Below are 113840 nucleotides of genomic sequence, written 5' to 3' on the forward strand. Positions count from 1 at the left end.
TCGATGGGCGCCTTCATCAAGACCGACATCCTGATCATCGATGAGACGCTATCAGTCGGGGATGCGACATTCTCCCGCAAGGCGACGCGTCGGATGAAGGAGATGACGCAGGCTGGCCAGATCGTGGTGGCGGTAAGCCATTCGCTGACGACCATCGTCGAAATCTGCAATCGCTGCCTATGGCTCGATAACGGAAGACTGGTGATGGACGGTTCTCCCGAGGCTGTCACCGAAGCCTATCTCGGCAGTGTCGAAAAAGCCGATGCAGAGGATCTCGCCCGTAAATTCGGCTCACCGAGCCTGCCACCCGATTTTCCGGAGCTCGGTGGCCTTGACGCTCTCTCGCTCGAGCAAAACGGCCAGGCGGTCGTCGCCTCCGCGAAGGCTTTCGTGCCGATGCTGGCCAGGGTTTCGGGAAGGCTGAACCATGCCACGCCCGACACCGATCTGGTCGTCAGCATCCTGCGTGTCGACGGCACGACAATCTGGCGTGAAAAGCTGTCATCGAGAGCAGGTGAAGCCCTGCCTTCGGGCGAATTCGGGGTCGAGATCCTTTTCGAGCCCTTGGTGCTTGGAGAGAACCTGTATCGCCTGGACGCTGCGCTGGTGCAGGAAGGCCGGCCGATCGCGTCAAAGGCCCTCACCTTCGAGGTCCGTGACGAACAGGGACAATTCGGCGGCAAGCCGATGCTCTACTATCCGATGAAGTTATCCGGACATATCGAGAAGGGCGCCTGACGTGCCAATGTTCTATTTCGACCGCAATGATATCCGGATGATCAACAGTCTTTTTCGGATGAATCTGGCCGACCGCTTCCTCGGTTCGTCGCTCGGTCTGATCTGGGCGATCTTGTCTCCGCTGTTGCTGATGGGGATTTTCGTTTTTGTCTTTACATACGTTTTCCCGGGCCGGTTGCCGGGGAAGGATGGCACTTTGCCGTTCATCATCTGGCTGCTCAGCGGCTATGCTCCTTGGCTGGGACTCAACGAAGGCCTCATGAGCGCCACGAATTCCGTCGTCGGTAACGCCGGTGTCGTGAAGAACATAGCTTTCAAATCGGAGATTCTGCCGATCGTCGGGGCGATGATGGGGGTGGTTCCCCTCGCTGTCGGTCTCATCTCGGTGTTTCTGCTCCAGATTCTGGGAGGAGAGACGATCAACGCGACGGTGCTGATTTTGCCCGTCATCATCCTTCTGCAGCTCTTCTTCGTTTCGGGCATAGGCCTGTTCCTATCGGCCCTGAACGTCTTCGTCCGCGATACGGCCATCGCCTTGCCCTCGGTCCTGACGGCCGCCCTCTTCGCCTCTCCGATCTTCTACGCTCTGTCCTCATATCCGGCGGCCATTCAGAAAATTCTGCTCTTCAATCCCTTCTACGTCATCGCGGAATGCTTTCGGGCGCCGATCCTGCACGGAACCCTGCCGGAAACCTGGATGATGCTTTACCTCGTCGCCCTGTCGTCGGTTCTCTTCGTCGGTGGGCTATGGTGGTTTCGCCGCCTCAAGACCTTCTTCGACACCCGTCTGTGAGCAGCTCGCATGGCGGGGCTCGTCGCTATCCATCAGCCGAATTTTTTCCCGTGGCTCGGGTATTTCGACAAGATTCGAAAGGCTGATGCCTTCGTGTTTCTTGATCAGGTGGATTATCCCCGCGCTGGGTCCGGCAGCATGGGATCTTGGTGCAACCGCGTGCGCCTCGCCATACAGGGGCAACCTCAATGGGTGAGCTGCCCGGTTCTGCGCATGCCCCTGGGCTCTCCGATCGCGCAGGCGCGGATTGACGGCCGCCAGCCATGGCAGACCAAGCTGCTGAAGACGCTGGAGGCGAACTATCGAAAGGCTCCCCAATACAAGCCGGCTCTCGACTTCCTGGAGCCGCTGATCCGTTCAGCCGAGATCAATCTGGCCGATTTCAACATCGCGGCGATCCGCGCGATCGCGGATCGGCTCGGCCTGTCCACGCGATTTGCGCGGCAGTCCGAGCTTGCCTGTTCCGGGAGCGCGACGGATCTGTTGGTGAGCATCGTCACGGCCGCTGGCGGCGATGCCTATCTCGCTGGCGGCGGCGCCACGGGCTATCAACTGGACCATGTGTTCGGTGAAAACGGCCAGACGCTTGTGCCGCAAAACTTTATTCCAGCGCCTTATGGCGATGGGGCCCGCTTCTTGCCCGGCTTGTCGGTGATCGATTACCTGATGTGGGACGGCCGGCCGCTCCACGATGCTTTTCCGGAGCGGGCCCATGTCTGAAGCTTCCGGCACCGTCATCCTGCTCACGAGCGTCGCCGGGGAACTGCGGGACGCGGTCGTCGATGCGTTGACGATCGGGGACACCCCGCCGCGGATCGTTGAGACGCTCGACGAACTCCGGACGGCGACAGGGGATCTTCTCGTCTCGTTCGGGACGTCGGTCATCGTGCCGCCGGATGTGCTTGGGCGCTTCGAGGGCCGGGCTTTCAACGTGCACGCCGCCTCTCCCGACTATCCTGGCCGCGATCCGCATCACTTCGCGATCTATGATGGCGTCAGCCGCTATGGTGCTACGCTGCACGGCATGACGGCGAAGGTCGATGACGGGCCGATCGTCGATGTCGAATGGTTCGAGGTGCCGGCGGCTTGCACGCCGGCCCAATTGCTTGGTTTGGCCAACGATGCTTCGATGCGCCTTCTGAGGCGATATGGTCCGCGTTTGCTGAGGCAGCAGGTGGTGATGGTTGCGAATCTCCGCTGGGGGGGGCGCAAACGTTCGCGTGCCGACTTTCGTGCAATGTGCAAGATTGAGCCGGATATGGCGGCGGCTGAATTCGAACGGCGCTTCCACGCGTTCGACGGTGGCGCATACGACAACTTGACGGTCCAGATTCATGGCTGGACCTTTCGCATCGACAAGCTGAGAGGCCGGAAACCCTAAAGGCCGCCATCGCCCCCATCATCGATGGCGGCGATCCCGTTGTCGCAGCATATTCCAAGGTGAGATCTCTCCTTGGTTCGGCACAGCGGCTTCGGAGCGGCTTCAGGCCGCGTATTTTCGGACCTCAGGCACGAAATGCACATGCTGCAGCATGCAGCGCATGATCGTGGCCCGGTTTTCCTGTGTCCAGGCGACGGTGCGGCGCACGCCTTCCTCATGCGGCACTTGCGCCACGAAGCCGAGTTTCTCGCGGGCCTTGTCGGTCGAGGCGAAGCGCTGCCCGGAGCGGTCCCAGTCGCGGGCCGGGGTCAGGGCGATCGGCCTCGCGTTGCCGGTCGCGGCATTGATACGCTCAGCGAGTTCGCGGATCGAGATCTCGGCGCCCGAGCCGAGATTGTAGATCTCGCCCGCCTCGCCCTTCAGGCCGCAGGCCATCAGGCCGCGCGCCATGTCCTCGACGAAGATGAAGTCGCGGGTGGCGATGCCGCCATTCTCCACCGGCAGAGCCTCGCCGTGCAGCGATTTCCAGATGAAGGTCGGGGTGACGTTGCGCCAGACCGTCGCCGGGGTGCCGCGCCAGCGGCCCGCGCCGAGGATTTCGCCGGGGCCGTAGACGTTCTGGAAACGTGCCTTGACGAAGGGCATGCCGTACCGCGTGAAATAGTAGTTTCCGTACATCTCGCCGATCAGCTTCGAGATCGAATACGGGCTATCGTGGAAAAGCGAGACCGGCGCCTCTTCGGTCGTAGCGGTGGCGCCGTCGAAGGTCTTGACGGCGACGGCGCAGCCGGCCGCGGAATAGACCACCTTCTTCAGCGACTTGATGTCCTTCAGCCGCTCGAACAGCTTCAGCGTGGTCAGGGTGTTGTTGTCGTGATCCATCAGCGGGTCATGGATCGACGACTGGTTCCCATGGAAGCAGGCGAGGTGGTAGGCGTAATCGAGATCGTCGTCGAGCCCCGCCAGGATACGATCACTGGTGATCGGTCCCGACACCAGCTTCACCGCCGGATCGTCCGGGACATTGACCGGGTCGGCCGAGAGGAAATTGTCGACGATCGTCAGCTTGCGCGGCTTCTCGCGCAGGATCTGCTTCACGAGGTTGGAGCCGACGAAGCCGGCGCCGCCGACGACCAGCACGTTCTTGCCAGCAAAGCTTTCGGTCATGGGAAATATCCGTCCGGGTGAAGGAGAGGCGCAGCGGTCGTCGGCGGTCAGGCCTTGGCCGGCGGCGCCTTGAGGTGACTGTAGATCGCCGTGACACCGTGGGTATCATACCAGGCCAGCATGCGCCGGATCGTCTGCTCGAAGGAGTAGCGCGGCCGCCAGCCGAAGGTTTCGATCGTCTTGGAGGGATCGAGCACGACGGCGGGGACGTCATCGGCTCCCGGCTCGACCTCCGGAACGGGCTCGCTGAGCGTGATGCCGAGATGGTCGACGACGATGTCGAAGATTTCCTTGATGGTATGGCCGGTGCCGGTGGAGACATTGAACACGCCGCTGGGCGCGCCCTCGGCCATCACCGCGTCCATCACCGAGAAGAAATCGTCCATGTCGATGAAGTCACGCACGGTCTTGGAGCAGAAGCAGCCCTTGCCGGCCTTCAGGCGCGTATAGAAGGTCGGAATCGGGCCGATCGCCAGGCGCGGACCGGTCACGTTGGCGAGCCTGAGCGAGACGAAGGGCAGGCCGGAGACGGCAAGGTAGTTCTCGCCCGCCTGTTTCGAGATGCCGTAGCTGGTGAAGGGGCGGGCCGGCGCATCGGCCGGGATCGGCAGAGCCTCTGGCCTGCCGTAACCGAGCGCGGTGTGGAAATTCACGAAGCGCTGTACGCCGGCGACCTTGGCAGCCTCGACCACGTGGATCGTGCCCTCGACATTGGTGCGCGTATCCTCGAGCCAGTCGTCGGGATCCTTGTAGGCCGCGGCCGAATGGATGACATGGCTCGGCTTGAATTCGGCGAAAAGGTTGTCGACGAGGACGCAGTCCTGGACCTTGCCTTCGACGACGGTCAGCCCCGGATGCGCCTCCGGCAGCGAGCCGCGATGGCCCGTGGCGAAATTGTCGAGCACGAGCACCTCGTGTCCGGCTTCGAGATAGCGCTCGGTCAGGTTCGAGCCGAGGCAGCCGGCGCCGCCGGTGATCAGGATACGCACCGTCTTTTCTCCGCTGTCTGTATCAGGACTGATCGCGCTGGAACCAGTAAGGCGCAGTAGCCTTGGGCAGGAACTTGCCAGCCAGTTCAGGGGAGGCGTCGCCTTTGATCGCGCGCAGCCAGACTTCCTTGTGGACGATCGTCTGCTCGAATTGGGTGAAGCCGAGCGGGCGCAGCATGTCGCTCACTTCGGCGAAGGTGAAGCGTCGGTTGATCAGCGGCGCATAGATGTCGTGGACGTGATGGACGTCCAGCCCGTGTCCGACCGCCATCTGCTCCAGGAACGCCATCCGCGCATCCGGCGTGGGTAGGAAATTGTAGTGCATGCGCTTCTTGAAGAGCTGCACGTCGTCGGCGAGCGGGATCGACTCGCGGCCGTAAAGGTAGAGGTGAAGAACGCCGCCAGACTTGACCAGGCCGGCTGCAGCGGCAAGAGCGCGGTTGAAGCTCTTGCAATGGTGCAGGACGCCCCACGACCAGACGAGATCGAAGCTCTCGGCCGGCAGTTTCTGTCCGATCTCCTCGATCTCGCTGTGGACGAAGCTGCCCCGGGCGCCGAGAGCTTCCAGCGCCTTGCGGGTCGCCGCGATCGCCGACGTGTTGACGTCGACGGCGGTCACCTCGCAGCCGAGCTTGGCCAGCCCGTAGGACCAGCGCCCGCCGCCGCAGCCTGCATCCACAACGCGCTTGCCGGTGAACCACGAACGGTCGATCTGCAATTCCTGGCCGCTGATGATGTCATCGACATTCTGCTTGAACCAGGGGTCGGAGAGCATGAAGGCGCCCTCCTGCAGATTGGCCCATTGATGGCCGAAGGCATCGACGGTGCTGCGCGTGGCGAAGGCCGCGGGCTGATCGTTGTCATGCGCCAAGGCGTAGAGCATCGCATAGACGCTATCGTTCTCCGCCTTGAGGGCGTCGACCTGCTGCTGCAACCGCGCAACAGCGTCCGGGGCCTCCGCGGCGCTCAGTTCGATAAGGCGCCGAATTCTGCGGCCAACCCGCTTGAGGATACTCATTGTTGCTCGCCCTTTCGTCGCCGGGTCCGTTCCCGCCGGCTTTAGGTCTTGATCGGGGCGCGGGCTTCCTTGAGATGGGTATAGCCGCCGACGACGCCTTCCCTCTCCCAGCGCTCGACCGACAGCCGCGCGATCTCGTCGAGCGGCGTAAACTCGACATCGCCGAAATCGGCGAAGGTGCGCGAGGGGTCGAGCAGGATTGAGGCGGCGTCGTCCGGGCCGAGCGGCTTCACCTCGGGCTCGGGATAGTCGTTGAGCTTCATCGCCTTCACGACGGCGTCATAGAGCTCCTTGATCGCCACGTCCTTTCCGGACGAGAAGTGATAGGTGCCGTTGCCCTTGCCGTTGGCGGCCTGAACGACGACCTTGGCGAGGTCGCCGGCATAGCAGAAGTCGCGGCGGGCCGGCGTGACGAAGCACTTCTTCCCTTCGGCGAGGCGGCCGTAGAAGATCGGCAGCGGGCCGGAGACGTTGCGCGGGCCGATGACGTTGGCAAGACGGAAGGTCACCCAGTCCACGCCCGAGAACTGCACATAGTGCTCGCCCGCGGTCTTCGAGATCGCATAGCTCGAATTCACCGGATCGATCGGGTGATCGAGGGTGATCGGCTGCTGCAGCGGCTTGGTGCCGTAGCAGAGCGCGGTCTGGAAATAGATCAGGCGCCCGACCTTGTGCAGCTTGCAGCCCTTGGCGATGTTGGCGCCGCCAACCGCGTTGACCAGTGCATCGGTCTCCCAGTCCTCCGGGTCCTTGTAGGAGGCGGCGGTGTGCACGACGACGTCGGGCTTGAAGTCGGAGAAGAGCTGGTCGACCAGCTTCCAGTCGGTGATCGAGCCCTCGACCTGGGTCAGGTTCTCCTGAGCGAGCAGGTTGTCATGCCGGCCGGTCGAGAAATTCTCGAGCGACATCACGGTGTCGCCTCGCGCGAGGAACATGTCCGCCGCCGTCGAGCCGACCTGGCCGGAGCCTCCCGTAATGAAAACCTTCATCGTCTAATTCCCGTGAGTGCTGGAGTTACTGGGCCGCGACCTGGGCGGGCTCGACCTCGTCGAGCATGCGCCGGTACGAAGCGGCCCGGTCGTGGAATATCTGTTGCCAGAGCTCGAGGCTGAGCAGCCCCCAAGTCTTGCGCGAGAAGCGCTCGGCCTTGTCGAAATTGGCGAGGATCGCGTCGGAATTGAAGAACTCGCGGTGACGGTTCTTCTGTGTCGCGAAGATATCGGCGACCATGTCCTTGAGTTCGCCCGAGAACCACTCCTTCAGCGGCACGGGGAAACCCATCTTGTCGCGGCGCTGCGCCAGTTCCTGCGGCAGGTCACCGGAGAAGGTCGACTTGATGAAATGCTTCATCTGGCCGCCCTTGAACTTGAGGTCGGCGGGAATGGTCGCGGCGAACTCGACGACGGAATGGTCGAGCAGCGGTACGCGCGATTCCAGCCCGTGCGCCATGGACATCCGGTCCTCGACCTGGAGCAGCGCCGGAAGCAGGCACTTGAAGTCGAAATGCGTCATCGAGTCGAAATAGGCTTCCTTCTTCACATTCCGCTCGGAATTGAAGATGGCCTGGAAGCGCGAAAAGACGCCGGCCCGGTCGAGGGCTGACCAGTCGACCTCGTTCTCCATGTCGGCGGAGCGGTCGATCAAGCGGAAATAGCGCTCGTCCAGCGGGCCGAACAGGCCCTTGGAGAAGAGCTGGCGGATCAGCGGCTTGTATTCCTGCAGCACCGTCAGGTGCGGGATGATCGATTCCGGCGTCACGACGAAATTGCCGTTGCGCTGCGTGCCGTCGATCGATGCCTTGATGGCCTGTTCGAGATAGGCGATCAGATAGCGCGCATAGCCGCCGAATATCTCGTCGCCCCCCTGGCCGCCGAGAACCACCTTGACGTGGCGGGCGGCCAGTTCCGAGACCATGTATTGCGGGAAGGAGCCGGGGCCGCCGACCGGCGTGTCGAGATGGTAGAGCACCTTCTCGATATTGTTGCGGAAGTCGTTCGCCGTGATGTCGATCTGATGCAGCTCGATGCCGCCGTCCCGGCAGGCCGCTTCGGCATAGGCGCTTTCGTCGTAGCCCTCGAATTCGGTGAACTTGCCGTGGAAGCCGATGCGGCCGGAGGCTTCCTCGCGGCCGGCAAGGATGCCGATCAGGCTGGAATCGATGCCGCCGGAGATATAGGCGCCGACCGGCACGTCCGAGCGCAGATGCACGTTGATCGAATCCGTCAGACGGCCCCGCATCTCCTCGCCGAACCAGCGTGGCGTATGGTCAAAGTCGATGTCGTAGTGGACGTCCCAGTAGCGGAAGACCTTGACCTCGCCGTTCTCCACCGTCAGCGCATGGCCTGGGAGCAGCGTCTGCACATGCTTGAACAGCGTGTTCTCGCCGATCGTGTACTGGAAGGTCATGTACTCGGCCAGCGCGTCCGCGTCGGTCGCAATCTCCGGCAGGACCGGCAGCAGGGCCTTCATCTCCGAGGCGAAGTAGAGCACGCCGTCGACGACGGCATAATAGAACGGCTTGATGCCGAAGCGGTCGCGCGCCGCGAAGAAGCGGTCGCCGTCCCAGAGGGCGAAGGCGAACATGCCGCGCAGATGCTGCAGGCAATCGACGCCCCATTTGGCGTAGGCAGCCAGCACGGTCTCGGTGTCGGAAGACGAGCGGAAGGACCAGCCGGCCTTCAGCTCGGCCATCAGCTCGACATAGTTATAGATCTCGCCGTTGAAGCTGATGACGGTGCCGCTATTGCCAACCATCGGCTGGTGGCCTGCAGGCGACAGGTCGATGATGGCGAGGCGGCGATGGGCGAGGCCGCACACATCCGAAGGGGCGCGCCAGAAGCCATGGCCATCCGGTCCACGATGCGCGATCAGCTGATTCATCGCGGCCAGTGCACGGTCGAGCTTCGGCACAGCCTTATGCGCCAGAGAGACGGCTCCCGCGATTCCGCACATTTCGAGACGACTTCCTCAATTCAGGGCACTTGGTCGAGCACAGGCGGATGGCCTTTAACAGCAATGGCTCGCCCTTGTCAGCAACTAGCTGCGCCGGCCTGTGATAATCGCGGCCGCGGGCTGGCAGCTTCGCACCAAGCTGTGCTAAGGCCAACCCAACGGCGCCGAGAAGTTGCAATCCTGACAGAATGATCCTTTCCGCGACCCCTCCTTCCGGCGGGCTGACCATCCTCATGCTCGTGCCGCACGAGCCATCGCTCGACCCGCGGATTCATTATACCGCGGCCGCTCTGGCGAAGCGCCATACGGTAAAGGTGGTTGCCACGACGCGCTCGCGCGACGCGCGCCCGGCAACGCCGGCTGATAGTCGGTATGAATATGAGACCGTGCGCCTGCCTTATACGATGCTGCCCTGGCCTGAGATGGCCTGGCAGGCATTGGCGTTGCCGCAGGCTCCTGGCACAGGCGCGCGCGCGGGCCGCGCGCCGGCCTCGGTGACGGCCAAGGCTTTTCGCTTGTCGCTCTACCGGAGGCTGCGCACGAATGCCGCCTACCTGCTGCAGACGCTAGCCGTGAACCGCACGCTGCAGCGCTACCTGGCTGCCAACCCGATCAAGCCGGACATCATCTTCTGCCATGATCTCTACGTGATGCAGACCGGCGTCTGGCTGAAGGAACAGACCGGCAGCTCGATCGTCTATGACTCTCACGAGTACTACGCGATGCAGTTCGTGCATCCGAGCTTCGTGGCTGCGACGCTCTGGTATGAGCGCAAGCTCGCCGCCCACGCCGATCTGCGCCTGACGGTCAGCCCGCAACTGGCGATCGAGCTGGCGGAGGTTCTGGGGACACAGGCCTTCGAAGCTATTCCCAATGCCGAGCCGCGCCCACCCGCACCGGTCATTCCGTTCCAGAGCCAGATGGCGGCGATGGCGAAGGGGCGCGTCAAATTCCTCTACCAGGGCAATTTCGTCGAAGGCCGTGGACTGGATGATCTGCTGCGCGAATGGGTTGCCGTCGACGGCGAGCGCGCTGCGCTTTTCCTGAGGGGGCCGGAGAATGCCGTTACGGCTGCCCTCAAGCGGCAGGCAGAGCAGCTGAAGCTTCTGGACCGCAGCGTGTATTTCCTGCCGCCGGTCTTCGAATCGGACTTGATCGCGGGAGCGGCGGAAGCCGATATCGGCATCATTCCCTACAAGGGCGATCTGCCATCCTACCGTTTCGCCTGCCCAAACAAGCTGTCGCAATACATGCATGCCGGGCTGGCCATCCTGACTAACGACATCCCGTTCGTGGCCGGCCTGGTGCGCGGCCATGACATCGGCTGGGTCTATGATGTCAATCGTCCGGGCTCGCTTGCGGAAGCTGTCGCGGCCGCCCTCGATGCGCCCGCGCGCGCATCGCGGCGGGAACGAGCAAAAGCGACGGCCGCGACCAGCTATTGCTGGGAGGTCTACGAAGACAGGCTCCTGGACCTGATCGACAAGGTCGCCGCCGAGCGATAACACCGGCCGCATCGCGGGCCGCCGGTCGGACATATCGGAAAACGGAATGAACGAAAGCCGCCTCAGAACGCTGATCCTGGCGCTGATCTATCCCAATCGCGTGTCCTATTACGACGATTGGCGCGACGCCTTCGAGCAGCACCCCGGCTACGATTGCACCGTTCGCAACATCATGACGTTGACGCCGGATCAGCTTCGTCAGGAAATCGACGCGTTCGACGCTGTCATCCTCCTGCATAGCTGCAACAGCGACACGCTCGACTATTTCGCGCCGCTTGCCCCGATTCTGGCCGAGCGCCGTCGGGCCAAGGTCGCGACTTTCGTCGGCAACGAGTTCAATTTCCCCTATGTTTCGACTGCAGAGCGCGTCAGGCTGTTCGCGAAGGCCCGCTGCGACATCGTCGCGACGCAGCTCCTCCAGGAAGCCGGCGATCATCTCTACGCCGCATCGGGCGCCCGCATCGTCTCGATGCCGCATGCCCTGAATCCGGTTGTCTTCACGCCCGGCCCGGAGATGCGCGAGCGCGATATCGGCGTGCGCGGCTACAAATATCCGCCTTATCTCGGCGACGATGACCGCAACACCATGATGCGCTTTTTCACCGAGAACGGAGCGCGCCTGGGGCTGTCGATCGATGTCGGCGAGGACAAGCGCCTCGACCGCGCAGACTGGGCTCGCTTCCTGCAGACCAGCTACGGCACCATCACGACCGAGACCGGCAGTTGGTACATCTCACCCAACGACGAGCTCATCGACCGCATCTACGCCTACCTGAAGAGCAAGCGCAGCGGCATCGTGATCAGCAACGAGAGCCCCTTGCGCCGCGCGGCACGCCACCTGCCGAGCCCGGTCAAGGCCGTGCTCTGGCGCCTGCTGCAGAAGGGGCCGATCGGCTTCGAGGTGCTGGACGACTACAACACCAGCTTCGAGGAGTTGAACGAGGTCTTCTTCAGGCACGAGCCTCGCGCGCCGGCTTATGGCAAGGCCATTTCGTCCCGCCACTTCGATGCGATCGGCACCGGAACCTGCCAGATCGCCTATCGCGGCCGCTTCAACGACATCATGATCGCGGACGAGCATTACCTCGCGCTCGAGCGCGATCTATCCAATGCGGATGCCGTCATCGCCCGCTTCAAGGATCGAGGCGAGCGTTCCCGCATCGCCAGCGCGGCCTACGAGATGGTGATGGCCGGGCACACCTATCGGCATCGCGCCGAGGCGATGCTCGCCTGCCTGACGTGAGCGGCCAGCCGGTGGGTTAGCTCATGCGACCGCGGCCGTCGGCGCGGCCAGAGCCTCCAGGACCTGCGCGATGATGTAGCCTTGCGTCTCTTCGTCGAGATAGGGGTGCATCGGCAGGGCGACGACTTCCTGCGCGACGCGTTCGGAGATCGGCAGGCCGTTCCCGGCAACGGGATAGTGCTTGTAGGCGGTCTGCTGGTGCAGGGGCTTCGGGTAATAGACGGTGGTCGGCACGCCCTTGGCCTTCAGCGCCGCCTGGAAGGCATCGCGGCGGTCGGCGGCGACGCGGATCGTGTACTGGGCCCAGGTCGAGACGCAATCCGCCATGACATGCGGCGTCACGACGACGTCCTTCAGCGCCGCGGTGTAACGCTGCGCCACGACCTGTCGCTTCTCGATCTCCTCGGCATAGATTTTGAGCTTCTCGATCAGCACGGCGGCCTGGATCGTGTCGAGCCGCGAGTTCACGCCGACGCGGACATTGTCGTACTTGTACGAGCCCTTGCCGTGGAAGCGCAGCGACATCAGCAGCGCAGCATGCTCGTCATTGTCGGTGAGAATGGCGCCGCCATCGCCATAGCAACCCAGCGGCTTGGCGGGGAAGAAGCTCGTCGTGGCGAAATCGCCGATCGCGCCGGCGACACGGCCCTTGTAGCGCGCGCCGTAGCCCTGCGCCGAATCCGAGATCAGGACGAGGCCGTTCTGCTTGCAGAAGGTTTCGATCGGCTCGTAGTCGCAGGCCTGCCCGAACAGATCGACGCTGATCAGGGCGCGGGGATTGAGCTTGTGCTGCTTCGCCGTCTCCAGCGCCGCGCCGAGGCTCTTCGGGTCGATATTGTAGGTGGCTTCGTCGATCTCGGCGAAGACGGGCGTCGCGCCCATCCAGGCGACAACCTCGGCGGTTGCGGCGAAGGTGAAGCTCGGGCAGATCACCGCGTCGCCGGGGCCGATGCCGAGCGCTTCGAGCACGAGGATCAGCGCGTCCGTGCCGTTGGCGACGCCGATCGCGTGCTTCGCGCCGCAGAAGGCGGCAAGCCCGGTCTCGAATTGCTGGACCTGCTCGCCGAGGATGTAGTTGCCGTCATGGACGACCTTGAGGATCGCCTCGTCCATCGCCTTGCCGATATGCTGGCGCTGGGCCTTGAGATCGATGAACTCGATCGCGGGACGCTCGCTCATCAGGCAATCTCCTCAAGCTGCTCCGGGCCGGTTTCCCGATAGCGCATTCCAGTCAGCGGGCAGGTCAGATCCGGCCCAAGCCTTTCGCCGGCCTTGCTCATCCAGCCGATCCGGCGCGCCGGAACCCCGGCCATCAGAGCATAGTCGGGCACGTCTTTCGTCACCACCGCGCCGGCGGCAATGAAGCAATAGGCGCCGAGCGTATGGCCGCAGACGATGGTCGCATTGGCCCCGATGCTCGCGCCCTGTTTCACCAGCGTGCGGCGGAACTCGGCCTTGCGGTTCATGAAGGCGCGCGGATTGTTGACGTTGGTGAAGACGCAGGACGGGCCGCAGAACACGTCCGCCTCCAGCTCGACGCCGTCATAAAGCGCGACATTGTTCTGAATCTTGCAGCCGTCGCCGATTGTCACCCGCGGCCCGGCCATCACGTTCTGGCCGAGCACGCAATCCTTGCCGATCGTGGTCTGGCCGAGCACGTGCACGAAATGCCAGATTTTGGTGCCGGCGCCGAGCGTCGCGCCTTCGTCGACATAGGCGCTCTCATGCACGAGAGCGCCCGGGAAACGCGGGTCTTCCCGCATCTGCGACGCGCCGGCCATGCTTTAGCCCTTGAGGTACTTGGCGACGAAAGGATGCGTCTCGCCGGCAGTCACGACCGGCGCATTGCGGAATTGCGAGACGACCTCGATCGAGAAGCGCACGTCTTCCAGCCCATAACCCTTGCCGGCGAGGATTTCCTCGTAGCTGCGGGTATGGAGATCGGTGAAGCCCTCGGAGAACTCGACCTCCTCGCCATCCATGGTGATCGAGCGGTAGGTCGTCTTCTGGCCCTTGACGCTGTCGGGCAGGTCGTTGGCATCGACCGAGAGGAACCAGCGCACATCGGCCTTCTCGTAAGAGAGCAGGCCGCCGGCGCGCTCGCCCTCGCGCAGGTTCGCGGTCTGCGACTGCAGGGGGCCGAAGACATAGGCGAGCATGTCGAAGAAATGGACGCCGATATTGGTGGCGACGCCGCCGGATTTGGAATCGTCGCCCTTCCAGGAGGCGTGATACCAGCGCCCGCGCGAGGTGATGTAGGTCAGGTCGACCGAATGGCGCTCGTTGGAGGCGGCAACACGCTCCTTCAGTGCCTGGATCGCCGGGTGCAGACGCAATTGCAGGATCGTGTTGACCTTGCGGCCCGAGTCGCGCTCGATCTCGATCAACCCGTCGATATTCCAGGGGTTCAGGACCAGCGGCTTCTCGCAGATCACGTCGCTGCCGGCGCGCAGGCCGAAGCGGATATGGGCGTCGTGCAGGTAGTTCGGCGAGCAGATCGCGACATAGTCGATGCGCTCGTCGCGGCGGCGCAGCTTGTCGACATGGCGGTCGAAGCGCTCGAACTCAGTGAAGAAATGCGCCTGCGGGAAATGGCTGTCGATGATCCCTACGGAATCGTTGGGATCGAAAGCGACCTTCAGGTCGCCGCCCACGGCCTTGATGGCCTTCATATGGCGCGGCGCGATATAGCCGGCGGCACCGATCAGTGCGAATGACGTCATGGCGTTGGTCTCTGGCGTTTCCCGGGGCGTCGCGGCTCAGGCCTTGACGATATTATCGCCGGTCAGGCCGGCTTTGGCGCAGGCATTGCGCGTATCGACGATGAGGCGTGAGGCAGCGACGAGCGCCTTGTAATCGACCGCGTCATGGTCCGTCGCGATCAGCACGGCGTCATAGCCCTTGATCGTCTCCGGCGAAAGCGCGACCGAGGCACGGCCGGTCAAGTTGGCATGCTCGCGGGTCGGCGGGATCACCGGCACGTGCGGGTCGTGGTAATCGGCCTTGGCGCCGCGCTCCTCGAGCAATTCGATCAGGCGCAGCGAGGGGCTCTCGCGCATGTCGTCGATGTTCTTCTTGTAGGCTATGCCCATTACCAGGATCTTCGCCTTGCTCAGGCCACGGCCCTGCTGGCGGTCGAGCGCCTCGGCGATCCGGTCGACCACCCAATGCGGCATCGCGGTGTTGATCTGGCCGGCGAGCTCGATGAAGCGGGTGGTGACGTCGAACTCGCGGGCTTTCCAGGTCAGGTAGAACGGGTCGATCGGGATGCAGTGCCCGCCGAGGCCGGGGCCCGGATAGAACGGCATGAAGCCGAAGGGCTTGGTCTTGGCGGCGTCGATCACCTCCCAGACATCGATGCCCATCTTGCCGTAGATCACCTTGAGCTCGTTCACGAGCGCGATGTTGACGGCGCGGAAGATGTTCTCGGTCAGCTTGACGGCCTCGGCCGTGGCCGAGGACGAGACCGGCACGGTCTTGACCACGAGCGCGCCATAGACCGCATTGGCCAGCTCCAGCGCGTCAGCGCCGTCGCCGCCGACGACCTTCGGGATGGTCGAGGTGCCGAAATCCGGATTGCCGGGGTCTTCGCGCTCGGGCGAGAAGGCGAGGTAGAAGTCGACGCCGCTCTTCAGGCCGGTCTTCTCGAAGATCGGGCGCATGATTTCGTCGGTCGTGCCGGGCCAGGTCGTCGATTCCAGGACCACGAGATGGCCCTTGCGCAGGCGCGGCGCGATCGCGCGGGCCGTCGCCTCGACATAGCTGAGATCGGGCTCGCGATGCTTGGTCAAAGGGGTCGGCACGGCGATGATGATGGCGTCGACGTCGCGTAGCTCGTCGAAATCGGTGGTGGCGCGGAAGCGCTCTTCCTTGATCGCAGCGGTGATCGCGGCGGTCGGGATATGCTTGATGAAGCTCTCGCCGCGGTTGATCTGCGCGACGCGCTTGGCATCAATGTCGAAGCCGACGACCTGGAAGCCCGCGTTGCAGGCAGTCAGCGCCAGCGGGATGCCGACATAGCCGAGACCGATGATGCCGATCCGGTACTGCCTGCCGGCGATACGGGGGAGGAGATCGGTCAAGCTTCCGCTTTTGCCGGCGTCGGTTTGGGCCATTGAGAACTTCCGCGAAACGGTGACTTCGGATGAGAGGGCGATCTGAGCCGAGGCATTGCTCCAAGGTCGGGAGAAGTCAACCGGTGGACTTGCCCCGAGTGCCCGTACCTCCCCATACGACGGACTCAAATTTGAAAATAGAGGAATTCGTGGGTGCTCGTGAACAGCGTCACGCAGACGGCGATGCCGAAGCCCATCGCGATGCCCCGGGTCCGGCCCGGCTGCCGGTGCAAGGAACCGAAGCGGCCGAGACGCGTGATCCCGGCCCTCCGCCCTGCGGGCTGCCGTGCTACGCTCCGTGATACTCCCTGAACCAGCCGATGAAGCGGCTGATCCCGTCCTCGATCGTGGTTTCGGGTCGGAAGCCAACCGCAGCCTCAAGATCGGCAACGTCGGCATAGGTGGCCGGCACGTCGCCCGGTTGCATCGGCAGGAACTCCTTGATGGCATTCTTGCCGAGCGCGCGCTCGATCTGCTCGACCACGTACATGAGTTCGACGGGGCTGGAGTTCCCGATGTTGAAGACGCGCCAGGGAGCGTAGCTCGTCGCCGGATCGGGGTTGTCTCCGGACCAAGCCGGGTTCCCCGGAGGAACCTTTGGAACTAGCCGGACGATGGCCTCGACGATGTCGTCGACATAGGTGAAGTCACGTCGCATCTGGCCGTTGTTGAACAGTCGGATCGGCTGGTCTGCGAGGATCGCCTTGGCGAAGAGCCACATCGCCATGTCCGGCCGCCCCCATGGCCCGTAGACGGTGAAGAAGCGCAACCCTGTCGATGGCAGCTTGAAGAGATGCGCATAGGTATGCGCCATCAACTCGTTGGCCTTCTTGGTCGCGGCATAGAGGCTGATCGGATGGTCGACCGAGGCTGAGGTGCTGAACGGCAGCTTCGTGTTGGCACCGTAGACGGAGGAGGACGAGGCGTAGATCAGGTGCTCGCAGCCGTTATGGCGGCAGCCTTCCAGGATGTTCTCAAATCCCCGGATATTCGAGTCGATATAGACGTCCGGATGACTGAGCGAATACCGCACGCCGGCCTGGGCCGCGAGATGAACCACGCGGGTGAAGCGCTCCCGCTCGAACAGGCCGGCGATGCCGGCGCGATCGGCGAGATCGAGGCGTTCGAAGCGGAAGCCGGCCTGCTGATGTAGGATCGCAAGGCGACCGTCCTTGATCCGGGTATCATAATAGTCGTTGACGTTGTCGAGGCCGACGACGGACCAGCCCGCCGCCAGCAGGCGCTTGGCGACATGGAAGCCGATGAAACCGGCGCAGCCCGTGACGAGTATCTTCTTTGGCATGGCGTTCATCTGTGAGAATTTGCGGGCCGGGTCAAGCTGTCGGTATGGCTTGCGTCGGTGCAGATCTTGCTATTGGACACGGTTGTGAAGTGCTTCCCTTGGCGGATCTGGTTTCGCATAGGCTGTACCGAGGATGGGTTCGATGACGGATGGCGCGGCCCGCGACTATCGGAGGTTCTTGGCCGCTTTCCTGGCAACCTTGGTGCTGTCGGCTGTGGGAATGGCGGCGTTCAATTATGTCATCGATCCGTTTCAATATTATCGGGCTGCGACGCTGTATAAGCCCGCCTTGTGGAACGGGATGCAGCGCTATCAGAACGCCGGCCTTGCCCGCAATTTCGCCGAGGACACGGTCGTTGTGGGCTCATCCGTGACGGAGAATTTCCTGTTGCGCGACATCCGCGCGCTTTGGGGCAAGCCAGCGACCAAGCTTTCGATTTCAGGCTCGACGGCTCATGAACAATATCTCGTCCTGCGGGCCGCCCTGCGGACCGGGCGTGTCAAAAATGTCTTCTGGGGTCTCGATACTAGCGCCTTCCATGTCGCGCCGGACGCTGTCCGGGACGATCAGGCGCCTTTCCCATGGTATATGTATCGGGACGGACCTGTCCCCAATGTCGAGTACTTGCTTGCGCTCGGCACGTCCCGCCTGTCGATCGCTGTGCTCAGGGGGCGCGGGGAGACGGATTTCGACGCCTACCAGACTTGGTACGACAAGTTCGAGTTCGGCCCTGCCGTCACCGTCAAGGCCTGGGGTGGAACCTGCGGCAGCTTCAAGGAGAAATATGTCGAGGCCGCTCGTCCTCTGTCGCGCGATCTCGTGGAGAACCGCGAACGCTCGATCCAGCGGAATCTCGTCGATCTCATCCGATCTCATCCCGATGTCCGGTTCCACCTCTTTCTGCCGCCCCTGGCGACATTGAATTATGTTCCTGCTGCCAGCCGGTTCTTTCCGGTCCATTTGCCTTTCCGGGTACGGCTGGCGGAAGAGGTTCTCGGCTTCCAGAACGTCGCTTTTTTCGATTTCCAGGCGGATAGGTCGATTTCTGACGATCTGACGCGCTTCAAGGACCCGTTGCATTTCGATCTTGCGACAACGCGCCAGATCATCACTGGGATCCGGGATGACCGGCACCGGGTCAGATCGGTCGCCGAGATGGCCGCCAACAATCGAGCATTGATCGATTTCGCTAATGCCTATGATCTCTGTGCCGATGGAAAAACTCTCCCGGGATCCTGAGGACCGGAAGCTCCCCACTCTCGATCATCTCCTGAGTCTTGGCGGAGGGGGGCGGTCCACCGCCTGGAGCCTTGCCCGGCAGGTGCCGTCTGCGCGATAAGCGATGCGCCGCAGCTGCGGCATGCGGCTTAACGGAGTCTCGATGAGTTTCCGCAACATCCACGCCCACGGTCTCGTGCGCATCGCCTGCGCCGCGCCGCGGCTCAAGGTGGCCGATCCGGCCTTCAACGTCGCCGAGACCATCGCCATGTTGCGCCGGGCGGATGAAAGCTCCGCTTCGCTCTGCCTGTTCCCGGAACTCGGTATCAGCGCCTATGCCATCGATGACCTGCTCCAGCAGAATGCACTGCTCGATGCGGTGAACGATGCGCTGGCCCTGCTCGTCCAGGAAAGCCGCAGCCTGCGCTGCGTCGCCGTGGTCGGCGCGCCGCTGCGCGTCGAGGGGCGATTGTTCAACTGCGCGATCGCGATCCATCGCGGGCGCATCCTCGCTGCCGTCCCGAAGACCTATCTGCCGAACTACCGCGAGTTCTATGAGCGCCGCCAGTTCGCCTCGGGCGAGCGCGCTAGCGCCCTCTATATCGACCTCTGCGGTCAGGAAGTGGCGTTCGGCACCGATATCCTGCTGACGGCAAGCGATATCCCGGATTTCGTCGTCCATATGGAAATCTGCGAGGATGTCTGGACGCCGATCCCGCCCTCGTCCTATGCCGCGCTCGCTGGCGCGACGCTGCTGCTCAACCTCTCGGCGTCCAACGTCACCATCGGCAAGTCGGACTGGCGCCATGCACTCTGCAAGGCCCATTCGGGGCGCTGCATCGCGGCCTATGCCTATTCAGCCGCCGGAACCGGTGAATCGACCACCGACCTCGCCTGGGACGGGCAGGCGATGATCTATGAGAACGGCGCGCTCCTGGCCGAGGCCCAGCGCTTCGCCGCCGAGCCGCAGCTCATCCTCGCTGATATCGATCTGGAACGCTTGGCGATGGACCGCATCCGCCAGAACACCTTCGGCGATAGCGCCGATCTCAACCGCGACCGGCTCGGCTTCCGTCGCATCGCCTTCGCACTGCAACCGGACCGTGACAGCGATCTCGGCCTCGCCCGCGAGGTCGATCGCTTCCCCTTCGTACCGAACGACGACGCAAGGCTGAGCGAGCTCTGCTTCGAGGCCTACAACATCCAGTCGCACGGACTGCGCAAGCGGCTGGAGAGCACGCGGCTTGACAAGGTCGTGATCGGCGTTTCCGGCGGCCTCGATTCGACGCAGGCCCTGATCGTCGCGGCGCACACTTTCGACGCGCTTGGCCTGCCCCGCGAAAACATCCTCGCCTATACATTGCCCGCCTTCGCGACGAGCAAGGATACCAAGGACAATGCCTGGCGCCTGATGCGCTCCCTCGGCGTCAGCGCCGAAGAGATCGACATGACGCCGGCCTGCCGGCAGATGCTGGTCGATATCGGCCATCCCTTCGCGAAGGGCGAGCCGGTCTACGACATCACCTTCGAGAACGTGCAGGCGGGCGCGCGCACCTCCGTGCTCTTCCGCCTCGCCAACCGGCACAATGGCTTGGTGATGGGCACCGGCGACCTTTCGGAGCTGGCGCTCGGTTGGTGCACCTACGGCGTCGGCGATCACATGTCGCATTACAACGTCAACGGCTCCGTCCCGAAGACGCTGATCCAGCATCTGATCCGCTGGGTCGCCCAGTCCGGCCGCTTCGGCGCGGAGGCCTCGGATGTGATGCTCGACATCCTCGCGACCGAGATCTCGCCGGAGCTGGTGCCGGGCGACGGCGACAAGCCGGCGCAGAAGACCGAGGATTTCGTCGGCCCCTATGCGCTGCAGGATTTCAACCTGTTCTACACGACGCGCTACGGCTTCCGCCCGAGCAAGATCGCCTTCCTCTCCGAACATGCATGGCGCGATGCCGGGGCAGGAGACTGGCCGCCGAACATGGAAGCGAGCAAGCGCGTCGCCTATGACTTGCCCGTGATCAAGCGCTGGCTCGGCGTCTTCATCCGGCGATTCTTCGAGACCAGCCAGTTCAAGCGCTCGGCCGTGCCGAACGGTCCGAAAGTGTCATCCGGCGGCTCGCTCTCGCCGCGGGGCGACTGGAGGGCGCCGAGCGATGCCTCGGCCGCGCCGTGGCTGAAGGATTGGGAGCGGATTCCGGATTGATGCCGGGAGCTTGGGTTGTTAGGTCGCCTGTCGACCCATTGCGGACGTTAAGCCAGGATGGATTTGCGGTGGTCCGCTATGACCTCAGCTATGGTCTTGCGCGCTTTTTCTATCGACAGATAACTTCCATCCCCTCTTGCGACGGCAATGAGAGCCTTCCAGAGCGCCCATCCGCGAGCGCGCCTCCACGTATCGTCGTCGAACGGAAGCTCAGCACGGAACGCGGCACGGCTATCGTCGGAAAATTCCGTCCAAGCGATCACTAGGTCGCAGGCAGGGTCCCCTACTGCCGAACTTCCGAAATCGATTACCGCGCTGAGGACGCCATTCTTAATCAGCAGATTGCCCGAAGCGATATCACCGTGAATCCATAACGGTTGCCGGGACCATTCCGAGGAGAGCGCCGCGGTCCATATTTCGGCAGCGGTGTCCGTATCAACTCTTCCGGGGAGTGCAGACAGAGCTGCCTGAGTTTCCGCGTTATAGATAGCAAGACAACCGCCACGATGAAAGTTGTGGCTCCCCGCCGCGGGTCCGTCAGTCGCGTCGACACGGTGCAGTGCAGCCAGAAAGTGGGCCAACGAGCGGGCGAACGCGGAGAGGTCAGTGATCGAGCTTGTCGCGGCCGATTGCCCCTCCAGCCATCGATAAATTGACCACGGCCAAGGATACTCTTCGACCGGCATGCCCATCGCCAACGGGACCGGAATGGGGAGCGGGAGCTGTGGGGCGAGCTTTGGCAGCCAGCGGTGCTCCTTCTCGACTTGCGCGGCATAGCGTTCCGCGCTCGGCAAACGAACGGAAAGCTCCTGACCGAGCCGAAAGGTTCGATTGTCCCAGCCTCCCGGCTGAACCGCCTCCAACTGCATCGTGGCGTATTGCGGAAACTGGCTTTCGATTAGCCTCTTGACCAGATCAACATTGATATCCACGGGCAAACGTCCATTGAGGCTGTGCAGCGACCTTCCAATAGCACGGACTTCGGCTTTCGGGCCGTTGCGGACCTTGCAAAGCAGTGGCTCTATGGGCGCCATGATCCCAAAATTGGAAGCAAACATAGAGCCCATTTCCGCAGAGCATATCGAAGGCTTCCATGCCGTATTCGATGCTGTGGCTCGCGAACGGCGTTTTCTAACCTTTCTTGAAGCACCGCCGTTGGCCGATACTCGCCACTTCGTGCTGAACGGCTTGGCGAGAGGCAACCCCCACTTCATCGCTCTGGTGAGTCGAAAGGTGATTGGCTGGTGCGACATTGTCCGGCACGGTTTCCCCTCTCACTCCCATCGTGGGTCGCTCGGAATGGGGTTACTATCGCAATATCGAGGTGCGGGGATCGGAGCCCTTCTTATCGAGGCCGCTCTCCAGAAGGCTTGGAAAAGCGATTTTACGCGGGTCGAACTTAGTGTTCATGCGGATAATAGTTCCGCACTAGCTCTCTATGAACGGTTTGGCTTCGTGCGTGAGGGATTGGTTCGAGACGCATTCCAGGTTGACGGTGTGTATCGCGACGCTGTCTCCATGGCGATCATTCGCCGGTAGTCCGAACTACCGCAGGCGTCCGCTTCCGACCCGTCTCCAATATCCCCTGCGCCCAACAAAAAAACCCGCGGCTGGCGCCGCGGGCTGATCGTTTCAGGTTTCGGACGGCTCAGGCCGCGATCGCGGCCGGGTCCTTCTTCTCCCATTCCTCGCCCCAGATCATCACGGCATGGCCCGGCGAGACCTCGCGATACTGGCGCACCGGCGGCACGTAGTCGGCCGGGCGGACGGGGCTCTTGATCTCGTCGTTCGAGACCGGGCGCTTCTGCAGGCGACGGGCCGGATCGGCGATCGGAACCGCCGCCAGAAGGCGCTTGGTGTAGGGGTGCTGCGGGTTCTGGAAGATCGACTCGCGCGGGCCGATCTCGACGATCTCGCCGAGATACATCACCGCGACGCGATGGCTGACGCGCTCCACCACCGCCATGTCGTGCGAGATGAAGAGATAGCCCAGGCCCATGCGGGCCTGCAGGTCCAGCATCAGGTTCACCACCTGCGCCTTCACCGAAACGTCGAGCGCGGAGACCGCCTCGTCCGCCACGATCAGGCGCGGCTCGACCGCGAGCGCACGCGCGATGCAGATGCGCTGGCGCTGGCCGCCCGAGAACTCGTGCGGGAAGCGGTTGGCCATCTCCGGCTGCAGGCCGACGCGCTTGAGCAGGTCGGCGACCTTGTCGCGCGCTTCGTTGCGCGTGGCGAGGTTGTTGATCAGCAGCGGCTCGGCGACGGCGGTGCCCACGTTCATGCGCGGGTTCAGCGAGGCGAACGGGTCCTGGAAGATCATTTGCATGCGCTTGCGCTGCTCGCGCAGGTCATGCTGGTTGAGCTTCAGCACGTCGACGCCGTCGAGCAGCACCGAACCGGCAAGCGGCTCGATCAGGCGCATCACCGAGCGGCCGGTGGTCGACTTGCCGCAGCCGGATTCGCCAACCAGCGCCAGCGTCTCGCCGGCCTTCAGGCTGAACGAAACGTTCTCGACCGCATGCACCCGGCCCCGGACCGAGGAGAGCAGGCCGCCACGGATCTCGAAGCGGGTCGTGAGGCCGGCAACCTCGAGCACCGGGCGCTCGGCCGCCTGGACGGTGTCGGGCGTCTCGGTCGGGATGTCGGACTCGCCGGTATTGCGGTCGACGACCGGGAAGCGCATCGGGCGCCCCTTTCCGATCATCGAGCCGAGGCGCGGCACCGCCGAGATCAGCGCCTTGGTATAGGGCTTCTTCGGGCTGGCGAAGATGTCCTCGGTCGCGCCGGTCTCGACCTCATCGCCGTTATACATCACGACCGTGCGGTCGGCGATTTCGGCGACGACGCCCATGTCGTGGGTGATGAAGAGGACGGACATGCCTTCCTCCTCCTGCAGCGTCTTGATCAGCTCCAGCGTTTGCGCCTGGATGGTCACGTCGAGCGCGGTGGTCGGCTCGTCGGCGATCAGGAGCTTCGGCTTGCAGGCCAGCGCCATCGCGATCATCACGCGCTGACGCATGCCTCCCGAGAAGCGGTGCGGATACTCGTGGAAGCGCGACTTCGCCGCGGGAATGCGAACCTTCTCGAGCAGGCGGATCGTCTCGGCCTCGGCCTCCGAGCGCGACAGGCCACGGTGCAGGATCAGGGCTTCAGCGATCTGAAAGCCGATGGTCAGCACCGGGTTCAGCGAGGTCATCGGCTCCTGGAAGATCATCGCGATCTCGTTGCCGCGGATATGGCGCATTTCCGAATCCGGCAGGGTCAGGAGTTCCTTGCCGTTGAGCTTGATCGAGCCTTCGATCTTGCTGGAGCCGGGCGGGGTCAGGCGCATGATCGACAGCGCGGTCACGCTCTTGCCGGAGCCGGATTCGCCGACGACCGCGAGCGTCTCCTTCGGCTTGATGTCGAAGGAGAGGTTGCGGACGACCGACTTCCACTGGCCTTCGACCCGGAAGGAGGTCGTGAGGTTCGAGACGGTCAGGATCGGTGAGGTCATGGCTAGTCCTTCCCTGGATCAGATGACGCGACGCGGGTCGAGCGCATCGCGCAGGCCGTCGCCGATGAAGTTGATCGAAAGCACAGTCAGGAAGATCGCGGCGCCCGGGAACAGGGCCCAGTGCGGCGCGGTGTCGAGCTGGTCCTTGGCGTCGAACAGCAGGCGCCCCCAGGTCGGGATATCCGGCGGGAAGCCGAGGCCGAGGAAGGAGAGCGTCGATTCGGCGATGATCGCCGAGGACACCTCGATCGTCGAGGCGACGATGACGGGCCCCAGTGCGTTCGGCAGGATGTGCCGGAACATCTGGCGCATCTTGGTCGCGCCCTGGGCGCGGGCGGCCTCGACGAACTCCTTCTCGCGCAGCGACAGGAACTGCGCGCGCACCAGGCGGGCGACCGGCATCCAGCGCAGGCCGCCGATGACGATGACGATCAGCACGAAGACACCGCCCTCGACGCCGAACACCGCCTTCAGCTGCTCGCGGAACAGGTAGATGATCAGCAGCAGCAGCGGCAGCTGCGGCAGCGACAGGAACAGGTCCGTCACCCACATCAGGATCGGGTCGGCATATTTGCGCGACATGCCCGCCAGCGCGCCGATGAGGACGCCGACGATCGTCGCCACCACCATCGCCGCGAGGCCGACGGCGAGCGAGATGCGCCCGCCATACATCATGCGCGCCAGGATATCCTGGCCGAGATCGTCGGTTCCCAGCGGGTGCGACCAGGACGGGCCCTGGAGCTGCGCCGAGAAGTCGATGTCGTTGATCGCCACCGGCCACAGCCAGGGGCCGACGATGACGCCCAGCACCAGCAGGCCGAGCACCACGGTGCTCGCCATGGCCAGGCGGTGACGGCGGAAGCGGCGCCAGGTCTCACGCCCGGGCGAAACCGAAACCTGGCTCACGGCAGCGCCCGCAGCCGGATCAGCTGAAGGAGATGCGAGGGTCGAGCCAGCCATAAAGAACATCCGCGATGAGGTTGAAGAGAACGACCAGGCAGGAGAAGACGAACGTCACGGCCATGATCACCGGCGTGTCGTTGGCCAGGATCGCGTCGATCAGGAGCGATCCGATGCCAGGGACGCGAAAGATCTGCTCGGTGACGAGCGCGCCGCCGAACACGGCCGGCATCTGCAGAGCGACTAGCGTCACGACCGGGATCAGCGCGTTGCGCGTGATGTGCCGCAGCGTGACCCGCTTCTCGCTGAGCCCCTTGGCGCGCGCCGTGGTGACGTAATCGAGCCGGATGACGTCGAGCACGGCCGAGCGGACATAGCGCGTGTAGGAAGCCGCCTGGAACAGGCCGAGCACGGTGATTGGCATGATCGCCTGCCGGAACATCTCCCAGTACCAGCGCCAGCCGGTGGCGGCGATGTCGGACCGGTAGACGAAGGGGAACCAGTCGAGCGTGACCGAGAAGACCAGGATGAAGAGCAGGCCGGTGAAGAAGGTCGGCAGCGAGAAGCCGACGAAGGCCAGCGTGTTGGCGATCTGGTCGAAGACCGAATAGGGCCGGGTCGCCGCGTAGATGCCGACGGGCAGGGCGACGCAGAGCGCCAGGATCTGTGACGAGCCGACCACGAACAGCGTGGTGGGCAGGCGCTGCAGGATCAGGTCGTCGACATTGATGCGGCTGGCGAAGGAGAAGCCCCAGTCGCCCCGCGCCATGTTCGACAGCCAGCGCAGATAACGCACCATGACCGGATCGTTGAGGCCGAAGCTGGCACGCAGGGCCTCGCGGACCTCAGGCGGAACGTTCGGATTCGTCGCCATTTCCGAGAACGGATCGCCCGGCGCCAAGGCCAGGATCGTGAACAGGATCACGCTGATGCCGAGCAGACTTGGAATGGCGATCAATAACCGCCTGATGAGATATGTCGCCATGTATTGGTCTCTGTACGCACGGCCGAGCCGCGAACCGATGTTGATGACGGTCGGCCCGCCCCCGTGGCTGGTGGAGCCGCGAGGGCGGGCCGGCGCGTTTGTCTTCCGTCACCGCGGCGGGGCCGCGGTGACGGACGATCGGGCTTAGCTACGATACCAGGCCGCAATGTTCCAGCTGTCGACGTCCCAGCCCGAGTGATCGTGCGAGAGGTTGTTCAGCGACGCTGCGACGCGGGTGCGCGACAGGAGCGGCAGGATGACATTGGCCTCGCAGAAGATCTCGTTGACCTTGATCAGGAGCGCAGCGCGCTTGGCCGGATCGAGCTCCTTCTGAGCGGCCTTGTAGGCCTCATCGGCAGCCGGGTCCGAGTAGCGCGAGACGTTGCGGCCCAGCCACTTGTTCTCCTTGGTGGCGATTTCCCAGGAGACGAACTGGTTGAGGAACCGCTCCGGATCGGGCTGCGGCTGCGTGGTCGTGTACATCTCGATGTCGACATACAGCTTGGTGTAGGTGTCGGGGTTGGCGACGTCCGACGAGAAGAACACCGAGGCCGTCACCGACTTCAGCTCAAGATCGATGCCGGCGCGCTGGGCGGCCTGCTTGATGATGGCCTGGGTCTTCTGGCGCGGGGCGTTGATCGAGGTCTGGTAGACGTATTTGAGTTTCTTGCCGTCCTTCTCGCGGATGCCGTCCGAGCCCTTCTTCCAGCCAGCGTCGTCGAGGATCTTGTTCGCCTTGTCGATGTTAAACTCATACTTGAGCTTGGTCGACTTGAACTGCTTGGGCTCGTTGACGAAGCTCGCGGTCGCGGTGCCGCCGCGGCCATAGATGAACTTCTGGATCGATTCGCGATCGATCAGGAGGTTGAACGCCTCGCGGACCTTGGGGTCCGACAGGGACGGGTGCTTGGTCTTGATGCTCGAACGCTCGCCATCGACCTCGGTCCACGGATCGGTCGTGTTCATGATGATGAACTCGATGTCACCCGAAGCCACGGCGCTGATCTTGCCGCGTCCGCCGGTCTCCATGCGCTTGAGGACCTCGTCCTCGACCTGCAGGTTCCAGGCGTAGTCGTATTCGCCGGTCTGCAGCACGGCGCGCGCCGCCGAGACCGCGTCACCGCCGCCCTTGACCTCGATCGTGTCGAAATGCGGCTGGTTCTTGATGTGGTAGTCGGCGAAGCGCTCGCCGGTGAGGACGTCACCCGGCTTGAAGTCGACGAACTTGTAGGGGCCGGTGCCGACGGGCTTCAGGTTGTCCGGGGCCTCGCGGGACTTGGCGCCGACATAGTCGCCGAACCGGTGCTTCGGCAGGATCTGGCCGACGGTGCCGACGAAGGGGTCGGCCCAGAACGGCGTCGGCTGCTGGAAGATCACCTTGACGGTGTGGCTATCGACCTTCTCGACCTTGATGTCCTTGTAGGAGCCGGTGGTGTAGGCGGCGGTCGCCGGATCCTTGGCATATTCCCAGGTGAAGACGACGTCGTCGGCAGTCAGCGGCTTGCCGTCATGCCATTTCACGTTCTGCTTCAGCTTCCAGGTGACGCTCAGGCCATCGGCCGAGAGACCGCCATTGGCCTTGCTGGGAACCTCGGCTGCGAGGCAGGGGATCAGGTTGCCTTCCTTGTCCCAGCCGGCGAGCGGCTCGTAGAAGATGCGCGAGGCGATCTGGTCCTTGGTGCCCGAGGCGAAATGCGGGTTCAGCAGGGTCGGAGCCTGCCAGAGCAGCATCTTCAGCGGTCCGCCGCCACCGGCCTTGGTCGGCTTGTATTGCAGCGTGGCATTCGCCATCGCGACGTCGTTCCAGATCAGGATCTGGGTTGCCAGCGGCGCGGCGATGCCGACAGCCGCCATTCTCTGCATGAAGGAGCGTCGCGACAGCGTGCCTTCCTTCACATCCGCGACCATGCCGCGGATTTCCTGCTCATTCATCGAAAAGCCTCCACCTTCAAAACAAAATTAATCCCCGGCGCCTTCGCGCCGTGTTCTCGTTGATGGGCCCAGCAAGGCATGTGCCAACGAAAGCGTCAACTGTGCAGCGCAGGGCAGATGCGCGTGTGCCGCGATACAGGCCTGCTCGGACCAGGGTCATTTGCATGAATGTGCTGGTTTAATTGGCCCGATCACAATTTTATGTCGACCGACCGCTGAAGACGACAGTTTTCTTTCCGTTGAGAACGGTTCGCTCCGCGTCGTCTGCGTGCGGTGTTGTCATCGTCATGCCCCATCCGGCTGCTCGCGCGGGCGAGGTGCCTGTGGGGCGGCGGTCACAGTTCGCCGGTGTGCCGATTGGCTCGTCTTGACTCATGCGTGCCAGAAATGGAATGTTTATTCCAACTAGCGGGAGCTCGAAAAATTCCTGCCATTCGCTTCGGGAGGCGGGTCGTTGTCGCAAGTCGGTTCGTTCGGCCGTGATCTTCACGGCAAGGTTGCCATCGTCACGGGCGGCAGCCAGGGTTTGGGTGAGGCGATCGCCCGCGAATTCGCCGACCGCGGCGCGCGCGGTCTCCTGCTCACCGGGCGCAATGCGCAGCGCGGCGAGGCTGTGGCGGAAAGCCTGCGGAAAGCCGGCTGCGATGCCCGCTTTCATCAGGTCGATCTCGCCGATCTCGATGCCGTCCGACAGGTCGTTCCTGCTGCCGAGAAGGCCTTCGGGCATCTCGACATTCTGGTGAACGCGGCTGGCGACACCGATCGCGGCACCATCTTCGACACCTCGCCCGCGCTCTACGAGCGCATCATGGCGGTGAATCTGCGCGCGCCCTTCTTCCTGATCCAGGATGCTGCCGACCTCATGCGTCGTCAGGATATTCCGGGCGCCGTCGTCAACATCCAGTCGATGTCGGCCCATGGCGGCCAGCCCTTCCTGTCCGCCTACAGCGTCTCGAAGGCCGCGCTCGCCGCGCTGACGAAGAATGCGGCCTATGGGCTGCTGAAGCATCGCATCCGCGTCAACGGGCTCAATATCGGCTGGATGGCGACGCCGGGCGAGGATGCGATCATGAAGCTGCGTCATGATGCCAAGGACGGCTGGCTTGATGAGGCCAATGCCTCCCAGCCCTTCGGCCGCCTGATCGATCCGCGCGAGGTCGCAAAGGCCGTCGCCTATCTCGCTTCGGCCGAATCGGGGCTGATGACCGGCTCCAACATCGATTTCGACCAGACGATTCTGGGCGCGCACGACTAGCGCCGGATTTTCACCGCGGCGCGAGCGCCGCAAGACTGCCTGACGAGAACGCGACCACGGGAATGACGAAGGCCATGAAGATCGGATTGCTGGGCGCCGGCCGCATCGGGCGCATCCATGGGTTGAACGTCGCCGCGCGCGGCGATGCTGAGCTGGTCGCCGTCACCGACGCGATGCCGGAGGCCGCGGCCTCGCTCGCAGCTGCCTCTGGCGCTAAGGCCACGAGCGCCGAGGCGATCCTTGCTGACGCCGCCATCGATGCCGTGCTGATCTGCACGCCGACCGATACCCATGCCGACCTGATCGAGCAGGCGGTCTCCGCCGGCAAGGCCGTGTTCTGCGAGAAGCCGGTCGATCTCGATGCGGCCCGTATTCGCCGCTGCCTCGCGACGGTCGAGAAGTCCGGCAAGCCGCTGATGATCGGCTTCAACCGCCGCTTCGATCCGAATTTCGCCGCGCTCGAGAAGCGCCTGCGCGCAGGCGAGGCCGGCGCGATCGAGATCGTCACCGTGATCTCGCGCGATCCCTCGCCGCCGCCGGTCGATTACGTCAAGCGTTCGGGCGGCCTCTTCCGCGACATGATGATCCATGATTTCGACATGGCGCGCTTCCTCCTGGCCGAGGAGCCGGTCGAGGTCTTTGCGCTCGGCTCGGCCCTTGTCGACAAGGCGATCGGGGAGGCCGGCGACGTCGATACCGCCGCCGTGGTCATGAAGACGGCCTCTGGCCGCATCGCCCAGATCTCGAATTCGCGTCGCGCCACCTATGGCTACGACCAGCGCATCGAGGTTCATGGCTCCAAGGGCATGCTGCGCGCCGGCAATATCCATGAGACGACGGTCGAGATCGCGACGGGGCAGGGCTTCCGCGCCGACCCCGTGCAGAACTTCTTCCTGGAGCGCTATGCCGCGGCCTATCGCGCCGAGCTCGACGTCTTCATCGCGGCCTGCAACGGCAAGTCGGCGGCCTCGCCGACCGGGCTCGATGGTCTGAAGGCGCAGATCCTCGCCGATGCCGCGACCGAATCCGCGCAGACCGGCAAGCCCGTTCGCGTCGATCTGGGGATGAAGTGATGACGCCGGCCGAGCGCGACCTGCGCTATTATGCGGCGCTTGGCCTCGCGGCCGAGGCGAGCCATCTGGCGCTCGGCTATTTCAACAAGCGCGAGTCGCTTGGCATCACCATGAAGGGTGCGCAGGACTGGCTGACCGTCGCCGACGGCAAGGTCGAGGATTTCCTGCGCCGCCGCCTTTCGGAGCTCTTCCCGCAGGACACCGTCATCGGCGAGGAGGGGGGCGGACAGGCCTCCGATGCGGTCTGGATTCTCGATCCGATCGACGGCACCGCGAATTTCGCCCATGGCGACCGCAACTGGTGCATCTCCATCGGCTTCCTCGTGAACCGCAAGCCCGAGATCGGCGTCGTGGCGGCGCCGGCCCTGGGCGAGGTCTATGCCGCGCGGCGCGGTGCCGGGGCGACCCTGAACGGCGACCCGATCAAGGTGTCCGGCGCGACCGATATCGGCCGCGCCTCGGTCGAGCTCGGCTGGTCGACCCGCATCCCCGCGCAGAACTATGTGAAGGTGATCGAGCGCAACTATGCCGCCGGCGCCGCGATGAAGCGCGGCGGCTCCGGCACGCTCGGCCTCTGCCATGTCGCCAATGGCTCAAGCGATGCCTATGCCGAGCTGCATATCAATGCCTGGGACGTCGCCGCCGGCATCGTCATCGCCAGCGAGGCGGGCGCCGAGATCAATGACTTCTTCGCCGGCGAGGGGATCGCGAAGGGCAACCCCATCCTGTGCTGCACGCCCGCGCTCGCGGCGCCGTTGCGGGAGATCACCGGAATCGCTTAGCCGACGTCATATTTCATTGATCTTTCGACAAAATTCATCTCAGCTTCGTCTTAAGCGACAAGAAACGAAAGATCCGAACAGGGAGGTTCACATGCAGACGAAATCATGGCTCAAGGCGGGGCTTTTCGCCGCGCTCGCAACGGCAGCCGTCGCCGCCACCCCGGCCCGCGCCCAGGGCTCGCTCGTCATGTATTGCGGTGTCCAGGAAGAATGGTGCCGCGCCATGTCGACGGCCTTCGAGAAGGAGACCGGCATCAAGGTCGCGATGACCCGCAAGTCGGCCGGCGAAATCTACGCCCAGCTCAAGGCCGAGTCCTCCAACCCGCGCGGTGACGTCTGGTGGGGTGGTACGGGCGACCCGCATCTTCAGGCGGCGGAAGAGGGGCTCACCCTCGAATATGAATCGCCGAAGAACAAGGAATTGCACAGCTGGGCGCTCGACCAGTGGAAGGCGGCCAAGCAGCGTTCGGTCGGCATCTATGCCGGCGCGCTCGGCTTCGGCTTCAACACCGAGCAGATCAAGTCCAAGGGCATCCCCGAGCCGAAATGCTGGGCCGACCTGCTCAATGCCAAGCTGAAGGACGACGTCCAGGTTGCCGATCCCAACTCCTCGGGCACGGCGTATAACCTGCTGGCGACGGTCATCCAGCTGATGGGCGAGGACAAGGGCTTTGAGTATCTGAAGCAGCTCCACAAGAACGTCAGCCAGTACACCAAGTCGGGAGCTGCCCCGGCCAAGGCCGCGAGCCTCGGCGAGACCGCCGTCGGCATCGTCTTCATCCATGACGCAGTGGTCTTCGCCGTGCAGGGCGACCCGATCAAGCCGGTCGCGCCCTGCGAGGGCACGGGCTACGAGATCGGCTCGATGTCGATCGTCAAGGGCGCGCGCAATCTGGAGAACGCCAAGAAGTTCTACGACTGGGCGCTGACCCCGGCTGCGCAGGCGCTCGCCGCTCCCGCGAAGTCCTATCAGGTTCCGTCGAACAAGGCCTCGCCGGTGCCGGCGCAGTCGCCGAAGATGGATCAGATGAAGCTGATCAACTACGACTTCGTGAAATACGGCTCCTCGGCCGAGCGCACCCGCCTGCTCGCCAAGTGGGACAAGGAAGTCAAGGCGCTGCCGAAGTAAGCGGCTTCCGGCTTTTCTCCTCAACAAGCTCCGTCATCCCGGGCTGAGCCCGGGATGATCAGTCGGTCTCATCACCAAACACGTTTGGCGGCCTTCAGAACCGGGACAACGGTCGGCCGCATCAGGGCAAGGGAACAGGGCAACTATGGCGCCAGCGACGAGACTCGTGCTGCTGATCGGCTGGCTCGGCTATGCGCTGATGCCCTGGTATCTCGTCGAGGGCATGAGCCTGACGAACTGGGCCTGGCTCGCCGAATACCCGTTCGGCAAGGCGGGCAGCGCGCTGGCGCTTTCCCTGTCCGGCCAGACACCCTGGCTCCTGCCGATCGGCATCGCGCTCGCGGCTGCGACGTTCTTCTGGGGCAGCGCTGATCGCCAGCGCACGGCTCGCGTGCTGGTCTGGGCCGGCCTGCTCGGCATGGTCCTGTTCTTCGCCCAGGCTTTCTCGATCGTGCTGAAGGACCAGGGCATCTCCTGGCTCGCCGCCCTGCTCGGCGGCGCCGGAGCCTCCCAGCGCGGCATCGGCGGTGGCGCCTTCCTGACGCTGCTGTCGCTGCTCTTCCTGCTCTGCCACGGCCTTGCCTATCGCGGCGTCTGCCGCGGCGATCTCTTCACGACCTCGACGATCGGCTTGGTCGTCCTGCTGATCGGCATCTTCATCTTCTTCCCGGTCGCGATCATCCTGAAGAGCGCGCTGGTCGACCAGAACGGCGCCTTCGCGCCTGGGGCCTTCATCGAGCGCTTCCTCGATTCCTCGATCTGGGGGCTGGGCTGCGTCACCAGCAACACCAATTGCGGCGTCGCCTGGAACACGCTGATCCTGGCCGTGCTCTGCGGCGTCATCACCACGCTGCTCGGCCTCGCCTGCGCGCTGCTGATTCTGCGCACCGGCATGCCCGGCAAGCGCATCATGCGGGCGCTGACGGTGCTGCCCATCATCACCCCGCCCTTCGTCATCGGCCTCGCGCTGATCCTGCTTTTCGGCCGCGCCGGCGCCGTCTCGACCCTGCTCTACGAGTGGTTCGACATCCCTCGCTCGCGCTGGCTCTACGGCCTGCCTGGCGTGCTGCTGGCGCAGGTTTTGGCCTTCGCGCCGATCGCCTTCCTCGTCCTGATCGGCGTGGTGCAGGGCATCTCGCCCAGCCTCGAGGAAGCCTCGCAGACGCTCGGCGCCAAGCGCTGGCAGACCTTCCGCACCGTGACCTGGCCGCTGCTCAAGCCCGGCATCGCCAATGCCTTCCTGCTCGGCTTCGTCGAGAGCATGGCCGATTTCGGCAACCCGCTGGTGCTCGGCGGCAATTTCGAGGTGCTCTCGACCAAGATCTTCTTCGCGGTGGTCGGCGCGTCCTACAATCAGGGGCAGGCGGCGGTGCTCGCCATCGTGCTGCTCGGCTTCACGCTCGGTGCCTTCTGGGTGCAGCAGCGCTGGCTCGGCGGCAAATCCTACACGACGGTCACCGGCAAGGGCGATGCCGGCCTGCCGACGCCGTTGCCGCGCCGCATCACCTGGCTTTCGGCGGCCGTGATCGTGCCCTGGGTCGCGCTGACGCTGGTGATCTACATCGTCATCCTGGTCGGCGGCTTCGTCCGCAACATGGGCCGCGACTTCACGCCGACGCTCCAGCACTATATCACCGGCTTCGCCATCGATTTCAGCAACGGCATCTATTTCCAGGGCTCGGCCTGGTCGTCCTTCTTCACCACGGTGAAGGTCGCCGCCATATCAGCGCCGCTGACGGCGGTGATCGGCCTGCTCACCGCCTATCTGCTGACACGCCAGCGCTTCAGCGGCCGGGGCGGGCTGGAATTCGCGACGATGCTCTCCTTCGCCATTCCCGGCACGGTGCTCGGCGTCGCCTATATCCTCGCCTTCAACGTGCCGCCGGTCGAGATCACCGGCACGGGCCTGATCCTCGTCATCGCCTTCGTCTTCCGCAACATGCCGGTCGGCGTGCGCTCCGGCATCGCCGGCCTGTCGCAGATCGACAAGAGCCTGGACGAGGCCTCGACCACGCTGCGCGCCCGCAGCTTCACCACGCTCTGGCGCGTGGTGCTGCCGCTGCTCAAGCCCGCCCTGGTCTCGGCGCTGGTCTATTCCTTCGTGCGCTCGATGACGGCGGTCAGCGCGGTGATCTTCCTGGTCTCGGCCGAGTACAACCTCGCCACCGCCTATATCGTCGGGCGCGTCGAGGCGGGCGAATTCGGCCTCGCCATCGCCTATTCCTCGGTTCTGATCGTCTTCATGGCGCTCGGCATCGCGCTCATCCAGTTTACCGTCGGCGAGCGCAAGCTCGGCCGGCGTGCCCGCACCACCGTCGCCGCACCGGCGCCTGCCCCCGCTATCGGATAAGGACAAGAGACAGAGATGGCCAAGGCCGGACCCGCTTCCGTCGAATTCCGCAACGTCTCCATGCGCTATGGCGCGGTGACGGCGGTCGACAACATCAACTTCACCATCGAGGCCGGCAAGCTCGTGACCCTGCTCGGCCCCTCCGGCTGCGGCAAGACCACGACCTTGCGCATGATCGCGGGCCTCGAGATCGCCAGCGACGGCCAGATCCTGATCGGCGGCAAGGACGTCACCAAGCTCTCGGCCGCCGACCGCGACGTCTCGATGGTGTTCCAGTCCTACGCGCTCTTCCCGCATATGAGCGTGCTCGACAACGCCGCCTATGGCCCGACCGTGAAGGGCCTCGGCAAGGACGAAGCCAAGCAGATGGCGCTGGAGAAGCTTGCGCTGGTCGGCCTCAAGGGCTTCGAGAACCGCTACCCGTCCGAGCTTTCGGGCGGCCAGCAGCAGCGCGTCGCGGTCGCCCGCGCGCTCGTGCTGGAGCCGCAGGTGCTGCTCTTCGACGAGCCGCTCTCCAATCTCGACGCCAAGCTGCGCCGCCGCGTCCGCGAGGAAATCCGCGAATTGCAGCAGGACCTCAACCTGACCGTGGCCTATGTCACGCATGATCAGGAGGAGGCACTCGCCGTTTCCGACCGCATCATCGTAATGTCTAACGCCCGGATCGCGCAGGAAGGCGCGCCGCGCGACCTCTACGAGCAGCCCTCCAACGCCTTCGTTGCCGATTTCATCGGCGACGCCAATCTGGTCGACGTCACCGTGAAGGCGGTGGCGGATGGCCGCGCCGATGTCGCGATCGGCTCGGCGACGGTCAGCCTGCCGGCGCGTGGGCTCGGCGTCGGCCCGGCGAAGGTCGCGATCCGGCCGGAGGCGCTGCTCCTGGGCGATCCCAGCCAGGGCGGCTCGCTGCCCGGCACGATCCGCAAATGCGCCTATCTCGGCAATCACCTGGACATCATGGTCGAGACCGAAGTGGGCGAACTCTTCGTCGTCCAGTATGGCGGGCGCGAGATGCTGGAGCCGGGCACTCCGATCTCGGTTTCCTTCGCGAAATCCGGTGTGACGTTGATTCCGCCGGCCTGAGCGACGCCGGAAGCCGAAGTTCGATGCCTGCAGACTGAGAATGCAGCAGCCGTTGCCGCATTCTCAGCACTTTCACTGCGTATTTCTGTTGAGTTGGCTAATCAAAAATTGATAGATTCAGCTGATAATCGTCACCTGAATCGGGGAAAGACCGCACGAAAATGGCCACGGGCGAGAGCGCAACCACCATCCTGATCCACCTTGTCGGCGGCGTCGCGCTGCTGATCTGGGCTGTCAGGCTGGTGCGAACCGGCGCGATGCGCGCCTTCGGCTCTCAGCTGAGGCAGGCGCTGCAGAGTTTCACGCGCAACCGCTTCGCCGCTTTCGGCAGCGGCGTCGCCGTGACCATGGTGCTGCAGAGCTCGACGGCGACGACGCTGCTGGTCTCATCCTTCGCCGGTCAGGCGCTCATCGTGCCGGCCATGGCGCTCGCCGTCCTGCTCGGCGCCAATCTCGGCACCTCGCTCGCAGCCTTCGTCATCTCGATGGATCTAGGCTGGCTCTGGGGGCTCTGCGTCGCGGTCGGCGTCGCCATGTATCTCTCCAGCGAGGCGATGGAGCGTCCGCGCAATATCGGCCGCGTGCTGGTCGGCATCGGCCTGATCCTGCTCTCGCTGATCGAGCTCAACACGGCCGCCGCCCCGCTGGCTCAATCGCCGACCTTCCGCGTCGTCCTCGCCGCCATGGGCTCCGAGCCGCTGCTCGGCATCCTCGCCGCCATCGCCGCGACCTGGATCGTACATTCCTCGATCGCGATCATCCTGCTGGTCGCAACCTTCGCGGCCTCCGGCCTGTTCCCGCCGGCGACGGCGCTGACCCTGGTCATCGGCGCCAATCTCGGCAATGCGTTGATCCCGGTGCTCGATCAGCTTGGAGCGCCAGCCGCCCAGCGCCGCGCCGCCGTCGGCAATCTGGCGACGCGCCTGATCCTGGCATTGGCCGTGCTGCCCTTCGTCGGCCCGCTTTCGGCCTGGCTCGTCAGCCTGCCCTCGGCGGATGCAAGGCTCGCCATCGAGTTCCACGTCATGCTGAACGTCGTCGGCGCGCTGGTCTTCCTGCCCTTCGTCGGGCCGGTCTCGGCGCTGGTCGAGCGCTTCATGCCCGGCAAGGACGAGAAGGTGGAGGCCGTGACGCCGCGCTATCTCGACCCCAACGCGCTCGACAGCCCGACCGAAGCCCTCGCCGGCGCGATGCGCGAGGCCCTGCGCCTCGGCGACCGCGTCGAAGGCATGCTGCGCGATACGATGACGCTGCTGGAGAAGGATGAGCTCAAGCTCTCTCGTGCGATCGCTCAGGCCGATGACGGCGTCGACACCATCCACGAGTCGATCAAGCTCTATCTGGTCAAGGTCTCCCGCAACGAGCTCTCCGAGGAGGAGAGCCGGCGCCTGTTCGAGATCATCACCCTGATCACCAATCTCGAGCATATCGGCGACATCATCGACAAGAACCTGCGCGAGCTCGCCGAGAAGAAGATCCGCAAGCGCTTCTCCTTCTCGCCGGAGGGGCTGGCCGAGATCCGTGATTTCCATCACCGCGTCGCTTCGGCGCTGGCGCTGGCACTCAACGTCTTCGCGACGCGCGATCTGGTGCTCGCCCGCCAGCTCTTCGCCGACAAGGCGGCGATGCGCGATGCCGAGCGGCGCGCCACCGACAGCCATTTCCAGCGCCTGCGCTCGGGCCGGCCGGAATCGATCGAGACCAGCGCGATCCATCTCGACATCATCCGCGACTTGAAGCGCATCCACGGCCATATCGTCTCGATCGCCTACCCGATCCTGGAGACCGCCAACGAGTTGCGGGAGAGCCGCCTGCGCGAGACCAAGGCCGCGGCCGAGCAGCGCGAAATGCCGACCGTGCTCATCCCCGCGGCCCATTCGGGCGGGTGATCCCGGCCTTCAGCGCGGCGCCGCCAGAATGATCGCGGCGCCGGCGAGGCAGATGGCGCCTCCGGTCAGGTCCCAGCGATCGGGCCGGATGCCCTCGACAACCCAGAGCCAGCCGAGCGAGGCGGCGATATAGACCCCGCCATAGGCGGCGAAGGCGCGCCCGGCCGCGGCACTCTCGACCAGCGTCAGCAGCCAGGCGAACAGCCCGAGCGAAACCAAGCCCGGCAGCAGCCACCAGATCGGCTTGCCGAGCCTGAGCCAGCCCCAGAAAGCAAAGCAGCCGGCGATCTCGAAGAGCGCGGCGCCGATATAGGCGGCGATGGTCGGCATGGAAGTCGGAGTCCGTTGCAGGGCTTTTCGAGGCGAAGGTGCCAGTCTAAAGCGGTAGGTCTTCGAACGGAAACACGCCGTCATCCCGGACAAGCCCGCGTCAGCGGCGCCGATCCGGGATCCATGCCGGAACATCTCCGGGAGAGCTTCAGGCATGAATCCCGCGTCTGCGCTTCGCTGCGCCCGGGATGACGCGTCGAGATGAGAACAGGGCTGCGGTGGAAAAGTCGATACGCAATATCGCCATCATCGGCGCAGGCCCCGCAGGCTTGATCGCCGCCGAGCGGCTGGCCGGCGCAGGGCATCGCGTCACGCTCTACGAGCGCATGGCCTCGCCAGCCCGCAAGTTCCTGCTCGCTGGCCGTGGCGGCCTCAACCTCACGCATTCCGAGCCGTTCGACGCTTTCCTCGGCCGCTATCGCGAAGCGGGAGATTGGCTGGAACCGATCCTGCGCGCCTTCCCTCCGCAGGCGCTTCGGGATTGGGCCGACGGGCTCGGTGCCGAAACTTTCGTCGGCTCCAGCGGGCGAGTCTTCCCTCGCGCGATGAAGGCGTCGCCCCTGCTTCGGGCCTGGCTCACCCGGCTCGACGGGCTGGGCGTGAAGCTTTCCGCAGGCCGGCTCTGGACCGGCTGGGACGCCGATGGCGGCCTGACATTCCGCCTCGCTGGCGGCGAAGCCGAAACGGTCCGCCCGGATGCCACGCTGCTGGCGCTCGGCGGTGCAAGCTGGCCGCGGCTCGGCTCCGATGGCGGCTGCGTGCCCATGCTCGCCGCACGCGGCGTCGCGGTTGCGCCGCTCCGGCCGGCCAATGGCGGTTTCACCGTGGCCTGGTCTCCGGTGATGACGGAGCGTTTCGCTGGCCAGCCATTGAAGCGCATCGTCATCCGGTGCGGCGGTGAGGTGGTCGCCGGCGAGGCGATGATCGATGCCGATGGCATCGAAGGTGGCGCGATCTACGCGCTCTCAGCGCCGATCCGCGAGGCGGTCGAGCGCGATGGCTTTGCCGCGATCAGCATCGACCTGCGGCCCGATCTCGGCGTGGCGGAGCTTGTCGCCCGCCTCGCGAGACGCCGCAAGGGCGAGACGCTGAGCAACCATCTGCGCAAGGCGGCGGGTCTCGCACCGGTTGCGATCGCCCTGCTGCGGGACGCGGCCAAGGCAGCCCTTCCCGACGAACCGGAGGCGCTCGCGGGGTTGATCAAGGCGGCAAAGCTGCGGCTGGATGCTCCCATGCCGATCGCGCGCGCCATCTCGACGGCGGGCGGCATCATCAGCGATGAGGTTGATGCAGGCTTGATGCTCAAGCGCCTGCCGGGCGTCTTTGCGGCTGGCGAGATGCTCGACTGGGAGGCGCCGACCGGGGGCTATCTGCTGCAGGCGAGTTTCGCCACCGGCGTCGCGGCCGCAGCTGGCATCGAAGCCTGGCTCGCCGGACGCTGATGGCGGCTGCGATCGAGCACAAAGACAGCCCGTTGACCCAGCGTCATCCTGCTCTACGCTGCCCTCAGGAGGGCGCAGGATGGAATCTCACGCTGGCGGCTGTCTGTGTGGGTCGATGCGCTACGCCACACGAGGCCAGCCCACGAGGGTCACGGTCTGCCACTGCCGCTTCTGCCAGCGTGCCACCGGGGCCGCGTATATGGTGGAGCCCGTATTTGAGCTATCCGCCCTTGAGGTCACCGCTGGCGAGCCGGCCGTCTTCGAGCTGCAATCGGCAGGAAGCGGCAAGGCGGTTCGCGTCCACTTCTGCCCAAGGTGTGGCACCAAGCTTTTCCTGACCTTCGAGCGGTTCCCGAGCGCCTGCGGCATCTACGCCGGCACCTACGACGATCCGCATTGGTTTGGCATCGAGCCAGAGACCTCCAAGCACATCTTCATCTCGATGGCGCGGCCAGACAGCATCATTCCGGCTGGGTTGCCGGTCTACGCGGAGCACGCCAGCACCAATGAGGGCATTCCGCATGAGCCTGTGGTCCTGGAGCAGCCAGTCGGATCGAGGGACTGCTTGATGCTTTACCGGCGATAGGTTGAGGAGACCGCACGCATGCCCAGCCCCGTGGACTTCTATTTCTGGTCTGCCTCCACCTACACCTACCTGACGGTCAATCGCATCGATGCTGCGGCTGAGCGGGAGGGCATCGAGGTTCGCTGGAAGCCGTTCAACCTCCGGGCGCTCCTCCGCGAAAACAACCATGTGCCGTTTCCTGCCGGCCGGGCCAAGACGGAATACATGTGGCGGGATCTGGAGCGGCGGGCGCTGATGCACGGCCTCCCGTTCCCCGATGAGCGACCGGCCTATCCAAGCGACCCGGAGACGCTCAACTTCAAGGCAGCGCTGATTGCCTACGAGGAAGGTTGGGCCAAGCAATATGCGCTCAAGGCTTTCGAATGGTGGTTCCTCAAGGGCAAACCGCCGGGCATGGACGGCAACCTCGCGGTGATGCTCAGCGAAATGGGCAAGGATGCCGACGCGATCCTCTCCCGCATCGCAGCCCCGGAGATGGACGCGAAGATGGCTGCCAGTGCCGACGAAGCCAGGGCTCTCGGCCTCTTCGGGTCTCCGCACTTCGTGGTGGGCAAGGAGGCCTTCTGGGGCGATGACAGGCTAGAGGACGCATTTTCGTGGGCGAAGGTGGGCCGGGTGGTTAGGGCTTGAAGGCGGCGCGGCGCCAGCGGCCTCGACCGCCACCACTTTGGCCTCGGACCCGCCCCCCGACATGGCCCATCTCCACAGGTTGAATTTGAAAATAACATGCAATCTAAGATTGCATATCTCGATCCTGTCAACTCCTGTCACCAATCATGCCGGCAGGGCGTCGCGCCCTCTCGCATCATCGCGCGTTCCGCCCCATATTGCGGCCATGCCGAAAAGCTCCGACACCACCGCGACCAAGCCCAAGGCTGCGAAGAAGCCCTCGTCGGCGCGCACGCCGAACTCCAAGGCGACGAAGCCCGAGCTGAAGCCGCTCGAAGGCTATCTCGCCGACCTGCTGAATCCTGCGATCAACCGCGGCACGGCGGTGCCCGGCGGCGCCTCCGGCTTCAGCGACCAGCCGCAGGCCGGTTACGAGGCCAAGCCGAGCTATGCACTGGAACGGCCCGGCGGCGAGGAGAGGCCGAAGCGCAAGCTTTCCAAGAAGGCGGATTCCGCCTTCATCGGCGCCGAGGGCGCGGCCGCCGCGACGGCGAGCTCGCTGCAGCATCTCTTGGAGACCGGCAGCCCCTTCATCCAGCCCGGCAAGCCCTGGACGCCGCACCGGCCCGAACGCCCCGAGAAGTCGGAGGGCGGCATCGCCTTCACGATGAAGTCGGACTTCTCTCCCTCAGGCGACCAGCCGACCGCGATCGCCGATCTCGTCGACGGCATCCGCCGGCAGGAGCGCGACCAGGTCCTGCTCGGCGTCACCGGCTCGGGCAAGACCTTCACCATGGCCAAGGTGATCGAGGAGACGCAGCGCCCGGCGCTGATCCTCGCCCCGAACAAGACGCTGGCGGCGCAGCTCTACGGGGAGTTCAAGAGCTTCTTCCCCGACAACGCGGTCGAGTACTTCGTCTCCTATTACGACTATTACCAGCCGGAGGCCTATGTCCCGCGCTCGGACACCTATATCGAGAAGGAGTCCTCGATCAACGAGCAGATCGACCGCATGCGCCACTCGGCGACGCGCTCCCTGCTCGAACGCGACGACGTGATCATCGTCGCCTCGGTGTCCTGCATCTACGGTATCGGCTCGGTCGAGACCTATACGGCGATGACCTTCTCGGTGAAGCTCGGTGAGCGCATCGAGCAGCGCCAGCTCATCGCCGATCTCGTCGCGCTCCAGTACAAGCGCACCCAGCACGATTTCGCTCGCGGCACCTTCCGCGTCCGCGGCGACGTCATCGAGCTCTACCCGGCGCACTATGAGGACCGCGCCTGGCGCATCGGCCTGTTCGGCGACGAGGTCGAGTCGATCTCCGAATTCGACCCGCTGACCGGCCAGAAGACCGGCGAGCTCGAATTCATCAAGGTCTACGGCAATTCGCACTACACCACGCCGCGCCCGACGCTGACCCAGGCCGTGAAGTCGATCAAGGAGGAGCTCAAGGCCCGCCTCGACGAACTCAACCGCATGGGCCGCTTCCTGGAGGCGCAAAGGCTCGACCAGCGCTGCACCTTCGACATCGAGATGATCGAGGCCACCGGCTCCTGCAACGGCATCGAGAACTATTCGCGCTATCTCACCGGCCGCAAGCCGGGCGAGCCGCCGCCGACCCTGTTCGAATACCTGCCCGACAACGCGCTGGTCTTCACCGACGAGAGCCATGTCTCCGTGCCGCAGATCGGCGGCATGTACCGGGGCGACTTCCGCCGCAAGGCGACGCTGGCCGAATACGGCTTCCGCCTGCCGTCCTGCATGGACAACCGGCCGCTGCGCTTCGAGGAATGGGACGCGATGCGGCCCCAGTCGGTGCATGTCTCGGCCACGCCCGGCGGCTGGGAGATGGAGCAGACCGGCGGCGTCTTCACCGAGCAGGTCATCCGCCCGACCGGGCTGATCGACCCGCCGGTCGAGATCAGGCCCGCCAAGCATCAGGTCGCGGACCTGCTCGACGAGGTCAAGGAGGTCACCGAGAAGGGCTACCGCACCCTCGTCACCGTGCTGACCAAGCGCATGGCCGAGGACCTGACCGAGTACCTGCACGAGAACGGCGTGCGCGTGCGCTACATGCACTCGGATATCGACACGATCGAGCGCATCGAGATCCTGCGCGACCTGCGCCTCGGCGCCTTCGACGTTCTGGTCGGCATCAACCTGCTGCGCGAGGGCCTCGACATCCCCGAATGCGGCTTCGTCGCCATTCTCGATGCCGACAAGGAGGGCTTCCTGCGCTCCGAGACCTCGCTGATCCAGACCATCGGCCGCGCCGCCCGTAACGTCGACGGCAAGGTCATCCTCTATGCCGACCACATCACCGGCTCGATGGAGCGGGCGATGGCGGAGACCAACCGCCGCCGCGAGAAGCAGGTCGCCTATAACGAGGCGAACGGCATCACGCCGCAGACGATCAAGCGCGCCATCGGCGACATCCTCGGCTCGGTCTATGAGCGCGACCATGTCACGGTCGACAAGGGGCTGGTGACGCCGGCCTCGGGCCACAATCTCAAGGCCGCGATCGCCGATCTCGAAAAGCGCATGCGCGAGGCCGCGGCCGATCTCGAATTCGAGACGGCGGCCCGCCTGCGCGACGAGATCAAGCGCCTGCAGGCGACGGAGCTGGCGATCAGCGACGACCCGCTTGCCCGCCAGAGCGATGTCGAGGCCTCCGCCGGCAAATACAAGGGCGAGCGCTCTTACGGCTCCAGCGCCAACCTGCCGCCCACCCGCGCCCGCAAGCCCACGGACGAGGACATGGGCCCGCATAACTGGGGCGGCGGCGAGGGCAAGCCGAAAGCCGGCGAGAAGCCGAACCCGCTGCTGACCGGCACCTCACGGGTGCGGAAGCCGACCCTGGACGAGATGGGCCCGGTGCCGGAATCGCGGCCTAAGGGGGCGGGGGAGAGAAGGCGGCGGAGGTAGACAGTCTCTAACGATACCCACGAAATGGTATCGAATTGGGATTCACAAATCATAGCGGCGGTGTTATTCACACCGCCGCTGGTCTCTATCGCTAGATGCCCACGCTAAGCCGCCGTACCCGTGCCTGGGTCGGCGGCTTTCTCATTTCGCCCGTGCCGCGTTCGTGAGCGTAACATCGGCAAGAGCAACCCTCCTGATTCGCATCGGAGCCTCCTTCTTCGCAGTTCTGGCTTAGGAGGGGCGTGTCGTCAATCCCTTGTCCTCATATGTCTGTGGGCTTCCTGTGGGGAGGTGTATGTGCTATGCCGTCGAGATGGGGAAAGGGGTCTTCGATGCCGCCTGAAACAGATGTCCTTCTTACCATCGGCGATGTGCGCAGATGGATTGAAGAACGCAAAAAGATCGAGGTTCGGCTTAGCGAGCTGAATCGCCTAATATCAGCTATTGAGCTTATCTTGCCGCCAGAAATGTTGGCCAGTGTCGCGCAAGATAAAAGCATTAATGAGAAATCGAAGGCTGATTTGCCTTCATGGGTTCGCGGTTTTCTGATCGCTGCAAATGAAGTCGTCGCTTATCGAGATTTGATGGCTGCCGCGGAGCGTTCAGAATTTGGCGACCGTGTGCGGCGCAATGCCAACTCCGTTTACAACACTGTCTCGCGGATGGTCGACCGAGGGGAGATTAAGCGGCGGGGTAAAGGTCTAATTGCAGCCGATGTTTATGATCGACTGATGACGAAGGGCGCCGATCCGTTTGCTGGATATGAGGAGGAGGAGGCTGCGCCCGATATTGTGAGAAAGATCATAAAGGGTCGATCTGTAGGGGAAGAAATGAGCACCTCGGAGATGGGGCAGGCCATACGGGCTCATCCTGCGCTCGGAGAAAAAATTCAACGAAATCCGCAGTATGGATATACGTTGCTAGGTCGCATGGTAAAACGAGGTCAGTTAGGCCGGAACGATTCAGGTTACTATGACGCTGAAGGTGTGGAGGGGGGCAGTTAACAAGGATTTCCATTTCTGCAATCTGAGTGGCCTCAGATTATCTGCGGTGTACTCCGCTATGAGGGATAAGAGAGGCGTGCATAGCCCGCACAGGTGCTCATCGCCGGAACGAACTGAACCATGACGGGAGGAGCGTCATCACCTATCCTCCGCCCCGTGACCGTCCCCTCAACCTTCGTCCACGCCTCGCGCGATCTCGAACGCTTCCTGCTCGATGCGCGCGATGAGCTTGGCCATGCCACCACGCATCAGACCTGGCAGTCGGTGCTGGCTGTGCTCGTCACTTTCCGGGCGCGCCTGACGCCGGCCGAGGGGTTCGCCTTCGCCGACGCGCTGCCGCCGCTGCTCGCGGCGATGGTCTTGCAGGGCTGGGAGGTCGGCCAACCGCCAAGGCCCTTCGCCGATCGCGCGGCGCTAACGCGGGAGGCGATGGCCTTTCGCGGCGACCACAGCATCCTGCCCGAAAGCGGCATCGCTGATGTCGCCCGGGCGCTGCGGCGGCATGTCGATCCGCAAGCCTTCGAGCGCGCGCTGGCCAAGTTGCCGCCGGGCGCGCGGGAATTCTGGGCGGTCTGAGCCTCAAGCCCCGTCGAAAGCCGTGTGATAGCGCACCGTGCCGGCCGGTAGCTCCGCGCCGAAACCGAGGCGCATGAAGTATTCCGGGGGCACGCCTTCCAGCACCAGCGCCGGATCGTTGGCGAAGCCGAAGCGGCCGTAATAGGCGGGGTCGCCGAGCAGCACACAGCCACCGGCGCCCATCTCGCGCAGGCGTCGCAGGCTCTCGCGGATCAGGCCCGAGCCGATGCCGCCGCGCTGCCGGCCCGGCCGCACCGAGACCGGTCCGAGCCCGAACCAGCCGCGCTCCGCACCGTCGATCGTCACCGGCGAGAAGGCGACATGGCCGACGATCTCGTCGCCCTCGACGGCGACGAGCGAGAGCGTCAGCGCTCCGGCCGCGCGTAGGGCATCGACGATCGCCGCTTCGGTGCCGCTGCTATGCGGCGCCGTCGCGAAGGCCTCCGTGGTCAGGGCGCGGATGGCGTCGGAATCTGCGGGCTGTTCGGGTCGGATTTGCATGAGGGGCTTATGCCATGCCGGTGTGGCCGATGAAAACTAATCCCCGCCCGCGCGGCCCATGCCTATCCTCGGCCCACCTCACCCCGAGGGGCGGCCATCCGGAGGCATGCTGCATGGCGGGGCGGGGGCGGCGCCCTGCGGCCGGGTTTGCACCCCGGACTCGGGAGGCTGCGGGAACCGCCCTGGGCGTACTACGGCGCCTGTGCGAGGAGCTCGCTGGAAGGCTCGGGATATCCGAGGCCGGACGCGGAACGGGTGACGAGGCGATGAGCCGAACTGATCCGTGAAGCGCCGGGCCTACGGAACTCCGACCGTATAAGCGCGGCCCGTGGCTTTCAAATCGCCGGCAAGCGGAGCGCCACGTGGCGTGCGGAGGGTGGCTCAATCCCTCCGCGCCGCATCCTGGCTCAATGGAAGCGGCAAGATATCCCGCGCCTCGCGGCGCTCCGCTGCCCCTCATTCTCCCCGCACGCGGCGACACGGGCGGCCGCAGGCGCTTGCGTGTTCCTGAGCGGGTCAACGCAGATGTGATGGCCGGGCTGCAACCCGGCCGTGGCAGGCTGGTTGTGGAGAGGCGCGCGGCTTGCGCGCCCGAGCAGGGAGACGTTGCATGACGATGCTGAACCGCCGCCGCCTTCCCGTCCTTCTCGCCGGCCTTGCCGCCACCGTCGCGCTGCCGGCTTTGGCGCATCACGGCTGGGCCTGGGCCGAGGGCGAGCAGATGACGCTCAAGGGCAAGATCAGCAAGATCTCGATGGCCCCGCCGCATCCGATGCTGATGGTCGAGTCCGAGGGCAAGCTCTGGCAGGTCGATCTCGGCAATCCCAACCAGACCGAACGCTCCGGCTTCCGCGGCGACACGGCCAAGCCCGGCGATGCCATCACCGCGCTCGGCAACCGCCATCTCGACAAGACCAAGCTGCACATGAAGGCCGTGCGCATCACCCTCGCCGGCAAGGATTACGACATGTACCCGGAGCGCATTCGGACCAATTGAGTGTGACGAGTCTGATCGAAGCGCTGGGGCATTGGCCGGGCGCGCTGTTGCTGCAGCGCTCCGGCGCCGCCTATCTCGTCGTCAGTGCCGCCCATATCCTCGGCATCGGCCTGCTCGTCGGCGCAATCCTGCCGCTCGATCTCCGATTGATCGGCCTGCTGCGCGGCGCCCCGCTCGCCGTGCTCGCGCCCTTCCTGACGCGCGCCGCCGCCTTCGGCCTCTCGCTGGCGCTGTTGACCGGCGCCTGGCTCTTTACGGTGAAGCCCGCGGAATATGCGGGCAATCCCGCCTTCCTCGCCAAGCTCGCCCTGCTCGCGCTGGCGCTCGGCAATATCGCGCTCCAGCATCGGGGCAGGGCGCTGGCGGAGGCGCTCGCGACGGACCGGGTGCCGCTCAGGGTGCGGGCGAGCGCATTCGCGTCCTTCACGCTCTGGCTTGCGGTGCTGCTGGCGGGGCGCTGGATCGGTTTCGTCTAGAGCCATTCCAGCAAAAGTGCGTAGCGGTTTTGCGTCCGGAATTGCGTAAAAACAAAGGTCTAAGCCGCGACGGCGAGCTGCGTGTCGAGCTTGCGGATCGCGGTGCTGAGCTCTGGCTCGTCGACGATATCGGCAGCGTCGGCCAGCTTGAACCAGTGCAGGTCGCGCTGGTGCTGTTCGGCCCAGCTGTCGAGCTGCTTCTCGACTTCGAGCAGGTAGAGCTTGACCTCACAGAGCGCGAAATGATCGCTCATCCGCTTCCAGTAGGTGTAGCGCCCGGCCGGCTTCTCGCTGACGCGGCCGACGACGCCGGCCTCCTCATAGGCCTCGCGCGCGGCGGCGTCGCGGTCCTTGAGGCCTTTCATCGGCCAGCCCTTGGGCACGATCCAGCGGCGCGTGGTGCGCGAGGTGACGAGCAGGATTTCAGTCGAGCCGTCGGCGGCGTGGCGGATCGGCATGGCGGCGATCTGCGACCGCTTCTCCCCCGGTTTCCGCTTGGCCTTCTTCATCGACGCTGAGAGCCCTTCCTCGGCTGCACATTCGTCCGGCTCCGAATCACAGATGTTCGCCGGAGCGAATAAATATTGCATCGATTCGGAAAAATGGAAGAGGCGTTCCGCTGAATCGCATCAGCCTTTCGATTCGTGCATGCCCTGGGTGTGGACATCCTGCGGTTGTGACAAGCGCAGCAGGAGCCAGCCGCCGATGCCGGAAATGAGCGAGCCGGCGATTACGCCGATCTTCGTCTGGCTCTGCAGCGCTTCCGACTCGGGGAAGGCGAGGAGACCGATGAACAGGCTCATGGTGAAGCCGATGCCGCAGAGCAGGGCGATGCCGTAGAACTGCGCCCAGGAGGCGCGGGCCGGCAGGTCGGCGAAGCCGGTGCGGATCGCCAGCCAGCTGAAGCCGAACACGCCGATCTGCTTGCCGAGGAAGAGCCCGAGCATGATGCCGAGCGGCACCGGCGCGGCCAGTGTCGACAGGCCGAGCCCGCTGAAGGAGACGCCGGCATTGGCGAAGCCGAAGATGGGGATGACCAGGAAGGCGACGTAAGGGTGCAGGCCGTGCTCCAGCCGGTGCAATGGCGAATTGGCGTCGTCGGGCCTGGCCGGGGAGGGCTTGAGCGGGATCGTGAGGGCCAGCGCCACGCCAGCCAGCGTCGCATGCACGCCGGATTTCAGCGTGAAGACCCAGAGCGCGACGCCGAGCAGGAGATAGGGGCCGAGCCGAGTCACGCCGAAGCGGTTCAGCAGCGTGAGCGCGACCAGCGTCGCTGCCGCGAGGCCGAGATGGAGGCCGGACAGGCCGGCCGTGTAGAACATCGCGATGATGATCACCGCGCCGAGATCGTCGAGGATGGCGAGCGCCGTCAGGAAGACCTTGAGCGAGGCCGGCACGCGCGGGCCGAGCAGCGAGAGCACGCCGAGCGCGAAGGCGATGTCGGTCGCGGTCGGGATCGCCCAGCCGCGCAGGCTCTCAGGCGCGCCGAGATTGAAGGCGACATAGATCAGAGCGGGAGCGACCATGCCGCCGAGCGCGGCGAAGCCGGGCAGAACGCGGCGGCTCCAGCTCGAGAGCTGGCCGTCGAGCATCTCGCGCTTGATCTCCAGCCCGACGAGCAGGAAGAACACCGCCATCAGCGCGTCGTTGATCCAGTGCAGGACCGAAAGCCCGAGCACATAGCTCTTAAGCGCGCCGAAATAGAAGGGCGCCAGCGGCGAGTTGGCGATGACGAGGGCGAGCGCCGCAACCACCATCAGGATGATGCCGCCGGCGGCCTCGCTATGCAGGAAATCCCGCAAGGCGGAAACGGGGCGGGTCCGGTGGGCGGCGCCGGTCATCAGGTTCTCCTCTATCGATCGAGCGAGGAGAAATACGACAGGCGGCCGCCCAAGACCAAGTTTGCCGATGCCGCAGGCGGAATCAGAGCTTCTTGCCGTCCTTGTCGAACTGCTTGAGGAAGGCGATCAGGTCCTTGATCTCCTTCTCGCTCTTGATGCCGACGAAGATCATCTTGGTGCCGGGGATCTTGGTCCTGGGATCCTTGATGTAGTCGGTGAAGGTCGCCTCGTCCCAGGTCAGGCCGGAATTCTTGTTGGCGTTCGAATAGCTGTAGCCCTCGACCGCGCCGGAATGCCGGCCGATCAATCCATTGAGCTCGGGGCCGACGAGATTGCGCGCGCCTTCGCCGACCTGATGGCAGGCCCGGCACTTGGCGAAGGAGCGCTCGCCGGCCGAGATGTCCTGTGCCGTGGCAGGCTGGGCAAGGAGGGGAAGCAGGAGGACAAGGCCGGAGAGAATGGCTCGCATGATCACGTCTTTCGACTTGGAGACATTCTCAACTTAATGCCGAGATGCGCAGCGGCGGCATGAGCCATTTCGCCGCGCGGCGTCTTGGTCAGAGCTCGCCGATCCACTCCGCCACGGTCGCGGTGAAGGCATCGGGGCGCGAGACCGGGAAGAGGTGTCCGCCGGTTTCCATGATCGCGCGGCGGCAGCCGGGCAGGGCGGCGGCAAGCGCTTCCTGATGATAGACGGGCACGACCATGTCGTCGCGCGTGCCGAGCACGAGCACCGGCATCATCAGCGAGTCGATATCGGCGGTGCCGTCGAAGGCGAGCAGCGCGTCGAGGCGCTCGCGTGTGATCGTCCGGGCGTGTTCACTCACCGGCGCGGCCTCGATCGCGGCATCGTAGATGTGCCAGTTCGCCTCGATCCAGCGCGGCTGGTAGCCGCTGAGCACCGAGGTCGCGGCATAGGCATAGGGGTCGCAGGCGAGGATTGCGCGCCGCGCGCCGAAGACGGCGTTGAGATAGCGGCCGGACTTGAGCCAGCTCGCGCTCAGGATCAGACCGTCGAGCCGTCCGGGCGCAAGCTTGGCGATGGCCTGCGCGATGCAGCCGCCGGTCGAGTGGCCGAGCACCACGGCCCGCGAGACGCCGGCCGCGTCGAGAACGGCGAGGCTGTCCTGCGCCAGCAACTCGATGGTGCAGGGCGCTTCACCGCGCGTGCTGGCGCCGATGCCGCGCTGGTCGAAGCGGATGACCTGGAAGGAACGCGAGAGCGTCGCGGCGATATCGCTCCAGAAGGCGGCGCTGCCGCTGAGCCCGCTGACCAGCAGCAATGGCTGGCCATGCCCTTCCTTGAAGGCGTGCAGCACGGCGCCGTCCGGCGTCTCGACCTTGAAGTCGGTGATGTCCGTGGTGGCCGTCATGCGTCACCTCGCGGATGGAGATGCCGAATGCTGCGCAGCCCGCGCATGATTCCGTCCATGGCCCCATCCTCCCTGGAATAGTGGGTCGCCCGCCCTGATCGCTCGGTCTTGATTGGCCGATGGGATCGCTTCGTGTCAGGATGGCGCATCGATCCCGCCCCCGCCATGGCTTGAGCGCAGGGGGCGCAATGTTCTTGACGCAGATCAAATAGACCAAAGACTAATTGGCCTGCGTCTGGTGCATGTCTTTGTGCGCGATGCGGCGGGCTGCCGGGATGTCGCTAGGCTCGGTTACGGGGTCAGGACGGGTTCAAGCCTTCGCTGAGGGCGTAGGGCGCGAGCACGTCGCGAATGTCGCGTTCGACGCGGGGCGTCAGCAATGCGCGGGTGACCACGGCCCGCAGGTGGTGGTCCATCAGGTCGGCTGCCCGGGTGGCGTCGCCGGCACGCAGCGCATCGATCAATTGCCGGTGCTCGGAGACGGCGCATTCGCTGGAATGCGGGCGCCCGTAGATCGCCAGGATCAGCGAGCAGCGCGAGGAGGCTTCCTGAACATAGCGCAGCAGCAGCGCGTTGCCGGTCATCTTGGCGAGCTTGATGTGGAATTCGCCGGAGAGGCGGATCGATTCCGGTCCGTCCTGCTCATGCGCCTTCTCTTCCTGGCGGACATGGGCTTCCAGCTCGGCGACCTGGGCGGGGGTGATGCGGCCGGCCAGGCTTTCGGCCACGAGCCGTTCGAGCCCGCGCCGGACCTCGAACACGTCGCGGGCCTCTTCCAGCGTGGGATAGGCCACCGAAGCGCCGCGATTGGGCTTGAGCTCGACGAGCCCCTCGACGGCGAGCCGCCCGAAGGCTTCGCGGACCAGGGTGCGGCTGACGCCGAGCTGCTCGCCGATCGAATCCTCCGGCAGCTTCATGCCGGGCTTCAGCGCCTGCTCGATGATCGCCCGGCGCAGCGCCCGATAGACGGATTCGGCGCGCAGAACCGGGGCTCGCTTCTCGGCCATCGTGGCTTTCCCTCGTGCAGGAACGGTCTTGTCCGGGGGTGTCAATGTCACGATAGCGGGCTCCGCGCCAGTTTCCGCTTGTGTTCAATAATCGCATACAATACGCTTCTCATATCGTATGCAAGTATGCCTGATAATCGCACACGAAAATGGCGCGCAAAGCGCCAGGTGCATAACGGGACGGCAGAACGCGATCGAGACTCGGCACCGCCGCGGGCGTGCCGATGCAAAAGGGGAGAAGTCGATGAAGAAGGCCTGGTTGCTGGCGGCCGTCGCCGCTTTTGCGCTCACCGGTGCGGCGGAAGCCAAGACGCTGAAATGGGGCGCGTCACGCGAGATCGCCTCGCTCGATCCCTATTCCTACGGCGAGACGTTCACGCTGTCCGTGCTGAACCACGTCTATGAGGGGCTGGTCCGCTATACCGGCGATCTCAAGATCGAGCCGGCCCTGGCCGAGTCCTGGGAGACGGTGTCGCCGACCGTCTGGCGCTTCAAGCTGCGCCAGGGCGTCAAGTTCCACAACGGCAACCCCTTCACCGCGGACGACGTTCTCGCCTCGCTGGCCCGCGTCACCCACGAGACCTCGCCGCTCAAGGGCAACCTGCCGGCCTATAAGAGCTCGAAGAAGATCGACGACTACACGATCGAGCTCGAGGTCAACGGCCCCTATCCGCTGCTGCTCAACGACCTCACCAACATCTTCATCTTCGACAAGGAGTGGATGGAGGCGAACAACTCGCTGCTCCCGACCGATTCCGGCAAGGGCGTGAAGGGCTACGCCACCGACAACGCCAACGGCACCGGCCCGTTCAAGGTCGAGAGCCGCCGTGCCGATTCCAAGACGGTCTTCGTCAAGAACGCCGCCTGGTGGGACAAGCCGAAGCACAATATCGACGTGATCGAGTTCTCGCCGATCACCTCGTCCTCGACCCGCGTCGCGGCGCTGCTCTCGGGCGAGATCGACTACACCAACGTCGCCCCGTTGCAGGACCTGCCGCGCCTCTCCGCCTCGCCTGACGTCAAGGTGCTGCAGACCAACGAACTGCGCTCGGTCTTCTTCGCGCTCAATCTCGGCGACAAGCTGATCGAGAGCGACGTGAAGGACAAAAACCCCTTCAAGGACATCCGGGTACGCGAGGCGCTCTATCGCGCCATCGACATCGACGCGGTGCACAAGCGTGCCATGCGCGGCTTGTCGCGCAATACCGGCGCCCTCGTCGCCCCGGCGATCCCCGGCTACGAGCCCTCGCAGGACGAGCGCCTGCCCTTCGACCTGAACGGCGCCAAGAAGTTGCTGGCCGATGCCGGTTATCCCAATGGCTTCTCGTTCCAGATCAACTGCCAGAGCGACTCCCTCGTCAACGAGGAGGAGTTCTGCCAGGCGGTCGCGGCGATGTGGTCGCGCGCGGGCTTCAAGCCGAACCTCAGCATGGCCCCGCGCAGCCAGCAGACGCCGAAGCGCGTCAAGGGCGAGTTCGACGTCATCTCCTTCGGCTGGGCCAACGAGCCGATGATCGACGCTTACTCCCTGCTGGTCCAGGTGCTGCGCTCCAAGAGCGGCACCGGCGGCGTCTTCAACTGGGGCAACTGGGGCGATCCGCGCATCGACGCGCTGATCGACAAGGCCGGCGTCGAACTCGATACGCCCAAGCGCATCGAGATGATGAAGGAAGCGCTCAAGATCGCCAAGCAGGAGCAGCTCTTCATCCCGCTGCACCAGCAGCCGATGGCCTGGGCGATGCGCAACACCGTCGCCTCGACCGTGCAGGCCTCGGACAACAAGCCGCGGCTCTGGCTGACCATGATGAAGTGAGGCTGCCGCGGTCCAACCGTCATGGCCGGGCTTGACCCCCGGCCATTTCGGCAACCAGCGCCTTCTCCTGAAGTTCCCGGGTTCTCGCATCGCGAAGCCCGGGAATGACGCCGGAACGCAGGAGTTCCCATGCCGGCCTTTCTCTTCAAGCGACTGCTCAACGCCGCCGGCGTGATGCTGGCGGTGGCGTTTCTCGCCTTCCTGATCTTCCGCTTCGTCGGCGACCCCGTCGAGCTGATGCTGAACGAACAGGCGAGCCAGCAGCAGCGCGACGAATTGCGCGTCCGCCTCGGCCTCGACAAGGGCTTCGTGCTGCAATACGCGACCTTCGTCGGCAACGCCGTGCGCGGCGATTTCGGCATCTCCTACCGCAACCAGCAGGACGTCTTCACGCTGATCTCGGAGCGCTTCCCGGCGACCTTCGAGCTCGTGCTGGTCGCGACCTTCCTGTCGCTCGCCGTCGGCGTTCCCCTGGGCGTCTACACTGCGATCCGGCGAGACAGTTTCCTCGCCAAGACCCTGCAGTTCGTCTCAGTGCTCGGAGTGTCGCTGCCGAGCTTCGCGCTCGGCATCCTGTTCATCCTGATCTTCTCGGTGACGCTGCAATGGCTGCCGGCTTTCGGGCGCGGCGAGGTCGTGCAGATCGGCTGGTGGAGCACCGGCTTCTTGACCGCGTCGGGCCGCAAGGCGCTGATCCTGCCCGGCATCACGCTTTCGCTCTTCCAGATCACGCTGGTGATGCGCCTCGTTCGCGCAGAGATGCTGGAGACCATGCGCACCGACTTCATCCGCTTTGCCCGGGCGCGCGGCCTGCCGTCCCGCGCCGTCCATTTCGGCCACGCGCTGCGCAACTGCCTGATGCCGGTCATCACCGTCACCGGCCTGCAGATCGGCAACCTCATCGCCTTCGCGCTGGTCACCGAGACGGTGTTCCAGTGGCCGGGCATGGGCATGCTCTTCGTCCAGGCCGTGACCTTCGTCGATATTCCGGTGATGGCGGCCTATCTGATCGTTGTCTCCTTCATCTTCGTCACGCTGAACACGCTGGTCGACCTGACCTATGCCTGGGTCGATCCGCGCCTGCGCGAGGACGCGCTGACGGGAGGCGCCAATGCCCGCTGACACCGTGAAGAAACCCGGCCGCCTGCGCCGCTTCCTCGACAGCGATATCGGCTGGAGCTTCTGCCACACGCCGGTCGCCTGGCTCTCGACGCTGGTGCTGGCGCTGCTCGTCCTGACCGCGCTCTTCGCGCCGCTGATCGCGCCGCAGAACCCTTATGATCTCGCGCAGATCTTCATCGACAAGGCCGAAATCCCGCCGATCTGGCAGAATGGCGGTGAATGGCCCTTCCTGCTCGGCACTGATCCGCAGGGCCGCGACGTGCTCTCGGCCATCCTCTACGGTTCGCGCATCTCGCTGATCATCGGCTTTTCCGCCGTCGTCGTCTCGATGCTGATCGGCGTCTCGATCGGGCTCACCGCCGGCTTCTATGGCGGGCGCGTCGACAACCTGCTGATGCGGCTCGGCGACACCGTGCTCTCGATCCCGACCCTGCTGATGGCGATCCTGGTCTCGGCGATCTTCCGCGAGATGCTGCCGCCGGCCCTGCGCGAGCCCTTCTCCGCCGTGGTGTTGGTGCTGTCGATCGCGCTGACCAGCTGGGTCCAGTATGCCCGCACCGTGCGCGCGCTGACCATGGTCGAGCGCCGCAAGGAATACGTCCTCGCCGCCCGCATCATCAAGGTGCCGGCGACGCGGATCATGGGCCGCCATATCCTGCCCAATACGATGACGCCGGTGCTGGTCTCGGCGACGCTCAGTCTCGGCCTCGCGATCCTCTCGGAGGCGACGCTGTCCTTCCTCGGCGTCGGCATGCCGATCACCCAGCCCTCATTGGGCACGCTGATCCGCATCGGCAACCAGTACCTGTTCTCCGGCTCCTGGTGGCTCGTCGTCTTCCCCTCACTGCAGCTCGGCCTGATCGTGCTCTCGGTCAACCTGCTCGGCGACTGGCTGCGCGACGCGCTGAACCCGAAGCTGCGCTGACCATCATAAGAAACCACGAGGATACGCCTGCGATGACTGCCTCCCTCCTCATCCGCAATGTCAGGCCGAATGCCGGGCCGGCTCTCGATATCCTGATCGAGAACGGCCGCATCACCCGGATGGCGAAGGACATCACGGCACCCGCCGGCGTGACGGTCGAGGACGGCCGCGGCGACATCGCGATCCCCGGCCTGATCGAGGCTCACGCCCATCTCGACAAGAGCCTCTTGGGCATGACCTGGTACGTCAATGAGGTCGGCCCCAAGCTGCTCGACAAGATCGACAACGAGCGCCTGAGCAAGAAACGCCTCGATCTCGACCCGGCGCGCCAGTCGGCGCGCCAGACCGTCCAGTCCTCGATGCTGGGCTCGACCCATACCCGCAGCCATGTCGACGTCGACACCGATCTCGGCCTCTGGGGCGTCGAGGGCATCATGAAGACCCGCGAGGATTACGCGGACATCATGGACATCGAGCTCGTCGCCTTCCCGCAATCCGGACTGCTGCGCCGGCCGGGCACGCTGGAATTGATGCACGAGGCGATGAAGGCCGGCTGCGAGATCGTCGGCGGGCTCGACCCCTGCGCCATCGACCGCGACCCGAAGGGCCATCTCGACGCGATCTTCGGGCTCTGCCAGACCTATGGCCGGCCGCTCGACATCCACCTGCACGAGCCCGGCGAAATGGGCCTGTTCTCGCTCGACCTGATCATCGAGCGCACCCGCGCGCTCGGCATGAAGGGCAAGGTCACCGTCAGCCACGCCTTCTGCCTGGGCACCGCGCCCGAGCTGGTCGATCCCGTGATCCCGCAGCTCGCCGAGCTCGACATCGCGATCATGACGACAGCGCCGGCCCGCAACACCGCGCCGGCCGTCAAGAAGCTGCTCGATGCCGGCATCCGCGTCTGCTCGGGCTCGGACGGCATCCGCGACACCTGGGGTCCCTATGGCAATGCCGACATGGTCGAGCGCGCCATGTTCATCGGCCTGCGCAACAATTTCCGCCGCGACGACGAGGTCGAGCTCGGCCTCCATGTCTGCACGACGGGTGGCGCCCAGGTGATGGAAATCGCCGATTACGGTCTCGCCGAGGGCAAGATCGCCGATCTCGTCATCATGCCCGGCCAGAGCCTGACGGATATCGTCGTGACGCGTTCGCCCAAGCGCCGCGTTATCAAGCGCGGCAAGATCGTCGCCCGTGACGGCGTTTCGGTGAGGACTGCCCCGTGAACCTGCAAGCCAAGAAGCGCCCCGAAGGCCGCATCCTGATGACCGCGCGCTGGGTGGTCGGCCACAAGGACGGCCGCCATCGTCTCTACGAGAATGGCGAGGTCGTCTTCGAGAACGGCGAGGTCGTCTTTGTCGGCCACGGCTTCCCGGGCGAAGTCAGCAGACGCATCGATTACGGCCATGCCCTGATCGGGCCGGGCTTCGTCGATTGCGATGCGCTCTCGGATCTCGACACCACCATCCTCGGCTATGACAACCAGCCGGCCTGGAAGAAGGGCCGCGTCTGGCCGCGCAGCTATCTCGAAGCCGGTCCCTACGAGATGTACACGCGCGAGGAATTGGCCTTCCAGAAGCGCTATGCCTTCTCCCAGTTGATCCGCAACGGCATCACCACCGCGCTGCCGATCGCCTCGCTGTTCTATCGCGCCTGGGGCGAGACGGTTCAGGAATTCGAGGACGCGGCCGAAGCGGCTGCCGATCTCGGCATGCGCGCCTATCTCGGCCCGGCCTATCGCACCGGCAATCAGGTGGTCGAAAGCGACGGCCGGGTCGTCACCTATTACGAGGAAGACCGTGGCCTCGCCGAGCTCGACGCCGCGATCGATTTCGCCAGGCGCCATGAGGGCGTCGCTGGCGGCCTGATCCGCGCGATGTTCGCGCCGGACCGCATCGAGACCTCGACGGCCGAGCTTTTGCGCCGCACGGCGGCTGCCTCGCGCGAGCTCGACATCCCCGTCCGGCTCCACTGCTGCCAGTCGAAGATCGAGTACGACCTCGTCCTCGCCCAGCACGGCATGAGCCCGCCGGAATGGCTGGAAAGCCTCGGCTTCCTCAACGAGCGCTGCCTGCTGCCGCATGGCACCGTCGTCTCCGGCAGCCGCCTGATCGACCGTCCCGGCCGCGATCTCGAGATCATCCGCGATTCCGGCGCCAGCATCGTGCATTGCCCGCTGGTCTCCGGCCGGCACGGCAACAGCATCAATCATTTCGGCAGCTATCGCGCCATGGGCCTCAACATCGCCATGGGCACCGATACGGCGCCGCCGGATATGGTGATGAACATGCAGACCGGCATGATCCTCTCCCGCACCATGGCCGGCAATGTCGGCGCCGTGCGCTCCGAGGATTATTACGACGCGGCGACCCTCGGCGGCGCGAATGCTCTGCAACGGCCCGATCTCGGCCGCCTCCAGCCGGGCGCCCGCGCCGATATCACCGTCTTCGAATTCGACCGGCCGCATAGCGGGCAGGTCATCGATCCCATCCAGACGATGATGCTGACCGGCCATGGCCGCGATTTCGCGACCGTGGTGATCGACGGCCGCTTCGTCATGGAGAACCGGGCGATCCCCGGCCAGGACGAGGCCGCCGACAACGCCCGCGCCCAGAAGCAGTTCGAGGGCGTGATGTCGCGCTATCCCGAGCGCACGCTCGGCCACCCGCCGATGAGCGAGATCTTCTCGTCGAGCTACCCGATCGAACGCAGCGAGGCCTCTGCATGACCGCGCCCGCCGCCGCGCCTCTCCTGTCCGTCCGCGACCTGCGCATCGTCTTCGATGGCCGCCACGGCCCGTTGACCGCGCTGGACGGCGTCTCCTTCGACATCGCGCCGGGCGAGATCCTCGGCGTGGTCGGCGAATCCGGGGCCGGAAAGTCCCTGACCGGCACGGCGGTGATCGGCCTGCTCGATCCGCCGGGCCGTGTCGCCGGCGGCGAGATCCATCTCTCCGGCCAGCGCATCGACAACCTGCCGGCGGAGCAGATGCGCAAGCTGCGCGGCCGGCGCATCGGCGCGATCTTCCAGGACCCGCTGACCTCGCTGCATCCCTTGCTCAAGGTCGGCGACCAGCTCGTCGAGACCATCCTGACCCATCTGCCGGTCAGTCGGGCGGAGGCGCGCAAGCGCGCGCTCGACCTGCTCAAGGAGGTCGGTATCCCCGCCGCCGAGACGCGGATCGACCATTTCCCGCATCAGTTCTCGGGCGGCATGCGCCAGCGCGTCGTCATCGCGCTCGCGCTCTGCGCCGAGCCCTCGCTGATCATCGCCGACGAGCCGACGACCGCGCTCGACGTCTCGATCCAGGCGCAGATCACCACCTTGCTGAAGCGGCTTTGCCGCGAGCACGGCACGGCGATCATGCTGGTCACCCATGACATGGGCGTGATCGCCGAGACCGCCGACCGGGTCGCGGTGATGTATGCCGGCCGCATCGTCGAGATCGGCCCGGTCCAAGAGGTGACGCGCCGGCCGAGCCACCCTTATACCGCCGGCCTGATGGCCTCGATCCCGAGCGTCCATGTCCGGCACGAGCATCTCAACCAGATCGACGGCGCCATGCCGCGCCTCAACGCCATCCCGCCGGGCTGCGCCTTCAACCCGCGCTGCGGCCGGGCGGAGGATTTCTGCCGCGAGCACAAGCCCGGCCTGCCCTTGGCCGGGCATGCTGCCGCCTGCCATTTTCCCCTGAAGGAGGCGGCCCATGCTTGAGCAGGTTTCGACGCTCGCCCCCGCCCAAGCCGCCGGCGACGACATCATCCTCGATGTCGAGGCCGCCTACTGCCGCTTCGACGTCTCGGCGCCGGCCCTGTCGCGGCTGTTCTCAAAGGAGCCGCGACGCATCCTGCGCGCGGTCGAGAGCGTCTCCTTCACGGTCAGGCGCGGTACCACCTACAGCATCGTCGGCGAATCCGGCTGCGGGAAGTCGACGCTCGCCCGCATGGTCGTCGGCCTCCAGCGCCCGACCGAGGGCAAGCTCAGCTTCCGCGACATCCGCCGTGCCGACGGCACCATCGGCCCGCCGCGCGTGCAGATGATCTTCCAGGACCCCTATGCCTCGCTCAATCCGCGCTGGCGTGTTGGCGACATCATCGCGGAACCGATCCGCGAGCTGAACCTGCGCGCCGACGAGGCGGCCATCCAGCAGCGCGTCGGCGACCTGCTCGAAGTGGTCGGCCTGTCGCGCACCGATGCGAGCCGCTATCCGCACGCCTTCTCCGGCGGCCAGCGCCAGCGCATCTCGATTGCGCGCGCTCTCGCGACCGAAGCCGATTTCCTCGTCTGCGACGAGCCGACCTCGGCGCTCGACGTTTCCGTGCAGGCGCAGATCCTCAACCTGATGGTCCGGCTGCAGAAGGAATTCGGGCTGACCTATCTCTTCATCAGCCACAATCTCTCGGTCGTCCGGCACATGTCGGACGACCTCGCGATCATGTATCTCGGCCGCTTCGTCGAGGCCGGGCCGGCCGAGCAGGTCTTCACCCGGCCGCAGCACCCCTATACCCGCCTGCTGCTCGACACGATCCCCGATGTCGAGCGCCCGAACCGGGAACGCCGGCCGATGTCCGGCGAGGTGCCGAGCCCGATCAGCCCGCCGGCCGGCTGCACCTTCAATCCGCGCTGCGCTCAAGCCGCCGATCGTTGCCGCGTCGACCGCCCGGAGTTGCGCAAGCTCGGCGAGGTCAGCGTCTCCTGCCACTTCGCCTGAGGCGGGGCGTTCTGGTTACGCTCGGAACCGCTTCGTCATCCCGGGCTTGCCCCGGGATCCATCGGAGGGCTCCGAAGCTCTACGATGGATCCCGGATCGGCGCCGCTTCGCGGCTTGTCCGGGATGACGCGTTGTGTCCGTCAGAGATCGTCAGCCTCAATCGGCCAGCGTCGCTTCCAGCGTGATCGGCGCCTTGAACAGCTTGGAAACCGGGCAGCCGGCCTTGGCCTTGTCGGCCAGAGACTGGAAGGTCGCCTGGTCGGCGCCAGGCACCTTGCCCTTCAGCGTCAGGTGGATCGCGGTGATCGCATAGCCGTCGTCAAGCTTGTCAAGCGTCACGCGCGCGGTGGTGTCGAGCGCATCGGCCCTGAGATTGGCTTCTCCCAGGATGAGCGAGAGCGCCATGGTGAAGCAGGCGGCATGCGCCGCGCCGATCAGCTCCTCGGGGTTGCTGCCGGGCTTGCCTTCGAAGCGGCTGGCGAAGCCGTAAGGATAGGCGTCGAGCGCCTTGGTCTCGGTCGAGATCGTGCCCTTGCCGTCCTTGATGCCGCCCTCCCAATGGGCCGCGCCGGTCTTGTTGATCGCCATGATGCTGTCTCCCGTTCTGGTTGGATCGGTACTTTGCGGCTGGAACGCTACCCTTTGACAACGGTCCAGCGCGAGTCCGGTTCATCGTGACGACAAAGGCTCCGAATTGCCCTAAGGTCATCGCTCCGAACGCTGGAGGCTGTCATGACCGCATTCAACGCCGTTCGTTTCAAGGTGAAGCCGGGGATGGAGACTGCCTTCCTCGACGCTCACAACAAGATCGCCGAGGACTGGCCGGGCCTGCGGCACGCCAACATCATCGCGGCCGGCGAGGGGCGCTACTGCATCATCGCCGAATGGGAGAGTTTCGAGGCGATGGTGGCGGCCCGTCCGCAGATGATCGCCACGCTCAACAGCTTCCGCCATACGCTCGATGATCTCGGCAACGGGCTCGGCGTCACCGATCCGATCGCCGGGTCGGTTGCCGTCTCGCTGAAATAGGGCGCCGCTCGACAGCTTCGCCGCAAAAGCGGAAGGCCCGCACCGATCGCTCGATGCGGGCCCCCCGATTGGCCGGTGATCTCGCCGCTCAGCGGAACAGCGCCAGCGACTTCGACAGCGTGATCCAGACGCCCCAGGCGATCGGCAGGCCGACGACCGCCCAGGCGAGCAGGGCCGGGCCGTTGAAACTGCCCTTGCCGATGCCGCAGGAGCCGTAATGGGCCGTCGCGTCGACGCTCGCCGACCGCTTCTGCAGCGCTGCGACCTCGGCTTCCTTCATGAACCATTTGGTCGCAACCGGGCGCACCAGCAGGTTGCAGAGGAAGCCGAGCACCAGCATGCCTGCGAGGATATACATGGTGCGGTCATAGACCTGCGCACGCGGCACCCCGGCATTGATCTGCGCCTCGCGGATATAGTTCACCACCACCGGGCCGATGATGCCGGCGGTCGACCACGCCGTCAGCAGGCGGCCATGGATGGCGCCGACGAACTGCGTGCCGAACATGTCGGCGAGATAGGCCGGGACCGTCGCGAAGCCGCCGCCATACATCGACAGGATGATGCAGAAAAAGCCGACGAAGAGCGCGAGCGATCCGGCATGCGCCGCCCAGGGCGAGAGCGCATAGAGCAGGATGCCGAGCCCGAAGAAGGTGGCATAGGTCAGCTTGCGCCCGAGCTTGTCCGAGAGCGAGGCCCAGAAGAAGCGCCCGACGATGTTGAACAGCGAGAGCAGGCCGACGAAGGCCGCCGCGATCGTGGCGATCTGCGTCTTCTGGCCGGCATCGAGCGCGGCGAAGCCGATCTCCGGCTTGCCGATCAGCGAGCCCGCGAAGATCTCCTGCAACATCGGCGAGGCCATGCCGAGCACGCCGATGCCGGCGGAGACGTTGAGGCAGAGCACGGCCCAGATCAGCCAGAACTGCTTGGTCTTGTGCGCGTTCTGGAGATGGACGTGGCCGGAGGTGATCATCGCGTTCTGGGTCACCGGCGGCGTCCAGCCTTCCGGGCGCCAGTTCGCCGGCGGCACGCGATAGCCGAAGGTGCCGGCCATCATGAAGACGAAGTAGATCGCGGCCATCGCGACGAAGGTCTGCCAGACGCCGACCGAGGCGGGCGTCTTGAACGTGTTCATCAGCATGTCCGCCAGCGGCGAGCCGATCATGGCGCCGCCGCCGAAGCCCATGATCGCCATGCCGGTCGCCATGCCGCGCCGGTCCGGGAACCATTTCACCAGCGTCGAGACCGGCGAGATATAGCCGAGGCCGAGACCGATGCCGCCGATCACGCCGGAGCCGACCCACATCAGCCAGAGCTGGTGCGTGTAGATGCCCAGCGCCGAGATCAAGAGACCGCCGCACCAGCACAAGGTCGAGACGAAGGCCGCCTTGCGCGGTCCGACGCGCTCGAGCCAGCCGCCCCAGATCGCGGCCGAGGAGCCCAGGAAGACGAAGAACAGGGTGTACATCCAGCCGAGATCGGCGACCTTCCAGTCGCAGGCCGTGGTGAACAGCGAGCCGATCAGGCCGACATCCGCCGCGCAGGCGACGGGCTTGGTGATGCCGATCGCCTGGCTCAGCGGCAGCCAGAACACCGAGAAGCCATAGGCCATGCCGATGCAGAGATGGATGCAGAGCGCAGCCGGTGGCACGAGCCAGCGGTTGAAGCCCGGCTTGGCGATAGTCCGTTCGCGGTCGAGCAGGCCAATGCCGCCCCCGACCTGTCCGATATCCTGTGCGACGCTCATTCCCGGTGTCCTTTCCCCAAAGCTTCGCCGTTCGGGCCGGGTAGGGTCCCAGCTCGCTTGTGTGTTCTCATCGCCGGCAGAACCGGCGTCTGGCTGCTAACCTCCGCGCCCCGGCCTGATCCGCGGCAGGGCATGCCGCAGCAGGGGCGTGAGGTCCTCCGGCCGGTTGGCGAAGGCGGCGAGGAAGTCCCCGCGCATGCGTCCGGTCCAGAACTGGTTGATATGGTCGGCGACGGAAGCGGCCGCTTCCGCCTCCGGATAGGCCTTGAAGAAATCGGCGATCTGCCCGGCCATGCGCCGGAGCTTCTCGACGTTTTCAGCGTGGTGATCGGTGGTCAGGCCAGCCTCCGTCATCGGGCGATCGTCTCAGGCTCTGGCGCGAGCGCACCGGTGAAGACGATGCAGCCGTCGCGTCGTGCGACGGCGGCGAGCGTCAGGCCGAGATGCCGGGCGCGCTCGATTGCAAGCGAGGTCGGCGCGGAGATCGCGACCAGCGTGCCGGCGCCGAAGATCGCGGCCTTCTCGACCATCTCGAACGAGGCGCGGCTGGTGACGAGCAGGAAACCTTCGCCGGCATCGGCCCCGGCGCGGAGCCGGGCGCCGATCAGCTTGTCGAGCGCATTGTGGCGGCCGACATCCTCGCGCACCGCCAGGATCGCGCCCGAGGCATCGCACCAGGCGGCGGCATGGACGGCGCGGGTGAGCTGGTTCAGCGGCTGATGCTTGTCGAGCGCCGCGAGCGCGGCCTCGATCGCCGATGCGGAGACGGCACGCGAAGCCCGCGCCGCCGCATCGGCCATCGGGATTTCCGCGATGGTCTCGACCCCGCAGAGTCCGCAGGAGGTGCGGCCCGAGAGATTGCGCCGCCGCGCCAGATGCTCGCGGAAGCGGCCGGGCGCGAGCTCGACCGTGACGATGACGCCCTCGTCCTTCGGCTCCACGGCGATGCCGCGGATTTCGTCCGCCCCGCGCACGATGCCTTCGGTCAGGCTGAAGCCGGCAACGAAATCCTCCAGATCGGACGGGCTCGCCATCATCACCGCATAGGGCATGTTGCCGTAGACGATGTTGATCGGCGTCTCGACCGCGACCTCGATCTCGCGCGCGGCTTCCCGCGCCGCGCCGAAGCGCAGCGGATCGGCGGTGACGGCGGCCGAGGCCGGTGGCTGGGCTTCGCGGTTATTCCGCGGCATCGGGCAGGCGCTCCGCGATCCGGCGCAAGGTCACGTCCTCCTCGAAATTCTTCTCCTGCCAGGCGGAATAGGCGTTGGTGCGGCGAACCTCGACGGCGGTGACCTTATATTCCGGGCAGTTCGTCGCCCAGTCCGAATAGTCGGTCGTGATGACGTTCGCGCCGGTCTTGGCATGGTGGAAGGTCGTATAGACCACGCCCGGCTGCATCCGCTCGGAGATCACGGCCCGGAGCGCGATGTCGCCCGAGCGGCTGGCGAGCGCGACGAGATCGCCGTCGCGGATGCCGCGGCTCTCGGCGTCGAAGGCATGGATCTCCAGCACGTCCTCGTCATGCCAGGCGCCGTTCTCGGTGCGCCTTGTCTGCGCGCCGACATTGTATTGCGAGAGGATACGGCCGGTGGTGAGCAGCAACGGGAAGCGCGGCCCCGTCCGCTCGTCGGTCGCGATGTACTCGGTGATCATGAACTTGCCCTTGCCGCGCACGAAGCGGTCGACATGCATCAAGGGCGTGCCGGTCGGCGCCTTGTCGTTGCAGGGCCACTGCACCGAGCCGAGCTTGTCGAGCTTGTCGTAGGAGACGCCTGCGAAGCTCGGCGTCAGCCGCGCGATCTCGTCCATGATCTCGCTGGGATGGCTGTAGCTCATCTCGTAGCCGAGCGCGCGGGCTAGGTCGATCGTGACCTGCCACTCGTCCTTGCCTGCGAGCGGCGCCATGACCTGCCGGACGCGGTTGATGCGCCGCTCGGCATTGGTGAAGGTGCCGTCCTTCTCCAGGAAGGAGGCGCCCGGCAGGAAGACATGGGCGTATTTCGCCGTCTCGTTCAGGAAGATGTCCTGGATGACGACGCATTCCATCGAGGCCAGGCCGGCCGTGACATGCTTGGTGTTCGGGTCGGACTGGGCGATATCCTCGCCCTGGACATAGAGGCCCTTGAAGGTGCCGCCGACCGCCTCGTCCAGCATGTTGGTGATGCGCAGGCCCTGCTCGGGATCGAGCGGCACGCCCCAGAGCATCTCGAAGACCTGCCGGGTCGAGTCGTCGGAGACGTGGCGATAGCCCGAGAATTCGTGCGGGAAAGAGCCCATGTCGCAGGAGCCCTGGACATTGTTCTGCCCGCGCAGCGGATTGATGCCGACGCCGTCGCGCCCGATATTGCCGATCGCCATGGCGAGGTTGGCCATCGCCATCACCGTGGTCGAGCCCTGGCTGTGTTCGGTGACGCCGAGCCCGTAATAGATCGCGCCATTGCCGCCGGTGGCATAGAGCCGTGCCGCGGCGCGCACATCCGCCGCCGGCACGCCGGTATATTGCTCGCTTGCCTCGGGCGAATTCTCCTCGCGGGCGACGAAACGCGCCCAGTGCTCGAAATCGCCGAGATCGCAACGCTCGCGCACATAGGCCTCGTCGATCAGCCCCTCGGTGACGACGACATGGCTGAGCGCATTGAGCAGCGCGACATTTGTGCCGGGCCTCAGCGGCAGGTGGTAGTCCGCCTTCACATGCGGGGACTGCACCATGTCGATCTTGCGGGGATCGGCGACGATCAGGCGGGCGCCCTCACGGATGCGCTTCTTCATCCGCGAGGCGAAGACCGGGTGGCCGTCGGTCGGGTTGGCGCCGATGACGAGGATGACGTCGGATTTGGCGACGGACTTGAAGTCCTGCGTGCCGGCCGAGGTGCCGAGCGTTGTCCGCAAGCCATAGCCGGTCGGCGAATGGCAGACGCGGGCGCAGGTATCGACATTGTTGTTGCGGAAGGCGGCGCGCACCAGTTTCTGGACGAGGAAGACCTCTTCGTTGGTGCAGCGCGAGGATGTGATGGCGCCGACCGATTCACGGCCATATTTCGCCTGGATACGCTTGAACTCGGAGGCCGCGTAGTTGATCGCCTCGTCCCATGAGACTTCGCGCCACGGGTCCGTGATCTTCGCCCGGATCATCGGCTTGGTCATGCGGTCGGTATGGGTGGCATAGCCCCAGGCGAAGCGGCCCTTGACGCAGCTATGGCCCTCGTTCGCCTTGCCGTCCTTGTAGGGCACCATGCGGATGACGCGGTCGCCCTGCATCTCCGCCTTGAACGAGCAGCCGACGCCGCAATAGGCGCAGGTCGTGACCACCGAATGCTCGGGCTGGCCATGCTCGATGACCTTGTTCTCCATCAGCGTCGCCGTCGGGCAGGCCTGCACGCAGGCGCCGCAGGAGACGCATTCGGATCCCAGGAAATCGGTCGGTCCCGCCGCGACGCGCGAGTCGAAGCCGCGGCCGGTGATCGTCAGCGCGAAGGTGCCCTGCACCTCCTCGCAGGCCCGCACACAACGATTGCAGACGATGCATTTCGACGGGTCGTAGGTGAAATAGGGGTTGGAGGTGTCCTTCGCGAGCCAGTTCTCGTTGACCGCGCTGTCCTTGCCCTTGGCGAAGACGTGGTTCTCGCCCTCATAGCCGTAGCGCACCTCGCGCAGGCCCACCGCGCCGGCCATGTCCTGCAATTCGCAATCGCCATTGGCCGAACAGGTCAGGCAGTCCAGCGGATGGTCGGAGATGTAGAGCTCCATCACGCCCTTGCGCAGGCCGGAGAGGTTCTCCGACTGGGTGCGGATGATCATGCCGTCTTCCGCCGGCGTGGTGCAGGAAGCGGGCGTGCCGCGCCGCCCCTCGATCTCGACGAGGCAGAGCCGGCAGGAGCCGAAGGGTTCGAGCGAGTCGGTGGCGCAAAGCTTGGGGATCTTGGTGCCCAGGCTCATCGCCGCCGCCATCACCGAGGTGCCGGCCGGCACCGTGACGCTCTGGCCGTCGATAGTCAGCGTCACCGTCTTCTCGGAAAGCCGGATCGGCGTGCCGTAGTCGATTTCCTTGATCAGGCTCATCTCAGCCTCCTCACTCGGCTGCCATTGGCAGCGGAGGACGGTCGAAATCCTCGGGGAAATGGTTCAGCGCGCTCAGCACCGGCATCGGCGTTAGCCCGCCCATGGCGCAGAGCGAGGCATCGGTCATCAGCTTCGAAAGATCGCGCAGCACGGCGATGTTCTTGGGAACTTCGGTGCCGGCGATAATGCGGTCCATAGTTTCGACGCCACGCGTCGCGCCGATGCGGCAGGGCGTGCACTTGCCGCAGCTTTCCTTGGCGCAGAATTCGAAGGCGAAGCGGGCCTGCTTGGCCATGTCGACGCTGTCGTCGAACACGACGATGCCGCCATGGCCGAGCATGGCGCGCATCGCGGCGAGCGCCTCGTAATCCATCTGCACGTCGAGCTGCCCGGCCGTGAGGTAGGCGCCGAGCGGCCCGCCGACCTGCACGGCCCGGATCGGCCGGCCCGAGAGCGTGCCGCCGCCCATATCCTCGATGATCTCGCGCAACGAGATGCCGAAGGCGAGCTCGATCAGCCCGCCGCGCCTGACATTGCCGCCGAGCTGGATCGGCAGCGTGCCGCGCGAGCGGCCCATGCCGTAATCGGCATAGGCCTGGGCGCCATGATCCATGATCCACGGCACGGCGGCGAAGGAGAGCACGTTGTTGACGACGGTCGGCTTGCCGAAGAGCCCTTGCAAGGCCGGCAGCGGCGGCTTGGCCCGGACGATGGCGCGCTTGCCTTCAAGGCTCTCCAGCAGGGAGGTCTCCTCGCCGCAGATATAGGCGCCTGCGCCGAGCCGCACTTCGAGATGAAAAGCGTGCTGCGAGCCCAGCACCGAAGCGCCGATCATCCCGGCGGCTTCGGCCTTCAGGATGGCGCGCTGAAGCGTGCGATGGGCATGCGGATATTCCGAGCGCAGGTAGATATAGCCGCGCGTCGCCCCGACTGCGATCGCAGCGATCGCCATGCCCTCGATCACGAGATAGGGGTCGCCTTCGAACAGCATGCGGTCGGCGAAGGTGCCGCTATCGCCCTCGTCGGCATTGCAGACGATGTATTTCTGCTCCGCCCTGGCGTCGTGGACCGTCTTCCACTTGATGCCGGTGGGGAAGCCGGCGCCCCCGCGTCCGCGCAGGCCGGACGCCTTCACCGCCTCGACGATCTCGCCACCGGTGAGCGCGAGGGCCTTCTCCAGCCCCTTGAAGCCGCCATGGGCGCGATAGTCTGCAATTGAGAGCGGATCGATGACGCCGACGCGCTCGAAGGTGAGGCGCTGCTGGCGCTTCATCCAGTCGAGCTCCTCGGTCTTGCCGAGACGCAAGCCATGCGCGCCGCCCGTGACGAAGCCGGCATCGAAAAGCGAGGGCACATCCTTGGCCGCGACCGGCCCATAGGCGATCCGGCCCTCGTTCGTCTCGACCTCGACCATGGGCTCCAGCCAGAGCATGCCGCGCGAGCCGTTGCGGACGATCTCGACGGAAAGGCCGCGCGCCGCCGCTTCGTTGGTAATGGCCTGCGTGACGGCCTCCGCGCCGACCGACAGGGCGGCAGCGTCGATGGGGACGAAGATGCGGACCGGGTTGGCGCTCATGAATGCGCCCTTCCGTGCTGGCAAAGCCCGGCGATGCGGGCGGCATCGACGCGCCCGATCAGTTCGCCATCGACCAAGGCCGAGGGCCCGAGCGCGCAATTGCCGAGACAATACACCGTTTCGACGATGGCGTCGCCGGCATGGTGGTCGTCGACCGTGATGCCATATGTGCGGGCGAGGTCATCGACGACCGTTTCGCAGCCCAAAGCCTGGCAGGCCTCGGCCCGGCAGAGCTTGACGATGCGGGCCGGCTGCGGGGCGGTCTTGAAGTCGTGATAGAAGGAGATCGCGCCATGGACCTCGGCGCGCGACAGGTTCAGCGCCTCCGCGATCAGCGGCACGGCCTGCGGATCGACATAGCCGAACTCGTCCTGCAGGGCGTGCAGCATCGGCAGCGTGGCGCCTTCCAGATGCGCCAGCCCCGCGACGATCATGCGTGCGCTGTCCTGATCCCAGGCCGTATAAGCCGCCATCTTTCCTCCATAGGCCCGGTTCGCCGGGCGCTCGTTAAGGGGAGGGTGGTTGAAACTGGAATGATTTCAAATCGTTTCTTTCGAAGGTGTGATAGGCGGTGGCTATCAAAACGGAGCGATAGCCGCTGATGCGGCTTGAATGCTCCGTTCTCGTGACTTGAAAATTTCGGAAAGCTGCCGCTTTGCGCCGCACAATGCTGCGCTGCTTCTAAGACGATAGACGAACTCTATCGTACGATCGGGCGCCGCGGCAGCCGCGCGTCGGTTACCGGCTTCGTCATCATCAGGAGGTTGCGCGCGAGCGGCGCCACCGGTTGCCGGTCCGCCACGATCAGCCCGATCGTGCGCTGCGCCTCCGGCTCGACCAGCGGCAGCGCCTTGGTGCCGAGCGGCACGCCGAAGAACTCCAGCAATTGCAGCGAGACGATGCTGGCGATGCCCTGGATGCCGGCATGCGAACAGAGGTTGAAGATCGAGTTGGTCTCGATGGACGGGCGCGGCGCCGTGCCGACCGAGCGGAAGATGCCGTCGATGATGCGCCGGTTCTGCATGTCGCCGGTGAGCAGGCAGAGCTTCTGCTCGGCCGCCTCGACCCAGGAGATGGTGTCGCGCGCGCCGAGCGGCCCATCCTCGCGCGTCAGCAGCACATAGGATTCCTGGTAGATCGGCTTGGAGATCACCCGGTCGAGCGGTTCGTTGTCGAGATAGGTCAGGCCGACATCGAGCTCGAAATTGTCGATCCGCTCCTGGATTTCCTGCGAGGTCAGCGAGAGCACGGTCAGCGACACCGCCGGATAGCGCTCCGAGAACGGCGCGGTGATATGGGCGATCATCGGCAGCGCCGTCGGGATCGCGCCGAGCCGGACGCGACCCGAGACGCCTTCGCGCAGTTCGGCGATCGAATCCTTCATCACCTCGGCCTCGGCCAGGATGCGGCGGGCATGGGCGAGCACGACCTCGCCCTCCTTGGTGAAGCCCTGGAAGCGTCGCCCGCGCTCGACGATCATCACGCCGAGCTCTTCCTCGAGCTGCACGATCGCGGCCGAGAGTGTCGGCTGCGAGACATGGCAGGCCTCGGCCGCGCGGCGGAAATGCTTCTCGCGGGCGAGCGCGTCGAGATAGACCAGCTGGCGAATGATCATGGCGTCGGCTCAGAGGCGGCCGAATATCGCCGCGCGCCCGAGCATCGGCAGCTTGCGTGGGCGATGCAAGCGCGGCGGTTGCATTCCTGCAAACAGCCTGTTGCTGGCAGGGCAACGCCTGGAGAATTGCGCTGCGGCAATCCCGACCCTAACTCCCGGAGGCCGGGATGGCCGGCAGGCAAAGGGTCGCGTCGCGGCCTCGGGATGATCATGGCACAGGAACTGGAATTCGGGCTCGACACCTTCGGCGACGTCACCAACGGGGCGGACGGCAAGCCGCTGCCGCATGCGCAGGTGATCCGCAATCTCGTCGACGAAGCCGTCCTGGCCGACGAGATCGGCATCGATTTCATCGGTGTCGGCGAGCATCATCGCGCCGATTTCGCGGTGTCCTCGCCGGAGACGGTGCTGGCCGGCATGGCCACGCGCACCAGCCGGATCAAGCTCGGCTCGGCCGTGACCGTGCTGAGCTCGGACGATCCGATCCGCGTCTTCCAGCGTTTCGCGACGGTCGATGCGCTCTCGAACGGCCGCGCCGAGGTCATCCTCGGCCGCGGCTCCTTCACCGAGTCCTTCCCGCTCTTCGGGCTGGACCTGCGCGATTACGAGAAGCTGTTCGAGGAGAAGCTCGACCTCTTCGCCGGCCTGCTGCCGCAGGAGCCATTGACCTGGCAGGGCTCGATCCGCCCGCCGCTCAAGGACCAGCTGGTCTATCCGCCGATCGAGCATGGTCCGCTCAAGACCTGGATCGGCGTCGGCGGCAGCCCGGAATCGGTGGTGCGCGCGGTGCGCTACGATCTGCCGCTAATGCTCGCCATCATCGGCGGCGACCCGCAGCGCTTCAAGCCGTTCGTGGACTTGTACCACCGCGCCTATGGCCAGATCGGCAAGCCGGCCAAGCCCGTCGGCGTGCATTCGCCGGGCTATGTCGCGGCCACCGACGAGCAGGCCAGGGAGGAGTTCTTCCCGGCCTACAAGCAGATGCGCGACCGCATCGGCGCCGAGCGCGGCTGGCCGCCGATGGGCCGGGACGAGTTCGAGCAGGAGGTCTCGCGCGGCTCGCTCTATCTCGGCTCGCCCGAGACGGTGGCCCGCAAGATCGCCGCGACGGCCAAGGGCCTGGGCATCGCCCGGTTCCAGCTGAAGTACAGCGCCGGCCCGCTGGAGCACGAGAAGGCGATGGAGTGCATCCGGCTCTACGGCGAGAAGGTCGTGCCGCTGGTGCGGGATATGCTGGCGTAGAGCGTTCGCAAAACCCGTCATTTTCGGGCGAAGCGAAGCGGAGACCCGAGAATCTCAGGCCGGTGAGGCTCAAGGAGCCTCTTTCGGCAGGAGATGCTCGGGTCAAGCCCGAGCATGACGGCTTACTTACCCCACCACTTTCAGTGGATCGACCGAGAGCGTCCGCTTCAACGCCCTCAGCCCGAAGGTCGTCCGCGTCTGCCGGACGCCGGGAATGCGGTAGATCGTTCCGCGCAGGAAGCGCTCGTAATGGTCGGTGCCGCTGACCACGACCTTGGCGAGATAGTCGTATTCGCCGGTCACGAGATGCGCCTCGACGACCTCCGGCGCGCGGCTCAGCGCCTCGCCGCACTGGTCGAGCACTTGGTCGTCATGCTTGTCGAGTGTGATCTCGACGAAGACGATGTTGTTGTAGCCGAGCGCCTTGTGGTCGAGCAGCGCGACATATTTCTCGATCGCGCCGGATTCCTCCAAGCGCTTCACCCGCGTCCAGCAGGGCGAGGGCGAAAGCCCGACCTTCTCGGCCAGGGCCTGTGTCGTCAGCCGCCCGTCATCCCGCAACGCAGCGAGAATCTTGCGATCGATCAGATCGAGAGCAGGACCGTTCTGGCTCTTTTTTTTCATCGGATGATCATTCTGGAAAAATGGTGTATGTCAGGAATTTCTTCTGCCTGATTTCGCCGTTTCCGGCAAATTCGGAATGAACCTCCGAACCGTCCCCGCTAGCGTTGGTTGCAAGGGGAACGATCGCCGGCCGGCTGTGCGTCCTGCCGCATCACGAGGAGCGCGAGAGGGCGCTTGCGGGATGCGTGCGAAGGCGGAATGCTGGCGGCGTCAGGGATGGAGGCGCTCATGAGCAGCGACAAGTCAGGCCAGGCGCCGGCAGCAACCCAGCCACTGCAGTTCCATGTCCCGAAACCAGCGAGCCGACCGGGCGAGAAGCCGGACTTCTCCCATGTCGTGATCCCGAAGGCGGGCTCGGTCGCGCGGCCGCCGGTCGATGTCGATCCCAAGGACATCCGCGACCTCGCCTACTCGATCATCCGCGTGCTCGACCGCGAGGGCGAGGCGGTCGGCCCCTGGGTGCCCGATCTCTCGCATGACGACCTGATCCGGGGCCTGCGCCACATGATGACGCTGCGCACCTTCGACGGGCGCATGCAGATGGCCCAGCGCCAGGGCAAGACCTCGTTCTACATGCAGCATACGGGCGAGGAGGCGGTGAGTTGCGCCTTCCGCATCGCGCTCCAGCCCGGCGACATGAACTTCCCGACCTATCGCCAGGCCGGCCTGCTGATCGCGCACGATTATCCGCTCGTCGACATGATGTGCCAGATCTACTCGAACGAGCGCGACCCGATGAAGGGCCGGCAATTGCCGGTGATGTACTCCTCCAAGGAGCACGGCTTCTTCTCGATCTCCGGCAATCTCGCGACGCAATACGTCCAGGCCGTCGGCTGGGCGATGGCCTCGGCGATCAAGAACGACACCCGCATCGCCGCCGCCTGGATCGGCGACGGCTCGACGGCGGAATCGGATTTCCACGCCGCGCTCGTCTTCGCCTCGACCTACAAGGCGCCCGTCGTGCTCAACGTCGTCAACAACCAGTGGGCGATCTCGACCTTCCAGGGCATCGCGCGGGGCGGCTCCGGCACCTTCGCGGCGCGCGGCCTCGGCTTCGGCATCCCGGCGCTGCGCGTCGACGGCAACGACTACCTCGCGGTCTATGCGGTCGCGCAATGGGCGGTCGAGCGCGCCCGCCGCAATCTGGGTCCGACGCTGGTCGAATACGTCACCTATCGCGCCGGCGCCCATTCCACCTCGGACGACCCCTCCGCCTATCGCCCCAAGCACGAATCCGACGATTGGCCGCTGGGCGACCCGCTGATCCGCTTGAAGCAGCATCTGATCGCGGTCGGTGCCTGGTCGGAAGAGCGCCACAAGCAGGCGGAGGCCGAGATTCTCGCCACCGTCATCGCCGCGCAGAAGGAGGCCGAGAGCTTCGGCACCCTGCATTCCGGTGGCAAGCCCTCGGCGCGCGACATCTTCGAGGACGTCTATGCCGAGCTGCCGCCGCATCTGCGCCGCCAGCGCCAGCAGATCGGAGTCTGACGCGATGGCACGCATGACGATGATCGAGGCGATCCGCTCCGCCATGGACGTCTCCATGGGCCGCGACGACGATGTCGTGGTCTTCGGCGAGGATGTCGGCTTCTTCGGCGGCGTCTTCCGCTGCACCCACGGTTTGCAGCAGAAATACGGGATGTCCCGCTGTTTCGATGCGCCGATCAGCGAGGCCGGCATCGTCGGCACGGCGATCGGCATGGCCTCCTACGGCCTCAAGCCCTGCATCGAGATCCAGTTCGCCGACTACATGTATCCGGCCTATGACCAGATCGTCTCGGAGGCGGCCCGCCTGCGCTACCGCTCGGCCGGTGACTTCACCTGTCCGATGGTTATCCGCATGCCGACCGGCGGCGGCATCTTCGGCGGCCAGACCCATAGCCAGAGCCCGGAAGCGCTCTTCACCCATGTCGCGGGCCTGAAGACGATCGTCCCCTCCAACCCCTATGACGCCAAGGGGTTGCTGATCGCGGCGATCGAGGACCCCGACCCGGTGATCTTCCTGGAGCCGAAGCGGCTCTATAACGGCCCCTTCGACGGCCATCACGACCGCCCGGTCACGGCCTGGTCGAAGCATGAGCTCGCCGAGGTGCCGGAAGGCCATTACACCGTGCCGCTGGGCAAGGCGGTGACGCGGCGCGAGGGCTCCGCCGTCACCATCCTCGCCTACGGCACCATGGTCCATGTCGCGCTGGCTGCCGCCGAGGACACCGGCATCGATGCCGAGGTGATCGACCTGCGTACGCTCGTCCCGCTCGATCTCGAAGCGATCCTGGCGTCCGTCCAGAAGACCGGGCGCTGCATCGTGCTGCACGAGGCGACGCTGACCTCCGGCTTCGGCGGTGAGCTTGCGGCGCTGGTGCAGGAACACTGCTTCTACCATCTGGAGGCGCCGGTCATGCGCGTCACCGGTTGGGACACGCCCTATCCGCATGCGCAGGAATGGGACTATTTCCCCGGCCCCGCCCGCCTCGGACAGGCGTTGCTAGACATCATGGAGGCACGCTGATGGCCGAGCGCATCATCAAGCTGCCGGATGTCGGCGAGGGCATCGCGGAAGCCGAACTCATCGAGTGGCACGTCAAGGTCGGCGACATCGTCCGCGAGGACGACCTGCTCGCCGCCGTGATGACCGACAAGGCGACGGTCGAGATTCCCTCTCCCGTCGAGGGCGAGGTCACCTGGGTCGGCGCCGAGGTCGGCGATACCGTCGCGATCGGCTCGGCCATCGTGAAGCTCAAGGTCGCGGGCGATAGTGCCGCGGCCGAAGAGCCGGCCGAAGACGCGCCTGCGGAGAAGCCGGTGCCGGCTGCTGCCGCTGCTCCGCCCAAGGCGGAAAAGCCTGCCGCGACGGCGGCCCCCGCCAAGCCGGCTGCACCGTCTCAGCCTGCTCCCAAGCCGGCGCGTGCCGGCGCCGCCCCCGCCCAGCGCCGTGCGCCGGGCGAGAAGCCGCTCGCTTCGCCGGCCGTGCGCCTGAAGGCGCGTGAGGCGGGGGTCGATCTGCGCCAGGTCCAGGGCACGGGTCCTGCCGGCCGCATCACCCATCAGGATATCGACGCTTTCCTGCTGCGCGGCCCCGAGCCGGCCCGTGGCGGCGGACTCGTCGAGCAGAGCGCCGTCACCGAGGTCAAGATCGTCGGCCTGCGCCGTCGCATCGCCGAGAAGATGGCGCTGTCGAAATCGCGCATCCCGCACATCACCATCGTCGAGGAGATCAACGTCTCGCCGCTGGAGGACCTGCGCGCGACGCTCAACAAGAAGCCGACGCCGGAGCGGCCGAAGCTGACGCTGCTGCCCTTCCTGATGCGCGCCATGGTCAAGGCGCTCGCCGAGCAGCCAGCGCTGAACGCGCTCTATGACGACGATGCCGGCATCGTGCGCCAGCATGCCGCGATCAATATCGGTATCGCCACGCAGACGCCGACCGGCCTGATCGTGCCGGTGGTGAAGCATGCCGAGGCGCGCGATCTCTGGGGCTGCGGCATCGAGCTTGCCCGCCTCGCCGAGCGCGGCCGCGACGGCACCGCGACGCGCGACGAATTGACCGGCTCGACGATCACCATCACCTCGCTCGGCGCGCTCGGCGGCATCGCGACGACGCCGGTGATCAACTATCCGGAAGTCGCCATCGTCGGCGTCAACAAGATGGTGGTGCGCCCGGTCTGGGACGGCACCACCTTCGTGCCGCGCAAGATGATGAACCTCTCCTCCAGCTTCGACCACCGCGTCATCGACGGCTGGGACGCCGCCGTCTTCGTGCAGCGGCTGAAGGAGCTGCTGGAGAACCCGGCCACGCTCTTCGTGGACATCTGAGGAGCGTGCCATGACCGAGATCACCTGCAAGCTCCTCGTCATCGGCGCCGGCCCCGGCGGTTATGTCTGCGCCATCCGCGCCGGCCAGCTCGGCATCGACACGGTCATCGTCGAGAGCACCAAGCTCGGCGGCTCCTGCCTCAATGTCGGCTGCATCCCCTCCAAGGCGATGATCCATGTCGCCGAGGAGTTCGAGAAGGCGGCGGAAGCAGCGGCCGGCAAGACGCCCTTCGGCCTGACCGCGGCCGAGCCGAAGCTCGACCTGAAGCAGGCCGTGGCCTGGAAGGACGGCATCGTCCAGCGCCTCAACAACGGCGTCGCCGGCCTGCTGCGCAAGGCCAAGGTCAAGATCGTCCATGGCCGCGCCCATTTCCGCGACGGCAAGACGGTCGTTGTCGAGACCGAGACCGGCCCGAAGACGATCCAGGCCGAGGCGATCGTCATCGCGACCGGCTCGGCCCCGGTCGAATTGCCCTTCCTGCCCTTCGGCGGCAACACCATCTCCTCGACCGGCGCGCTGGCGCTGACCGAGGTCCCGAAGCGCCTCGTCGTGGTCGGCGGCGGCTATATCGGGCTGGAACTGGGCACTGCCTTCGCCAAGCTCGGTGCCAAGGTCACCGTCGTCGAGGCGCAGGGCAAGATCCTGCCGCTCTACGATGCCGAACTGACCGGCCCCATCTCCAAGCGCCTGACCGCGCTCGGCGTCGAGGTGCTGCTAGGCGCCAAGGCGCTCGGGCCCACGCCCAAGGGCGACGGCCTGCGCATCGAGACGGCCGATGGCAAGGAGCGCAGCCTGCCGGCCGACAAGATCCTAGTCACGGTCGGCCGCAAGCCGGTCACGGATGGTCTCGGTCTCGAAAACCTCGTGCTCGACATGGATGGCCGTTTCATCCGCATCGGCGAACGCTGCGAGACGGCGATGCGCGGCATCTATGCCATCGGCGACGTCACCGGCGAGCCAATGCTGGCGCACCGCGCCATGGCGCAGGGCGAGATGGTGGCGGAGATCGTCGCCGGCTTGCCGCGCGCCTGGGACAAGCGCGGCATCGCGGCGATCTGCTTTACCGATCCCGAGATCGTCTCGGTCGGCCTCTCGCCGGACGAGGCCAAGCGTGCCGGCCATGAACTCAAGATCGGCCAGTTCCCCTTCGCCGCCAATGGCCGGGCAATGACCCGCCATGCCGAGGCTGGCTTCGTGCGCGTCGTCGCGCAGGCGGGCAGCGAACTCGTGCTTGGCATCCAGGCGGTTGGACAGGGCGTCTCGGAATTGTCGGCGGCCTTCGGGCTCGCCATCGAGATGGGCGCGACGCTTCAGGACATCGCCGGTACGATCCACGCCCATCCGACGCTGGGCGAAGCCTTCCCCGAGGCCGCGATGAAGGCGCTGGGCCACGCGCTGCATATTTGAGCAAAACGCCGTCATGCTCGGGCTTGACCCGAGCATCTCCTGCCGAAGGAGACTCCTGCGCCTCGCTTTCCAGAGATTCTCGGGTCAAGCCCGAGAATGACGCGTGTTCGCGACGGTCGAGCGGGTGCCCCGCGACCGATCCGCGCAGGCAGCCGGCTATGATGCATACAATCTTGACATTGTCTGCATCGAGCGCGATCTGAAGGGCGACGCCGAACGAACGGCGCCGTCCTGAGGAGACATTCCATGTCCGGCGAGCACTGGCCGCCACTTTCTCCGCTCAAGACCGGCCTGCGCGGCCGCTGCCCGCGCTGCGGGCAGGGCAAGATGTTCGAGGGTTTCCTGAAGCTGAAGCCGAAATGCGAGAATTGCGGCCTGGATTATGCCTTCGCCGATCCGGCGGATGGACCGGCCTTCTTCGTGATGATGTTCCTCTGCATCCCGGCGGTGGCTTTCCCGCTCTGGCTGGAACTGGCCTACAACCCGCCGACCTGGGTCCATCTGGTCACGACGCTGCCGCTGATCCTGCTGACCTGCATTCCGCCCTTGCAGCCGCTCAAGGGCTGGCTGGTCGCCTCGCAATATTTCCACAAGGCGGAGGAAGGCCGGCTCGCCCGCCCGGTGCCGCAGGAGAAGCCGCTCGCTTCGAACTGAGGCGGTGCGCTCAGCGCTCCGCCCGGATCAGCCCGGCGAGCAGGCCAAGAGCTTCCGCCAATCGCGCCCGCTCCGGGATCGCGCCGAGCGCGATCCTGATGGCGTCAGGTGCCGCATCGTCCGTGCTGAAAGCGTCCGCTGCCATCACGCCGAGTCCGGCCTCGCGGGCGCGTTCGATCAATCGGTCGCGCTCCCAATGTGCGGGCAGGGGCTGCCAGACATGCAGGGCATGCGGATGGGCCTGCATCGTCGCCGGCAGAATCTCCCGCGCCAGCAATTGCCGTTCGGCCGCCTCGCGCCGCACGCCGTCCAACAGGTCTTTCGCGGCTCCGATCCTGATCCAATGCGCGGCAAGCGCCGTCATCAGAGGCGCAGGCATGAGCGCGGTTGCCCGCAACGCAGCGAGGAACGGAGCGCCGTCGGCTCCTTCCGGCGTCACCACGAAAGCCGTGCGCAGGCCGGGGGTCAGCACCTTCGACAAGGTCGCGACATGCCATGTCCGCTCCGGCGCCAGGGCCGCGAGAGGGGCGGGCGCATCGCCTGCGAGCAGGCTATAGGGATCGTCCTCGATCAGGATGAGATCGCGGTACCGGGCGACGGCAACGAGATCCTGCCGGCGCCGTTCCGGAATGGTGATGCAGGTCGGGTTCTGCAATGTCGGCGTCAGGGCGAACAGCCTCGCACCATGGCGGCTCGCGGCTTCGTCGAGCGCGTCCGGCATAGGGCCATCGGCATCGCTCGTTACCGGCGCGATCGTCAGTCCGCGCTGCCGCGCCGCACCGATCAGGCCGGGATAGGTCAGCGGCTCCATCAGGATCGTGTCGCCGGGCCGTGCCAGCAGCGAGAGCAGGGCGGTGAGCCCGTTCTGAGCGCCCGGCACCACGGCAATCCGTTGCGGCGGAACCGCACCCGTCAGCGGTGCGAGCCAGGCCGCGCCGGCAGCGCGCTCGGCGAGCGAGCCGGCCCCGCCATGATAGTTCATCAACTGGTCGGCATCGCTACGCGCCAGGATTTCGGCGATGCCGCGCTGCATCAACTCGCCCAGCCGCAGGCCCTTCGGCGCTGGCGGAATGGTCATGCTGAGATCGAGCGGCGGCCCTTCCTGCTCCTGCCGCGCCGAGATGAAGGAGCCGCGCCCCGTCACCGCATCGATCAAGCCGCGCTCGCGGGCCTCGCCGAAGGCGCGCGTCACCGTGGTGAGATCGACCGCGAGGTGCTCGGCCAGTCGCCGTTGCGGGGGCAGGCGATCACCCGGCCGCAGCAGCCCGGACGCGACGGCCTGTTCGAGTTGCGCGACGATCTGCAGGTAGCGCGGTCCCGCCGCCGGATCGAGCCGGCCGGTCCAGTGGAGCGCGCCGTTGTCGACCATCGCCAAGCTGGTTTCCATACATTCGTTGGATTGTAGGTATCGCATAGCGCGGCCTGCGCGTTCGCGCCAGAGGCATGCCATCGCCGCCGGCCGCTTTCACGGAGATGCCGGTGGTGGCGAGCTTCCTCTCCTGTCATAGAGCGATTTCAGCCGGGACCGGAGACAGGGCATGGCACGCCTGCGCCTCGATGCGCTCGACCGCAAGATCATCGCGGAGTTGCAGATCAATTCACGCCTCTCGGTGCAGGATCTGGCCGAGCGGGTCGGCCTCTCTGCCTCGCCCTGCGCGCGCCGCATCCGCATCCTGGAAGAGGCCGGCGTCATCACCGGCTATGCCGCGATCATCGACCAGACCAAGGTCGGCCTGCCGATCAGCGTCTTTGTCTCGATCAAGCTGGAGCGCCAGCGCGAGGACGAGCTCGACCGGTTCTCGCAGGCCGTGGCGCGCTGGCCCGAGGTCGTCGATTGCTACCTGATGACCGGCCAGCGCGACTACCTGCTGCGCATCGTCGTGCGCGACCTGCCGGCCTATGAGCGCTTCCTCAAGGACAAGCTCACCCGCCTCGACGGCGTCGCCTCGATCGAGTCGAGCTTTGCGCTGGGGCAGGTGAAGCGCTCCAGCGCGCTCCCGATCGCGGCGGTGCCGGAGGAGGATTAAGTCGACTGGTCGGCCGATACAGCCGCCATTCTCGGGCGCCGCATAGCGGCGACCCGAGAATCTCAGGACGAGAGGGCGCTGGTTTCCGAGATGCTCGGGTCAAGCCCGAGCATGACGGCGGAGCGGGCGCTTATCGTTCCGCCGAAGCCGCCCAGATATTGATGCCGCCATCGACGGCGTGCCTGTCGATCGCTGCCAGTTCCTCAGCCGAAAACTCCGGGTTCTTCAACGCCGCGACGCAATCCGTCACCTGCTCCGGCCGGCTCGCGCCGATCAGGGCGGAGGTCACGCGCCCGCCGCGCAGCACCCAGGCGATCGCCATCTGGGCAAGGCTCTGGCCGCGCGCTGCCGCGATCTCGTTCAGCGCCGCGATGCTCCTGAGATTGTCATCGCTCAGGAAGCCCTCGCGGAAGGAGGGCGCCTTCTTGTCGGCGCGGCTGCCGACTGGGACGCCCTTCAGGTACTTGTCGGTCAGCATGCCCTGCGCCAGCGGCGAGAACACGATCGAGCCGATGTCCTCGGCGTCGAGCGTGTCGAGCAGGCCGTCCTGCTCGATCCAGCGGTTGAGCATCGAATAGCTCGGCTGGTGGATCAGGCAGGGTGTGCCGAGCCGGCGCAGGATCGCGACCGCCTCCTGCGTGCGCTTCGCATTGTAGGAGGAGAGGCCGACATAAAGCGCCTTGCCCTGGCGCACGATGGCGTCGAGCGCGCCCATCGTCTCTTCCAGCGGCGTGTTCGGATCGAAGCGGTGCGAATAGAAGATATCGACATAGTCGAGTTTCATCCGCTTCAGGCTCTGGTCGAGGCTGGAGATCAGGTATTTGCGGCTGCCCCACTCGCCATAGGGGCCGGGCCACATCCGGTAGCCGGCCTTGGTCGAGATCACGAGCTCGTCGCGATAATCAGCGAAGTCCTGCTGGAGGATTTCGCCGAAGGCAGTCTCGGCCGAGCCGGGCGGGGGGCCGTAATTATTGGCGAGGTCGAAATGGGTGATGCCGAGATCGAAGGCGGTGCGGCAGATCTCGCGCATGTTGGCGTGGCTGCCGGTCTCGCCGAAATTCTGCCAGAGGCCGAGCGAGAGCGCCGGCAATTGCAATCCACTGCGGCCGCAGCGGTTATAGCGCATCGCGTCATAGCGGTTCGGATTGACCATGGTCCTGAGCCTCTCAATCGATTGAAACGAGCTTAAAATGAAGGCCCGGTGGCTTTTTGGTCCACCGGGCCTCGTCGTCGTCAGATCGCTATCCGATCAGGCCGCGGCGTAGCCGACCGTGCCCTTGATCTCCAGGAACTCCTCGAGGCCGAAATCGGCGTATTCGCGGCCGTTGCCGGACTGCTTGTAGCCGCCGAAGGGCGCGCCGGCGTCCCAGGCCGGATAGTTGATGTAGACATTGCCCGAGCGCATCTGCGCGGCGATGCCGCGAGCGCGCTCCTGCGAGCCGGACTGGACATAGGACGCCAGGCCGTAAGGCGTGTCGTTGGCGCGCTCCACCACCTCATCGTCGCTCTTGTAGGGCAGGATCGACAGCACGGGGCCGAAGATCTCCTCGCGGGCGATGGTCATGTCGTCGGTGACGCCGCCGAACACGGTCGGGCGGACATAGTAGCCGCGGTTGAGGCCTTCCGGACGGCCGGTGCCGCCGGTGACCAGCGTCGCACCTTCCTTGATGCCGGCCTCGATCAGGCGCTGGATCTTCTCGTACTGGACCTCGCTGACGACCGGGCCGAGGAAGACGCCATCCGCCGAGGGGGCACCGACCTTGAGCGGCTCGGCCACCTGCTTGGCGATGGCGAGGGCTTCCTCATGCAGCTTCTCCGGCACGAACATCCGGGTCGGCGCGTTGCAGGACTGGCCCGAGTTGCGCATCACGCTCTCGACGCCGAGCTTCACCGACTTCTTCAGGTCGGCATCATCAAGGATGATGTTGGCCGACTTGCCGCCGAGCTCCTGATGGACGCGCTTGACCGTGTCCGCCGCCGCCTTGGCGACGAGGATGCCGGCGCGCGTCGAGCCGGTGAAGGAGACCATGTCGACGCCGGGATGGCGCGAGATGGCTTCACCGACCGTCGGGCCATCGCCGTTGACGAGGTTGAACACACCCTTCGGCACGCCGGCCTCCTCCATCGCCTCGGCGAAGATGATGGCGTTGAGCGGGGCGATCTCGGAGGGCTTCAGCACCATCGTGCAGCCGGCGGCTAGCGCGGGCGCGACCTTGCACATGATCTGGTTGAGCGGCCAGTTCCACGGCGTGATCATGCCGACGACGCCGATCGGCTCCTTGGCGATCAGGGTCGTGCCGCGCAGCTCCTCGAACTCGAAGTTTTCGAGCGTCTCGATCATCTTGGCGAGATGGGCGGTGCCCATCGCGGCCTGCGCGCGGTGCGCCAGCTCCTTCGGCGCGCCCATCTCGCGCGACAGGATGTCGGCGATATCGTCGTAGCGCTTCTTGTAGGCCTCGGCGAGGCGGCGCATCAGGGCGAGGCGCTCGGCCTTGGAGGTCTTGGCGAAGGCCGGGAAGGCGGCGCGGGCTGCAGCGACGGCCTTGTCGACATCGGCCTGCTCGCCGAGCGCGATCGTGGCGAAGACCTCTTCGTTCGACGGGTCGATCACGCCGAGCGTGCGGCTGCCCGACGGCTTCACCCACTGGCCGTCGATATAGAATTCGAGCTCATGTGCCATGGTCTGGTTTCCTGCCTCATCTTGGCTCGTGGCACGGACAACCTGCCGGAAGCGGCCGGATATCGATGCCCCGAGCGGGAACTGTGGGTGTCCGACGCGAACGGGCGGCCTTGCGCGATCATGCATCGCCGGCCGCCACCAACGCTGTATCTGACGGGGCACAACGTTAGGGGGCGGATGCGCGCCTGTCACGGGGCGCCACGCCGCGTTTGCGGATGGCCGCCATGCAGCGGCGCTTCTTGCGGGGGCTAGAGCCGCGCCTTGACGCTACGCGGCGTCGCCAGCAGCAGGCTGGTCTCGCTGTTGGTGACGCCGGGGATCATGCGGATGCGCCGGAGCACCTGATCGAAAGCGATCAGGTCGGAGGTACCAAGCTCGACGACAAGGTCCCAGTTGCCGTTGGTGGTGTGGATGCTGGAGACCTCGGTGAAGCCCGAGAGCGCATCGATCACCGAATCCGCTGCCTGACCGGCGATCTCGATCATCGTGATGCCGCGCACCGGCAGGTCGATCGCGTCCGAGCGCAGGATCACGGTGAAGCCGATGATCTCGCCGGATTGCTCCAGCTTCTCCAGCCGCGCCCGCACCGTCGCCCGCGTCAGGCCGAGATCGGCGGCGAGGTCCGAGATGCTGCGGCGCCCGTCATGACGCAGCAGGGTGATGAGCTTGCGGTCGAGATCGTCCATCGTCCGAAATGGATAGATGACTTTACCATATCGATCAATCTTGGCGCCGATCTGGTCGTTTTGGCTTCTTCCGCCTGCCGCCAAAAACAGGGACAATGGCTCCTTCAACGAGAACAGTGCGGGGACCCATGATTCACCAGCTCAACGTCGTGCCTTTCGTCAGCGTCGACCACATGATGAAGCTGGTCCATGCGATCGGTATCGAGCGGATGCTGTCCGAGATCGCCGCCTATATCGAGGACGATTTCCGGCGCTGGGAAATCTTCGACAAGACGCCGCGCATCGCCTCGCACAGCCTCGAAGGCGTGATCGAATTGATGCCGACCAGCGACGGCAAGCTCTACGGCTTCAAATACGTCAACGGCCATCCCAAGAACATGAAGGCGGGCCTCCAGACGGTCACGGCCTTCGGCCTGCTCTCGGATGTCGCGACCGGCTATCCCGTCCTGCTCTCCGAGATGACCATCCTGACCGCGCTGCGCACGGCAGCGATGTCGGCGGTGGCGGCGAAGCACCTTGCACCCAAGAACGCTTCGACCATGGCGATCATCGGCAATGGCGCCCAGTCCGAATTCCAGGCCTTTGCCTTCCGCGCGATCCTCGGCATCGAGAACCTGCGGCTCTATGACGTCGATCCGGCCGCGACCGAGAAATGCGCCCGCAACCTCGCCCGCCACGGCTTCAAGATCACCCGCTGCGCCACCGCGATGGAGGCGGTCGAGGGCGCCGAGATCGTCACCACCGTCACGGCCGACAAGCAGTATGCGACGATCCTGACCGACAACATGGTCGGCGCTGGAATCCATATCAACGCGGTCGGCGGCGACTGCCCCGGCAAGACCGAGATCCACCGCGACGTGCTGCTGCGCTCGTCGATCTTCGTCGAGTATCCGCCGCAGACCCGCATCGAGGGCGATATCCAGCAGCTCGATGCCGACCATCCGGTCGAGGAGCTCTGGAAGGTCATCACCGGGGCGGCTCAAGGCCGGACCGACGCCCGCCAGATCACGATGTTCGACTCGGTCGGCTTCGCGATCGAGGACTTTTCGGCGCTGCGCTATGTCTACGAGCGCATCCGCGAGGCCGGCACCTATGTCGATCTCGACCTGATCGCCGATCCCGACGATTCCCGCGATCTCTTCGGCATGCTGATGCGCGCCGCGCCGGGCGCCGCCGCGGCGGCCTGAGCGTCAGCCAGCCTGACTGAGCGCGAGGAACGCTGCCGCCGCCTTGGCGAGGTAGCGTTCCTTGTGCCGAAGCGCGAGGAAGCGGCGCCTCGGCAGCGGCAGCGCCACGGTGGCGAGCCGCCCGGCGGCGATCGCATTGGCGGCGACGAGCCGCGAGATCGCGGTCGCGCCCGCGCCGGCCGCAACGGCTGCGCAGATGGCTTCATTGGACGGGAGTTCCAGCGCAATGGCGAGATCGGTCGTCGCGAGGCCGAGCCCCGGCAACGCCGCCTCGAACATCGCCCGCGTCCCCGAGCCCGGTTCGCGCAGAACCCAGGCGCCTTGCGACAGCTCCGCGGAGGAGGGCGTCGCTTTCAACCAGGAATGGCCGGGAGGCACGACGATGACGAGTTCGTCCTCGGCGACCTCAGTCATCGCCAGTGCCGGGTCGTCGATCTCGCCCTCGATGAAGCCGAGATCGGCCGCGCCGTCATGGATCGCGGCGCTGACCGTCTCGGTATTGCCGATCGCGAGCGAGACGGCGATGCCGGGATGCTCGCGGCGGAAGCGCTGGATCAGCGGCGGCAGCCAGTAATTCGCCACGGTCTGGCTTGCCATCAGCGCAAGCGAGCCGCGCGCCAGCCCCGAGAGATCGGACAGCACCGCCTCCGCTGCTGTCGCCCGCGCCAGCACGGCGCGCGCCTCGATCAGAAAGAGGCGACCGGCCTCGGTCAGGACGATACGCCGGCCGATCCGGTCGAACAGCTTGGTCGCATAGCGCGCTTCCAGCGTCGCGATCGCGGAACTCACCGCCGATTGGGTGAGGTTGAGGGCGCGGGACCCTTGCGTCAGGTGTTCCCGTTCCGCGACGGCGACGAAGATGCGGAGCTGTTCGAGCGTCATGCGCCCGAGCTTACGCGGCGAGCTTCACCAGCAGAAGGCTGAAGCAGGCGATGAACAGGAAGGCGGCGAGCCCGAGCAGCAGCGGGCGCAGGCCCTTGGCCTTGAGCTTGCGGAGATCGGTCTCCAGCCCCATCGCGGCCAGCGCTATCGAGAGCAGGAAGGTGGTCACCGTGACGATGCCGGCCTTGGCATCGGCGGGAATGCTGACGAGGCTGTTGAGCCCCACCATCGCGATGAAGCCGAGCACGAACCAGGGCATCGGCGCCTTGGCCTGAGTACCGGCATCGCCCTTGCCGCGGGCGAGCCGCGCCGCCATCAGCCCGAGCGTGATCACGACCGGTGCCAGCATCATCACCCGCGACAGCTTGGCGACCGTGCCGAACTCGCCGGCCTGCTGCCCGCCCTGGAAGGCAGCGGCGACGACCTGCGCGATCTCATGGATCGAGGCGCCCGTCCACAGGCCATAGGCATGGGCATCGAGATGCAGCAGCCCCGGCAACAGCGGATAGGCGAACATCGCGATCGAGCCGAAGACGGTGACGCAAGCCACCGCATAGGCGACATCCTCGTCGGGCGCCTGCGTCACGGTATTGGTCGCGATCACCGCCGAGGCGCCGCAGATCGAAGTGCCCGCCGCGATCAACTCAGCCAGCTTGCGCTCGACGCCGATCCGCCGGCCGAGCCAGGTGGTGAAGAGGAAGGTCGAGACCAGCGTCAGCGCGATCACGGCGATGCCGCTGAAGCCCACCGCCATCACCTGCGCCACGGTGAGCTGGAGCCCGAGCAGGATGATGGCGAAGCGCAGCACCTTGCGCATGGCGAAGGCGACACCCGCCTTTGCGCGCGCCGGCGTGCCGACGAGGTTGTGGAAACCGATGCCGATCAGGATGGCCAGGATCATCGGGCTGAAGGCGCCGAGCCCCGGCACCTGCCGCAAGGCGAAACCGGCCGCCGCGATCGTGCCGGCAAGCAGCAGGCCGGGGCCGATGGGGAACCATGACGCACCAGATGCCGCAGGGGCAGGCTGCGCGAGGTTCTGCGGGGCGTAAGAGGACATTGACCAGCTCTCCGATGCTGGTCAGGAAATATTCTTCTCCGTCCGATCGATCCAATGCATAATATCAAACGTATCATTCGATCTGAACGAATGATTTCGCGCCGTCATTATCGGGCGAAGCGTAGCGCAGACCCGAGAATCTCACGACGAGAAAGCGCCAGAGCCCCGTCTGGAAGGAGATGCTCGGGTCAAGCCCGAGCATGACGGCGGCATGGCTTCGCGATCAGCCCGGCATCTCCGCCAGGAACGAGAGATAGGCCGGGTTGTCGCTCTCGCTCCAATAGGGGTAGCCGAGGGCATCGAGACGCTTGGCGAGCTGGCTGCGCTGGGCCGGCGGAATTTGGATGCCGGCGAGGATGCGTCCGTAATCGGCGCCGTGGTTGCGGTAGTGGAACAGCGAGATGTTCCAGTCGGCCGAGAGGCTGTTGAGGAACTTCAGCAGCGCGCCCGGCCGCTCCGGAAACTGGAATCGGAAGATCAGTTCGTCGCCGAGCCCCGGCGCCTTGCCGCCGACCATGTAGCGGATATGCAGCTTGGCGAGTTCGTTATCGCTCATGTCGAGCACGGGATAGCCGTGCTCGGACAGCATCGCGATGATCTGGCGCTTCTCGGCATCGCCCTCGGACAACTGCACGCCGACGAAGATGCGCGCGGCCTTCGGATCGGAATAGCGGTAGTTGAACTCGGTGATGGCGCGCCGGCCGAGCAGTTCGATGAAGGCGCGATAGGCGCCGGGCCTCTCGGGGATGGTCACGGCCAGCAGCGCCTCGCGATGCTCGCCGATCTCGGCCCGCTCGGCGATATGGCGCAACCGGTCGAAATTCATGTTGGCGCCGCTATTGATCGCGATCAGCGCGCCGGTACGTTTAGGCTCACGCTCAGCATAGGTCTTCAGGCCGGCGAGGCTGACGGCGCCGGAGGGCTCGGCGATGGCGCGGGTATCCTCGAAGATATCCTTCACCGCCGCGCAGATCTCGTCGGTCGAGACGGTGACGACCTCGTCGAGCAGCTCTCGGCAGAGCCTGAATGTCTCCTCGCCGGCCTGCCGCACGGCGACGCCGTCGGCGAAGAGGCCGACCTGATCGAGCACGATCCGCTCGCCTGCTGCGATCGCGCCGGCCATGGAGGCGGCGTCTTCCGGCTCGACGCCGATCACCTTGATCTCCGGCCGCAGGAATTTTGCGTAGACCGCGACGCCGGCCGCGAGCCCGCCGCCGCCGATCGGCACGAAGATCGCCTCGATCGGTTCGGAATGCTGACGCAGGATTTCCATGCCGACCGTGCCCTGGCCTGCGATGACGTCTGGATCGTCATAGGGATGGACGAAGGTCAGGCCCTTTTCGGCTTCGAGCTTGCGGGCATGGCCATAAGCCTCGTCGAAATTCTCGCCATGCAGGACGACGCGCCCGCCGAGGCTGCGCACCGCCTGCACCTTGATGTCCGGCGTGGTGCGCGGCATCACGATGGTCGCCTTGATGCCGAGCTTCTTCGCCGCCAGCGCCACGCCCTGCGCATGGTTGCCGGCGGAGGCGCAGATCACGCCGCGCTCGGCCTCGACTGTCGAGAGGCCGGCGATCTTGTTGTAGGCGCCGCGCAGCTTGAACGAGAAGACGGGCTGCAGATCTTCGCGCTTAAGGAGCGCGCTGCCGCCGAGCCGGGCGGAGAGCCGCGGCAGCGGGTCGAGCGGGCTTTCGATCGCGACGTCATAGACGCGCGCCCCGATGATCTTGCGGATGTAGTCTTGCATGGCAGGCCCGTCCTTCGGACGCGGCGATAGTCCGATGTGCGGTTATGTCAATCGAGATCGTTGCGTGCGGCGAGGGACGGGTGGTGCCGGCCATGCGCTTGGCGGGATTGCCAAGCCTATGGCCGGCGCGCCAAAGCGTTGGGAGAAACAAGGCGTCGCGCAACGATGGCGTCGCAGAGGTGGAGACGAGCATGAGCTGGGGCGTTCGCGATTTCATGGTGCCGGGCCGGCCGGTTGCGGTCGGTGATCGCGGCATGGCGGCGACTTCGCATCCGGCCTCGACGCTGGCGGCGGTCGAAATCCTGCGCAACGGCGGCAACGCCATCGATGCTGCCATCGCGGCTGTGGCCGTCCAGGCCGTGGTCGACCCGCACATGACCGGCATCGGTGGCGATTGCTTCGCGATCTATGCGCCGGCCAATGGCAAGATGGTCGCGATCAACGGCTCGGGCCGTTCGGCCGCCAAGGCCGAGCTCGGCTGGTTCCTCGGCCAGGGCATGACCTCGATCGCAGCGGATTCGCCCCATGCCGTCACGGTGCCCGGCGCCATCGACGCCTGGTGCCGCCTCGTTGCTGACCATGGCAGCAAGAGCCTCGACGAGATCTTCGCAGCCGCGATCCGCGCTGCGGAAGAAGGCTTCGTGGTGACGCCGCGCGTCGCGCTCGACTGGGCCAAGGCTCGCGGCCGCATCGAGAAGCACGGCCTCGGCAATGCCGTGTACCTGCCGGGCGGCAATCCTCCGGCGGTCGGCGACAAGATGGTCCACCCCGCGCTCGGCAACATGCTGCGCCGCATCGCCCGCGAGGGCCGCTCGGCCTTCTACGAGGGCGAGCTTGCGCAGGACATGGTCTCGGTACTGAACGCGGCCGGCAGCCTGATCAGCCTTGAGGATTTCGCCGCCTCGAAGCCGGATTATGTCGATCCGATCGGTGCCGATTATCGCGGCCACCGCCTCTGGGAATGCCCGCCGAACGGCCAGGGCATCGCGGCGCTGCTGATCGCGCGCATCCTCGAAGGCCTCGACATGAAGGACGAGAAGCTCAGCGAGGCCGATCGCATCCATCTCCTCGCCGAAGCCAGCAAGGCCGCCTATCGCCAGCGCGACGCGCTGGTCGCCGACCCGGCTGTCAGCCCCTTCGACACGGACGCCTTCCTCTCCGACCAGTTCGTCGGCCGCATCCGTGGGGAGATCAGCCTGGAGAAGGCGGCGGCGCCGGAAACTTTCGACATGCCGCTGCACAAGGACACGATCTATCTCTGCGTCGTCGACGGCGCCGGCAACATGGTGTCCTTCATCAATTCGCTGTTCTCCGCCTTCGGCAGTGGCATCTATGCGGCGAAGGCCGGCGTCATGCTGCAGAACCGCGGCTCGGGCTTCCGCCTGATCGAGGGGCACCCGAACGCCATCGCCCCGCGCAAGCGCCCGTTCCACACGATCATTCCGGGCATGCTCGCCAAGGACGGCAAGCCGATCATGCCGTTCGGTGTGATGGGCGGCCAGTACCAGTCGACCGGCCATGCCCATTTCCTCTCCGGCATCCTCGACCGCGGCTTCGATCCGCAGCAGGCCTCGGATGCGCCGCGCAGCTTCGCCTATGACGGCAAGCTCTCGCTGGAGACGACGATTCCCGCGAGCATCGCCGCCGATCTGAAGGCGCGCGGCCATGACGTGGTCTGGGCCGAGGAGCCGCTCGGCGGCTGCCAGGCGATCTGGGTCGATCACAAGCGCGGCGTGATGTTCGGCGCTTCCGACCACCGCAAGGACGGCTTCGCGCTGGCGGTGTGACGCTGTTGGATTAGCTCGGAACCACGGTGTCATCCCGGACGGAGCGCAGCGGAGCTCCGGGATCCATCGTAGAGCGCAGCGCCGTTCGATGGATCCCGGGACAAGCCCGGGATGACGGCGTGTTTTTGCGGACCGCGGACGAGGCAAACGACGTCGCGCACACGCGGCTTTAACGCCCCTCCGCTATCGCTCGTCGCCAGCGAGGGAGGGGCGCGTGGCGCAGGACAGGCCATTCGGCTGGGGGATCATGGGCACCGGCACGATTGCCGGGCTCTTCGCCGCCGATCTCGGCTTGCTGCCGCAGGCGCGCATCGCCGCCGTGCACTCGCGCTCGCTCGATAAGGCGCAAGGCTTCGCCGCGCGCTTCGGCGAGGCGAAAGCCTATGACGACGAGGCTGCCTTCCTCGCCGATCCCGCGATCGAGGCGGTCTATATCGCGACGCCCAACCATCTCCATGCCGCGCAGGCGCTGAAGGCCATAGCGGCCGGCAAGCCGGTCCTGATCGAGAAGCCGATCGCGCTGGCCAGCGCCGATGTGGAAGCGATCGCGCAAGCGGCCGGCGCGCGCGGCATCTTCGCGATGGAGGCGTTGTGGAGCCGCTTCCTGCCGGCTGTCCGCCGGGCGCGCGATGAGGTTGCGGCTGGCCGCATCGGCAAGGTCCGGCGCATCCGCGCCGATCTCTCCTATCTCCATCCCGAAGAGGCCGGCAGCCGCTTCTTCGATCCGGCTCTCGGTGGCGGTGCCGCCTTCGATCTCGGCGTCTATCCGCTGTCGCTGGCCCTGCAGCTGCTGGGCGAGCCGCAGGCCGTGAGCGGGAGCTGGCTTGCCGCCGGAACCGGCGTCGACCGGCGCAGCTCCTTCCGGTTGGATTATCCCGCGGCTTTGGCCGAGCTCTCCTGCGGCTTCGATCGGACCGGAACGAACCGGCTGCTCGTCGCAGGTGAGAGCGGCGGATTGATCTTCGAGGCGCCGTTCCTGAAGGCCCAGCGGTTGAGCTGGTATGCCGATGCCGGCCGCGCGCTTGCAGCTTACGAACGCCGAGCGGGCAGCATGGCGCGCCTGCTCGACCGCCTGCCTAAGTCCGGCCGGGTCAGCGAAAACTTCGCCTTTGCCGGCAACGGCCTTCAGTTCCAGGCCGAGGCGGCGATGGCGGCGATTCGTGCGGGGAAGAGCGCCTGCGCGGAGATGCCGCTCGGCGACAGCGCGGCCGTGCTGCGGATCATCAAAATGGTTCGGGCACACCCGGCGGCAGCGCCCTGATCGACTTGTTCAGTGGCGCGTGCCGCAGGTGAAGGCGCCGCAGCGGACCTTGTCGGCCAGCGTCTCTGCGAAGGTCGCGGTGGCGTCCTCGCCATAGGTCTCGACCAGCGTCCGCAGGGCCGCGAACAGCGCGGCATGGGCCATGGCGTCGGGATCGAGCCCGTCCTGCTGCGCCTCGTTGAAGGCGTCCTCGACATAGCCATAGGCCACGCGGCGGACGTCGCCGTGGTCCTCGGCAAGATTCGGGTCGAGCATCGTGTCGTCTGGCTGGATCGGCATCGAAACGGGACTCTGAGCCTTCTGTCTGACGCGAATCGCGGCGGATATGCCCCGGATCGCGACGGTTGGGCGATGCTCAAGACATAAGCCGTGCCAGAGCGGCACGCTACCACGGCGTTTAAGAAAGGTTAACGCGACCGGGAAAATCCGGTGGAAGAAGCCTTACGGCAACAGCTGTTGCCTAGCCGCCATAGCGCCCGGCGAGCGCCCGCGACAGCACCTCGCCCTCGGCCGCCAGCCGGGACGAAGCCTCCTGGCTGGCCTCGGTACAGGAGCGATGCGTCAGGGAATAGGCCTTGAAGCCGCGATTGAAGGCTGCGGTTAACCGGTCGCGGCGCTGCGGCGTCCGGCCCTCGGCTTCGATCAGCGCGGTCATCCGCGTCCGCCAGTCCTGCGCCTCGCGTCCGCCGCAGAGCGTCCTGAGATAGGCGAGCGATCCCATGATCTCGGACAATTGCAGGAGCTGGGGCTCATAGGGCGGGGCGGCTGGTTCAGCCGGCGGTTGCTCGGCGGGCTTGGTCGCGGGGGGCTTCGCGGCAGGTTGCGGGGGCCGCTGCTGTGCTTCCACCGCGATCGGCAGCAGGAGCAGGGCGGCCAGAAGCGCCTGATGGCGAGGCCCGATTCTCATGATGCCGAGGCGCCGGTCGTGAAGAGCTGATGGGCCCGGCGCAGGACGTCACCGAGCTCGCGCGTCGTCGCGAGCCCGCCGAGCTTCAGCGGATCGGCCCACATCACCGCGCCGGCCTCAGGCCCCGTGTGCGGTTCGCCGGAGAGCCATTCGCCGATGAAGGATGCGACGACGAAATGATGCGTCACGGCGCCCTTGGCGTCGCGGCCGAAGATCTCGACATGGCGGTTGAAGCCGAGGATGCGGGCGGCGACGCCGACCTCCTCCTCCAGCTCGCGCAAGGCTGCTTCCTCAAGCGTCTCACCGGCTTCGACCTTGCCGCCCGGCAGTGACCAGAGCTGGTCGGCCGGCGGCTTCGTCCGGGTCGCCAGCAGAACCTTGCCGTCGCGGAAGACGGCGACGGAGGCTGCCAGCACCGGTCGCGCCGCGGCCCGCCCTGGTGCGGGGAAGCGGATGACCTGGCCGCCGTCTTCGCTCATGCCAGCGGCTCACGCATCAAACGTGCTGCCCGCCATTGATGTGCAGCTCCGAGCCGGTGACGTAGCTCGAGGCGTCCGTGCACAGGAAATAGATCGCCTTGGCGACCTCGTCGGGCTTGCCGAGGCGCTGCATCGGCAGGGTCGCGACGATCTTCTCGGTGCCGGGTGACAGGATCGAGGTGTCGATCTCGCCGGGCGAGATCGCATTGACGCGCACGCCGAACGGGCCGAAATCGGCGGCCATCTCACGGGTCAGGCTGGCGAGCGCCGCCTTCGAGGTCGCATAGGCCGCCCCGGCGAAGGGGTGGACGCGCGAGCCCGCGATCGAGGAGACGTTGACGATCGCGCCCTTGGCGACCGTCAGCTCGTCGAGCAGGCCGCGCGCCAGCATGATCGGCGCGAAGAAATTGACTTGGAAGACCTTGTGCCAGTCGTTGAAGGAGGTCGTGGCGGCGCCGAGCCGCTCGCCCTTCGGCCCCTTTGGCGAGATGCCGGCATTGTTGACCAGCGCGTTGAGCTTGCCGCCCTCGACGGCCAGCCGCTTCTTGATCTCGGCGATGCCCCGCATCGTGTCCTCGGGGTCGCCGAGATCGATCTGGATATGATCGTCGGCGCCGGACGGCCACGGGCATTTGTCGGAAAAGGCCTGACGCGAGCAGGACAGGATGCGCCAGCCCGCCATGGCGAACTGCATCACCGTGGCGTGGCCGATGCCGCGGCTCGCCCCGGTCAGCAGCATGACCGGGCGCTTGCCCGGTTCGGTCTTCGGAAAATCGAACGTGGGCATCGCCATGTGGCTGAGATCCTCAGGGGTAGAAGCGCGTCTTCGTCCAGGGCGCGTCGGTCGCGTCGCGGCGGAAGATGATGCGGTCATGCAGACGGAAGGCGCCGTCGCGCCAGAACTCGATATAGGTCGGGGTGATGCGAAACCCGCGCCAGTAGGGCGGACGCGGAATCTCGCCGATGCCGAATTTCAGTGTGTAGCTCGCCACCGCCTTCTCCAGCGCGAAACGGCTCTCCAGCGGTCGCGACTGCTGCGAGGCCCAGGCACCGATGCGGCTGTCGCGTGGGCGGGACTGGTAATAGGCGTCCGATTCGGCGTCGGTGACGAGCGCGACATGGCCGCGGATACGGATCTGCCGCCGCAGGCTCTTCCAGTGGAACAGCGCGGCGGCCTTTGGCTGGCCGAGCAACTCCTGCCCCTTCTGGCTTTCGGTATTGGTGTAGAACACGAAACCATCAGGCCCATGGCCCTTGAGCAGCACCATGCGGCTGTTCGGCATGCCCTCGGCATCGACGGTCGAGAGCGCCATGCCGGTCGGGTCGTTCGGCTCGGACTTCGTGGCCTCGTCCAACCACTTATGGAACAAGGCGAAAGGCTCGTTTTCCTCGGTGAAGTCACCGCTCGTTAACGGTTGCACGTTCTAATCCTCGGGTAGTTGAAGTGGGCGTCGGGCGAGCGCAGAAGTGATCCGAGTTCGGGCGTTTGGCTTATATAGGGCAGGGGCGGGGGCGTTCCCAAGCCTTAACCGTTGCGCAGCCCCCATGCGCCCGCTGGCTGCCGCGATGCTGCTGGGGCTGCTCAGCGCCGGTTGCTCGGTGTCCTTTCCGATTCTCGGCCTGTCGAGCAAGAGCGAGGACGAGGTCGCTGCGACCTCGGCGATGACGACCTCATCGGTCCTCCCTGCGCGAGGCGGCGATCGCGCCGGTCCGCTCGCCAGCCTGGCAACGGAACTCGGGCCGGAAGACATGCGCCGCGCCGATGGAGCGATGGGCGTGGCGCTCGATCCACAGGGCAATGGCGCCGCCGTTTCCTGGGACAATCCCCAGAGCGGCATCAAGGGCTCTTTCATTCCGGTCGGTGTGCCGTTCCTGCGCTCCGACGAGATCTGCCGCGCCTTCATCGCCAGCGTCCAGACACAAGCCCGGCCGGTCAAGCTCCAGGGCACGGCCTGCCGCCCTTCGGGCGGCGAATGGGCCGTCAAGGACATGGGCCCCTGGAAGGACCTGAGCTAGCTTCACGCCGCTTGCGTCGGTGTCGTGCCGGGTGCAAAACGGCCTCGTTCAGGTGTTGCGCGTACGCCACACCGTCCCCACATGAGGTGAAGCGGACGGCTGGCGGTTTTTGGCGCCGGCCGTTCGACTTTGTGTGAAAGAGGTTTGAATGCGCGATCCCTATCAGGTTCTGGGCGTCGCCCGCGGCGCGAGCGATGCGGAACTCAAGAAGGCTTTCCGCCGCCGCGCCAAGGAGCTGCACCCGGACCGCAATCGGGACGACCCCAAGGCGCAGGACAAGTTCTCCGAACTCAACACGGCCTATGAGATCCTGGGTGACGAGGCCAAGCGCAAGCAGTTCGACCGCGGCGAGATCGATGCCGAGGGCAAGCCGCGCTTCCAGGGCTTCGAGGGCATGGGTGCCGGCCGCGGCGGGCGCAGCGGTGGCTTCGAGTTCAATTTCGGCCAGGGCGGCGGCAATCCCTTTGGCGGTCGCGCCGGTCCGGGCGGCGGAGCGGGTGATGCCGGCTTCGACGCTTCCGACATCTTCTCCTCGCTCTTCGGCGAGGGTTCCCGGCGCGCCCGTGGCAAGCCGGAGCCGCAGAAGCCGCCGGAGCAGAGCTTCACGCTCGAGGTCACGCTGGCGCAGGCCACGACCGGCGGCACCCGCCGGGTCAAGCTGCCGGGGGGCCGTGAGGTCGAGATCACCATCCCCGAGGGGGTTAGCGACGGCAAGGTGATGCGCCTGCGCGGGCTCGGCCAGACCGATCCGTTCTCGGGCGAGGCCGGCGACGTGATGATGACCATCAAGGTGAAGCCGGATTCCCGCTTCATCGTCGATGGCAACGACCTGCGCACGCGCGTCGCGGTGCCGCTCGCCAAGGCCGTGCTCGGCGGGCCGCTGCATGTGCCGACCCTGACCGGCGCGGTCGAGATGAACATCCCGCCGCTGACCGGCACGACCCGGCAGTTCCGCCTGCGCGGCAAGGGCCTCAAGGGTGAGAAGGGTGCTGTCGGCGACCTGTTCGTCGCCATCGATATCGAGATGCCGGCAAGCGACGCCGAGCTCACGGCGCTGATGAAGGCGCGGGACGAGGCGAACTGAGCCGGCTCCGGCGCCAGCACGGCTGAAAACGGGGTGCGCGGGCCGCGGATCGCGGCCTTATGCATGATTCAGCCGTGGAGGCGGGCATCAAAAGCGGTTCCCGTTTCCCTGCGACTGTTCTAAGAGACCTGCTCGTCATTCATCTGCGGGTCTCCCATGCCTGATTCCAACGCCGTTTCGCCGACCGCCAATCTCCTCAAGGGCAAGCGCGGGCTCGTGATGGGCGTCGCGAACAACCGCTCCATCGCCTGGGGCATTGCCAAGGCGGCGGCGGACGCGGGTGCGGAACTCGCCTTCACCTATCAGGGCGATGCGCTGAAGAAGCGCGTCGAGCCGCTCGCCAAGGAACTCGGCGGCCATGTCGTCGGCCATTGCGACGTCACCGACGGCGCCACGATCGACGCGGTCTTCGCTGAGGTCGAGAAGCTCTGGGGCAAGCTCGACTTCGTCGTCCACTGCATCGCATTCTCCGACAAGGACGAACTGACCGGCCGCTATGTCGAGACCAGCGAGGCGAATTTCACCAAGTCGCTGCTGATCTCCTGCTATTCCTTCACCGCGATTACCCAGCGCGCCGAGAAGCTGATGCCGGATGGCGGCGCCATGCTGACCCTGACCTATTACGGCGCCGAGAAGTGGATGCCGCATTACAACGTCATGGGCGTCGCCAAGGCTGCGCTGGAATCGAGCGTGCAATATCTCGCCGCCGATCTCGGCCCCTCGAAGATCCGCGTCAACGCGATCTCGGCCGGCCCGATCAAGACGCTGGCGGCCTCGGGTATCGGCGATTTCCGCTACATCCTGCGCTGGAATGAGTACAACTCGCCGCTGCGCCGCACGGTCACCATCGAGGAGGTCGGCGAGACCGCGGTCTTCCTTGTCTCCGACATGTCGCGCGGCATCACCGGCGAGATCATGCATGTCGACGCCGGCTACCATGTCGTCGGCATGAAGGTGCCGACCGCGCCGGACATCTCCCTCGACAAGGGCGAGTGACACCGCTCATCGGATCGACCGGCGACGTGCGCCTGATCGACCCGATGTCGAAGTGGTGAGCTAAGCTTCCAGCAGTGCCTTCAACCGATCCGTCGCGGCTTCGTCGCGGCGGATCGTTTCGTCTGTGGCGGCGGCGAGCAACTCGGTCACGCTGCGCCCGCCGATCAGGCGCTGCGGCAGAATCTCGGCCAGCGGTGTCAGCACGAAGGCGCGTTCGGGGATGCGCGGATGCGGGATCTGCAACCGCGCCTGGTCGATGATCGCATCGCCATAGGTCAGGATGTCGATATCGAGCGTGCGCGGTCCCCAGCGCTCGCGACGCTCGCGGCCGCCGGCGCGCTCCAGCTCCAGGCAGAAGGCGAGCAGGTCCGCCGGTTGCAGCGAGGTCTCGACCAGCGCCGCCATGTTGAGGAATTCCGGCTGGTCGGTCTTGCCCCAGGGCGGCGTGCGATAGATCGAGGACAACCGGCCGAGCGTCACGCTGGAATGCTCGCGCAGCCCCTTCAGCGCCGCGGCGAAGGCCGCGACGGGGTCGCCGATATTGCCGCCGAAGGCGAGTGCGGCTTCAACCTTCACGCTGGAACCTCAACTGGATGCCGACCGAGCCGAGCGTCGCCGGGATCGGCGGGGCCGGCTTGCGCAAGGTGACCTCGACGCCCGCGACGGTCGGGAAGGCGTCGAAAAGCGCCAGCGCCACGGCGCGCGCCGCGCCTTCCAGCAGATGATAGCGGCGGGCCGTGAAAGCCTCGGCCACGATCGCGACGGCCCGGCCGTAATCGACGGTATCAGTGAGCCGGTCGCTGGCGGCCGCGGCGCGCAGGTCGGCATCGAGCACGAGGTCGAGCACGAAGCGCTGGCCGAGCCGCTCCTCTTCCGAGAAGAAGCCATGATAGGCGTAGATATCGAGTTTCTCGATCAGGATGCGGCCGGTTTCGCTCACAGGTCTGCTTTCATGCTGTCTTCGATGGCGGCCCAGGTCTTGAGCGCGTCGATATGCGGGGCGACGTCATGGGCGCGGATGATGGCGGCGCCGCGGCTCGCGCCATAGAGATGCGCGGCGATGCTGGCGGCGAGCCGCTCGGCCGGAACCTCGCGGCCGGTGATGCGGCCGAGCGTCGATTTCCGGGAGGCGCCGAGCAGGACCGGGCAGCCGAGCACGGCGAGCCGGTCGAGATGGCGGATCAGGTCGAGATTCTGCCTGACCGTCTTGCCGAAACCAATGCCGGGATCGACGACGATCTGGCCTTGCGGGACGCCGGCTTGCGTCGCGATCGCGATGGAGCGTTCGAGGAAGCGCAGCACCTCGTCGAAGATGTCGAGCGAGGCATCGATGCTCTCGCGGTTATGCATCAGGATGATCGGCGCGCCGGCTTGCGCCGCGACCGCGGCGATGCGGGGATCGCGTTGGGCGCCCCAGACATCGTTGACGATCGAGGCGCCGGTTGCGAGCGCCGCTTCCGCGACATCGGCCTTGTAGCTGTCGATCGAGATCGGCGTCTCGACCTTGGCCTTCAGCCCGGTGATCACCGGCAGCACGCGCGCCATCTCGGTCGCGGCATCGACAGTCGCATGGCCGGGCCTGGTCGATTCGCCGCCGATATCGACGATGGCGGCGCCCTCGGTCGCGAGGCGCGCGCCATGGGCGACGGCCGCTTCCGCGGTTGCCAGCAGCCCGCCATCCGAGAACGAATCGGGCGTCATGTTGACGATGCCCATGACGAGCGGCGTCGCGGGAAGCGCGAGGCTGCGGCCGTCGGGCAGGGTGAGGGCAGGGGGCATGCTGTTCCGCTAGTGACGAGGCAAGGGCGCTATACACACGCCGTGTAATTTCGGCCACAGAAAGCGGCCGATTGTCGCCATCGCCGGAAAGCGCCGGGAAGAGCTTTGACCCTGCTGGTGCCGGCGTGCAGAAGCGAGACATGGTTCCGCTATCGCTTCCTCACCGCCTCATCCTCGTCCGCCATGGCGAGACCGATTGGAATCGGGAGGGCCGGCTGCAGGGCGGGCAGGATATTCCGCTGAACGATCTCGGCTGCCGTCAAGCCGCCGAGGCCGCAGGCCGCCTGAAGGCGCTGGAGCCGGCTTACGCAGATCTCGATTATATCGGCTCGCCGATGCAGCGGGCGCGCGAGACCATGGACATCCTCCGGCGTGAGCTCGCCTTGCCGGCCGGCGAGTACCGTGTCGACGATCGCCTGCGCGAATTGACCTTCGGCGCGTGGGAAGGCTTCACCTGGCGGGACATCCGCAAGGCCGAGCGCGAGCAGGCGCATCTGCGCGAGCGCGACAAATGGGGTTTCGTGCCGCCGGGCGGCGAGAGCTATCGCATGCTGGCCGAGCGGATCCGCCCGGTTCTGGCAGAACTCCAGCGTGAGACGGTGATCGTCAGCCATGGCGGCGTCGCGCGCGCCGTGCTGGCGCTGGTCGGGGCGGTGGCGCCGCGCGAGGCCTCGATGGTCGAGATCTGGCAGGGCAAGCTGCTCGTCGTCAACGGGAACAAGGCAGACTGGATCTGAGTTTGCACGCGGCGGGATCACGGCGGCGCGGGCGGCATTCATGGCCGGTTCAGGCGTGATTTTGCAGGGAGAATATGCTAGCGAGGCGTTGTGATGCGGCGGCCTGCCCGGCCGGGGGGCTCACGCGGATGTCGCGAGGCGGGAGCGACGATTCCGGTTTTCTTCACGAGGTGCGTGATAGGGCGCCATACGGCCGAAGGCAGGGTCTGCCGCGGTGTCAGCGGCGGGCCTTTCAGCGCAACGGGGCGCGATGAACGATATGACGAAGCTGTCGGCGGCGTCTGACGCGGCTGCCGCCAACCCCCTCGCCATGCTGGCCGGCGAGAAGCGTCCCGATTTGATTCGGGACGAGGTGCTGGCCGAGATTTTTGCGGCCACTGCCGCGCTTCGCCCCGATCACCCCGCTCTCACCGACCGCGAGCGCCGCCTGAGCTATGCCGAGGTCTGGGCCGAGGCCGGGCGTCAGGCCCGCGGCCTCCAGCTTGCCGGCATCGGGCCCGGCGACATGGTTGGGCTGTGGATGCCGCGCGGCATCGACCTCCTCGTCGCGCAGATCGCGATCACCCGCGCGGGCGCGGCCTGGATTCCCTTCGATGCCGAAGCGCCGGTCGAGCGCATCGCGACCTGCCTCGACGATGCCCAGGCCAAGGGCATCGTCACCTGCGCCGGCTGGGTCGGCCGGGCCGAGGCGACGGAGCGCGCCGTCTGGACGCCCGAGGGCCTTGCCGCGGGCGCCGATGGAACAGAGCCGCCGGCGCGTCCGGCGGGACTCACCGCCGATCATCCTGCCTATCTGATCTATACCTCGGGCTCGACGGGCACGCCCAAGGCGATCGTCATCAGCCACCACAACATCTGCCATTTCCTGCGCTCCGGAAACGCGCTCTACGGCTTCGGGCCGGACGACGTCGCCTTCCAGGGCGCTTCCGTCGCCTTCGACCTGTCGATGGAGGAGATCTGGACGCCCTATCTCGTCGGCGCGACCCTCTTCGTCGCCTCGCCCGAGATGATGGGCGATGCCGAGAAGCTGCCGGCGATTCTGAACGAGGCCGGGGTCACCATCATCGACACCGTGCCGACGCTGCTCGGCATCCTGCCGGCCGACGTGCCCTCGCTGAAGCTGATCCTGCTCGGCGGCGAGGCGCTGCCGCCGGCGATCGTGCAGAAATGGTCGAAGCCCGGCCGGCGCATCCTCAACACCTATGGGCCGACCGAGGCCACGGTCGTCGCGACGGCTGCCGAGGTCGTGCCCGGCGAGACCGTGACCATCGGCAAGCCGATCCCGAACTACACGGCCTACATCGTCAGCGAGGACATGCGCCTCGTCCATCCGGGCGAGCAGGGCGAATTGCTGATCGGCGGCCCCGGTGTCGCCAAGGGCTATCACGGCCGCCCCGAGCTGACGGCCGAGAAGTTCATCGCCAACCCCTTCACGGGCGTCGCAGGCGAGGGCGATCCGATCCTCTACCGCTCGGGCGATGCCGTCAGCCTCGATGCCGACGGCAACATCGTCTTCCACGGCCGCATCGACGACCAGATCAAGATCCGCGGCTTCCGCGTCGAACTCGGCGAGATCGAGTCCAAGCTTGCCGATGAGCCGGGTGTCGCGCAGGCGGCGGTCGTGCTGCGCACCGATGACGGTATCGAGCGCCTCGTCGCCTTCGTCGTGCCCGAGCCCGGCGTCGCGGTCGACGGGCCGGTTCTGCGGGCGGCGCTGCGCGAGAAGCTGCCGCCTTATATGGTGCCGGCGCATTTCGAGGCGGCCGGCTCCTTGCCGCGCATGGTCTCCGGCAAGGTCGACCGCAAGATGCTGAAGGCGGCGCCCCTGACGGCGCCCAGCGCCGATGGCGAGCAGGAGCCGCCGCGCAACGCGACGGAAGCCGCGCTGCTGGAGGCGGCCAAGCGGGTGCTTGGCACGACGAGCCTGCCGCTCGAAGCCGATTTCTTCATCGATCTCGGCGGGCACTCGTTGCTCGCGGCCCGCTTCATCTCGATCGTACGCGAGACGCCGGCCTATGCCGGTATCACGCTGCAGGATGTCTATGCCGCCCGCACGCTCCGGGCGATGGCTGTGCTGCTCGACGAGCGCGGCGTCGCCGTGGCCGAGGATCTCTCCTTCACGCCGCCCCCCTTCCTGCGGCGCTTCCTCTGCGGCCTCGCCCAGGCCGCGGCGCTCCCAGTCATCATCGGCCTTGCGACGGCGCAATGGCTCGGCGTCTTCGTCACCTACATGATCCTCTCGGGCGAGGACCTGCCGCTGCTCGGCCAGATCGCGGCGCTGCTCGGCGTCTATGTCGCGATCATCGTCGTCACCGGCCTCATCGCCATCGCGCTGAAATGGCTGGTGCTTGGCCGCACGAAGCCGGGCGTCTATCCGCTCTGGGGCGTCTATTATTTCCGCTGGTGGTTCGCCGCCCGCGTCGCCGGGCTCGTCCATATCAAGTGGCTTCAGGGCACGCCGGTGATGCGCTTCTACTGGCGCCTGCTCGGCGCCAAGGTCGGGCGCGACGTTATCATTTCCGACTACGAAGCCGGCGCCATCGACCTGATCGAGATCGGCGAGGGCACGAGCTTCGGCTCCAAGACCACCTTCGCCAATGGCGAGGCGATCGGCGACAAGCTGATCATCGGCCGGATCACCATCGGCAAGGACGTCTCCGCCGGCGCCTCGGTCGTGCTCGGCCATGGCGCGGTCATCGGCGACCATGCCGAGATCGGCGACCTCACCGCGATCGCGCCCGGCGCCCATGTCGGCGAGGCCGAGATCTGGGACGGCACGCCTGCTCGCAAGATCGGCATGGTCGATGTCGCGGCCCTGCCGCAGCAGGCCGAGGCTTCGGCCGGCCGGCGCGCGCTGCTGACGGCCTTCTACATCCTGATGCTGGTCGTGCTGCCGCCGGTCAGCCTGCTGCCGATCTTCCCGGCCTTCTGGCTGTTCGACAAGATCGACTACTGGATCGCCGGCTGGACCGAGATCAGCTATCTCTGGTTCCTGCCGATCCTGACCTGGCCGACCGCGATCGGCCTGATCTCCTTCACCGTCCTGCTGATGGCGGGCCTGCGCTGGGCGATCCTGCCGCGGGTGACCTCTGGCTCCTGGTCGATCCATTCCAGCTTCTACGCCCGCAAATGGACGGTGGCGCTGGCGACCGAGGTGACGCTGGAGACGCTCTCCTCGCTCTTCGCCACCATCTATATGCGCGCCTGGTATCGGCTGATGGGCGCCAGTATCGGCAAGGGTGCGGAGATCTCGACCAATCTCTCCGGCCGCTATGATCTGACCGGCATCGGCGCGGGCAACTTCATCGCCGACGAGGTCGTCTTCGGCGACGAGGACATGCGCCGCGGCTATATGCGCCTCGACGCCACACGCACCGGCGATCAGGTCTTCGTCGGCAACGACGCGGTGGTGCCGCCCGGCGCCGTCATCCCCGATCGCGTGCTGATCGGCATCAAGTCGAAACCCCCGGCCAATGACCGCATGCAGCCCGGCGATACCTGGTTCGGCTCGCCGCCGATCCGCCTGCCGACACGGCAGAAGGTCGATCTCGGCGCGGACTGGACCTACAAGCCCTCTTTCGCCAAGCAGTTCGGGCGCGGCCTGTTCGAGGCGCTGCACACCTCCTTCCCGGCGATGCTGTTCATCACCTTCGGCACGATCGCGGTCGACATGGTGCTGCAGCAGAAGATCAACGAGGGCGATTGGCTCGGCCTCGTCCTCTCCTTCATGGGCGTCGCGGTCGCGATCGCGGTGGTGCAGGCGCTGATCTGCGCCGCCGTCAAGTGGCTGATGATGGGCGTCTACAAGCCCGTGATGAAGCCGATGTGGTCGTGGTGGGCGATGCGCACAGAAGCCGTCGCGGTGATGTACTGGGGCCTCGGCGGCAAGGTGCTGTTCGACTATCTGCGCGGCACGCCGTTCCTGCCCTGGTTCCTGACGCTGTTCGGCGCGAAATACGGCAAGGGCGTCTGGCTCGACTCGACCGATATCACCGAGTTCGACTGCATCAAGGTCGGGGATTTCTGCACCGTGAACGCCCATTCGGCGCTGCAGACCCATCTCTACGAGGACCGGGTCATGAAGGTCGGCCGCGTGCGCCTCGGCAAGGGCGTCTGCGTCGGCGCGGGCGCGACCGTGCTCTACGACACCCATGTCGGCGACTACGCCCAGATCGGCCTGCTCACCGTCATCATGAAGGGCGAGAACCTGCCGGCGCATACGCGCTGGGAGGGCGCGCCCGCAGCGCCGGCGAAGGGGCCGGCGCACTGACGGGATCGGCCCGGAGTTTGACCGCTGGTCCTGCCACGGACTAAGACCCTGCACGTATCTCGCGCAGGCTCCCATGTCGCATAACAGTTTCGGCCATCTCTTCCGCGTCACCACCTTCGGCGAGAGCCATGGGCCGGCCATCGGCTGCGTCGTCGATGGGTGCCCGCCGCTGCTGCCGCTGACCGCGGCCGACATCCAGGGCGATCTCGACCGGCGCCGGCCGGGCCAGTCGCGCTTCACCACGCAGCGTCAGGAGCCGGACGAGGTCCGCATCGTTTCCGGCGTCTTCGCCCGCGAGAGCGATGGCGTGCAGGTCACGACCGGCACTTCGATCGGGCTGCTGATCGACAATGTCGACCAGCGCTCGAAGGACTATTCCGACATCAAGGACAAGTACCGGCCCGGCCACGCCGACTACACCTATGACGTCAAATATGGCATCCGCGATTATCGCGGCGGCGGGCGCTCCTCGGCGCGCGAGACGGCGATGCGCGTCGCCGCCGGCGCCATCGCCCGCAAGGTCGTGCCCGGCATGATCGTGCGCGGCGCGCTCGTGCAGATGGGGCCGCACAAGATCGACCGCGGCAACTGGGATTGGGACGAGATCGGGCGCAACCCGTTCTTCTGCCCGGATGCCAAGGCTGCCGCTTTCTTCGAGGGCTATCTCGACGGCGTCCGGAAGTCCGGCTCCTCGATCGGCGCCGTGCTGGAGATCGTCGCCGAGGGTGTGCCGGCGGGGCTGGGCGCGCCGATCTACGCCAAGCTCGATTCAGAGATCGCCGCCGCGCTGATGAGCATCAATGCGGTCAAGGGCGTCGAGATCGGCGAGGGCTTCGGTGCGGCCGCGCTCTCCGGCGAGGAGAATGCCGACGAGATGCGCGCCGGCAATGACGGCAAGCCGCTGTTCCTCTCCAACCATGCCGGCGGCATCCTCGGCGGCATCTCGACCGGTCAGCCGATCGTTGCCCGCTTCGCCGTGAAGCCGACCTCCTCGATCCTGGCGACGCGCGCGACCGTGACCCGCACTGGCGGCGAGGCGGAGATGTTCACCAAGGGCCGTCACGACCCCTGCGTCGGCATCCGGGCCGTGCCGGTCGGCGAGGCGATGGTCGCTTGCGTGCTGGCCGACCAGTATCTGCGCCATCGCGCGCAGGTCGGCGTCGTCGAGCCGCGCTGGCCGTTCCAGGAGTGACGTAAGGCGTCATTCTCGGGCGAAGCGCAGCGCAAACCCAAGAATCTCTGGCCGGAAGAGGCCCTGGTAAGGAGCCTCCTCGTCATGAGAGGCTCGGGGCAAGCCCGAGCATGACGGTGCTAGAATTATGCATTTCAGCAATACTGAAAATGCATCGACCATTCATTGCGAATGAAGCGGCGCCGTATTAGCTTCGCGTCATGAAGCTCGACGTCTGGCTCCGGCAGAACAAGATCGCGCGCAGCGCCTTCGCAAAGCAGGTCGGCCTGTCGCCGGCCAGCGTGACCGCGCTCTGCAACGACCCCGCCGCCTGGATCTCTCGCGAAAGCGCCGAGCGCATCACCGCCGCTACCGGCGGCGCCGTCACCCCCAACGATTTCCTCGGCCTGTCCGGGCCACGCGAGGCTGCCATGTCCAACAATGTCGCCGAGACCATCGAAGCCTTCGCCCGCGGCGAGATCGTCATCGTCACCGATGACGACGATCGCGAGAACGAAGGCGACCTCATCGTCGCCGCCTCGCTCTGCACGCCGGAGAAGATGGCCTTCATCATCCGCAACACCTGCGGCATCGTCTGCGCGCCGCTGACCGCGAGCGAGGCGCGGCGCCTGCGCCTCGATCCGATGGTCTCCTCGAACGATGCCCCGCTCGGCACCGCCTTCACCATCACGGTCGACGTCAAGCACGGGCTGACCACCGGCATCTCGGCCGAGCAGCGCACCAACACCGTGCGTGCGCTCGCCAACGGCAATATGGGCGCGGCCGATTTCGTCCGCCCCGGCCATGTCTTCCCGCTCATCGCCAAGGATGGCGGCGTGCTGATGCGCTCCGGCCATACCGAAGCCGCGGTCGACCTGTGCAAGCTCGCCGACCTCCCGCAGGTCGGTGTCATCTGCGAACTCGCCAATGACGACGGCACGGTGATGAAGGGCGCGCAGATCACCGCCTTCGCCGAGAAGCACGGTTTGAAGCAGATCACCGTCGCGGACCTGATCGCCTATCGCCAGTCGCGCGAGAAGCTGGTCGAGCGGGTGCATTCCTTCCCGGTCAAGACCGAGTTCGGCGACGTGACCGGCCACGTCTATGTCACGCCCTTCGACAACACCCAGCACTTCGCCTTCGTGATGGGCAAGCTCGGTGACGGCGAGAAGGTGCCGGCCCGTCTGCATCGCGCCGATGTCGTCGCCGACGTGCTCGGCGGTGGAAGCTCGGTCCAGTGCGCGCTGCGGCGCTTCCAGCAGGAAGGCAAGGGCGTGCTGATCTATCTGCGCGACGGCAGCGCCGGCGTGCCGGTCAAGAGCGTCGAGGATGAGAATTCCGACACGCTGCGCAGCCAGCAATGGCGCGAGGTCGGCCTTGGCGCTCAGATTCTGCGCGATCTCGGCGTCCGCTCGATCGTGAACCTCGCCTCCTCGCCGCGCTCCTTCGTCGGCCTCTCCGGCTTCGGCATCGAGATCGCCGGGACGGCGCCGCTGGAATAGGCGCGGCGCTTCCGGCGCTCAGCCCTCCATCAGTGCCGAGACATGGGCGGCCGTCGATTTCGCCAGCGCGTCGAGATCGTAGCCGCCCTCCAGCACCGAGACGACCCGGCCGCCGGCATGGCGGTCGGCTGCTGCCATCAGCTTCTGGGTCGCCCAGGTGAAATCCGCCTCGCGCAGGTTGAGGCTGGCGAGCGGGTCGCGCCAATGCGCGTCGAACCCGGCCGAGATCACCACGAGATCGGGACGGAAGGCATCGAGCCGCGGCAGGATCGCCGTCTCGAAGGCGTCGCGGAACTCGTCGGAGCCGTCGCCGGCCCGCAAGGGGGCATTGACGATCGTGCCCTGCGTGCCGCGCTCCATGGCCGAGCCGGTGCCCGGATAGAGCGGCATCTCGTGCACGGAGGCGTAGAGCACGCTGGCGTCGTCCCAGAAGATGTCCTGCGTGCCATTGCCGTGATGCACATCCCAGTCGACGATGGCGACGCGCTCGGCCCCATGCGCCTGCTGCGCGTGGCGTGCCGCGATCGCGGCATGGTTGAAGAAGCAGAAGCCCATGGCGCGCTCGCGCTCGGCATGGTGGCCGGGCGGGCGCATCGCGACGAAGGCATTGCGCGCCTTGCCTGTGATCACCTCATCCACCGCGGCAACGGCCCCGCCGACGCCGCGCAGCGCCGCTTCGATCGTGCCGGGCGACATCAGCGTGTCCGCATCGACCTGGACGAAGCCCGCCGCAGGGGCGGATGCGATCAACGCCTGCGCATAGGACTCAGGATGACAGAGCGCGACCTGCTCGAGCGTGCCGAGCGGCGCCTCCAACCGAATCAGTGCCGCGAATCGCTCGGCCTCAAGCGCCTGCTCGACCGCCTTGATCCTGTCGGCGCATTCGGGATGGCCCGCCGGCATCGCATGCGCGAGGCTGGCCGGGTGGGTGAAGAGCAGGGTCGTCAAAGCCGGTTACCCCTGCATCAAATCAGCCTGAAACGCCATGCGTGGCCGCTTTGCCACGCCAAACGGCCTTCTGAGCCCCGGAAACGGAACCGGATTGCACCATGGCCGTTTGAGGCCTAGTGCTTCGCCGAGCCGCCGCTTTTGGGGAAGCGCCCTGGCGATACGAAGCGTTAACGTTCGATTCATCATAAAGGCTGCCTTCGGGTCGGCTGGGTGGAGGCTATGAAGAAGACCGTTTTCGTCGCGCTGGCGCTGTCCGCCCTGCTGGGCGCTTGCCAGTATAAGAGCGTGGCCGCTCCGGAGCTGTCAGCCCGTGATGCGGAATATATCGCGCTCGTCCCCAAGTTCGACACCTACCTGCCCTATCTCCCCTACGAGATCGCCGATCCGACTGGGCAGCCGCCGGGCACGATCTATATCGATACCAAGGAAAAGTTCCTCTACCTCGTCCTGCCGAACAAGAAGGCGATCCGCTACGGCGTCGCCACCGGCGAGGAAGCCTATGGCTGGACCGGCGAGGCCGTCGTGCAGCGCAAGGCGGAATGGCCGCGCTGGACGCCGCCGGCCGAGATGATCAAGCGCTGGCCGCATCTGAAGCCGGTTGCCGGCGGCATGAATGGCGGTCCGGACAACCCGCTCGGCGCGCGCGCGCTCTATCTTTACCAGAACGGCCAGGACACGCTCTATCGCATCCACGGCACCAATGAGCCCGAGACGATCGGTCGTTCGGCTTCGTCGGGCTGCATCCGGATGCGCAATATCGACGTGATCGACCTGTTCAACCGCGTGCCCGCGGGCGCGAAGGTCATCGTCGTCTGATCGATCGGACGAGCCGGAGAATTCAGCGGGCGGCCTTCGGGCCGCCCGTTTTCGTTTCGGGCATGCTTCTGGGTGAGCCATCTTTGTCATTCCGGGGCTTCGCGTAGCGAAGAACCCGGAACCCACGACCGCGCGAGCCTCTGCCCGATCAGTAAAGCGAAGCGGCGCACCCAGTCGTGGGTTCCGGGTTCATGCCTGCGGCATGCCCCGGAATGACAGCGTGGCGCGCGCTGGGATGAGCTTGGGGAATCAACCCAAGAAAAAGGCCGGTGGGAGCAAGCTCCGCACCGGCCAAGTCATTGGGTCTCGAAGGGGAGGTTTCAGTCGATGAAACCGTGGCGGAGAACGCCGGGCAGATCGGCCCCGCGCGCTTCACCGTCCTGCTTCAACGCAGGCGACATCTGTCGGGTTCCCGCGGCGACCGCCTGAATCGCGATCGGGCGGAAGAGGGTCGCATAGGTCGCCCGCGCCGTGGCGTCGTGGAAACCCTTGCGGACCGGTGTCGTGGACTGGGCGTCGCGTTGAAGCATGGCTCCTGACTCGTCTGATGAACCTCGTGCCGGCGGCTCGCGCCTGCCGACCCCTCCATCTCTGATGCCTGATCGGGACGGCGCCGGGGCGCCTCTGTGATCTGTTCGTGGCGTTTTCGGGCGGCGATCTCCGATTTCGCCATATTGCTGAACACGAAAAAGGCCGGGCGCTGCCGCCCGGCCTTCGGTCTTTCTACGATCTTGGAGTGATCAGGTCAGCAGGCCTTCGGCCTTGGCCCAGTTCAGCGTCTTGTCGAGGGCGCGCTCGCAACGGTTGAACATTTCCTCGATCTCGGCCTCGTTGATCACGAGCGGCGGGCAGAAGGCGAGGCGGTCGCCCATGGCGCGGGTGATGAAGCCCTCTTCCAGCGCATAGGCCACGGCCTTGGCGCCGACGCCCTTCTTGCCCTCGAACGAGGCCTTGGTCTGCTTGTCCTTGACCAGCTCGGCGCCGCCGATCAGGCCGACGCCCTTGGCTTCGCCGACGAGCGGGTGGTCGCCCAGCTTGTTCAGGCGGCGCAGGAAGGTCGGCGAGACCTTCTCGACATGCTCGACGATCTTGTCACGCTGGTAGATCTCCAGCGTCTTGACCGCGACAGCGCAGCCGACCGGGTGGCCGGCATAGGTGTTGCCGTGGCCGAAGGTGCCGATCTTGCGGCTCTGGTCGACGAGCACGTCATAGATCTTGTCGTTCATCATCACGGCGCTGAGCGGGAAATAGGCCGAGGTGATCTGCTTGGCGAGCGAGATCGAGTCGGCGTTGAGCCCGTAGGTCTCTGTGCCGAACATCTTGCCCGTGCGGCCGAAGCCGGTGATGACCTCGTCCGAGATGAACAGGATGTCGTACTTGCCGAGCACGGCGTTGATCTTCTCGAAATAGCCCTCCGGCGGGATGATCGCGCCGCCGGCGCCCATGACGGGTTCGGCGATGAAGGCGGCGACCGTGTCCGGCCCCTCGCGCAGGATCATCTCTTCCAGCTCGGCGGCCAGCCGCGACGAGAAGTCCTGCTCGCTCTCGCCGGGCTCGGCGAAGCGGTAATGGTGCGGGCAGGAGGTGTGCAGGATGCCCGGCAGCGGCAGGTCGAAATCGATATGGTTGTTCGGCAGGCCGGTCAGCGAGGCCGAGGCGACGGTGACGCCGTGATAGCCCTTCAGCCGCGAGATGATCTTCTTTTTCTGCGGCCGGCCGAGCGCGTTGTTGAGATACCAGACGATCTTGACCTGGGTGTCGTTGGCGTCGGAGCCGGAGGCGCCATAGAACACCTTGGAGATCGGAACCGGAGCGATCTCCTTCAGCTTCTCGGCCAGCTCGATCGCCGGGTCATGGCTGCGCCCGCCGAAGATATGGGTGAAGGGCAGCTTCTTCATCTGCTCATAGGCGGTCTCGACCAGTTCCTGGTTCGAGTAGCCGAGCGAAGTGCACCAGAGCCCGGCCATGCCCTCGATATATTCCTTGCCGGCGGAATCGTAGACATAGATGCCCTTGCCGCTCTCCAGGATCAGCGGGCCCGTCTGCCGATGCGTGGCGAGGTTGGTATAGGGATGGACGAGGGTCTCGATATCCCTGACGGCGACATTCGACAGCATGATGGGCTCCCGGTTCTGTTTAATATTCTTGCCAGTGTAAGCTGAAGTGACCGCAAATGTTGAGCGATTTTGATGCAGGGGACGGTAGACTCTGCCGCAGGGCGAGCGAAACGGAAAGGGTGCGCGCCAAACGGGCGAAAGCGCCTTCCGGGCGGCTCAGCGAGCGGCCGGCGGCGGGGTGAAGCGACCGCCGAACTCTTCCAGCATCGCCCCGACGGCGATGGCGGTACGGTCCTCGCCGAAGGACGCGATGATCTGGACGCCGAGCGGCAGGCCCTCGCGCGAGCGCATGACCGGCGCCGACAGGGCCGGCAGGTCCGCACCTGTTGCGAGCGCCGCCCAGAGCAGGAAGTCGAGATAGGGCCGCGGCTCGCCATTCACGATCAGGCGCCGCGCATGGATATCCGGGCCATGGTCATGCGGGATCGCGGCGACCGGCGCCGGCGGGCAGAGCACGACGTCGTAGCGCGTGAAGAAGCTCGCCCATTGCCGCTTCTGGGCGAGGCGGCGCTGGTTGATCTGCTGGTAGAAGCCCGGCGTCATCCGGGCGCCACGCGCCTGCAGGGCCTGATGCGACAGGTCGTTCGGGCTGAAGCGGGCGGCTTGCGCCTGAATGCGGGCGCGCACCTTCGGCGGCAGCCCATAGGCGACGACGGCATGGTTCAGCAGCGCATAGACCTCGAACGCGTCGGTGAAACGGATCGAGGGGCGCGCCGTCTCGTCGACGATCGCGCCGGCCTCGGCCAGGAGGCGCGCGGCCTCGCGCACGGCCTCCGACACCTCCCGGTCGACCGGCGCGAAGGGATCGTCGGCCCAGAGAGCGACCCGCAGGCCTTTCGCGCTGGTCTGGCGGGGTGCGGGCAGGGCAGGCGAGGGCAGGGCAGTATCGCGCGGTCCTGCGATCACCGGCAGGATCAGGTCGAGGTCTTCGGCGGCGCGGGTGATCGGGCCGGCGACCATCAGGTCGACATTGCGCAAGGTGCGCCGCTCGGGCGGCGGCGGGATCGCGCCCCAGGTCGAAACCAGCCCCCAGCTCGTCTTGAGCCCGAACACGCCGCAGGCATGGGCCGGCCAGCGGATCGAGCTGCCGAGATCGGAGCCGAGCTCGAAGGCGCTCATGCCGGTCGCGACGGCAACCGCAGCCCCGCCCGACGAGCCGCCGGGCGAGCACGTCTCGTCCCAGGGATTGTTGGTCACGCCATGGGCCGGGTTGTAGCTCTGGAAATCGCCGGAGAAGACGGGGACGTTCGTCTTGCCGATGATCACCACACCGGCGGCCCGCAGCCTGGCGACCGGGGCGGCATCATCAGCGGGAACACGCTCGCGATAGGCGGGCAAACCGCCGGAGGACGGCAAACCAACGACGTCGAACGCGTCCTTGATCGTGATCGGCAGCCCTTCGAGCGGGCGGGCCGTGCCGTTGGCGATGCGCTCGTCCGAAGCTTTCGCCATCGCGCGGGCGGCGTCGCGATCCTCGGCGACGATCGCGTTGAGGCGCGGGTTCAGCGCATCGATGCGGGCGAAGGTCGCTTCAAGGAGATCGGCGGCGCTGAAGCGACGGGCAAGCAGCGCTTGACGCAAGGCAGTGGCGGAGGCGGTCAGGTCGATGCCGTCAGCCATGGCCGCTCACTCGGCATCGACGGCGCGGGCGAGGTCGCGCCAGACCAGCACCAGCCGGTCGAGCTCGGCGAGGTCGTCCGGCTTCAGCTTGCCGAGCGTGCTGGCGACGAAATCGCGCTGGGCAGCGATGCCGGCCTCGGCGAGGCGGCGGCCTTCCGGCGTCAGGTGCATCGCATAGGAACGCCGGTCGCCGGCAATCGCGCGGCGTTCGACCAGCCCGGCCTGCACCAGCCGGTCGACGAGGCCCGAAACATTGCCCTTGGTCACATAGAGTTTCTCGGCCAGTTCGCTCTGGCTGATGCCTTCCTGCTCGGTCAGGGTCGAGAGCAGGTCGAATTGCGGGATCGAGAGGCCGAGCGTGCGGATGCGCGCCGTCATCTGCATCAGCATGCGCTGGTGCAGTCGCAGGAAGCGGAACCAGACCCGGTCCGGTTCGGTCACAGCCTGTGGCACGGCTTTCGCTGCGGTCATGGCGTTCCCCCCGCTCTTTGAAGGATCAGACCTAAACCATCTCGCGCGCGCAGGCGAGCCTTCGATCGGATGACTTTCCTTTCGTGGAAGCCGGTCGCTATCCTCCGGCAAAATGGATCTGGGAGGATATGCGCATGCTCGGCCTGATGCAGGACTGGCCCCTTCTGCTCCATCGCATCATCGACCACGCCGCCGTCCAGCACGGCACGCGCGAGGTGGTGAGCCGTGCCGTGGAGGATGGCGCTTTCAGGCGACGCAGCTATGTCCAGATTCGCAGCCGCGCGCTGACAGTGGCGAAGCGGCTGCAGAAAGACGGTATCGCGCTGGGAGACCGTGTCGCGACGCTGGCCTGGAACACCGATCGCCATCTCGAACTCTGGTACGGCATCAGCGGCATCGGTGCGATCACGCATACGGTCAATCCGCGGCTGTTCCCGGAGCAGATCGCCTGGATCATCAATCACGCGGAAGACCGTTTGCTCTTCCTCGACCTCACCTTCGTGCCGATGATCGAGGCGATCCAGGACAAGCTCCCGAGCATCGAACGCTACATCGTCCTGACCGACGCCGCGCATATGCCGCAGACGAGCCTCAAGGGCGCTGTCGCCTATGAGGATTGGCTCGCCGATGCCGACGACGATTTCGTCTGGGCTCACTTCGACGAGAACACGGCGGCCGGGCTCTGCTACACCTCGGGCACGACCGGTGGGCCGAAGGGCGTGCTCTATTCGCATCGCTCGAACGTGCTGCACGCGCTTGCCTGTGCCGCGCCTGATTATATGGGCCTGTCGGCGCGCGACACGGTGATGCCCGTGGTGCCGCTCTTCCATGCCAATAGCTGGTCGCTGGCCTATTCCGCGCCGATGACCGGGGCCAAGCTGGTGATGCCGGGCGCCCGGCTCGACGGGCCCTCGCTGCACCAATTGCTGGAGGAGGAGGGCGTGACCATGACGGCGGCGGTGCCGACCGTCTGGCTCGGGCTTCTCCAGCATCTGGAGGCGACCGGCGGCGGGCTCTCGACGCTGAAGCGCGTCGTCATCGGCGGCTCGGCCTGTCCGCGTGCGATGACCGAGGCTTTCGAACGCAAGTTCGGCGTCACCGTCGCCCATGCCTGGGGCATGACCGAGATGAGCCCGCTCGGCTCCTTCTGCTCGCTGAAGCCGGTCTATGAAGGACTTTCGGGCGACGCGCTCTACGATCTCAAGGTGAAGCAGGGCCATCCGCCCTTCACGGTCGAATTCCGACTCACCGACGATGCCGGCGCGGACCTGCCCTGGGACGGCAGGACCTTCGGCCGGCTGAAGGTGCGTGGGCCGGCGGTCGCTGGAGCTTATTATCGGAGCGCGGACGGCATCCTCGATGATCACGGCTTCTTCGACACCGGCGACGTCGCGACCATCGACCCCGCCGGCTACATGCAGGTCACCGACCGCTCCAAGGACGTCATCAAGTCCGGAGGCGAATGGATTTCCTCGATTGATCTGGAGAACCTCGCGGTCGGCCATCCCGATGTCGCGGAAGCCGCTGTGATCGGCATCGCCCATCCGAAATGGGACGAGCGACCGCTGCTGGTGATCGTGCCGAAGCCGGGGCGCAAGCCGGGCAAGGACGAGATGCTCGCCTTCATGACCGGCAAGATCGCGAAATGGTGGCTGCCGGACGATGTCGTGCTGGTCGAGGCCATCCCCCACACCGCGACCGGCAAGATCCAGAAGACCAAGCTGCGCGAGATGTTCAGCGATTATCGGCTGCCGGGCTAAGGGCATGGACAGGGCCGCTGCCTGGAAGCGCGAACGGCGCCCGAGAGGGCGCCGTTCCGATATTCTGGTCATGTCATTCCGGAGGCTGTTGCCTCAGAATTCCTCCCACCCGGCGTCCTGAACACGGCCATTGGCGACCTTGCGCGGGGCAGGCGCGCGGGACTGGACGAAGGCGGCCTCGGCGAGCTGGCGCAGACGTGCCGGTTCGTCGGATGCCATGCTTGCCTGGCTTGCCGCCGCGCGCACGGGCGCCTTCACCGCACGCGGCGCCGAGGCCGGCTGGGCGTAACCCGCCTGGCCGGCGGCCTCGCGGCCGGTCTTGAACGCCGCGACCA

104 protein-coding genes (1 of these 104 only partly in view) are annotated in these 113840 nt (G+C 65.9%); 52 read left to right on the forward strand and 52 right to left on the reverse strand.

Going from position 1 to position 113840, the window contains the following annotated elements; translation table 11 throughout:
* The 4 genes in view from AC3WMA_RS22455 to AC3WMA_RS22470 are tightly spaced (at most 9 nt apart) and all read left to right on the forward strand, a layout consistent with a single transcriptional unit that may run on beyond the window.
* On the forward strand, nt 1–738 hold the 3' portion of the coding sequence (locus AC3WMA_RS22455; RefSeq protein WP_492287549.1) for an ABC transporter ATP-binding protein. It extends 480 nt beyond the left edge of the window; 738 of the gene's 1218 nt are visible here — the last part of the coding sequence; its start codon lies beyond the left edge, outside the window; it ends in the stop codon at nt 736–738.
* Between the two features lie 7 nt (nt 739–745).
* On the forward strand, nt 746–1531 hold the full coding sequence (locus AC3WMA_RS22460) for an ABC transporter permease (RefSeq protein WP_492287550.1): 786 nt from the start codon (nt 746–748) through the stop codon (nt 1529–1531).
* A 9-nt stretch (nt 1532–1540) separates the two neighbouring features.
* On the forward strand, nt 1541–2251 hold the full coding sequence (locus AC3WMA_RS22465; RefSeq protein WP_492287551.1) for a WbqC family protein: 711 nt from the start codon (nt 1541–1543) through the stop codon (nt 2249–2251).
* Entirely contained in the window at nt 2244–2912 is a 669-nt protein-coding gene (locus AC3WMA_RS22470; protein WP_492287552.1) for a formyltransferase family protein, read from the forward strand. The genes AC3WMA_RS22465 and AC3WMA_RS22470 overlap by 8 nt, the downstream gene beginning before the upstream one ends.
* 102 nt (nt 2913–3014) lie before the next feature.
* Here the strand turns inward: AC3WMA_RS22470 and AC3WMA_RS22475 are convergent, their stop codons facing one another.
* Genes AC3WMA_RS22475 through asnB form a run of 5 tightly spaced genes read right to left on the reverse strand, consistent with a single transcriptional unit; the run spans nt 3015 to nt 9038 of the window.
* Nucleotides 3015–4079: an NAD-dependent epimerase/dehydratase family protein gene (locus tag AC3WMA_RS22475; protein ID WP_492287553.1), complete on the reverse strand. Its 1065-nt coding sequence runs from the start codon at nt 4077–4079 to the stop codon at nt 3015–3017.
* Between the two features lie 47 nt (nt 4080–4126).
* Nucleotides 4127–5068 (reverse strand): NAD-dependent epimerase/dehydratase family protein, encoded by a 942-nt coding sequence (locus AC3WMA_RS22480; RefSeq protein WP_492287554.1) that lies wholly within the window; start codon nt 5066–5068, stop codon nt 4127–4129.
* Nucleotides 5069–5090: 22 nt separating this feature from the next.
* Complete coding sequence (locus tag AC3WMA_RS22485) at nt 5091–6086, reverse strand: class I SAM-dependent methyltransferase (protein ID WP_492287555.1); 996 nt, start codon at nt 6084–6086, stop codon at nt 5091–5093.
* A gap of 41 nt (nt 6087–6127) precedes the next feature.
* The gene (locus tag AC3WMA_RS22490; protein WP_492287556.1) at nt 6128–7075 is read right to left on the reverse strand and encodes an NAD-dependent epimerase/dehydratase family protein; all 948 of its coding nucleotides are present in this window, start codon (nt 7073–7075) and stop codon (nt 6128–6130) included.
* A 25-nt stretch (nt 7076–7100) separates the two neighbouring features.
* Nucleotides 7101–9038, reverse strand: a complete 1938-nt coding sequence (asnB, locus tag AC3WMA_RS22495) for an asparagine synthase (glutamine-hydrolyzing) (RefSeq protein ID WP_492287557.1) — start codon at nt 9036–9038, stop codon at nt 7101–7103.
* Nucleotides 9039–9271: 233 nt separating this feature from the next.
* On the opposite strand from asnB, the gene AC3WMA_RS22500 reads away from it, so the two are divergent.
* Together AC3WMA_RS22500 and AC3WMA_RS22505 are read left to right on the forward strand one after the other, a co-directional pair.
* Nucleotides 9272–10543, forward strand: coding sequence for a glycosyltransferase (locus AC3WMA_RS22500; protein ID WP_492287558.1), 1272 nt, complete (start codon nt 9272–9274; stop codon nt 10541–10543).
* A 46-nt stretch (nt 10544–10589) separates the two neighbouring features.
* The gene (locus AC3WMA_RS22505) at nt 10590–11786 is read left to right on the forward strand and encodes a glycosyltransferase (protein WP_492287559.1); all 1197 of its coding nucleotides are present in this window, start codon (nt 10590–10592) and stop codon (nt 11784–11786) included.
* A gap of 21 nt (nt 11787–11807) precedes the next feature.
* Here the strand turns inward: AC3WMA_RS22505 and AC3WMA_RS22510 are convergent, their stop codons facing one another.
* The 5 genes from AC3WMA_RS22510 to AC3WMA_RS22530 form a co-directional block, all read right to left on the reverse strand.
* Nucleotides 11808–12965, reverse strand: a complete 1158-nt coding sequence (locus AC3WMA_RS22510; protein WP_492287560.1) for a DegT/DnrJ/EryC1/StrS family aminotransferase — start codon at nt 12963–12965, stop codon at nt 11808–11810.
* Nucleotides 12965–13567 (reverse strand): acyltransferase, encoded by a 603-nt coding sequence (locus tag AC3WMA_RS22515; RefSeq protein ID WP_492287561.1) that lies wholly within the window; start codon nt 13565–13567, stop codon nt 12965–12967. Before AC3WMA_RS22515 ends, AC3WMA_RS22510 begins: the two co-directional genes overlap by 1 nt.
* Before the next feature lie 3 nt (nt 13568–13570).
* A complete protein-coding gene (locus tag AC3WMA_RS22520) occupies nt 13571–14509 on the reverse strand; it encodes a Gfo/Idh/MocA family oxidoreductase (RefSeq protein WP_492287562.1) in 939 nt (312 codons plus the stop codon).
* Nucleotides 14510–14545: 36 nt separating this feature from the next.
* Nucleotides 14546–15901 (reverse strand): nucleotide sugar dehydrogenase, encoded by a 1356-nt coding sequence (locus tag AC3WMA_RS22525; protein WP_492287563.1) that lies wholly within the window; start codon nt 15899–15901, stop codon nt 14546–14548.
* Nucleotides 15902–16190: 289 nt separating this feature from the next.
* On the reverse strand, nt 16191–17204 hold the full coding sequence (locus AC3WMA_RS22530) for an NAD-dependent epimerase (protein ID WP_492287564.1): 1014 nt from the start codon (nt 17202–17204) through the stop codon (nt 16191–16193).
* Nucleotides 17205–17346: 142 nt separating this feature from the next.
* On the opposite strand from AC3WMA_RS22530, the gene AC3WMA_RS22535 reads away from it, so the two are divergent.
* The gene (locus tag AC3WMA_RS22535; protein ID WP_492287565.1) at nt 17347–18444 is read left to right on the forward strand and encodes a hypothetical protein; all 1098 of its coding nucleotides are present in this window, start codon (nt 17347–17349) and stop codon (nt 18442–18444) included.
* Between the two features lie 142 nt (nt 18445–18586).
* Entirely contained in the window at nt 18587–20626 is a 2040-nt protein-coding gene (locus AC3WMA_RS22540; RefSeq protein WP_492287566.1) for an NAD(+) synthase, read from the forward strand.
* 47 nt (nt 20627–20673) lie between these two features.
* On the opposite strand, the gene AC3WMA_RS22545 is transcribed toward AC3WMA_RS22540, so the two are convergent.
* The gene (locus AC3WMA_RS22545; RefSeq protein ID WP_492287642.1) at nt 20674–21564 is read right to left on the reverse strand and encodes an aminoglycoside phosphotransferase family protein; all 891 of its coding nucleotides are present in this window, start codon (nt 21562–21564) and stop codon (nt 20674–20676) included.
* Between the two features lie 85 nt (nt 21565–21649).
* Between AC3WMA_RS22545 and AC3WMA_RS22550 the strand changes: the two genes are divergently transcribed.
* Nucleotides 21650–22165 (forward strand): GNAT family N-acetyltransferase, encoded by a 516-nt coding sequence (locus AC3WMA_RS22550; protein WP_492287567.1) that lies wholly within the window; start codon nt 21650–21652, stop codon nt 22163–22165.
* Between the two features lie 109 nt (nt 22166–22274).
* On the opposite strand, the gene AC3WMA_RS22555 is transcribed toward AC3WMA_RS22550, so the two are convergent.
* The 4 genes from AC3WMA_RS22555 to AC3WMA_RS22570 form a co-directional block, all read right to left on the reverse strand.
* Entirely contained in the window at nt 22275–24125 is a 1851-nt protein-coding gene (locus tag AC3WMA_RS22555) for an ABC transporter ATP-binding protein (protein ID WP_492287568.1), read from the reverse strand.
* Between the two features lie 18 nt (nt 24126–24143).
* Nucleotides 24144–25085 (reverse strand): ABC transporter permease, encoded by a 942-nt coding sequence (locus AC3WMA_RS22560; RefSeq protein ID WP_492287569.1) that lies wholly within the window; start codon nt 25083–25085, stop codon nt 24144–24146.
* Entirely contained in the window at nt 25051–26010 is a 960-nt protein-coding gene (locus tag AC3WMA_RS22565; protein ID WP_336814019.1) for an ABC transporter permease, read from the reverse strand. Before AC3WMA_RS22565 ends, AC3WMA_RS22560 begins: the two co-directional genes overlap by 35 nt.
* Nucleotides 26011–26154: 144 nt before the next feature.
* Complete coding sequence (locus AC3WMA_RS22570) at nt 26155–27942, reverse strand: peptide ABC transporter substrate-binding protein (RefSeq protein ID WP_492287570.1); 1788 nt, start codon at nt 27940–27942, stop codon at nt 26155–26157.
* Between the two features lie 454 nt (nt 27943–28396).
* Here AC3WMA_RS22570 and AC3WMA_RS22575 point away from each other — a divergent pair, with 454 nt between their 5' ends.
* The 7 genes from AC3WMA_RS22575 (at nt 28397) to AC3WMA_RS22605 (ending at nt 37503) form a co-directional block, all read left to right on the forward strand.
* Nucleotides 28397–29197, forward strand: coding sequence for an SDR family oxidoreductase (locus AC3WMA_RS22575; RefSeq protein WP_492287571.1), 801 nt, complete (start codon nt 28397–28399; stop codon nt 29195–29197).
* A gap of 62 nt (nt 29198–29259) precedes the next feature.
* A complete protein-coding gene (iolG, locus tag AC3WMA_RS22580; protein WP_492287572.1) occupies nt 29260–30270 on the forward strand; it encodes an inositol 2-dehydrogenase in 1011 nt (336 codons plus the stop codon).
* Nucleotides 30270–31052, forward strand: coding sequence for an inositol monophosphatase family protein (locus AC3WMA_RS22585; protein WP_492287573.1), 783 nt, complete (start codon nt 30270–30272; stop codon nt 31050–31052). The genes iolG and AC3WMA_RS22585 overlap by 1 nt, the downstream gene beginning before the upstream one ends.
* A gap of 91 nt (nt 31053–31143) precedes the next feature.
* A complete protein-coding gene (locus AC3WMA_RS22590) occupies nt 31144–32181 on the forward strand; it encodes an ABC transporter substrate-binding protein (protein WP_492287574.1) in 1038 nt (345 codons plus the stop codon).
* Between the two features lie 145 nt (nt 32182–32326).
* Entirely contained in the window at nt 32327–34531 is a 2205-nt protein-coding gene (locus AC3WMA_RS22595) for an ABC transporter permease (RefSeq protein WP_492287575.1), read from the forward strand.
* 15 nt (nt 34532–34546) lie between these two features.
* Entirely contained in the window at nt 34547–35614 is a 1068-nt protein-coding gene (locus AC3WMA_RS22600) for an ABC transporter ATP-binding protein (protein ID WP_492287576.1), read from the forward strand.
* Between the two features lie 161 nt (nt 35615–35775).
* A complete protein-coding gene (locus tag AC3WMA_RS22605) occupies nt 35776–37503 on the forward strand; it encodes a Na/Pi cotransporter family protein (protein ID WP_492287577.1) in 1728 nt (575 codons plus the stop codon).
* 9 nt (nt 37504–37512) lie between these two features.
* On the opposite strand, the gene AC3WMA_RS22610 is transcribed toward AC3WMA_RS22605, so the two are convergent.
* On the reverse strand, nt 37513–37833 hold the full coding sequence (locus AC3WMA_RS22610) for a YnfA family protein (RefSeq protein WP_492287578.1): 321 nt from the start codon (nt 37831–37833) through the stop codon (nt 37513–37515).
* Nucleotides 37834–38021: 188 nt separating this feature from the next.
* Between AC3WMA_RS22610 and AC3WMA_RS22615 the strand changes: the two genes are divergently transcribed.
* The 6 genes from AC3WMA_RS22615 to AC3WMA_RS22640 all read left to right on the forward strand — a co-directional run bounded on the left by AC3WMA_RS22615 (nt 38022) and on the right by AC3WMA_RS22640 (nt 44976).
* Nucleotides 38022–39275, forward strand: coding sequence for a BaiN/RdsA family NAD(P)/FAD-dependent oxidoreductase (locus AC3WMA_RS22615; protein ID WP_492287579.1), 1254 nt, complete (start codon nt 38022–38024; stop codon nt 39273–39275).
* 79 nt (nt 39276–39354) lie between these two features.
* The gene (locus AC3WMA_RS22620; protein WP_492287580.1) at nt 39355–39861 is read left to right on the forward strand and encodes a GFA family protein; all 507 of its coding nucleotides are present in this window, start codon (nt 39355–39357) and stop codon (nt 39859–39861) included.
* Between the two features lie 18 nt (nt 39862–39879).
* On the forward strand, nt 39880–40491 hold the full coding sequence (locus AC3WMA_RS22625; protein WP_492287581.1) for a 2-hydroxychromene-2-carboxylate isomerase: 612 nt from the start codon (nt 39880–39882) through the stop codon (nt 40489–40491).
* 205 nt (nt 40492–40696) lie between these two features.
* On the forward strand, nt 40697–43396 hold the full coding sequence (uvrB, locus tag AC3WMA_RS22630; protein ID WP_492287582.1) for an excinuclease ABC subunit UvrB: 2700 nt from the start codon (nt 40697–40699) through the stop codon (nt 43394–43396).
* A gap of 332 nt (nt 43397–43728) precedes the next feature.
* Nucleotides 43729–44400, forward strand: coding sequence for a hypothetical protein (locus AC3WMA_RS22635; RefSeq protein WP_492287583.1), 672 nt, complete (start codon nt 43729–43731; stop codon nt 44398–44400).
* Nucleotides 44401–44556: 156 nt separating this feature from the next.
* On the forward strand, nt 44557–44976 hold the full coding sequence (locus AC3WMA_RS22640; protein WP_492287584.1) for a DUF2267 domain-containing protein: 420 nt from the start codon (nt 44557–44559) through the stop codon (nt 44974–44976).
* 3 nt (nt 44977–44979) lie between these two features.
* On the opposite strand, the gene AC3WMA_RS22645 is transcribed toward AC3WMA_RS22640, so the two are convergent.
* Nucleotides 44980–45477 (reverse strand): GNAT family N-acetyltransferase, encoded by a 498-nt coding sequence (locus tag AC3WMA_RS22645; RefSeq protein ID WP_492287585.1) that lies wholly within the window; start codon nt 45475–45477, stop codon nt 44980–44982.
* 610 nt (nt 45478–46087) lie between these two features.
* On the opposite strand from AC3WMA_RS22645, the gene AC3WMA_RS22650 reads away from it, so the two are divergent.
* Nucleotides 46088–46474 (forward strand): DUF6152 family protein, encoded by a 387-nt coding sequence (locus AC3WMA_RS22650; RefSeq protein ID WP_091858370.1) that lies wholly within the window; start codon nt 46088–46090, stop codon nt 46472–46474.
* A gap of 2 nt (nt 46475–46476) precedes the next feature.
* Nucleotides 46477–46950: a DUF6644 family protein gene (locus AC3WMA_RS22655; RefSeq protein WP_492287586.1), complete on the forward strand. Its 474-nt coding sequence runs from the start codon at nt 46477–46479 to the stop codon at nt 46948–46950.
* A 59-nt stretch (nt 46951–47009) separates the two neighbouring features.
* On the opposite strand, the gene AC3WMA_RS22660 is transcribed toward AC3WMA_RS22655, so the two are convergent.
* From AC3WMA_RS22660 to AC3WMA_RS22680, 5 genes are all read right to left on the reverse strand, one after another.
* Entirely contained in the window at nt 47010–47459 is a 450-nt protein-coding gene (locus AC3WMA_RS22660) for an NUDIX hydrolase (protein WP_492287587.1), read from the reverse strand.
* 120 nt (nt 47460–47579) lie between these two features.
* Nucleotides 47580–48791, reverse strand: coding sequence for a Na+/H+ antiporter NhaA (gene nhaA / locus AC3WMA_RS22665; RefSeq protein WP_492287588.1), 1212 nt, complete (start codon nt 48789–48791; stop codon nt 47580–47582).
* An 82-nt stretch (nt 48792–48873) separates the two neighbouring features.
* A complete protein-coding gene (locus AC3WMA_RS22670) occupies nt 48874–49260 on the reverse strand; it encodes a c-type cytochrome (RefSeq protein ID WP_492287589.1) in 387 nt (128 codons plus the stop codon).
* Between the two features lie 88 nt (nt 49261–49348).
* Entirely contained in the window at nt 49349–50164 is an 816-nt protein-coding gene (locus AC3WMA_RS22675; protein WP_336814035.1) for an alpha/beta fold hydrolase, read from the reverse strand.
* 299 nt (nt 50165–50463) lie between these two features.
* On the reverse strand, nt 50464–51171 hold the full coding sequence (locus tag AC3WMA_RS22680) for a GntR family transcriptional regulator (protein ID WP_492287590.1): 708 nt from the start codon (nt 51169–51171) through the stop codon (nt 50464–50466).
* Between the two features lie 244 nt (nt 51172–51415).
* On the opposite strand from AC3WMA_RS22680, the gene AC3WMA_RS22685 reads away from it, so the two are divergent.
* From AC3WMA_RS22685 to AC3WMA_RS22715, 7 genes are all read left to right on the forward strand, one after another.
* A complete protein-coding gene (locus AC3WMA_RS22685) occupies nt 51416–52984 on the forward strand; it encodes an ABC transporter substrate-binding protein (protein WP_492287591.1) in 1569 nt (522 codons plus the stop codon).
* Between the two features lie 129 nt (nt 52985–53113).
* Nucleotides 53114–54106 (forward strand): ABC transporter permease, encoded by a 993-nt coding sequence (locus AC3WMA_RS22690; RefSeq protein WP_454658456.1) that lies wholly within the window; start codon nt 53114–53116, stop codon nt 54104–54106.
* On the forward strand, nt 54096–55031 hold the full coding sequence (locus AC3WMA_RS22695; RefSeq protein WP_492287592.1) for an ABC transporter permease: 936 nt from the start codon (nt 54096–54098) through the stop codon (nt 55029–55031). The genes AC3WMA_RS22690 and AC3WMA_RS22695 overlap by 11 nt, the downstream gene beginning before the upstream one ends.
* Before the next feature lie 32 nt (nt 55032–55063).
* Nucleotides 55064–56260, forward strand: a complete 1197-nt coding sequence (locus AC3WMA_RS22700; protein WP_492287593.1) for an amidohydrolase family protein — start codon at nt 55064–55066, stop codon at nt 56258–56260.
* A 38-nt stretch (nt 56261–56298) separates the two neighbouring features.
* Nucleotides 56299–57762 (forward strand): amidohydrolase family protein, encoded by a 1464-nt coding sequence (locus AC3WMA_RS22705; protein ID WP_492287643.1) that lies wholly within the window; start codon nt 56299–56301, stop codon nt 57760–57762.
* A complete protein-coding gene (locus tag AC3WMA_RS22710; RefSeq protein ID WP_492287594.1) occupies nt 57759–58748 on the forward strand; it encodes an ABC transporter ATP-binding protein in 990 nt (329 codons plus the stop codon). Before AC3WMA_RS22705 ends, AC3WMA_RS22710 begins: the two co-directional genes overlap by 4 nt.
* Nucleotides 58741–59745, forward strand: coding sequence for an ABC transporter ATP-binding protein (locus AC3WMA_RS22715; RefSeq protein WP_492287595.1), 1005 nt, complete (start codon nt 58741–58743; stop codon nt 59743–59745). The genes AC3WMA_RS22710 and AC3WMA_RS22715 overlap by 8 nt, the downstream gene beginning before the upstream one ends.
* A 156-nt stretch (nt 59746–59901) precedes the next feature.
* Here the strand turns inward: AC3WMA_RS22715 and AC3WMA_RS22720 are convergent, their stop codons facing one another.
* Nucleotides 59902–60333, reverse strand: a complete 432-nt coding sequence (locus AC3WMA_RS22720) for an OsmC family protein (protein WP_492287596.1) — start codon at nt 60331–60333, stop codon at nt 59902–59904.
* 144 nt (nt 60334–60477) lie between these two features.
* Here AC3WMA_RS22720 and AC3WMA_RS22725 point away from each other — a divergent pair, with 144 nt between their 5' ends.
* Nucleotides 60478–60774, forward strand: a complete 297-nt coding sequence (locus tag AC3WMA_RS22725; protein WP_492287597.1) for an antibiotic biosynthesis monooxygenase family protein — start codon at nt 60478–60480, stop codon at nt 60772–60774.
* A gap of 88 nt (nt 60775–60862) precedes the next feature.
* Here the strand turns inward: AC3WMA_RS22725 and AC3WMA_RS22730 are convergent, their stop codons facing one another.
* The 7 genes from AC3WMA_RS22730 to AC3WMA_RS22760 form a co-directional block, all read right to left on the reverse strand.
* Nucleotides 60863–62521, reverse strand: coding sequence for an OFA family MFS transporter (locus AC3WMA_RS22730; RefSeq protein ID WP_492287598.1), 1659 nt, complete (start codon nt 62519–62521; stop codon nt 60863–60865).
* A gap of 96 nt (nt 62522–62617) precedes the next feature.
* Nucleotides 62618–62875 carry a formate dehydrogenase subunit delta gene (locus AC3WMA_RS22735; RefSeq protein ID WP_492287599.1) on the reverse strand — a complete coding sequence of 86 codons (258 nt, stop codon included), beginning with the start codon at nt 62873–62875 and terminating at the stop codon, nt 62618–62620.
* Nucleotides 62872–63714, reverse strand: coding sequence for a formate dehydrogenase accessory sulfurtransferase FdhD (gene fdhD, locus AC3WMA_RS22740; protein ID WP_492287600.1), 843 nt, complete (start codon nt 63712–63714; stop codon nt 62872–62874). The genes AC3WMA_RS22735 and fdhD overlap by 4 nt, the downstream gene beginning before the upstream one ends.
* On the reverse strand, nt 63701–66583 hold the full coding sequence (gene fdhF / locus AC3WMA_RS22745; RefSeq protein ID WP_492287601.1) for a formate dehydrogenase subunit alpha: 2883 nt from the start codon (nt 66581–66583) through the stop codon (nt 63701–63703). Before fdhF ends, fdhD begins: the two co-directional genes overlap by 14 nt.
* A gap of 10 nt (nt 66584–66593) precedes the next feature.
* Nucleotides 66594–68159 (reverse strand): formate dehydrogenase beta subunit, encoded by a 1566-nt coding sequence (locus AC3WMA_RS22750; RefSeq protein ID WP_492287602.1) that lies wholly within the window; start codon nt 68157–68159, stop codon nt 66594–66596.
* The gene (locus AC3WMA_RS22755; RefSeq protein WP_492287603.1) at nt 68156–68632 is read right to left on the reverse strand and encodes an NAD(P)H-dependent oxidoreductase subunit E; all 477 of its coding nucleotides are present in this window, start codon (nt 68630–68632) and stop codon (nt 68156–68158) included. The genes AC3WMA_RS22750 and AC3WMA_RS22755 overlap by 4 nt, the downstream gene beginning before the upstream one ends.
* Before the next feature lie 227 nt (nt 68633–68859).
* Nucleotides 68860–69774 carry a LysR family transcriptional regulator gene (locus AC3WMA_RS22760; RefSeq protein ID WP_492287604.1) on the reverse strand — a complete coding sequence of 305 codons (915 nt, stop codon included), beginning with the start codon at nt 69772–69774 and terminating at the stop codon, nt 68860–68862.
* 210 nt (nt 69775–69984) lie between these two features.
* Here AC3WMA_RS22760 and AC3WMA_RS22765 point away from each other — a divergent pair, with 210 nt between their 5' ends.
* Complete coding sequence (locus tag AC3WMA_RS22765; protein ID WP_492287605.1) at nt 69985–71016, forward strand: LLM class flavin-dependent oxidoreductase; 1032 nt, start codon at nt 69985–69987, stop codon at nt 71014–71016.
* Nucleotides 71017–71142: 126 nt separating this feature from the next.
* On the opposite strand, the gene AC3WMA_RS22770 is transcribed toward AC3WMA_RS22765, so the two are convergent.
* Nucleotides 71143–71640, reverse strand: a complete 498-nt coding sequence (locus AC3WMA_RS22770) for an Lrp/AsnC family transcriptional regulator (RefSeq protein ID WP_492287606.1) — start codon at nt 71638–71640, stop codon at nt 71143–71145.
* Nucleotides 71641–71868: 228 nt separating this feature from the next.
* Here AC3WMA_RS22770 and AC3WMA_RS22775 point away from each other — a divergent pair, with 228 nt between their 5' ends.
* From AC3WMA_RS22775 to AC3WMA_RS22800, 6 genes are all read left to right on the forward strand, one after another.
* Nucleotides 71869–73128, forward strand: a complete 1260-nt coding sequence (locus tag AC3WMA_RS22775; protein ID WP_492287607.1) for a 3-methyl-2-oxobutanoate dehydrogenase (2-methylpropanoyl-transferring) subunit alpha — start codon at nt 71869–71871, stop codon at nt 73126–73128.
* 4 nt (nt 73129–73132) lie between these two features.
* Nucleotides 73133–74149 (forward strand): alpha-ketoacid dehydrogenase subunit beta, encoded by a 1017-nt coding sequence (locus tag AC3WMA_RS22780; protein WP_492287608.1) that lies wholly within the window; start codon nt 73133–73135, stop codon nt 74147–74149.
* Nucleotides 74149–75453, forward strand: coding sequence for a dihydrolipoamide acetyltransferase family protein (locus AC3WMA_RS22785; RefSeq protein WP_492287609.1), 1305 nt, complete (start codon nt 74149–74151; stop codon nt 75451–75453). The genes AC3WMA_RS22780 and AC3WMA_RS22785 overlap by 1 nt, the downstream gene beginning before the upstream one ends.
* Before the next feature lie 10 nt (nt 75454–75463).
* Nucleotides 75464–76861 (forward strand): dihydrolipoyl dehydrogenase, encoded by a 1398-nt coding sequence (lpdA, locus tag AC3WMA_RS22790; RefSeq protein WP_492287610.1) that lies wholly within the window; start codon nt 75464–75466, stop codon nt 76859–76861.
* A 103-nt stretch (nt 76862–76964) separates the two neighbouring features.
* Nucleotides 76965–77096 (forward strand): hypothetical protein, encoded by a 132-nt coding sequence (locus tag AC3WMA_RS22795; RefSeq protein WP_492287611.1) that lies wholly within the window; start codon nt 76965–76967, stop codon nt 77094–77096.
* Between the two features lie 11 nt (nt 77097–77107).
* Nucleotides 77108–77515 carry a DUF983 domain-containing protein gene (locus tag AC3WMA_RS22800; RefSeq protein ID WP_492287612.1) on the forward strand — a complete coding sequence of 136 codons (408 nt, stop codon included), beginning with the start codon at nt 77108–77110 and terminating at the stop codon, nt 77513–77515.
* A gap of 10 nt (nt 77516–77525) precedes the next feature.
* Here AC3WMA_RS22800 and AC3WMA_RS22805 read toward each other — a convergent pair whose 3' ends face one another.
* Nucleotides 77526–78884 (reverse strand): aminotransferase-like domain-containing protein, encoded by a 1359-nt coding sequence (locus AC3WMA_RS22805; RefSeq protein ID WP_492287644.1) that lies wholly within the window; start codon nt 78882–78884, stop codon nt 77526–77528.
* 169 nt (nt 78885–79053) lie between these two features.
* Between AC3WMA_RS22805 and AC3WMA_RS22810 the strand changes: the two genes are divergently transcribed.
* Nucleotides 79054–79542: an Lrp/AsnC family transcriptional regulator gene (locus tag AC3WMA_RS22810; protein ID WP_113587173.1), complete on the forward strand. Its 489-nt coding sequence runs from the start codon at nt 79054–79056 to the stop codon at nt 79540–79542.
* A gap of 130 nt (nt 79543–79672) precedes the next feature.
* Here the strand turns inward: AC3WMA_RS22810 and mgrA are convergent, their stop codons facing one another.
* The 3 genes from mgrA to AC3WMA_RS22825 all read right to left on the reverse strand — a co-directional run bounded on the left by mgrA (nt 79673) and on the right by AC3WMA_RS22825 (nt 82908).
* Nucleotides 79673–80695 (reverse strand): L-glyceraldehyde 3-phosphate reductase, encoded by a 1023-nt coding sequence (gene mgrA, locus AC3WMA_RS22815; RefSeq protein WP_492287613.1) that lies wholly within the window; start codon nt 80693–80695, stop codon nt 79673–79675.
* A 96-nt stretch (nt 80696–80791) separates the two neighbouring features.
* Nucleotides 80792–82222 carry an aldehyde dehydrogenase family protein gene (locus AC3WMA_RS22820; RefSeq protein WP_492287614.1) on the reverse strand — a complete coding sequence of 477 codons (1431 nt, stop codon included), beginning with the start codon at nt 82220–82222 and terminating at the stop codon, nt 80792–80794.
* A gap of 248 nt (nt 82223–82470) precedes the next feature.
* A complete protein-coding gene (locus AC3WMA_RS22825) occupies nt 82471–82908 on the reverse strand; it encodes an Lrp/AsnC family transcriptional regulator (RefSeq protein ID WP_293799244.1) in 438 nt (145 codons plus the stop codon).
* 128 nt (nt 82909–83036) lie between these two features.
* Between AC3WMA_RS22825 and ocd the strand changes: the two genes are divergently transcribed.
* Nucleotides 83037–84095: an ornithine cyclodeaminase gene (ocd, locus tag AC3WMA_RS22830; protein WP_492287615.1), complete on the forward strand. Its 1059-nt coding sequence runs from the start codon at nt 83037–83039 to the stop codon at nt 84093–84095.
* A gap of 3 nt (nt 84096–84098) precedes the next feature.
* Here ocd and AC3WMA_RS22835 read toward each other — a convergent pair whose 3' ends face one another.
* The 3 genes from AC3WMA_RS22835 to ilvA form a co-directional block, all read right to left on the reverse strand.
* Nucleotides 84099–84977 carry a LysR substrate-binding domain-containing protein gene (locus AC3WMA_RS22835; RefSeq protein ID WP_492287616.1) on the reverse strand — a complete coding sequence of 293 codons (879 nt, stop codon included), beginning with the start codon at nt 84975–84977 and terminating at the stop codon, nt 84099–84101.
* Between the two features lie 10 nt (nt 84978–84987).
* Nucleotides 84988–86034 carry a YeiH family protein gene (locus AC3WMA_RS22840; protein ID WP_492287617.1) on the reverse strand — a complete coding sequence of 349 codons (1047 nt, stop codon included), beginning with the start codon at nt 86032–86034 and terminating at the stop codon, nt 84988–84990.
* Nucleotides 86035–86257: 223 nt separating this feature from the next.
* Nucleotides 86258–87781: a threonine ammonia-lyase, biosynthetic gene (ilvA, locus tag AC3WMA_RS22845; protein WP_492287618.1), complete on the reverse strand. Its 1524-nt coding sequence runs from the start codon at nt 87779–87781 to the stop codon at nt 86258–86260.
* Between the two features lie 191 nt (nt 87782–87972).
* On the opposite strand from ilvA, the gene AC3WMA_RS22850 reads away from it, so the two are divergent.
* Both AC3WMA_RS22850 and AC3WMA_RS22855 read left to right on the forward strand, forming a co-directional pair.
* Nucleotides 87973–89568 (forward strand): gamma-glutamyltransferase family protein, encoded by a 1596-nt coding sequence (locus tag AC3WMA_RS22850; protein ID WP_492287619.1) that lies wholly within the window; start codon nt 87973–87975, stop codon nt 89566–89568.
* 247 nt (nt 89569–89815) lie between these two features.
* On the forward strand, nt 89816–90829 hold the full coding sequence (locus tag AC3WMA_RS22855) for a Gfo/Idh/MocA family protein (RefSeq protein WP_492287645.1): 1014 nt from the start codon (nt 89816–89818) through the stop codon (nt 90827–90829).
* A 9-nt stretch (nt 90830–90838) separates the two neighbouring features.
* On the opposite strand, the gene AC3WMA_RS22860 is transcribed toward AC3WMA_RS22855, so the two are convergent.
* From AC3WMA_RS22860 to pdxH, 5 genes are all read right to left on the reverse strand, one after another.
* Nucleotides 90839–91108: a hypothetical protein gene (locus tag AC3WMA_RS22860; RefSeq protein WP_348521636.1), complete on the reverse strand. Its 270-nt coding sequence runs from the start codon at nt 91106–91108 to the stop codon at nt 90839–90841.
* 181 nt (nt 91109–91289) lie between these two features.
* Nucleotides 91290–91736 carry a TIGR02301 family protein gene (locus AC3WMA_RS22865; protein WP_492287620.1) on the reverse strand — a complete coding sequence of 149 codons (447 nt, stop codon included), beginning with the start codon at nt 91734–91736 and terminating at the stop codon, nt 91290–91292.
* Entirely contained in the window at nt 91733–92215 is a 483-nt protein-coding gene (locus AC3WMA_RS22870) for an NUDIX hydrolase (RefSeq protein ID WP_492287621.1), read from the reverse strand. The genes AC3WMA_RS22865 and AC3WMA_RS22870 overlap by 4 nt, the downstream gene beginning before the upstream one ends.
* 16 nt (nt 92216–92231) lie before the next feature.
* Nucleotides 92232–92954, reverse strand: coding sequence for an SDR family NAD(P)-dependent oxidoreductase (locus tag AC3WMA_RS22875; protein WP_492287646.1), 723 nt, complete (start codon nt 92952–92954; stop codon nt 92232–92234).
* A 67-nt stretch (nt 92955–93021) separates the two neighbouring features.
* Nucleotides 93022–93636 carry a pyridoxamine 5'-phosphate oxidase gene (gene pdxH, locus AC3WMA_RS22880; protein WP_492287622.1) on the reverse strand — a complete coding sequence of 205 codons (615 nt, stop codon included), beginning with the start codon at nt 93634–93636 and terminating at the stop codon, nt 93022–93024.
* Nucleotides 93637–93760: 124 nt separating this feature from the next.
* Between pdxH and AC3WMA_RS22885 the strand changes: the two genes are divergently transcribed.
* From AC3WMA_RS22885 to fabI, 3 genes are all read left to right on the forward strand, one after another.
* A complete protein-coding gene (locus tag AC3WMA_RS22885; protein WP_492287623.1) occupies nt 93761–94231 on the forward strand; it encodes an RT0821/Lpp0805 family surface protein in 471 nt (156 codons plus the stop codon).
* Between the two features lie 148 nt (nt 94232–94379).
* Nucleotides 94380–95315, forward strand: a complete 936-nt coding sequence (locus tag AC3WMA_RS22890; RefSeq protein WP_492287624.1) for a DnaJ C-terminal domain-containing protein — start codon at nt 94380–94382, stop codon at nt 95313–95315.
* 156 nt (nt 95316–95471) lie between these two features.
* A complete protein-coding gene (gene fabI / locus AC3WMA_RS22895; protein WP_306224018.1) occupies nt 95472–96311 on the forward strand; it encodes an enoyl-ACP reductase FabI in 840 nt (279 codons plus the stop codon).
* Nucleotides 96312–96371: 60 nt separating this feature from the next.
* Here fabI and folK read toward each other — a convergent pair whose 3' ends face one another.
* Genes folK through folP form a run of 3 tightly spaced genes read right to left on the reverse strand, consistent with a single transcriptional unit; the run spans nt 96372 to nt 98090 of the window.
* Complete coding sequence (folK, locus tag AC3WMA_RS22900; protein ID WP_492287625.1) at nt 96372–96887, reverse strand: 2-amino-4-hydroxy-6-hydroxymethyldihydropteridine diphosphokinase; 516 nt, start codon at nt 96885–96887, stop codon at nt 96372–96374.
* A complete protein-coding gene (folB, locus tag AC3WMA_RS22905) occupies nt 96877–97251 on the reverse strand; it encodes a dihydroneopterin aldolase (protein WP_492287626.1) in 375 nt (124 codons plus the stop codon). Before folB ends, folK begins: the two co-directional genes overlap by 11 nt.
* Entirely contained in the window at nt 97248–98090 is an 843-nt protein-coding gene (gene folP, locus AC3WMA_RS22910; RefSeq protein ID WP_492287627.1) for a dihydropteroate synthase, read from the reverse strand. Before folP ends, folB begins: the two co-directional genes overlap by 4 nt.
* Before the next feature lie 140 nt (nt 98091–98230).
* On the opposite strand from folP, the gene AC3WMA_RS22915 reads away from it, so the two are divergent.
* From AC3WMA_RS22915 to ribB, 4 genes are all read left to right on the forward strand, one after another.
* Nucleotides 98231–98827 carry a histidine phosphatase family protein gene (locus AC3WMA_RS22915; RefSeq protein ID WP_492287628.1) on the forward strand — a complete coding sequence of 199 codons (597 nt, stop codon included), beginning with the start codon at nt 98231–98233 and terminating at the stop codon, nt 98825–98827.
* 250 nt (nt 98828–99077) lie between these two features.
* Entirely contained in the window at nt 99078–103097 is a 4020-nt protein-coding gene (locus AC3WMA_RS22920; protein WP_492287629.1) for a Pls/PosA family non-ribosomal peptide synthetase, read from the forward strand.
* Nucleotides 103098–103170: 73 nt separating this feature from the next.
* Nucleotides 103171–104289 carry a chorismate synthase gene (aroC, locus tag AC3WMA_RS22925; protein WP_492287630.1) on the forward strand — a complete coding sequence of 373 codons (1119 nt, stop codon included), beginning with the start codon at nt 103171–103173 and terminating at the stop codon, nt 104287–104289.
* A 200-nt stretch (nt 104290–104489) separates the two neighbouring features.
* Nucleotides 104490–105770 (forward strand): 3,4-dihydroxy-2-butanone-4-phosphate synthase, encoded by a 1281-nt coding sequence (gene ribB, locus AC3WMA_RS22930; protein ID WP_492287631.1) that lies wholly within the window; start codon nt 104490–104492, stop codon nt 105768–105770.
* An 18-nt stretch (nt 105771–105788) separates the two neighbouring features.
* Here ribB and AC3WMA_RS22935 read toward each other — a convergent pair whose 3' ends face one another.
* Nucleotides 105789–106718 (reverse strand): histone deacetylase family protein, encoded by a 930-nt coding sequence (locus AC3WMA_RS22935; RefSeq protein WP_492287632.1) that lies wholly within the window; start codon nt 106716–106718, stop codon nt 105789–105791.
* A gap of 222 nt (nt 106719–106940) precedes the next feature.
* On the opposite strand from AC3WMA_RS22935, the gene AC3WMA_RS22940 reads away from it, so the two are divergent.
* Nucleotides 106941–107537, forward strand: coding sequence for a L,D-transpeptidase (locus AC3WMA_RS22940; RefSeq protein WP_492287633.1), 597 nt, complete (start codon nt 106941–106943; stop codon nt 107535–107537).
* A gap of 320 nt (nt 107538–107857) precedes the next feature.
* Here AC3WMA_RS22940 and AC3WMA_RS22945 read toward each other — a convergent pair whose 3' ends face one another.
* The 4 genes from AC3WMA_RS22945 to AC3WMA_RS22960 form a co-directional block, all read right to left on the reverse strand.
* Nucleotides 107858–108067: a hypothetical protein gene (locus tag AC3WMA_RS22945; protein WP_492287634.1), complete on the reverse strand. Its 210-nt coding sequence runs from the start codon at nt 108065–108067 to the stop codon at nt 107858–107860.
* Between the two features lie 210 nt (nt 108068–108277).
* Nucleotides 108278–109654, reverse strand: coding sequence for an aspartate aminotransferase family protein (locus AC3WMA_RS22950; RefSeq protein ID WP_492287635.1), 1377 nt, complete (start codon nt 109652–109654; stop codon nt 108278–108280).
* Between the two features lie 156 nt (nt 109655–109810).
* A complete protein-coding gene (locus AC3WMA_RS22955) occupies nt 109811–111274 on the reverse strand; it encodes an amidase (protein WP_492287636.1) in 1464 nt (487 codons plus the stop codon).
* Between the two features lie 6 nt (nt 111275–111280).
* Nucleotides 111281–111745 (reverse strand): MarR family winged helix-turn-helix transcriptional regulator, encoded by a 465-nt coding sequence (locus tag AC3WMA_RS22960; protein WP_492287637.1) that lies wholly within the window; start codon nt 111743–111745, stop codon nt 111281–111283.
* 134 nt (nt 111746–111879) lie between these two features.
* Here AC3WMA_RS22960 and AC3WMA_RS22965 point away from each other — a divergent pair, with 134 nt between their 5' ends.
* A complete protein-coding gene (locus AC3WMA_RS22965) occupies nt 111880–113505 on the forward strand; it encodes a long-chain-fatty-acid--CoA ligase (RefSeq protein ID WP_492287638.1) in 1626 nt (541 codons plus the stop codon).
* 93 nt (nt 113506–113598) lie between these two features.
* Here AC3WMA_RS22965 and AC3WMA_RS22970 read toward each other — a convergent pair.
* On the reverse strand, nt 113599–113840 hold a 242-nt coding region (locus AC3WMA_RS22970; RefSeq protein ID WP_492287639.1), incomplete at its 5' end, for a hypothetical protein.

The sequence above is a fragment of the Allobosea sp. FW305-C-101 genome (genome assembly GCF_058783685.1).

Bases quoted from the DNA above. Each gene is read 5' to 3' on its own strand.
- AC3WMA_RS22585 (WP_492287573.1), top strand. From the start codon at position 30,270: ATGACGCCGGCCGAGCGCGACCTGCGCTATTATGCGGCGCTTGGCCTC.
- iolG (WP_492287572.1), top strand. From the start codon at position 29,260: ATGACGAAGGCCATGAAGATCGGATTGCTGGGCGCCGGCCGCATCGGG.
- nhaA (WP_492287588.1), bottom strand. From the start codon at position 48,791: ATGACCGGCGCCGCCCACCGGACCCGCCCCGTTTCCGCCTTGCGGGAT.
- AC3WMA_RS22780 (WP_492287608.1), top strand. From the start codon at position 73,133: ATGGCACGCATGACGATGATCGAGGCGATCCGCTCCGCCATGGACGTC.
- AC3WMA_RS22510 (WP_492287560.1), bottom strand. From the start codon at position 12,965: ATGAGCGAGCGTCCCGCGATCGAGTTCATCGATCTCAAGGCCCAGCGC.
- AC3WMA_RS22565 (WP_336814019.1), bottom strand. From the start codon at position 26,010: ATGGCGACATATCTCATCAGGCGGTTATTGATCGCCATTCCAAGTCTG.
- fdhD (WP_492287600.1), bottom strand. From the start codon at position 63,714: ATGCCGCGGAATAACCGCGAAGCCCAGCCACCGGCCTCGGCCGCCGTC.
- AC3WMA_RS22690 (WP_454658456.1), top strand. From the start codon at position 53,114: ATGCCGGCCTTTCTCTTCAAGCGACTGCTCAACGCCGCCGGCGTGATG.
- AC3WMA_RS22680 (WP_492287590.1), bottom strand. From the start codon at position 51,171: ATGGCCGAGAAGCGAGCCCCGGTTCTGCGCGCCGAATCCGTCTATCGG.
- AC3WMA_RS22940 (WP_492287633.1), top strand. From the start codon at position 106,941: ATGAAGAAGACCGTTTTCGTCGCGCTGGCGCTGTCCGCCCTGCTGGGC.
- AC3WMA_RS22650 (WP_091858370.1), top strand. From the start codon at position 46,088: ATGACGATGCTGAACCGCCGCCGCCTTCCCGTCCTTCTCGCCGGCCTT.
- AC3WMA_RS22705 (WP_492287643.1), top strand. From the start codon at position 56,299: ATGACCGCGCGCTGGGTGGTCGGCCACAAGGACGGCCGCCATCGTCTC.
- AC3WMA_RS22515 (WP_492287561.1), bottom strand. From the start codon at position 13,567: ATGGCCGGCGCGTCGCAGATGCGGGAAGACCCGCGTTTCCCGGGCGCT.
- AC3WMA_RS22800 (WP_492287612.1), top strand. From the start codon at position 77,108: ATGTCCGGCGAGCACTGGCCGCCACTTTCTCCGCTCAAGACCGGCCTG.
- AC3WMA_RS22915 (WP_492287628.1), top strand. From the start codon at position 98,231: ATGGTTCCGCTATCGCTTCCTCACCGCCTCATCCTCGTCCGCCATGGC.
- lpdA (WP_492287610.1), top strand. From the start codon at position 75,464: ATGACCGAGATCACCTGCAAGCTCCTCGTCATCGGCGCCGGCCCCGGC.
- AC3WMA_RS22695 (WP_492287592.1), top strand. From the start codon at position 54,096: ATGCCCGCTGACACCGTGAAGAAACCCGGCCGCCTGCGCCGCTTCCTC.
- AC3WMA_RS22735 (WP_492287599.1), bottom strand. From the start codon at position 62,875: ATGACGGAGGCTGGCCTGACCACCGATCACCACGCTGAAAACGTCGAG.
- AC3WMA_RS22500 (WP_492287558.1), top strand. From the start codon at position 9,272: ATGCTCGTGCCGCACGAGCCATCGCTCGACCCGCGGATTCATTATACC.
- AC3WMA_RS22825 (WP_293799244.1), bottom strand. From the start codon at position 82,908: ATGGACGATCTCGACCGCAAGCTCATCACCCTGCTGCGTCATGACGGG.
- AC3WMA_RS22550 (WP_492287567.1), top strand. From the start codon at position 21,650: ATGGGCGCCATGATCCCAAAATTGGAAGCAAACATAGAGCCCATTTCC.
- AC3WMA_RS22555 (WP_492287568.1), bottom strand. From the start codon at position 24,125: ATGACCTCACCGATCCTGACCGTCTCGAACCTCACGACCTCCTTCCGG.
- AC3WMA_RS22530 (WP_492287564.1), bottom strand. From the start codon at position 17,204: ATGCCAAAGAAGATACTCGTCACGGGCTGCGCCGGTTTCATCGGCTTC.
- AC3WMA_RS22850 (WP_492287619.1), top strand. From the start codon at position 87,973: ATGAGCTGGGGCGTTCGCGATTTCATGGTGCCGGGCCGGCCGGTTGCG.
- ribB (WP_492287631.1), top strand. From the start codon at position 104,490: ATGAAGCTCGACGTCTGGCTCCGGCAGAACAAGATCGCGCGCAGCGCC.
- AC3WMA_RS22615 (WP_492287579.1), top strand. From the start codon at position 38,022: ATGACGCGTCGAGATGAGAACAGGGCTGCGGTGGAAAAGTCGATACGC.
- AC3WMA_RS22965 (WP_492287638.1), top strand. From the start codon at position 111,880: ATGCTCGGCCTGATGCAGGACTGGCCCCTTCTGCTCCATCGCATCATC.
- AC3WMA_RS22560 (WP_492287569.1), bottom strand. From the start codon at position 25,085: ATGGCTGGCTCGACCCTCGCATCTCCTTCAGCTGATCCGGCTGCGGGC.
- AC3WMA_RS22890 (WP_492287624.1), top strand. From the start codon at position 94,380: ATGCGCGATCCCTATCAGGTTCTGGGCGTCGCCCGCGGCGCGAGCGAT.
- AC3WMA_RS22605 (WP_492287577.1), top strand. From the start codon at position 35,776: ATGGCCACGGGCGAGAGCGCAACCACCATCCTGATCCACCTTGTCGGC.
- AC3WMA_RS22460 (WP_492287550.1), top strand. From the start codon at position 746: ATGTTCTATTTCGACCGCAATGATATCCGGATGATCAACAGTCTTTTT.
- AC3WMA_RS22475 (WP_492287553.1), bottom strand. From the start codon at position 4,079: ATGACCGAAAGCTTTGCTGGCAAGAACGTGCTGGTCGTCGGCGGCGCC.
- AC3WMA_RS22520 (WP_492287562.1), bottom strand. From the start codon at position 14,509: ATGACGTCATTCGCACTGATCGGTGCCGCCGGCTATATCGCGCCGCGC.
- AC3WMA_RS22855 (WP_492287645.1), top strand. From the start codon at position 89,816: ATGGGCACCGGCACGATTGCCGGGCTCTTCGCCGCCGATCTCGGCTTG.
- ocd (WP_492287615.1), top strand. From the start codon at position 83,037: ATGATTCACCAGCTCAACGTCGTGCCTTTCGTCAGCGTCGACCACATG.
- AC3WMA_RS22755 (WP_492287603.1), bottom strand. From the start codon at position 68,632: ATGGCGGCTTATACGGCCTGGGATCAGGACAGCGCACGCATGATCGTC.
- AC3WMA_RS22920 (WP_492287629.1), top strand. From the start codon at position 99,078: ATGAACGATATGACGAAGCTGTCGGCGGCGTCTGACGCGGCTGCCGCC.
- AC3WMA_RS22670 (WP_492287589.1), bottom strand. From the start codon at position 49,260: ATGCGAGCCATTCTCTCCGGCCTTGTCCTCCTGCTTCCCCTCCTTGCC.
- AC3WMA_RS22805 (WP_492287644.1), bottom strand. From the start codon at position 78,884: ATGGTCGACAACGGCGCGCTCCACTGGACCGGCCGGCTCGATCCGGCG.
- AC3WMA_RS22820 (WP_492287614.1), bottom strand. From the start codon at position 82,222: ATGGCACATGAGCTCGAATTCTATATCGACGGCCAGTGGGTGAAGCCG.
- AC3WMA_RS22710 (WP_492287594.1), top strand. From the start codon at position 57,759: ATGACCGCGCCCGCCGCCGCGCCTCTCCTGTCCGTCCGCGACCTGCGC.
- AC3WMA_RS22775 (WP_492287607.1), top strand. From the start codon at position 71,869: ATGAGCAGCGACAAGTCAGGCCAGGCGCCGGCAGCAACCCAGCCACTG.
- folP (WP_492287627.1), bottom strand. From the start codon at position 98,090: ATGCCCCCTGCCCTCACCCTGCCCGACGGCCGCAGCCTCGCGCTTCCC.
- AC3WMA_RS22620 (WP_492287580.1), top strand. From the start codon at position 39,355: ATGGAATCTCACGCTGGCGGCTGTCTGTGTGGGTCGATGCGCTACGCC.
- AC3WMA_RS22715 (WP_492287595.1), top strand. From the start codon at position 58,741: ATGCTTGAGCAGGTTTCGACGCTCGCCCCCGCCCAAGCCGCCGGCGAC.
- AC3WMA_RS22600 (WP_492287576.1), top strand. From the start codon at position 34,547: ATGGCCAAGGCCGGACCCGCTTCCGTCGAATTCCGCAACGTCTCCATG.
- AC3WMA_RS22595 (WP_492287575.1), top strand. From the start codon at position 32,327: ATGGCGCCAGCGACGAGACTCGTGCTGCTGATCGGCTGGCTCGGCTAT.
- asnB (WP_492287557.1), bottom strand. From the start codon at position 9,038: ATGTGCGGAATCGCGGGAGCCGTCTCTCTGGCGCATAAGGCTGTGCCG.
- AC3WMA_RS22485 (WP_492287555.1), bottom strand. From the start codon at position 6,086: ATGAGTATCCTCAAGCGGGTTGGCCGCAGAATTCGGCGCCTTATCGAA.
- AC3WMA_RS22645 (WP_492287585.1), bottom strand. From the start codon at position 45,477: ATGCAAATCCGACCCGAACAGCCCGCAGATTCCGACGCCATCCGCGCC.
- AC3WMA_RS22865 (WP_492287620.1), bottom strand. From the start codon at position 91,736: ATGAGAATCGGGCCTCGCCATCAGGCGCTTCTGGCCGCCCTGCTCCTG.
- AC3WMA_RS22660 (WP_492287587.1), bottom strand. From the start codon at position 47,459: ATGAAGAAGGCCAAGCGGAAACCGGGGGAGAAGCGGTCGCAGATCGCC.
- AC3WMA_RS22540 (WP_492287566.1), top strand. From the start codon at position 18,587: ATGAGTTTCCGCAACATCCACGCCCACGGTCTCGTGCGCATCGCCTGC.
- AC3WMA_RS22955 (WP_492287636.1), bottom strand. From the start codon at position 111,274: ATGGCTGACGGCATCGACCTGACCGCCTCCGCCACTGCCTTGCGTCAA.
- AC3WMA_RS22885 (WP_492287623.1), top strand. From the start codon at position 93,761: ATGCGCCCGCTGGCTGCCGCGATGCTGCTGGGGCTGCTCAGCGCCGGT.
- AC3WMA_RS22675 (WP_336814035.1), bottom strand. From the start codon at position 50,164: ATGACGGCCACCACGGACATCACCGACTTCAAGGTCGAGACGCCGGAC.
- AC3WMA_RS22760 (WP_492287604.1), bottom strand. From the start codon at position 69,774: ATGATCATTCGCCAGCTGGTCTATCTCGACGCGCTCGCCCGCGAGAAG.
- AC3WMA_RS22730 (WP_492287598.1), bottom strand. From the start codon at position 62,521: ATGAGCGTCGCACAGGATATCGGACAGGTCGGGGGCGGCATTGGCCTG.
- AC3WMA_RS22685 (WP_492287591.1), top strand. From the start codon at position 51,416: ATGAAGAAGGCCTGGTTGCTGGCGGCCGTCGCCGCTTTTGCGCTCACC.
- AC3WMA_RS22875 (WP_492287646.1), bottom strand. From the start codon at position 92,954: ATGCTGCTGACCGGGGCGAGCCGCGGCATCGGCCACGCCACGGTGATG.
- AC3WMA_RS22535 (WP_492287565.1), top strand. From the start codon at position 17,347: ATGACGGATGGCGCGGCCCGCGACTATCGGAGGTTCTTGGCCGCTTTC.
- AC3WMA_RS22470 (WP_492287552.1), top strand. From the start codon at position 2,244: ATGTCTGAAGCTTCCGGCACCGTCATCCTGCTCACGAGCGTCGCCGGG.
- AC3WMA_RS22465 (WP_492287551.1), top strand. From the start codon at position 1,541: ATGGCGGGGCTCGTCGCTATCCATCAGCCGAATTTTTTCCCGTGGCTC.
- AC3WMA_RS22570 (WP_492287570.1), bottom strand. From the start codon at position 27,942: ATGAATGAGCAGGAAATCCGCGGCATGGTCGCGGATGTGAAGGAAGGC.
- AC3WMA_RS22635 (WP_492287583.1), top strand. From the start codon at position 43,729: ATGCCGCCTGAAACAGATGTCCTTCTTACCATCGGCGATGTGCGCAGA.
- AC3WMA_RS22725 (WP_492287597.1), top strand. From the start codon at position 60,478: ATGACCGCATTCAACGCCGTTCGTTTCAAGGTGAAGCCGGGGATGGAG.
- fabI (WP_306224018.1), top strand. From the start codon at position 95,472: ATGCCTGATTCCAACGCCGTTTCGCCGACCGCCAATCTCCTCAAGGGC.
- AC3WMA_RS22750 (WP_492287602.1), bottom strand. From the start codon at position 68,159: ATGAGCGCCAACCCGGTCCGCATCTTCGTCCCCATCGACGCTGCCGCC.
- ilvA (WP_492287618.1), bottom strand. From the start codon at position 87,781: ATGCAAGACTACATCCGCAAGATCATCGGGGCGCGCGTCTATGACGTC.
- AC3WMA_RS22505 (WP_492287559.1), top strand. From the start codon at position 10,590: ATGAACGAAAGCCGCCTCAGAACGCTGATCCTGGCGCTGATCTATCCC.
- AC3WMA_RS22610 (WP_492287578.1), bottom strand. From the start codon at position 37,833: ATGCCGACCATCGCCGCCTATATCGGCGCCGCGCTCTTCGAGATCGCC.
- AC3WMA_RS22860 (WP_348521636.1), bottom strand. From the start codon at position 91,108: ATGCCGATCCAGCCAGACGACACGATGCTCGACCCGAATCTTGCCGAG.
- AC3WMA_RS22770 (WP_492287606.1), bottom strand. From the start codon at position 71,640: ATGAAAAAAAAGAGCCAGAACGGTCCTGCTCTCGATCTGATCGATCGC.
- AC3WMA_RS22700 (WP_492287593.1), top strand. From the start codon at position 55,064: ATGACTGCCTCCCTCCTCATCCGCAATGTCAGGCCGAATGCCGGGCCG.
- AC3WMA_RS22765 (WP_492287605.1), top strand. From the start codon at position 69,985: ATGGCACAGGAACTGGAATTCGGGCTCGACACCTTCGGCGACGTCACC.
- mgrA (WP_492287613.1), bottom strand. From the start codon at position 80,695: ATGGTCAATCCGAACCGCTATGACGCGATGCGCTATAACCGCTGCGGC.
- AC3WMA_RS22625 (WP_492287581.1), top strand. From the start codon at position 39,880: ATGCCCAGCCCCGTGGACTTCTATTTCTGGTCTGCCTCCACCTACACC.
- uvrB (WP_492287582.1), top strand. From the start codon at position 40,697: ATGCCGAAAAGCTCCGACACCACCGCGACCAAGCCCAAGGCTGCGAAG.
- AC3WMA_RS22785 (WP_492287609.1), top strand. From the start codon at position 74,149: ATGGCCGAGCGCATCATCAAGCTGCCGGATGTCGGCGAGGGCATCGCG.
- AC3WMA_RS22590 (WP_492287574.1), top strand. From the start codon at position 31,144: ATGCAGACGAAATCATGGCTCAAGGCGGGGCTTTTCGCCGCGCTCGCA.
- fdhF (WP_492287601.1), bottom strand. From the start codon at position 66,583: ATGAGCCTGATCAAGGAAATCGACTACGGCACGCCGATCCGGCTTTCC.
- AC3WMA_RS22870 (WP_492287621.1), bottom strand. From the start codon at position 92,215: ATGAGCGAAGACGGCGGCCAGGTCATCCGCTTCCCCGCACCAGGGCGG.
- AC3WMA_RS22525 (WP_492287563.1), bottom strand. From the start codon at position 15,901: ATGGCCCAAACCGACGCCGGCAAAAGCGGAAGCTTGACCGATCTCCTC.
- AC3WMA_RS22950 (WP_492287635.1), bottom strand. From the start codon at position 109,654: ATGCTGTCGAATGTCGCCGTCAGGGATATCGAGACCCTCGTCCATCCC.
- AC3WMA_RS22810 (WP_113587173.1), top strand. From the start codon at position 79,054: ATGGCACGCCTGCGCCTCGATGCGCTCGACCGCAAGATCATCGCGGAG.
- aroC (WP_492287630.1), top strand. From the start codon at position 103,171: ATGTCGCATAACAGTTTCGGCCATCTCTTCCGCGTCACCACCTTCGGC.
- AC3WMA_RS22840 (WP_492287617.1), bottom strand. From the start codon at position 86,034: ATGTCCTCTTACGCCCCGCAGAACCTCGCGCAGCCTGCCCCTGCGGCA.
- AC3WMA_RS22945 (WP_492287634.1), bottom strand. From the start codon at position 108,067: ATGCTTCAACGCGACGCCCAGTCCACGACACCGGTCCGCAAGGGTTTC.
- AC3WMA_RS22490 (WP_492287556.1), bottom strand. From the start codon at position 7,075: ATGAAGGTTTTCATTACGGGAGGCTCCGGCCAGGTCGGCTCGACGGCG.
- AC3WMA_RS22835 (WP_492287616.1), bottom strand. From the start codon at position 84,977: ATGACGCTCGAACAGCTCCGCATCTTCGTCGCCGTCGCGGAACGGGAA.
- AC3WMA_RS22720 (WP_492287596.1), bottom strand. From the start codon at position 60,333: ATGGCGATCAACAAGACCGGCGCGGCCCATTGGGAGGGCGGCATCAAG.
- AC3WMA_RS22960 (WP_492287637.1), bottom strand. From the start codon at position 111,745: ATGACCGCAGCGAAAGCCGTGCCACAGGCTGTGACCGAACCGGACCGG.